The organism is Niabella agricola (genome assembly GCF_021538615.1).
GTDB classification, from domain to species: domain Bacteria; phylum Bacteroidota; class Bacteroidia; order Chitinophagales; family Chitinophagaceae; genus Niabella; species Niabella agricola.
In genome coordinates this window covers 2,536,873-2,652,215 of the sequence record NZ_JAJHIZ010000003.1, presented here as the reverse complement: position 1 = coordinate 2,652,215, position 115,343 = coordinate 2,536,873, and the positions used below count along the sequence as shown (strand labels likewise).

The window sequence follows — 115,343 nt, the reverse complement described above, 5'->3', positions numbered from 1 at the left end:
GAGCAAGATGTCATAACGATCCGTCAGGAATTGAAGCAACAGATTGAGGAGGAATTGGAAAAAGCAACCGGCGGAAGCACATTGATCATTGATGCAGCCCGTGAGCTGGATGCCGTTTATGCCCCGGCGGTTGCTTCCGGTTTACCGGCAGATATCACCGGAATGCCCGCAACCGAAAAACGGTTGGTGGAAGCCATACGCGATGCGCTTTATCAAAGCCTGGAACGGGATGCGCAGCTTGTGATAATGGGGCAGGACATTGCAGCGTATGGAGGAGCTTTTAAAGTAACAGAAGGACTGGCCGGCGTGTTTGGGAAGGAACGGATCCGCAACACACCCATTTGTGAAAGTGCCATTATCGGCGCAGCATTGGGGTTATGCCTGGAGGGGAAAAAGGCCATCGTGGAGATGCAGTTTGCCGATTTCGTATCGGTAGGGTTTAACCAGATCGTAAACAACCTCGCGAAGATCCATTATCGCTGGGGACAGCCGGCAAACGTAGTGATACGCATGCCTACCGGTGCCGGTGTTGGAGCTGGCCCCTTTCACAGCCAGAGCAACGAAGCATGGTTTATGCATACACCGGGACTAAAAGTTGTATACCCTTCCACAGCCGCCGATGCGAAAGGATTGATGATGGCGGCAATTGAAGATCCGAACCCGGTGTTGTTTTTTGAGCATAAGGCCCTGTACCGGAGTATCAGCGGGCCGGTGCCCAATGATGCGTATATCATAGAGATCGGGAAAGCCCGCCAGGTGCAGGAAGGAACAGATGTTGCAATCATTACTTATGGAATGGGTGTGATTTGGGCCGAGGATTATATAGCGGCACATCCGGAGGTTTCTGTAGCATTACTGGACCTGCGCAGCCTGCTGCCCTTGGATTATGAGGCTATACTTGCTACGGTAAAGCAAACCGGGAAGGTATTGGTATTACACGAGGATACGCTTACTGGAGGTGTGGGCGCAGAAATTGCCGCATGGATCGGGGAGCACTGCTTCAGCATGCTGGATGCACCAGTGATGCGCTGTGCTTCGCTGGATACGCCCGTACCGTTCAATACCGAACTGGAAAAAAACTTCCTGGCAAAACAACGGCTGGAACAATCGGTGGAGGAGCTGTTGAATTATTGAGAAGAGGAAACGGAGAAGGCGATCGTTAAAAGTGAAAAGTAAAGAGAAAATAATGAGCAGTCGATGACGAAAGGAGGAAGGCAAATTGTTAATATGAACAGGGCGTGATGAATGCCCGGCTATTCATTCGCAACATTTCGCCAACGACTCTTCACTGGCAACTGCTCACTAAAAATAAACATATGATTACGTCAATACAATTCCTGTTGGAAAATATACGGAAACATGTTACGCTTACCGGAGAAGATGAGCAAAAACTGGCGGAGGCCTGTCAAACAAGAACAGTTAAGCGGAAGCAGTTTTTTCTTCAGGAAGGTGAGGTACAACGTTACCTGGTATTTGTGGTAGACGGGTGCCTGAGAAGCTATTCCGTAGACGAGAATGGTTTTGAACACATCCTGCAGTTTGCGCCGCCCGGATGGTGGATCAGTGATATGCGCAGCATGCTGGAGCAATCCCCCGCTTCTTTAAATATCGACGCGGTGGATGACAGCGAGATCATCTTGATCAGCATTCCCGAATTAGACCGTCTTTATAAAGAAATACCCACATTCGACCGTTTTTTCAGGATCCTCTCCGAGCGATCCATTGCTACGCACCAGCACCGGCTGATTGATTCGTTAAGTCTTACAGCCAAGGAACGATACACCAGCTTTTGCCGACAGTATCCTTCACTGATTACCTGCCTCCCCCAGAAGTACGTAGCATCCTACATCGGTATTACCCCCGAATTTTTAAGTAAGATGCTGAAAGAGCCGATAAAGAAATAACTTGTTTCGACGGCTCTCAACGTATCGCGCCTTTATTTATTTGCTTATTTTAATCGATTAAGCATTAAATCATCGCTCTGTTGAGCTAATAAAATCATTGGTTGCTGTAATAAAAAATGATCTAAAAAAGAACACATCATCATTCCGATACAAAGCGCAAACGATTGCATAAAATTCGGATACAATATTTTTTCAATTGCACAAACGATTGCGCATCATTTTTACTTTGATTATACGATTTGTACGTATATCTTAGCCTTCGTTGTTGAAATTTAATAAAACAATAACGAAATAAAGGGAGTTTGATTTTACTAATGATTAGCTGTTCAGAACATTGAGAGCATTGCACTGCGAGATGAGAGCTATTCAAACGAACAGAGGTACATCAGATTTTTAGTAAGGAACATCGATTGTTTTCAAAATGCAAGCGCATTTTGAGGGGGGGAGGTTTTTTTTAGATCTAAGAAAAAGTATTTAGAAACCAACTAATTTTTTCAATGGCTGTGAACAATTGTTTGAAGTATTTAAGAGACTGGAGTTTCTTGGGAGTATTTGTTTTGATCGGTTTCGGTACAAGCGCTCAGGACTCAGTTGTTACTGAAAAACCGGATACGCTACCATCTATGTCCAGAAATGAGCAGCGGATTACGCTGTTGGTAACAAAGCTCCGGGAGCATGTTGGTAGTTCGCTTCCGGTAAGGTATGCAGAGAACAAATCATATATTTCGGCGCAGCAGATCATAAAAGGGTTGCTCCCCGGAACTTTTGTTCAAGAACCCAGCGGCGAACCGGGAACGGATCAGCATGTTTTTGTAAACGGCATCGGTGCCCCTCTTTTATCCAAAAAGGATCTGTATAATCAGCAGGCGGTGGTGTATATCAATGGCATTCCTATGCAGAAAGATCATCCGTTTGCATATGAATTGCAAAAAAATGAAGATGTGCGTATAGGCACCGGTACCAACCCGTTTGCCATTTTTAATATTGAGAACATTGAGTCGGTAGAAGTAATTAAAGACCCTGTGCGACTGGCGATGCTGGGCCCACTGGCATCCAATGGTGCCATCTGGATCATTACAAAAAATGCGAAGCCCGGTAATAATAAAATCAATGTAAATCTGCATTCTGGCCTGGTAACCGTTCCGGATATTATGCCTGTGAATGCTGCATACGAATATAATTTCAGACAGCCGTTTTATACAACGTTCAATCCTTCGGGCACGTCGCTCATGCCTTCTTTCTTAAGAGACTCTACCAATGTGGATTATTATGGACCGGCTAACTGGTATCAGTCCTATTACAAGCCAACGTTTACTTATGGGGCTGATGCAAGTCTGACCGGGGGATCTGACCGGGCTAATTTCAGATTATTTCTTAGTGGGCTAAAAGATGCTAATAGCGCCGACAATACTTCACTCAGAAAATATAATGCTGGATTTTATATCACTGTGTTACCTCTTAAATGGCTGGTTTTTAATTCCATGATCCATTATACGCGTTTGGAGCGCTACCGCAACCGCAATATCGGTGAACGGGTAATGGAACAGCGGTATATTCCAGATATTACGAACCCGCTGACTCCTAACCGCTCGTTATATGATAAATATCTTGAGGAGTTTGAAAAGGCGGTAGATGATAATATCAACAGCTCCCTGCAAACGGCCTTTAATGCAACGGCCATGCTAAAGCAGTTAACGTTAAAAGCTTCCTTTGCGCTGGACTACGGAGAGGCTGCGCGGGATGCGTTTTGGCCCACCACTCTTTTGGAAGGCAATAACTTTGTGTCGGCATATTTGGGCATTAACCAGCGTGTGCTCTTCAACAGCTCAGCTGCGTATAAGTTTTTGCTTTCGAATGATCAGTCGCTTACACTGGGTCTAAACCAAGGCTTTACAAACGATTTTCAACGCCTGAAATATGCTTACGGATATAACGGGCCTAATGATTTTATTAAAATCAACCTCTTTGGTCCAAATGCTGCTGACGGAAAATTCATTACTTATTATTTCCCAGCAAAGCAGCAAATGGCAATATCGTCCTTCTTTGGGAACGCATCTTATGATTATCGCGATCTTTTAAAAATTTCAGCTGTGATAAGAAGAGACGGCGCTTCAACCATGCAGCCGAACAACCGGTGGTTCACCGGCTACAGCACAGGGTTGGAATACAATCTTGGCCGTCAACTTAACCTGGATAACGCAAAGTTATCTGTTCAGGCCTCTTATGCAAAAGTTGGCATCCCGATACAGGATGACAGATATTCCACCGGCCCGGTGTATACCTCATATATCGGGTGGCCGCAGGAGCCCACCCTGGGCACTTATATTGGAGTACCTGCAATTGCCAGGCCGTATACCACGGGATGGATTGGCTATGATATCCCATGGGCATACTACAATAAATTAAACCTGGGTTTTCGTGTGGAATTGTTTAACGAAAATTTGCAACTGGGGGCAGACTTCTATAATCGCGACAATAAAAATGGCCTCATATTGATGCCCGTTGCCAGTGAGTGGGGGTATACCGGCGAATATAAAAGTGGACTGACTGTTAATAATAAAGGCGTGGATCTGGTAATAACAGCCAATTTGCTTAGTGCTTCATCTCCGGTAAAATGGAAGTTTAATGGCAATATCAGCTTTAATCAAAATAGGCTGAAAGCGCTTCCCGGAGGCGTGAAAAGCGTGGAGATTGAAAATACAAAACTGGAAGTAGGAAAGCCCGTTGATGCCTTTTGGATTTATGAGAACGCGGGTATCTATAACTCCGATTCAGAAGTGCCCGTAAATTCTTCTACTGGGCGCACACTAACCTTCCAGGGCATCGGGTTAAAGGCCGGTGATCCAAGATGGGTAGATCAGAACGGCGATTATAATATCAATGAGGATGATAAGGTTTTAAAGGGGAATTATATGCCGAAACAATTTGGCGGATTTGGCAGTGAGCTGCAATATGGTAAGCTCTCGATGGATTTCCAGTTTTTCTTTGCTCTGGGACGTTCTGTTATGAATCAATATGCTTCCAACCGGCTGGATTTTGTAAATAATGATTATACAAAAAGCTTAAATGCTGTAAAGGAAATCACTTATTGGGAACGAAAAGAGGATCTTAAGGTCTATCCCCGGTATAATCCCTGGAGTGATGTAATTGCTTATCGGAACGATCAGGATCTATTTGTTCAGAAAGCTTCCTTTTTAAAGCTTAGATCGCTCACGCTTGCGTATGATCTGAACAGCAAAAGTTTTCTTAGAAAATTTAGCATGTTCCGGCTGTATCTCACCGGCACGAATCTTTTAACGTTTACTCCCTTCAAAGGCGATGACCCGGAGCTGGCCACCTATAATGGCATTTATTCCGGCCGGGCATTGCCACTTCCAAGGACCATCACCTTTGGCGTTAAACTCGATTTCTAAAATTCTCAATAAAGAATCTGTATGTTAGCTCGTTTAATAAGGTATACTTTCAGACTTTTTGCTGCATTTATGTTGCTATCTGGTTTCAGCGCCTGTAATAAGAAGTTGGATCTGATACCCACCAGTATTGTTTCGCAAGCCAACCAATGGAAATCTCTTGAAGATGCCCGATCCGGAGTAATGGGTATGTACGGCCTTTTAAGAACAGCGCTCGCGGAAGGCAATAATTACTGGCTTTGGGGAGAACTCAGAAAGGGAAATTTCCGGTCGGTAACGAGGCCGGATTTAAAAGCAGTAATCGAAAGCAATCTGAAAGCCTCGTATCCGTTGGTGCAAAACGCTACCGACTGGCGTCGATTTTATGCAGCTATAAACAGTTGTAATGTGCTTATCGAAAACCTGGAAAGCTGTTTAAAAGATCAGCGTTATACGGAGGCGTATTACGATCTGGATATTGCTCAGGCCAGGGCACTGCGGGCATTTACATATTTTCTGATGGTGCGTATCTGGGGCGATGTACCGTTGATTACTACTTCCGGGGAAGGTAAAAACTTTGAACAGATTGCCCGGACCAGTGAGGCACATGTGTTGTCTTTTGCAAAAGCAGAATTAGAAGCGGTAGCTAAGGATCTTCCTTTTATCTACTCTGGTGAAGACCTGGAGTTTAAGTTTCCGACGAACTATTACGACAGAGGCAGCGGCTTCTGGTTGAACGCTCCATTTACCCGGTTGGCTGCATATGCAATACTGGCACATATCAGTGCCTGGCAGGGGAGCTATCTGGACGTAGCCACGTATACAGACTTTGTGATCTCTAACGCAGACAAGGCGAATGTGTACCTAACTACCACCGATAATCTGGTAAGTCCCCAGGGACTGTTTGCGGGGGGCTTTGACAATTACCGGCAATTGGTAGCATTCCCTTTCATCAAAGATCGCGGAGAGACCACCATTGACGGGCACATTGAAAATCTGACGCTGGCAAATACGACTGCTTTTGCCATGTCCAAACAGTTGCCTGATATATATGTACCCAAAGAACGAATTACTTCTATCTTCTTTGAAGCCGATGACGACCGCTTCAGCATCAATCAGGATGTTTCTCCGCCTCAATACCGCACCGCATATTTTGAAAACTTTAATGCGGAGATCCCGGTATTTAAAAAAATACGGGTGATCGATGGAGGTCAGTTCAATAATGGGAAATTCGCGGTATTTAATTCTTCCATCATTTTTACAAGATTAGAAGAAATCAAACTGTTGAAAGCTGAAGCGATGGCGGTATTGGGCAATAACCAACAAGCCTTTTTAGGGTTGAATGAGATCCGCCTGCAACGTGGACTTCCGATAGCGCTTGTCAACGATAAAGAGAATTTGCTGTATGCGATTTTCACCGAAAGAACAAGGGAGCTGATGGGAGAAGGTTGGTTCTGGTATGATCTGATCCGGTTTAATAAATTGCTTCATTTCGATAACCAGCTTACTACCTGGACTGGCAATGGCGGCATTTATTGGCCGGTGTCAAACGATGTACTGAAGAGAAATCCAAAAATTACGCAAACTGAATTCTGGAAATAATCCTTAAAAACTGCCGGTTATGCAGCAATTAAAATATACTTATTTATGGGCGCTGGGGTTGCTTTTTGTCCTTTCCTGTACAAAGGCAGATCATTCGTATGTAACATACGAGAACAACCTTGGGCTCTACAAGGGAAATACGTATCAGTATCTAAAAGACCAGCCCAAAGGTGTTTATGACTCCTTATTGAAAGCGTTGGATCGCTGTCCGGAACTGGTGGAAGCTCTAACGTCAGATTCGGTCACAGTATTTGCGCTTACCAACAAAAGCTTTGTGTTAAGCCTTCGCAATATTAACCTCGCACGACAGGATTCTGTGCCGGCAATGTCAGCACTGGATCTTTCCAGTATAGATCAGCAGGTATTGCAAACCTACCTCGCGCGCTATATTTTGAAGGGCATTTATCCCAGCCGGGAACTATTGAGGGCTTCAGATGGCTACGCGGTACCCTGTGTATTATACGGGTATGCCATGCAAATACAATTTGCCTCTTCCAATGCTTCCGGTTTTTTAGGCGGTGGTCCAAGGTCCATATTGTTTAGTGACAGAAACGGGTCTCAGTTCAGCAGCAACTGGGTAAGCGTAAATACGGTTACTGTTGATATTAAAACACAGAATGCAAGTGTGAACATTTTACCGGAGACACATGATTTTGGTTTTGGCGTTGGATTCATTCAAAAGGTTAACAGCATTAAATAGCTTATCATTTCAAAAGAAGAGTATATGAAATTTCCCCGTTTTACCTGTTGGTTTCTTTTTGCAGCCGGAGCCATAAGCTTGCTTTCCTGTAAGCGGTTGATTCCACAAGAAAGAGAGAACATCGGGCCGGAGTCAGATATCAACCAGGCCGTTTTTAGTCCTACGCTTGGGCGTACCACTACTTACGAAGATATTTTTTCCAAACAGTCTACTACCTATCCTGCTACCTTTAAAATTCTGAACTTTCGGAGAAGAAGCGGTGATGCCGCACGTGAGTTGGAAACGGTAGTACCCGTAACTGTTTGGAAACAGGCCTATACCGGAAAAGAAACTTCTCTTCAGGAAATCGAAAACAAAAGAACAAAGGAAAATCATCAGCTATTCGAAATCGGAGAACATTCCGGCGACCTGACGCTCTGGGCTGAAGCCAGTTCCAGGCTCTTTCGTTCGCAGCCAGACTCGGGGTATTTGTTTGATCTTGAAGTTTCCAACTCCGGTGGGCGCCGCTATTTTCAGGCGCTTCGACTGATGCCGATGAAAGAAATTCCGTTTGAACCTACCAATATCGATCAACTTACAGGAATGCCTACAAGGGCCTATGTATTTCCTTCCACCGTAAATATGAAAGGAGATAGTACCGGCAGAACACTTTCAGCTTCCGATGTACGCGTGTATATAAGAAAGGTAGATGATGGTGGGAAAAATGAGCATAAGTTAACCATTCGGTTCCTTGATAAACAGGACCGGTTTATAAACCCCGACCGGTTTTCAAATACAAACTGGGCAGGGCTGCTGCATGGATTTAACATGGTAAAGAATGCCACCGGCGTTACGTATGATGTGGCCTATCCAATACCACTTGCAAGACTGAGAACGCTTTATACCACATCCAGCGGCGAAATGGCAACCCTGCGTTTTTCCTATTTCAGAACGGTTGTAGGTGGAGAAACCAGGGAGAACTACCTGGGACTGGATTTTCGCATTTTTGAGCCAGGCAACTGGGAGATTGTTTTCAAGTTTGTAAACGATAACCCACGCTTTACTAATGATTAATGATTCAAAACTAATTCAGATGAGGATATATCGATCCGTTAGGATGTTTTTAATGATGTGCGTTCTGGTTGGGGCTGCTCCACAATCCTGGTCACAGAATGCGATCACCATAAAAGGAACCATATTGGATGCTGCCAGCCGGAATGGACTTTCCGGAGCCACGGTTGCGCTGACAAAACCCAACAGGACGCTTACACAAACGGACAGTGCCGGTAATTTTACAATAGATGTTCCATTGGGATCCGTTATTTCGGTAACGATGGTGGGTTATGAAACCAAAACGCATACGATTTCCCGTTCTTCTGGTATTGAAATTGAAATGAAGTCCAAAAGCACCAGCGAGCAGGAGGTCGTAGTGCAGGCTTTTTCACAACGGAAAAAGGAGCTTGCCACGGGTTCCACAGTACGGATTAGTGGCGAAGTCGTGCAGTCGGCACCGGTTTCAAATGTTATGGAGTTGTTGCAGGGAAGAGTGGCTGGGGTCAATATTCAAAACAACACTGGTTCTCCGGGTTCTATTGGTACCATCAATGTGCGCGGGGTATCAACCATCAGTATGAGCAGCAGCGGTTATATTACTCCAACTTCGCCCCTGTTTGTAATAGACGGGATCCCGGTAGATATCAACAGCAATTATTCCTACGGTACCCAATCCGGCCCGGATAACATCAACCCGCTGTCGCTGATTCCGCCGGAAGATATTGAATCGTTTGACTTCCTGAAGGATGCTGCGGCTATATCGCTTTATGGCTCCCGTGGCGCGTATGGAGTAGTGATTATTACGACCAAACGCGGGCGGTCCAAGGTGCCCATCGTTAGCTACCGGGTAGATATGTTTGCCCGCAAACCACCCACTTTGTTAAGAACCCTGGGGGGAATGGATGAACGGTTGATGCGTATCAATACGATGTTGAACTATGATACTACAAACATAGAAATCATAAAGGCCAATATCAACAGCAATCTGATGCTGTCCGATAGCCTCAATCCCTATTATAATAACTCCACCAACTGGCAGGACTATTTTTATCGGGCCACACTCAACCATCAGCACAACCTGCAGATCTCTGGTGGCGATAATACGTTCTCGTATAAAACGAATATCGGATATTACAAGGAAGGCGGGATTATTAAAAATACGGATTTCGAGCGGTACACATTGAGCATGCAGGCGGTATATCAACCGGTGCAACAATTCCGGCTTACGGCCAGCATATTAGGCGGGATGGGTTTCAAAGGAAACGGAAGCGGAGAAGGCGCACTACAGACCGGGGTTGCAAAGGGTGCAAGTACCTCCTCTTTATTACCACCTCCGTCTTTATATTCCGGTAATAGTGTATTATTGGATGATGACCGTAAAAATAATATCAATAAAGCCAACCAGATACAGGGAAACATCAAGCTGGAATATGAGTTTCTAAAAGGACTGCGGTTGAGCAATGCATTAAGCTATAACTATAATACCAACAATAATACCGGGTTTACTCCGGCCTGGCTTTCGGGAAACTCCTCTTACCTGAAAATGCTGGATGATAAAAATACAGAGATCTACAATCTGGCTCAATTGCAATATACCAAAGAACTGGGCGATAACACGTTTAATGTTTCGGCGTTCAACGAATTAAGATCCACCAAATTTCGGGCGGAAGCCTTGCAAGTAGGCGGCTTTGCAAACGATCAGTTACAAGGTCCCCTGGGAGGTTACTGGATGTTGAGCTCGGGTGGAACCTATGATCAGGCTGATATTGCACTAATTAAAGATGAACGATCGGTAGCCTTTGGAGGACTGTTCAGCTACAATTATAAAAGAAAATATGTGCTGGACTTGCAATATCGTACGGATGTTACCTCCGTTAACGGCCCGGCATCGGGATATTCTCACAGTCCCGGCGTTTCCGCCCGCTGGAACTTCGCAAAAGAAAAATGGCTTCAGGGTGTAAAGTGGCTGAATGAAGGTTCAATTCGCGGAAGCTGGGGTAAATCCATCATCCCGGTAGGAAACATCTTTGACGTATACGGAAAATATACGGTAGGAGGCTACTACAACAATAACCCAACCGTACATTTTGATTTTGGAAGCGTACCTAATGTCGATTTTGTGCCACAGGTTACCACTACTACCAATATGGGTATTGACCTGTCGATGTTCAATAACAAAGTAAATATTACGCTGGAAGGATATTATAAAACCACCGACAACCAGGTGGTTGAAAAATCTTTAACATCCTCCACAGCTTTTGGAAAATACAAAGTAAACGGGGCCTCCGTAGTCAATCGTGGTGTGGAGTTTACTTTAAATACCACGGTTTATCAACGTAATGACTGGAGGGCCTTTCTCAACTTTAACTTCTCCTACGATAAAGGTACGCTGGTGGCCCTGCCCGGCGGTTTAAGAGAGCAAACCCAATTTAAGAACGACGCCAATATTAGTGTGCCCGTAGTGCAGCGTGTAGGACGAAATACATTTACCAATCTTATGTTGGTAAACAAAGGTGTTTATGCAAGCGTGGCAGATGTACCGGTGAACCCCCGTACCGGTCTGCGTCTGCAATACGGTAATACCGGCACGTACTTTTTTAACGCCGGGGATCCGATTTGGGTAGATGTGAACGGAGACTATATCATTGATGACAACGACCTGGTACCGGTAGGGAACCCCATTCCCCTATACACTGCCGGCTTTAGTCCCTCGGTTCAGTATAAAAATTTCTTCCTGGATATGACGGTAACCGCCACGTTAAAACGGGATATTATTAACCTGGTATTGGCCAAACGTATTGCGGCATATATGAACCCGACTACTTCATCTGCATACCAGCCGATTGATGACCTCAACTACTGGACGCCGATAAATGGCAACCTGGAGAATGGAATGGCCGGCGCTGTATATCCCAATCCGTTTGACTATATACGGGGCAATGCCATGGGTACCCTGCGTTCCAACCAAACGCTGTTTATGGAGGATGGATCTTATGTAAAGATTAATGTAATCTCCTTAAGGTATCGCTTCAACCGCCAACTCATAGCCCGCTATGGCATGACCCAGCTGGAGCTAAAAGCGAGTGTAAATAACGTATATACATTTTCTAAATACAGTGGTATGAACCCCGAGAGTGTAACCAGCCTGGGACGGGATGTTTCCGGCGGTTATCCTAATGCCAGGGGGTATTCGCTGGGTTTAAGTGTACAATTCTAAATTTTCAGAACGATGAAACTATCTTTTTCAAATATACTGCGCCTGCTGATCCTGGTTACCTTGCTGACCGGTTGTAAAAAGTTTTTAAATATTGATCCGCCCAGTAATTTATCGGGTAACAATTTTTGGAGGACAAAAGCCGATGTAGAAGCCTTTACAAACGGTAACTATGAATTACTGCGGGAAAGCATTACCCGTCCTGATCTGACAGCCGGCGCCGGTGATGGTGAGTTTCCTTATTTTCTTTTTGAAGGCGACCTGCGCGGCGCGCCGGTGATCCGGAACACGAACTGGGACCGTACTTATATCGATTGGTTAAAAAATAACGATTTGAGGGCGTTTTTCTCCAACCCCAATGGATATTGGTATGGGATATGGAATATGACTCGTTTTTCAGTTTGGGACCAGTTTTACAAAGTGATCGGATCTGCTAATATCGCCGTGGACCGTATTCCGGATGTACCGGATGCAACCCTGGGTGGAACCGCTAAAAAACAGTATATAGCCGAAGCCGTATTTCTCCGAAATTTTGTATATTTTTTAATGGTACGCCAGTGGGGCGATGTCATTTATTATACCAAGCCCTATACGACCGAAGCCCTACCCAGAACAAAAATGGTACAGGTATTGAAAAACTGTGTGGCCGATATGAATGCGGTGTACCAGGATCTGCCCTGGACCTATGAAAACCCGGTTTATGTTGCTGTAAGAGCCATGAGAGGGTCTGCACTGGCCTTGCTGATGCATATGAATATGTGGCTGGCCGCTTTTGATGGTGCGAATGCACCCGGCTATTACCAGGAAGTGGTAAAATATGGTAAAGAACTGGTAGAACAGAATGGGGGCAACTATCAGCTGCTGCCGCTTTCACGCACTCCTGAAATTTTTAAGGGCCGGTCTAAAGAAGGATTATTCGAAATTCCACAGAACAAAAACTATAACGAATCATTTGGCTGGGGCACCTATTATGACCATACCAAGAAACCCATTCAAAATTTTACAAGCTCCAGTTACCCGTATATTTTTTACACAAAAAAGTTTATGGAGGATATATACCCTCAAAATATCAACGACAACAGGAAATCGGTTTGGTATGACGCAGGGACCATGTACAATGAGAACTATACCTTCTATATTAAAAAATTCCTGATCAGCGTGGATGAAAATAGTCCCGATAATGCTGCATTTGATGCCAGTCAAACGGTTTTTCGTTATTCTGATGCCATCCTGCTTTATGGTGAAGCCCTTGCTGAACTGGGAGAGGATGCTGAGGCGAAACGTATTACCGGCCTGGTACGGGCCCGCGCCGGAGCGCCGGAACTGGATGGAGAAGGACAGAAGCTAAAAGACCAGATCTACCTGGAGCGGTGCCGTGAACTTATGGGTGAAGGCCACTGGTGGTTCGACCTGGTAAGAACCAAGCGGATACTGAACAATCCCTACGGGTATACGGCTACCTTGTCGCAGTTTTTAAACGGTTGCTGGACCTGGCCCATCAATAAAAACGCAACTACTAATAACCCCTATCTCACATTGAATACTTACTGGCAATAAATGATTTTGATTATGAACAAGAATAGAATTCAACTGGCCATTTTCGTTTCATTGCTGCTGACTATGGCTTGTGGCAAAAAGGATTATTTTGAAGATACCGGTAAGCATGCCGGAACTTTTAACGGTACAGCATTGCAGTACCTTCAATCCAAACCTCAGTATTTTGACTCATTGGTGAAAGTGATCCGGCTGGCGGGGATGGAGCAGCAGTTTAGCGCCAATAATATTACCTTTTTTGCCCCGGCAGACTCCTCCATCCGCTCCGCGCTCAGAAAGGCCAATGAGCAATTGGACCGTATCGGAAAGCCCCGGATTACCCGGTTGGAAGAAATAGCTCCGGCAATCTGGAAAAAGCATCTTTCCAAATATCTGTTCAGTTTTGTAAAGTCCCTGAATGATTTCAGCCAGATCGATTTTGCTAACATTAACACGTATGCCGGGCAGATGTACCAATCTGCAGGCGGCGTGTCAATGAATATTGGCGCAGTTTATCAGGATGTGCTATTGCCCCGTAAGGATAATCCCAATGAGTATAATGTTATTAAATATGCGGGGGCAAGGGTGTTAACGATTTCCTACCTTACCAGCCCGTTTACTCCCAGGGACGTGGGTACCTGGCGAACAGCCAATGTTTCTTCCGTAAATATAAAACCCGTAAACGGATATGTACACCTGGTAGGAATTGTGGGGCATGACTTTGGTTTTTCGGATACGGAATTTGCTAACGATGTAGCTTACTTTAACAACTAACAACCAGAAAACAGATAAAAATGAGATTAAGACAGATAAGTTTCCTGATCTGCTTTGTTGCCATAATCGTGGGAAGCTGCAAGAAGGATGTGAAGCTGGGAGATCCTCCTTATCCACCGGGAGAGGAGCCTGCATATAAATTTGGGACGGACAGGCCGGTTCCGGCACGGGCTAATGCGGGTACATCCGTTACCTACCAGATAGCCGGCCTGAAAGAGAAAACGGGAAAATTCAAGTTTTTTATCAGCAATGTAGAGGCGGAGATAACAGCAGTAACGGATAATACCGTTACCGTTAAGGTACCTGCTACCGCCATATCCGGGAATGCTTCTATATTGATCGATGGGAATTACATATTTGGTCCTTCCATCACTATTCTTGGAGATGTTGAAATAGATCCATCCTTTTCGGTATCGGGGTCGCGGTCAAACGGACCCCTGCTGGGCCTGGAGCAGATCAACAATAACAGTCTCTACCTTTATGGGCTTTTTACAAATTATGCTGGTGTGGGTACCACACAGGTGCCGATCAGGGGTATTGTTCCCATCAATACCAACGGAGCTATTTCCGGAAGTATCGGTAATCACACACTTTCTGGAGCCATCCAGGGAAACGTCAATTTCCTAAAAAAATTAAGTACCGGGGAATACATTCTGGCAGGTGGTTTTTCTGCCTTTGATACCGTTCCTAATGTGAACGGGCTGGCGCTGCTTAGCAGTACCGGAACCCTGCAAACAAAAGTGGTAGATGTCGTAAATCCTGATCCGGTAAATGATCCTTCCGCCGGAAAAGATACGGTTTCTGCTTTGAACGCCGGCGTTAGCGGAGGTGAGGTGTTGCGGGTATTTGAAACCAATGATCAAAAGCTCATCGTGGTGGGCAATTTTGAAGGGTATATGTCTGTATTCTACGATAATTCCACCAAAAGCAGTCCTTATTTTGACAATATACTGGCTCCCGGTGCGTTTAAAATATTTTCGGACGGTACGTATGATTCTACGTTTAACTACGATTATGCAACAAAAAGAGGCAGAACCGGTCCTAACGGAAAGATCCTGGATGCCATTCAACTGCCCAATGGTGATATTATTATGGTGGGCAACTTCACCTCCTATAACGGCACAGCGGCCAATCGTATTGTGCGGTTAAGTCTAAACGACGGCAGTGTAAACACCAATTTCAGCAATCTCGGCGGAGCAGACGGTATTATCAATACCATACGTTATAATGCAAATACAGGGAAGATTTTGCTGGCCGGTACTTTCGGTAAGTATAATGGTGTACCGGCAAACGGAGTGGTAATGATCAATGCCGATGGCAGTATTGACAATAGCTTTAAATTCAAAGCAATTGAAGGCGGAATTGTAAATTTTGCGGCGCAGATCAATCATCACAATTTTATCGTCGTTTCCGGGTCGTTCACGCACTACGGAGGACAGGTGCGTCCGGGCCTGGCCATTTTAAATCCTAACGGAGACCTGGCCGCCGGCTTCAATAACTTTGGTTTGTTCAGAGGAGGGGTTAACAATGTGCTGGAAGTAGCCTCCTCTACTGGTTTGCCTACATTATTCCTGATGGGACTATTTGACCGGTTTGATAACCTTGAGGTTGGAAACTTTTTGAAATTGAATTTTAAAAACTAACAAAAGAATGCATTTACAGAAAACAATATTGAAATTAGGCGCCGGGATCTTTTGTTTTTTTCTGTTATCGGGCTGTAATAAATCCTTTGATAACCAGTTAAAAAGTTCCGATGAAAACGATCCGCCAGCGCAAAAAGTCAATAAGGTGCTTTTTGTGATGGTGGACGGCCTGGTAGGTGAACAACTCAAGGCGGTTAACCCACCGGTGATCAGTTCTGTTATCAGTAACTCGATTTATTCCTTTAATGGTATCAATAGTCAGGCCGATGACAGTGTTTCCAATGCATACGGATGGGCCAACCTGTTAACGGGCGTAAAAAGCGATAAACACCAGGTGCGAACCTCCTTTGATGCACCCAATAACCTTGCGCAATATCCTTCTCTTTTCAGCAGGATAAAATCCCTTGCTAACCGGTTAAAAACTGTTGCGGTGGCAACGGATCCTTCATTAAGCAATGCATTGATGAAGGACGCTTCAGACAATTTTGTTTTTCCGGGCAACGATGATGCAGCGAATACGAAAGCAACAGCTCTAGTAAAAGACGGCACACAGGAGCTGCTGGTGGTACAGTTTGGCGGTGTGGACGCTGCGGGGCTAACCAACGGGTACAGTGCTGCGGAGCCGTTGTATGCTGCGGCCGTTAAAAAAGTAGATGGATATATTGGACAGTTGATGGCGCAGATGAAATCGAGGCCCAATTATACTAATGAGAACTGGCTCGTGGTAATTGCTTCTAATAAGGGCAGCAATAAAAGATATGTTCCGGTTGGCTCAGCCTGGTCAGCTTTTGACGATGCCATGCACAACAATTTTATTGCATTTTATAATCCGCGGTTTCTGGCGCAATCGCTGGTAAAACCTACCGGTATTCTGCCCTATATAGGTACCGGGTATAATTTTAAAATAGGTACCACAAACATTACAAATCGCAGGGCTGTGGTAACGCTTCCTTATTCTGAAACAGCATTTGCGGCAGATAAAGAATTTACAATTCAATGTAAGGTAAAAGTACCTGCAAAAGCGGGATATTATTACCCGGGCTTTTTTGGTTTTCATGATCCCGCCAATCCTGGTAGTATCTTTTTTGCATATAATATCAATAAGGCATGGTTTAATTTGCGGTATGGTACAACATCAGCTAGTATAACCGGTGCAGAGGATGTAACAACTGAGGAGAAGTGGCATACATTCACGGGCGTAACCCGCATTACCAATGGGGTAAGAACTACATCTTTGTACGTAGATGGCCGCTTGAGCGGAACGCCGTTGAATACCACCGGGCGCGACTTTAGCACAAAATCACCCTTCGTGGCGGGGATGCTTAATTTTAATAATAATGGCGACAGCTGGTCGCCGACGCGCATGAACATCACGGATATGCGCATTTACAACACGGCTTTGTCTGAAAGCTATATCAGCAATAATTTTTGCCGCACAGATATTCCAACAACGGATCCTTATTACCAGAATTTACTCGGCTTCTGGAAGGGCGATGCGGTTTATTTCGGGCTCGACGGTAAATCCTACTTGATCAATGAGGCCCCCGGAGCATTTGGCTATCCATTGGTTTTAACAGATCCAAATCCCCGGGGCAATGTGCTAAGCTTTAATGATGTTACCGCTCAGGTATGTCCGCCGGTTACTCCTGCGCTGTATGCATTGGTCCCTGCCAGTGTTGACGTAGCCCCGTTTATCTATGCTTGGCTTGGCATTACCCCGGACGCTGCCTGGGCACTTGATGGGAAGGGCTGGATTCCGAAATATATTGATGTAGAGAATTAATAAATCATATAGAATATGAGACGATCTGTTTGGGCGTTAACGCTCGGCTTAATCATGATACTTGGATATTCCTGTAAAAAATCAACGGTGGATGTTGACAATGGCTTTGACGTGCCTAAGGACTCTGTTCACACACCGGTTACAATCGGGGATGGAACTGTTAACACCAGCAAGTATCCTCAGGCCAGGATCTTTCCGGGGCTGGTTTGCAATGAAGAACCCAGAATCAATACTACGGTTAACATGAACCTGAAGTATTTTGACATTGATCAGAATCTCCGGATTTCGGTGCCACCAGTTCCGCAGTTCAGTACCGGCTTATACGCGGCTCCCGGTGAGTTGGTGGAGGTTACAGTACCGAGCGGCATGTATTCCCTTTCCCTTCAGATTGGCGCGTGGACGGATAATCTAACAGCGTTGGGTGCTCTTGGGCCAATTAACAGAGATCCATTGATTGTATCCAAAGTACAGCTTGCTCCAGGTAAAAATCAGGTGCGGAACCTGTATGGAGGACATATTTACATCATTCCAAATGTTTCGATAGATAATCCAGTCAGCCTTGGTTTTTCAAATGTAGTTAAGTCGCCGGATTATGTGCTGGGCCAAACCAATGCTGCAGACTGGCAGACGGCCATCAGAAAGTCTTGTGTTCCCTGGTTAGAGCTACGTGGAAAATACACCATTTTTACAGTACCCCGTGAATATTGCGTTACCAGCCCGGTGCAGGATCCCGAGGCATTGCTGGCAGAGTGGGATGTGGTAATGAAGGAAGACTTTTACGGATGGCAGGGACTGAAAGAAACACCTGCAGATCCCATGGACCAGTCGCCTGTATTGCCAATGCGGATCGTGATGGACAATAATCCGGTAGTAGGGTATGGGCATAGCGGGTTTCCTATTGTAGCCTTTATGGACATGAACTGGTTTAAATTTTCTGCCGATTTAAATAAATTGAAACAGTCTAAAACATGGGGCACCCATCATGAAATAGGGCACAATAACCAGCAAGGCTGGTGGTCCTGGAGCACGTTGGGAGAAACCACTAATAATCTGTTTATTTACAAAACGGCAAAACGAAACTCGTTGACCAACCCTTCGGCCTGGCCTGCATTACATGATATCAATGCAGCGGCGGATCAGTTTGAAAACCTGTCCACTAAATTTGACCGGGCAATCGCTTTTGCTGCAGAAGGCAATGCCAGTAAGAATTTCGACGGTACAGATACCCGGATCAATGATCCGTTTGCAAGACTAACCCCGTTTTTACAGCTGTTTGAAAAAATACCTGCAAATTATAAGGGGAATGGTCGTCCGGACGGATGGGGCTTTTTTCCATATTTGTATGCACAGGCCAGGAGGGCGGTGCGTATGCCAGCCGGCGACCTTGGTAAGCATGACTTTTTTTATGAAACACTCTGTGAGTATGTAAAGGCTGATTTCCAAATGTTTTTCAACGCCTGGGGAATCCAGATCAGTGACATTGCAAAAAACAAAGTGGCTGCTAAATATGCGCCCTATCAATATGATATCTGGAACTATCAGCCGGTTCAAAAAACCGGGGGAAACAACGATATTGACTATTTGCCAACAGCATGGGCCGTAATCAACTTTAGCTCTGATCATTCAGAAGGGCGGGTAGGCAATCTGATCGACAATAACCTGACCACCTACTGGCATACCAATTATAGTCCCATCGTACCGCCGCCCCATTTTGCAGTGATCGATTTGAAACGGGCATTGTCATTTTCAAAAGTGGCAATGGCACACCGGCCCAATGGATCAGCTACCAGTAGACCAATTAAAAATATCTACATAGATTACAGTAATGATAACGTAACCTGGACACCCGTGCCGCTTGCAAACACATCGGCAGACGGAAATTATATTGTTACGCAGAACATTAACGGGCTTCAAACATTTAATCTTTCCTCACCGGTTTCGGCAAGATATGTAAGAATAAGGGTTCCCAATAAAACCGATATGTTTACTGCAGATGACCTGGCTTGTCTTGCAGAGTTTAGAGTGGTTCAATAAATTTAATTATCGATTATGGCTATTAAATATAAAATATTTCCTATTTCCATATTAACGCTTGTTATCGGGCTGTGTAGTTCCTCTTGCAAAAAGTACCCGGATAATCCCCCCTATTTCCAGGAGATTGATTCCCTGCGTTTGCCGCCGAACAGAAAGGTGCTGATCATCGGTGTGGATGGCTTTGCATCGGCGGCTACCCAGGCCATTGCTCCGGCAAAACTTACAGGAATATTACAAAAAAGTAAATACGCCTGGGACGAAATTTCGGACCGGCCTTCCAATTCTGCTACTGTTTGGAAAACGCTGACGTCCGCTGTGCAATCGTCGACACATGGTATTACTGACAGTAGTTTTGCTCCAGCCCAGAATGATGATGAACACCAGGTTATAAAGCGCTATCCCTCTATTTTCAATCTGCTGCTAAGTTCAACCAAACCCGAACTGACTACAGGGTTTATTGGCAGATGGAATAAGATCCCCGAATTATTGATTCCTGAAGTGGATGCCCCTCTGGTATTAAATACGGATCAATTGGTAAAAGATTCGCTTATCGCCCGGTTAAAGTCGGTGAAAACAGCAGATGTTACGCTTGTTCAATTCTCTGACCCGGTAGAAGCCGGAATCCAGGGTGGTTTTGACGCGAGCGCCGCACCATATAAGGCTGCTATTGAAAAGCTGGCGGGAAACCTGGATGAAATTATCAATACATTAAAAGCACGTCCGGGGTATAATAAATCCGAGGAGTGGCTGGTCATTATTACCGGAACGAACGGAGGTGTAAACAATAGTTACGGCAATGGTACAGTTCCGGAAAGAACGGTTCCCGTAATCTACTATAATGAACGGTTTAAGCCGCTGGAGTTTTCGGCACAGGGAATCAACCTGAATGTGACGCTAACGGGAAGCTCCGGAAATGTAGTGCGGGCACGCATTAATGATCCATCAAATCTAAGTATGGGTACGGGTTCTTCCGGAGCAAGAACCGTTCAATTTAAAATGCTTTCATCAACCAAGTCTCAATACCCGGTTCTTATTTCTAATTCTTCCGAAAATTTAAACTATGCCAATGGCTGGTCGGTTTATACAACCAACTCGGGATATTGGCAGCTGATCATCGGTAACCGGAAATACGAAACGGCAGCGTGGGACGTACTTGATGGTAATTGGCATACCTGTACATTCGTGTTATATGACAGCGTGGACGCAGGTGGAACGAAAAAAAGATGGATCAAAAGATTTACAGATGGTAAACGGATTCCGGATACTCAGAACAGGGATATTTCATCTTTCAATCTTGTCAATACCTTACCACTGACCCTTGGATTTGCTAACTTTACCTCAAGCGGCAATACGGGGGCGCTTCCCGTAAACTTCCAGGACATTGTGTTTTATAATACGGCATTGACAGATGCTGAGGTTACGGCCGCTAACTGTGCGGTAGGTATGAATGCCTTCCCGCAAAAAGACAAAATGATTGGTTTCTGGCCTTGTAACGATGGGTTTCAATCGCAGTTCAGTAATCTTGTGAATCCGGTACAACCCTTTGTTTTGTCCGGGAATTTTGCCTGGGCGAATCTTGGTAAAATTCACTGCTCGATGCCCAATCCTACGGCGAAGCCTGGAACGATTCAAACACAGTTCCAACTGCCAGATGTTGCGCGGCAGGTGTTTTACTGGCTTGGGGTAACAGTTCCTTCGTCCTGGGGTATCGGTGGCACTAAATGGCTGGACGCTTACGAAACGGAGTTTTACAAGCAATAGCTTCTACTTTCAAAGAAGTGGATGATTACAATCGGCGACGCCTTTCTAGAATGAGTTTATAAAAATTTAAAGAAGAACAGCTTTCCGCAGGATCAAACCGACCTGCCGGACTTTATTTGGAAAAGCCCGTTTCTGCACAGGATCATTGCAGGAGCGGGCTTTATTGCTATTTTATGGAGATCACAGTTGTCAGGTCCTGCCTGTTATAACGGCAAACAATAAGCATTTTAATTTTAATAAGTATGTCTCAGCGGTATCCCCGCCCTCGCTCCCGTATGTTTTCCTTCTTTTACGGTGATCTTCCCATTCACCAGCACATATTGAAATCCAGTGGAATAGGCATGGGGTTTTTCAAAAGTGGCGAGGTCCTGCACTTTTTCAGGATCGAAGATCACGATGTCGGCGGCCATACCTTCTTTGAGCAGCCCGCGATCGGAAAGGTTGAATTTTTGTGCGGGCAGGGAGGTCATGCGGCGGATAGCTTCTTCTAAGGAGAGCACGCGTTCATCCCGTACATATTTGCCCAGCACCCGGGCATTGGTGCCGTAGCCGCGGGGATGGGGCATGCCGGCATTCATGATGCGGATGGACGCATCGCTGGCAAACATATTATACGGATACTTCATGATGTATTTGACATCCGCTTCGCTCATGCCGTGAAAAACGGCGCTGGCACCTCCGTTCATCATAATATCGATCACCGTTAACGCTTCCTCCCGGGCCTTGTGTTTCCGGCCTTTCATCCGGTTGATCTGCTCGATGCTTTTTCCGTTATAGCTGGTATCGGGTTTGTAATAGGCCACTACGGCGTAACTAAAATGTTTTAATTTTCGTTGTTTGAGACTTTTCAGCATATCGGCGATCACATAGTTGCGGATCTCCGGCCGCTGCAGGCGCGCACGCACACTATCCTGGCCGTCTGCCAGCACTTCGCCAGGCAACAAGGTACTGATGGACGTGCTGCTGGCGGTGTACGGGTATTGGTCAATGGTTACATCAATCCCTTCCAGCCGTGCGTTTTGCACCATGGCCACGGTTTCCTTGCTGCGCCCCCAGTTTTGCTGACCGCTGAGTTTAAAATGGGAGATCTCTACGGGGATTGCAGCTTCGCGTCCGATCTGCAATGCTTCCCGGATGGCATCGGCTACCTGGTTGCCTTCACTACGCATATGAGTGGCATAAACGCCATTGTATTGGGCGGCCACCTTTGCCAATGCGATGAGCTCATCGGAGTGTGCATAGGTGCCTGGTATGTAGATGAGGCCGGTAGACAATCCCACCGCTCCATCCTTCATCGCCTGCATGGTCAGCATTTCCATTTTTTTAAGCTCTTCCGCGGATGGCCGGCGGTTGGCACGACCCAATACTGCTTTTCGCACATCATTATGCCCGATAAGAGAGGCCACGTTGATGGAGAGTTTGAGGGAATCGAGCCAACGAAAATACCGGCCGATATCCAGGTTGGAGGAACCGCAGTTTCCGGCAACCACGGTGGTAACCCCGTCGTAGATAAAGCTCTGTGCCAGGGGATCCTTGTCTTCATCGCCTTCGATATGGGTATGCACGTCGATGAATCCGGGTGCTACCACAAGTCCTTCTGCCCCGATGGTAGTGGCTGCGTGATAGTTGAGGTTTTTGCCAATGGCCAGGATCTTTCCACCAGCAACCGCAATATCTCCGTAAAACCAGTTGTTGCCGGTACCATTCATGATCTTTCCGTTCCGGATGAGTATGTCGCAGGCGGGTTGAGCCAGCGCTGGTAATGTACCCAGCAGGCCGATCGTCAGCAGTGCTATTTTGTTGAACATAGCAGGTAAGGTACAAAAAAAAGTATGAATGCCCTGGAATATAGCGATGCCGGGATGCTTTTGCTGCTGTAGCCGGCAATGGCTCTAAAACCACACCACTCTTTTAAACTACGCAAAAAATAAAGGAAGCAGTAAATTTTTACCGCTTCCTACATCAGTTATTTTCCCATGCGCTGTAAAATCAGTGCTGCTGCGCCTGCACTATGCGAGCAGCGGATCGCTGAAGGATTCCTTTCCGCTTTCTACACGCCCTGCAAATCTCCTTTCAAAATTCTTATCTCCTTTCATGAAAACAGAAAAATCGTACCAGCCAAAGCTTTTATCCAGCACCAGCGCCAGTTTGTGGGTTGCCATCGGCGGTAGCTTTCGTAAAAGCTCTTGTTGCCCGTAACTGTTATCCCTGATAATAAGTTCCTGCTGTTGCGCTGAGTAATTGCGGATGACCAGTTGTACCTGTCCGTATCGCTTTCCGCCACCGGTACCATACCTGCATTCAATAGAAAGCCGGGCTTCATCGCTGTGGCCCTTGATTACACGGTAAAAGCCGTTAGGACCAAACAGTGCCAGATGATAGTCCTTTCCTTCAAAGCCGCTCAGGGGCACCTGGTACTGCAACTCTTCTCCTGCGGCCACGGCAAAGGACCAGTTGCGATTAACGATCTTTTGCCCGTTAGTATCTGCGTAGGGAAGGTAGGCATACAGGGAGAAGGGGCTGCCCATGGACCGCTCTTTGAAAACACCGGTTGCCGCTTTCATCATTAGTTGCAGATGCCGGCCGTTGGCATCTAAATGGGCGTCTGCATACAGTTCATAGGGAATGGCGCTGGACGGCTTCAATCCCTTTTCCTGTATGAAATACTTCCGGGTTTTACTGAAGTTACTGCGAATGGCCCGGATCTCATCTGTCGATAAGGGAGATACGTCCTGCGGGATAGGGCGGTAGCGGGCTTCATCGATCCGTTGGAGATAGGCATTCCGTTCCAGGAACTCCGGCTGTTTTACTGCTTCGCCGTTATAGGGGCGGAATACGGATGAAAGATCGCCGCATACGGCCCGGCGCCAATCCGAAAGATGGGGGAGCTGCAGTTTTTTACCGGTTTTTCGGGAGGCAAACTGCTCGATGAACTGTACTACGGATGTGTGGTCGAAGACCTGCGAATTGACATAGCCTCCCCTTGACCAGGGACTGGCTACAACAAAGGGCACCCGGTAACCCAAACCGATGGCGCCTTCCCGCGCATTGGCTGGGGTTACGCCTTTGAGCCGGATCTCATCATCGAGCGTTACAAATTCTTTGTCGATACCAGTGATGCCCGCTGATACGGCCCCTGTGGCAGAATTCCGGAAGTCCGGTGCTGTGAAGGGAGGAACATGGTCAAAATAGCCGTCGTTTTCATCATAGGTGAGTATAAACACCGTCTTTTTCCAGATCTCTTCATTATGTGTAAGGATATCGAGCACTTCCGACACATACCAGGCGCCGAACCAGGGCGCAGAAGGATGGTCGGAAAAGTACTGCGGCGCTACCAGCCAGGATACGGCTGGCAGTTTTCCTTCTTTTACATCCTTTCGGAAATTGGCCAGTACATCCGATTTGGGAACCTGCATTTTCCGCGAGGTACCATGATCATCGTATTGAATGGTTTCGGTTTGATGATAGTCGGGATCGAAATCATTGGTGGCAAAAGCATTGTTATGCAGGGCCTGCTGATCACTGCTCAATGGTTCGGCCAGTTCTTTACGGCAACGTTCCAGTTCGGCCTCATAACGCTTTTTGCGTTCGCGCAATCCATTCAGTGCTCGTTTGATCTTTTGATCGTCTGGCTGCTCCATGGCTTTTTGCTCCAGTTCTGGCAGTTCTTTTTCAAAGGCAGCCAGCCGCTGTGCAATATATTGCTCATACTTCCGCGAGCGGCGTACCCGGAACCGGGTAAACCATTCCAGCGGGTTGTCTGTAAAATTGCTCAGCCAGGCCTCTGTCTCACCTTCCAAACCGGAAGGAAGGCTCAGTTCATTTTGATACACTTTCCAGGAGATATCATGCTCCTGCAGCAGCTCCGGCAGGGTCTTCCAGTCGCTTTCTGCGCTATAATCCGATTCTTCATTCCGCACCAGTGCCGGGCTTTTGGCAAGCCCGTCTTTACGGAGTGTACCCGACCAAAAGTATAACCGGTTGGGTGTGGTACCGGTAAGCGAAGAGCAGAAATGCTGGTCGCATACGGTAAATGCATCGGCCAGGGCATAATTAAACGGGATGTCTTCACGGGTATAATAACCCAGGGTCATGGGCTGTCCTTCAAAACCTTTATAGCCCGTTCTTTTGGCGATCAGCCATTGGTCGTACTGTCCGTTATTGCGCGCGTCTACCTGGTCTTTCCAGCTATGTGGTAAACCACCCATCCAGGTGATCTTTGTTTGCTGCATGTCCAGGCGAAAGGGGAGATAAGACTTCTTTTCTTTATCTGTCTGCAGCCAAACAGGATTGCCATCGGCAAGTTTCAGCACGCGTGGATCGTTAAAGCCCCGCACTCCTTTTAAGGCACCAAAGCAATGATCGAAAGAGCGGTTTTCCTGCATCAGCAGCACAATATGTTCGGCATCTTCAAACGTAGAGCCCTTGGCCGGGTTAATAGCCATGGCTTTTTGGATGGAGGCAGGAAGTACGGAGAACACCCCGGCACCGCCGGCCAGCAAACTGGTTTTTTTTAAAAAATCTCTTCTTGAAAAATCAATCGGCATATGCTTAAAGTTTCAGGATTCAGGTTCAAGGGTTGAGGTTACATATGCCTCTTAAATCTTGAACTAAAAAAACAGGTATGAGCCCTTACACAACTCATACCTGCAAAATAGCTTTTTATTTATGAATATGAAATGCGAAGGGCTATTTCAGCAGCCACATCACCTGGTTTACATCGTCCACGCCACCGTATTGAGACTGGATCGCCGCTTTGTAATTATCAGCATTGTTGTCTAATTCAGTTTGCGGATAGGTCCATCTAACCGGGAACTGGCTGCTGGGTGTATTTAAATTCGTATTGGAATTGAGTTTAAATACCGGGTATCCTGTTCTTCTAAATTCATACCATGCATTATAATCTGCCCCCTGCAGGAAGCCGGCCATATACTTTTGAGTAATGATCTGTTTGATCTGGTTTTCGGCACTGCCGCTTAGTGCTACCGTTGTGGGATAGGTAGCAATATAGTTGGCATCCATTACCACTCCGTGATTATAGTTCGAAGGGGTAAAGTTCGATAAGAAATTCATGGAACTTTGGATACCCGCTGCATAATAGCTTTGCGCAGATGTGCCGCTGATCCAGCCTCTGACGGTAGCCTCAGCCAGTATAAACTGTAACTCCCAGTGGCTGAACAGACTTACCGGCTCAGCATTATACAGATCCACGTAACGTTTATTCACGTCTGAAAACGCACCGTTGGAACGGCTTGTGGTTGTTTTGGAATAAGCATCAGAAGGCTCAATACCCAGGTAGGCATTAAAATTGTCGGCGGTGAAACCTTTCTTTTTTAAAGAATCAGAAGGCTCTGCATAATAAAATAGCCTCCGGTCATTCTTAGCCTTCAGTGAATCGATGAGGGTTGAAGATACCATTGGGTAAATGGTAAAACTGTTATTTTGTTTTGAGGTTTTACTCCAGGGGTAACTGTATCCCTTGGTATCGATGTAGGTAACGGCAAAATTATCGGTATAACTCTGCATTAAAGGACGTGCCGAAACTGTTTTGAATCGTTGAATAACATTCAGCTCATTGTCATTTGTTTTCTTATACAAATTCATCAACACGTGCAGCTGGAAGCTGTTGGCCAGTTTCCGCCATTTGGTTACATCGCCATTGTAAATAAAATCTCCCGAAAAATTTTTCCCCTTGGAGAAAGCTTCGTCTGCCTGGTCCAGTTCATTTAAAATGCCGATGAACACCGTTTTTTGCGCATCGTAAGCAGGCTTTATAATTTTTTCCGACTCTCCTTTTAATGCCTGGGAATAAGGGATATCGCCCACCTGCATGGTCAATTGAAAAAACTGCCAGGCGCGCAGAAAATGAGCCAGACCCTGGTAGGAGGCGGATATGGCCGGGTCGCCCAATGTTTGCGCATATTTAAGCATGGGGTCCACATTTCTTAACACAGTAATTCTACCAAACCCTGCCTGGCCTAAAGCATTGTATTGATACGATTCCTGATTCTCTGACCACAGGATATATTTCCCCAGCATAAACGGCTGCATAAAACTTTTGGTGCTGCTGATATCACTTGAAGTAATAGAAGTAATCATTGATGTGGCCAGCCAGTCTGCTCTTGAGTCCAGCGAGGCATTGGGGTTCGTATTGATTGCATCAAACTTTTTTGTACAGCCAAAAAGCATTAAAAAAAAGATGGTTGCAAATAATGTATGATTCATTTTCATTTTGTCGTAATTTTTAAAATCCAAGTTTAATGTTAAAGCCTACCATTCTCTGGGACGGTGCGTTCAGATCTTCCGTATCCCGGTCAGGATCAGAGAATTTAAACTTGGTGATCAATATAAGGTTCTGACCTGTTACAGATACAGAAGCCGACTTTAAGCCGCGGATCGATTTGATTGCATTTTGAGGAATGTTATAACCAATGGATACCTGGCGTAGTTTTACAAAAGATTCGCTCATTATACCATAATTACCTCCTCTGAAATTACGGGCATACGTTTGATAACCGATAGCAACATCATTGGGCGCATAGGTGCGCGTATCGCTGATGAGGTTGCCGTACTTGTCATAGCTGGCTTTTCCCGATACGATTTTTACACCGGGAGCGGTAAATGTATTGTCCTTGTTTACTACCTGGTTGTAGCGGAACTGGTTATCTGTTTCGGGGTTGGAGCCGGTGTCAAACATTTTATCCCAGATGTAATTGTACATCAAACCACCGATCCGTCCATCGATATTGATTCCGAATATAAGGTTCCCCAGGCTGAACTCATTAATAAAGCCGAAGGAGTAATTGGGATCTCCGTAGCCTATTTGCGTAGCATAAGGGTTTTTAATGGGCTTACCGCCTACATTGATGTAATCACCATTAGGGTCCCTGGCCCATTCATTGGTAGTATACACATCCAGACGTGTACCTTTTTTGTGCCAGTTATCATCTGTTGAATAAACAGAATCCAGATCTACCCAATACCGGTGATCAAATGACCAGTTGATGGTAGAATGCCATTTGAAATTCCCGGTTTTGATTACGTCGCCGTCCACAGTAATTTCCATTCCGCGCCGGGCATAGGTTTCTTTTGTATTTACCAGGGTTGAGGTGAATCCCGAAGCCCCGGAAACGGAGGCAGAAACCTGGCGGTTATAATACAGTTTAGCAAAGTATGTTGCATCTACGTGTAGTCTGCTCTTAAACAAATAAGAGGCAAGTCCCATTTCCCAGGTTCTGTTCGTACTGGGCAGCAGGTTGTCCCCTAGCAGGTTGGATGGATAGCTGTTGGATATCAAACCAAAGCTGGTTCCTGATGAAAAGGTTCTGTTCGTACTATAAACGCCCAATACGCTTTTGCTGATTGTCCACGAGCCGCGCAGCTTTAAAAGGTCTACCCAATCTGGTAACGCCAGGTATCTCGATAAGATGAAACTAAGCCCAGCAGATGGGTAAAAATAGGAACGCTGGGAAGCCTGTTGTGTAGAGGCCCAGTCATTTCTACCTGTAATGTCCAGGTAAATACCATTATCGTAGGAAAACGATGCTTTACCATACAGACCGTTGGTTTGTTTCCGGTAGTTGGAATAGCTATTGCTTATTGAGTTTACGCCTGCAGTGGTAGAAGGGGCTGCATTGGCCAGCGAGTACCAGCCGGGAATGCTTAAGCCATTAACGGTAGATGCCCCCTGAGACCGGTCAACATAATAATAAATGCTTCCGCCCGCTAATGCATTTACGCCAAACTTTCCAAAAGTCTTATCGTAGGTGAGTATCAGATCGTTGTTGGTGCTAAATCCCCAATCCAGGTTATTTCTGAATAGCCCGGCAGCTACGAATCCACCTCTGTCTGAATTGATATTTGCCGGATTGCGCTGGGTGATCTCGTTGCTGTAATAGTCATACCCGGTCCGGAACATCAACTTAAGGTTCTGGTTAAAGTTATAATTGGCCGTAAGGCTGGCGTTTAATTTGTTATTTTGACTTCCGAGCAGCTTCTCATAGGCAATTAAATAGGGGTTATCATACCAGGCGTCATATAACCAGTTTTGTTTTAAGTTAGGTGTTACCCAGTAGTCTCTGTATTGTCTGAGGTCGTAATCGGGCCCGGTCCACATCAGCAGTTGATATAAATAACCCTGATCACCGTAGCCGCCACCGATATTTTGCGGTGATTGCTCCCAGGTGTATCCCATCGATGCATTAAGGTCAAATTTTTTGCCCAGCTTCATCTGGCCGCTCATGGTAGAGTTGATGATCTTAAGCGTTGCGTTTGGCCATTCCCCTTTGTTATAAATATAATTTAAGCCGGCTCTGAAGAAGCCATTCTCTCCGCTTTGTGTTACACTGATGTTGTTATTGCTGATAATACCGGTTTCCAGGAAATTTTTCAGGTTGTTCCGGCCACTCGAAACCAGCGGCATCATTTCAGTTTTTTTTGTAATTGGGTTCCACTGCATGGCACTGTCTCCAACGTCCAGTTTTGGTCCCCATACATAGTCTGTGGCAATTTTTCCATCAAGTCCATGTCCGTAAGAGGTTTGAACCTTGGGGATCGATACATAGCCAAGGGCGAACATATTGTTGGAGTTAATGTCAATTGCAAATCGTTTTCCCTTTCCTTGTTTGGTAGTGATCATGATGGCGCCCGCTCCTCCCCGGCTTCCATATAAAGCAGAGGCCGTTGCCCCTTTTAATACATCGATACTTTCAATATCGTCTGTCGGAATATCCCTTAATGACATATTTCCGTAGGGTACGCCATTGATAACAAGGAGGGGAGATTCACCTCTTAACTGAACGGCTGGTGTTTTATTAAATTCAGTAGAGTTTTTGACAACCAAACCGGAAACCATACCCGTCAGCGATGTTCCCAGGTCCACGCCTTTTACGGTTTGAACAGCGGTGCCGCCTACTTTTTGCGTGGCATAACCCAGGGCTTTTTCCTGCCGTTTAATACCCAGCGCGGTTACCACTACTTCTTCCAGGGCACGGTTGGCTTCTTCAAAAACCACGTTGATGGTTTGCTGACTGTTTACTTTTATCACCTGGGATGTATAGCCTACATAACTGAAGGTAAGCTCGTCAAACTCGTCTACCTCAATGCTGTACTCTCCTTTATCGTTGGTAATGGTGGCCTTGCCCTTGTTGGAGGAAACAGTAGCTCCGGAAACCGGTTCCCCTTTGGCGTTGGTTACTGTTCCTTTAACCAGGATGTCTTTTTTGATATCGGCTTTTTCACGGATCACGATCAAATTATCGCTCATTTGCTGATATTCGAGCCCTGTTCCATTAAGAATCCTGGGCAGCAAGGAAAGCACAGGCGTATTTTGTACCTTAATATTTACCATACCGGTTTCGTCAACAAGCTTGTTGCTGAACACGAAACGGTAGTCAGTCTTTTTCTGAATGGTCTTTAAAATGGTCGACAGCCGGGCATTTTCCAGCTGGAGTGAAACCGATTCCTGGCCGTAGCCGGAAGAAGCCGCAACCTGAGATGCCGTCGCCAGCATCAGGGCAAGACATAATTTCATAAACAACAGTTTTTTGAGCAGCCGCCGGGGCCACTCATTCGCGTAAGCACATTTTTTCATACTTTTATTTTAGTTTTTAGTAAACGAGTGGAAGGGCTCTGCTCCTTCCATTTTCCTTGGGGGAAATGGCCGCAATCCGTTTCTCCCTTTTTGCTGGTCTGATTTTAATATTGCATTTGTATTATTTATAAATAGTGATTTGATTTCCGTCCTTTTTAAAGGAGAAGGCATATGAAAGCTGTAAAGCTTTTAGCACTTCTTCAATGGCTTCGTGCCGGAATGTAGCGGTATAACGATAATGTGCTACATCGCTGTTGGTAATGGCAATCGTTACATTATATTCCCGTTCCAGGATGTTCTTAATTTCCAGCAACGGTTGATTTTCAAAAATCAGGAGGTCGTTTACCCAGGCCGTTTCAATATTCTGGTTGGAATCATGATAGGAAAGGGGTATTACTTCGGGTTTTGCCGCCACCTTTACTGACAGGCTGTCCGGGGCATTCATAACGAATTTCTGGTTTACCTGCAGCGTTTTATAAACAACATCGTCATTTCCCTGCGGAAGCAGGATCTGTACCTTGCCTTCCAGTAGAGAAGTTTCGCTGTACCGGTCGTTGGTATAGGCCTTTACATTAAACCGGGTACCAACCGCTTTGATCTTGTATTGCGCTACATGGACAATAAAAGGCAACGCTTTGTTATGCGCCACATCAAACAGGGCTTCCCCCGTCAGGTATACGTTCCGGTCCTGTTTCCCGAAGGTGGGTGACACCTGTAATTGGGTACCTGCATTCAGCAATATTTTGGTACTGTCTGGCAAAAAAATAGTTTTTCGTTCGCCGGGCTGCGACCGGGCGGTTTCACCGGAGCCGGCATTGGTTTTAACGGGCGTAGGTAGCGATGTTCCGGACTTTCCCGGCCGATAAGGCAGGTAGATACCTGCGGTAACCAAAAACAAGAGGCAGGCGGCAACGGCCGCCCACTTTTTCCAGTTGCGGAACCGGGTGCGTACAGGTTGTTCCTTAAAGGCCCCGATGTACTTACCGGAAGCTACATACAGCGCATGTTCGGGGGAATCGTCGGTGGCGGACAGTTCATTTTGTTTTTTTTGCAGCATGTATCTTAATCCCAGTACCAGTTTGCGGGCTTCTTCAATGGTAATCAGCGCTTCGGGGTGTTTTAACAGATAGTCATCCCAGCGCGCAATGTCTGCGGCATTCGTCCGCGTACAATAAGCGATAAAGGAATCATCAATGACAAGCTCTTCTACGGTATATGTCATATTCGTAAGGCCGGTTTTTATTACAGACGACAGCGCTTACAAAATCTAACCGCTTTTTTTAACTTTTTTTTATGGAAGCAGGCAAAGCATAAAATTGACCAGCCGTTCCAGCACGGCATCTTTTTTAAGATGTTGTCTCAGGTGCTGGATTCCTTTTGAAAGGTTGTTGTAAACCGTTTGGTGGGTAAGGCCGGTCAGTGCTACAATTTTTTCGGTGGAATAGCCCTGGTAGTATTTCATATAGATTACCCGGCGGAACCGTGCAGGCAATTTTTTATAGGCCGAAGCGATGTGATGGATCAGGGCGGTATCCGTTTCCAGTTTTTCAATGATTTCCTGTGTGGAGGGCAGGTTAAAAGATTCGATCTCCAGGTAACTGCCCTTGCGCTGCTGGCTCCGGTGCAGATCGATGAGTTTTCGCTTAAAAGCGGTTACCAGGTAAGCTTCCGGATGTTGAATGGTATCCGGCGGTATGTTCTTTTGCAGGAGGTCCAGGAAAAACTGATGTACAATGTCTTCGGCTTCCTGTATGGTATACCCAAAATGACAGGCAATGGCTTGCAGCTTGGCTTTAAACGCAGTATACCAGGAATCGATCAAAAGCATAAATCAAACTTACGCGAATAATTGATAAAAGCACGATTAGGCTTTTAAGTTATTATTAATTGTTTGGAAGCAAGCAACTTATAATGAGAGCCCCCTTATGTTGAAGCATCCGGATTTAGATATTATCTGGAAACAGGTCAATACTCCAGTTCCTCATCCCCGGTTAATCCTTCCTTCCACATAGGTGGCGGCAGCAACCCGAGTTTGAACCGCTCGTAGGATTTTTTGATGTACTCGTGAAAGGTATAATCATTAACCCGGTTGGTAAAAAGGTAGCTGGGTTGGTACAACGCTATAAAATTGTTGATGATGCTGTCCTCTGTCATGCCGGTAATCCGGCGGATGAGGGCCTTGCTGAACCGGTATCGGATATAGGCTTCCTGCTCGTCTGCAATCAGTTTGTCGCGAAACCGCGTCAGCTTCCGGGTGCGTCCAAACCGGAAAGCATTGATGATCCCATCCAGGTCAAAGGCGGCACCAAATCCATCGGTTACCGACATGGTAGAAAGCCCCGGTTTCTGAAAATCAAAGTACTTCCGGTACGTTTCCCGGTTTTCAAGAGAGTCCAGCCGGTAATCCCGGTTCCGCACCTTCACCTCGGGGAGGTCTGGAATGCTGATGCGCAGTGAAATATCAAATGCATAGGGCATGGTAATGCCGGATACAGGAAATTTCCGGGTTGGCTTGTTGAGGTAGCTGAACCAGATAGAATCCTGCGGGCGAACCTGTATGCTGTAGCTACCATCCGCGCCGGTCATGGTACCAGCTCCCGAACTGGTCAGCACAGAAACCAGCGGTACCGGGGTCCGGCCCAGACTGTCGTAAACATTTCCCTTGATCTGTACCTGGGCTTCTGTGGAAAGAAATGCGGGAAGCAGCCCCAATAAAAATATGGCTTTTAATACATTCAATTCTTATAATTAAGACAATTGCGCTTACTTGTTGGTTGGACGGCAAAGCACGGAAAGAATTTGCAAAAACTATGGTAAAGTAGCGAAAATTAGATGATTGGAAGGAATTACAGGTTAAAACGATCCTTTTTTAGAAACACAGCCTGTTTTCCTGTTGTATAATAAAGGAGAATAATAATAAACCATACATGCTAACTGTACAATCGTTTGCATAAAACGTTTTCGTAAAAACATAGCATTTGTGCAATCGTTTGTCTGATCCGAAATATCCAAACGGTATGTTAAAGTCTTTAGCTTCGTTAGCTATTCAACTCTTGTTTTACAGGATGTTTCAGTTGTCATTATGAAAGCTATTTAGACGTTTTTGAAGCGAAACTGCTGCCTTTCATAACCCGGATACATTTAAGAATCAAGGAAAACTAAGTATTGTATGAGCAAAATTCTAATAACTGTATTGTCATTTGTTCTTTTTTCCGTTCCGGTGTTTTCGCAAACCCGGTCCGTAAAAGGAGTGGTTAACGATCAAAACGGAGCACCGGTAGCACATGTGTCCATTTTTGTGAAGGGCACGCAGACGGGAACAACAACGGATTCAACCGGTGCTTTTGCTATGGGACTCCCGGAATGGAACAATGTGCTCACTGTTTCCGCCGTTGGTTTTAATCCCCTGGAAAAGAACGTTGACAGCAGCTATGTTGTCATCACGCTTACCCCAACAGAATCCCAGCTTGGTGAAGTGGTGGTTACAGCATTTGGTCAGCGGCAACGAAAGTCTGACCTTGTAAGTGCCGTGACTACTTTAAGTCCTAAAGAGCTAAGAGCACCGGTAAGCAACCTTACTGCCGCCTTGCAGGGAAAAGTGGCAGGGATCGTTTCCTTTCAGCGAAGCGGTGAGCCGGGGGCAGATAACGCCGACTTTTTTATCAGGGGAATCGGAACATTTGGTACCAACCAACGGCCGCTGATCCTTCTGGACAACATGGAGGTAGATGCTGATGCCCTCGCACGGATTCCGGTGGATGATATTGAAAATTTTTCAATTTTAAAGGATGCCACAGCAGCTGCGGTATATGGATCAAGAGGTGCAAACGGGGTGATTTTGGTTACCACCAAACAGGGAAAGGAAGGCCCGGCCACTATTTCGATCCGGGCTGAGCAGCGCGTTTCCACACCAACACAAACATTGAAATTTGCGGACCCCGTCACATGGATGAAGATGCGGAATGAAGCGGCCCTTACCAGGGATCCGCTGGCCCAGGAGCAATACAGCCAGCTGCAGATTGACAGAACTGCAGCTGGGTCCGATCCGATGCTGTACCCCGCTGTGGATTGGTTAAATGCACTAACCAAGAAAACCACCACGACGCAAAACTACAATTTCGGAGTTTCAGGGGGTGGAAAGCTGGCTACATATAACGTCAGTGTCAATTATACCAATGATGATGGACTGCTGAAAATGAACAAGCTTAATAACTTTAATAACAATGTGAATTTTAAAGTAATGAATATCCGGAGCAATGTGGGCATTAATCTGACCAATTCCACATTTGCGATGATCCGGACCATTGCCAACCTTCAAAATTACTCCGGCCCGCCCACCAGTGGTTCAGAAGCTTACAACCTGGCATTAAGGGCCAACCCTGTCTTGTTTTTACCGGTATATGAAGCAGGGCCAGCGCAGTCGTATATTAAGCACCCGTTATTTGGAAATTTTGGACAGGACGCCCGCTACCTCAATCCTTATGCAGAAATCATGAGGGGATATTCCGAAAGAAGACGGAGCGATGTACAGATCCAGGTGGAGCTGAAGCAAGACCTTTCTGCCTTTATTACAAAGGGACTAAATTACCGGGGAATGGTGAACCTCGCCCGCAACTCTAATTTCAGGCAATACCGGGTATACAACCCCTTTTACTACCAGCCCACCGGTTTTGACCCCGCTACTAATTCCTATACATATCAGGAGTTGAATCCGAAAGATGGAACCGAATACCTGAATTTTGTTCCTGGCGACAGATCACAGGATGCTACTTTTTACATGGAAAACCAGTTGAGCTACCAGCGGCTGTTCAACGATGTGCACAATGTATCGGCAATGGTGATCAATACCATAAGAGACAAAATTAACACCCCCGGTGCTCCCAATCCTGGCGAAACAATTTCCCTGATCAGCACACTTCCTTCCAGGAATGTATCGTTCTCAGGGAGTATAGATTATGGTTATGACAGCCGGTATCTCGTAAAATTTGCATTTGGATATAACGGATCCGAACGATTTTCGGAAAAATTCCGTTGGGGATTCTTCCCTTCTATAGGACTTGCGTGGAATATTTCCAATGAAAGTTTTTTTGCTTCGCTTAAACCAGTTGTCAGCAATCTGAAACTGCGATTTACCCGGGGGCTGCTGGGAAATGACCAGATCCTGGATACCCGTTTCTTCTATTTGTCAGATGTAAACCTTAGTTCCGGCGGCTATGGGTATACATTTGGCCTGCCGGCAGATAATGCCCGCTACAGTGTAAATGGTGTGGTGGTAAACCGTTATGCCAACCCCGACATCCGCTGGGAGGTTTCGCAGCAGACCAACTACGGAATTGATCTGTCTTTATTCAGAGGCTCGCTTACTTTTACAGCAGATTATTATAACCAGACCAGGAATAACATTGTACAGCAACGATCTATGTCCAATATTAATGGATTAACGGCTCCGGTATTTGCCAACGTGGGTAAATACCAAAGCAATGGTTTTGATGGAGAGATCGTGTATAATAAGAATGTTAATGAGCATTTGTGGTTCCAGGGCAGGGGTACATTTACATATGCCTCCGGTAAATATGTATTTTATGAAGAACCCCGGTATGCAAATGCCTACAGTACCCGGATCGGTACCAGTGCCAAACAGCAATTTGGATATATTGCCGAGCGCTTATTTATCGATGATAAAGAGGTATATAACAGCCCTGCCCAGGAGTTTGGTTCAATAGTGCTTGGAGGCGATATTAAATACCTGGATGTGAACCGCGACGGGGTGATCAACGATGACGACCGCATGCCGATCGGGTATCCTACAACTCCTGAACTTAACTATGGTTTCGGGCTCAGCACTGGCTATAAAGGCGTAGACTTTTCCTTCTTTTTCAGCGGCGTAGGCAGAACTTCCTTGTTTATTAATCCTACTACAAATAATACCCAGGTTGAAAAAGGGGTGGCTCCTTTTGGAAATGAATATGCGCCGAATGCGGTATTACAGGCCTGGGCAGATGATTACTGGTCAGAGTCAAACAAAAATATGTATGCCATCTGGCCCCGCCTGAGTGTAACACCCATGGCCAACAATACCGTTCAAAGTACGTACTGGATGCGCGATGGAAGCTTCCTCCGCTTAAAACAGTTGGAACTGGGGTATACCGTAAACAAGCAGTTTATCCAACGCTATAAGTTTAAATCTTTCAGAATCTACCTGAGTGCAACCAACCTGTTTAAGATCAGCGCCTTTAAGCTGTGGGATCCGGAAATGGGAGGCAATGCACTCAACTATCCTTTACAGCGGGTATTTAATATCGGTATTAACGCAAGTTTATAATCTTTATGAAAATGAATTTTACAAAAACGATAGCAGGAATATTGATCTGTATCTCAGTTAGCTCCTGCAATAAATTTCTGGATGTGGTACCGGACAATGCACCGGTTCTGGATCAGGCCTTCGCTATGCGTACCATGGCAGAGCGCTATCTGACCACCTGTTATAGCTCATTGCCTCAGAATTTTTCGCTTAGCGGAAACCCGGGATTTTTATCCGGTGATGAATTTTGGTTAAGTTCTCCTTCCTTCTATTCCGGTTATAATAACTGGAAGATCGCCCTGGGAAACCAAAATGGAGACAGCCCGCTTCTGAACACCTGGGATGGCAATAACCCGACTGTTCCCAGTTTTTGGGTCGGTATTACCAATTGCAACACTTTTCTTGAAAATATTATGAAAGTGCCGGATATGACTGAAGCCGAAAAGCTGATGTGGGCAGCCGAAGTAAATTTCCTGAAGGCGTATTATCATTTCCAGTTGGTAAAGCGCTACGGTCCGGTTCCGATAAAGGATAAAAATATTCCCATTTACGATCCGCCGGGCTCCAGCCAGCTGGCAAGGAGTTCGGTTGACGAGTGCTTTGACTATATCCTAAAGTTGATCGACGGCAATATGGAATACCTGATGGATGATGTTACTGCAGTTAACCAGGAAACAGGCCGCATCACCAAGCTGGTGGCAAAGGCCATGAAGGCAGAGATGCTGATGTATGCTGCCAGCCCGTTGTTCAATGGCAATAATGGCCCGGAAGCCGCTCTCAGGAATAATGACGGAAAGGAATTGTTCAACCATGCGTATGTCGCTGAAAAATGGAAGAAAGCCGCCGATGCCTGTAAGGAAGCGATTGATTATGCAGAGGGACACGGTAAAAAACTTTATTACTGGACGCCTACGGGCTCACCGCAGGTAAGCACAAAGAACCAGATGAATATCCGCGCAGCTGTAAGCGAATCTTCGGATAACCCGGAAATTCTTTGGCTGGATACCCGTTCTATTGCAACAGGTACGGTGCAGGGACAATTTATGCTTCCCCGGTATACAGCCAATGCTACCAGCGGAACACTTTTAGGATTTATGTCGGCTACCCTGAATATTGTTGAGAAATTTTATTCAAAAAACGGTGTACCCATCGAGGAAGATAAAATGTATCCCTATAACAGCCGGTTTGACCTGGTAACGGTTCCGGGCACCGATGCTTATAAATACAACCTGGTGGCTGGTGCTACCACCGTTCGTATGAATATGGACCGGGAGGATCGGTTTTATGGCACCCTGGTATTTGATGCCGGCCGGTTATATATGAACCAGGCGGGATCCGATGCTAATGCATACAATATTGATCTTAAATATGCCGGCGCTTCCGGAAAAGTAGACCCCAACAACTACAACTGGACCGGATACGCTGCAAAAAAATTCTATAACTATCAGAATACAGTTGGGGCCAGCAGTGCTTACACCGCCCGGCCCTTTGGATTTCCGATTATGCGTTTAGCCAACTTGTATCTCTATTATGCCGAGGCGTTGAACGAACTAAACGGTCCAACGGCTGAAGCATATTCATATGTAGATGCAGTGCGCCTGCGTTCCGGACTTAAAGGGGTGATAGAATCATGGGGAAATTATTCGATTAACCCTTCAAAGCCCTCAACAAAAGAAGGATTCAGGGAGATCATTAAAAGAGAACGGACCAATGAATTTGCATTGGAATGTGTGCGTTTCTGGGATTTAAGAAGATGGAAGGATGCTGTAAAAGAACTAAACAGCCCCATTCTTGGATGGGATATCAATCAGTCAACACCGGGATCCTATTACAGGACAACGCTGTTTTATACAAGATCCTTTTTGGATCGGGACTATTTCTGGCCCATCAGCCTGAATGAAAGACGAAGAAACCCCAACCTGATGCAAAGTGCAGGATGGTAAATGATATAAATCCGATTTCAAAAAAACAGGAAGAGCATGAAAAATTTAAATACATTATATAGCAACACAATACGCAGTATTATTTTTATATCGCTTGTTGTCCTGTTTGGTTGCAAACAGGACCTGGGTATCAAGCCCGCGCGCATAGGTGAAAAGCCTGCCGCTTTAACAAATGTCAGTTTTGAATCAACGCCGGGAGGTGCCCTGATTTCCTACGACCTGCCAAAAACGCCCGACCTGCGTTATGTAAGTGCTGTTTATACATTGGATAATGGCAGCCAAATGACGGCTAAAGGAAGTCTTTATGACAATAAATTACTGGTGCAGGGCTTTGCAAAGATTGGTGAATATGATGTAGAACTGAAAGCTGTAAGCGTGGGAGATGTAGCATCTGATCCCGTGCATATAAAGATTACCACGGGGAAACCCACGTATCAGACATTGGCGGAGTCGTTTAAATCCGATGCAAATTTTTTCAGCACTTTTGGCGGCGTAAACCTGCTTTATAAAAATGAAAACGCTGCCAATGTCATTCTGCGACTGTTTAAGTACGAGCAGGACACGGCAACAAATCAGTGGAGCTGGAATACTGTTAACGAAACCTATACAAAGGCCAGGGAAGGAATTATAAGAGTAAGGGGCGAAAAACCGGTAGCAACAAAGTACGGGATTGTGGTTCGGGATCAATGGGGAAATACCTCGGATACCATTACACGCCTGCTAACCCCGCTGGAAGAATTCGAGTTTAAAAACATCATTATTTACCGGGGTATTGAAACCTATTCTGCCGCGAACAGGAATGGGGATTATATCGCCAACTATTCTGCTCAAAGCGGCAGCGCCGAAATGCAGGTTGCATTGTTCGACGGGTTTGATGCCCAGCCTTTTTATAACACGGGGAAACAATGGTGGGGGAAGGCGGCACCAATACCCCTGCAGTTTTCCATGGATCTTGGAAAAAAGGTACAACTGAGCCGGATTAAAATGTGGGGACGGAATGATAACTATTCCTTACTCTTCCAGGCTACACATCCGAAGGAGTTTGAAGTGTACGGCAGCAATAATCCTGCCGTAGACGGATCCTGGGATTCGTGGACCTATATTGGCACTTATGAAGGCGTACGCCCCTCCGGCCTGGCCTTTGGTACAAATGCCACCACTGATGACCAGGAATATGCCCGGAAAGGGGAAGACTTTGAGGTAGACTGGCAAATACCGGATGGTTTCCGTTATATCCGCGTAAAAATCAATTGCACATGGAACGGAATACGGGAACAGGAATTAGGTAATGCGCTTACCGTGGCCATTTCTGAATTAAAATTATTTGGTAAATACATCAACTAGGTTATGAAAAGATTATTGAACTATGTTCTGTTTGTTGGTACAATAACAATATCCCTGCTCGGCTGTACGCGTTCGGATGAGTACTACGGCGACTATCTGAAACAGGGAGAGGTGTATTACCCGGGGCGGATTGATTCCTTGTCAATCATCCCGGGAGACCGGAGGGCCATCCTCAGATTCCGGATGACCACCGATCCCAAGATTTCGTTTTTTAAAGCCTTTGTGAGGAACAGTCTTTCTTCAAACCAAACGGTTCTCCGGTTTCCTGTAGCTGCAACCGATTATGGTAAAATCAAAGAGTATCCGCTCGACAACCTGGATGAGTCGACCTATTCTATCGATATCCGCACTTATGCCAGTGATACCGATAGTTCAAGAGCTGTTACAACAAGCCAGTTCATTTACGGGCAGAGCTACGCCAATACGCTTACAAACCGGTCTTTCCTGAAATTTGCGGCGCCGGATACAATCATAACAGTACCTTCTGCAGTTTTTGCCAGGGAGCCTAACCTGCCAAGGCCGGGCAATTTTTATCCCATGCAGTATACAGAGGTGGTGTATATAAATACCTCCGGGGCTGAAGTATCGGTGAAAATTACCCCTTATGAGGAATTTGCCTTATTAGGAAATATCAAAAATCCCAGTACGATTAAATACCGGACGGTATATAAACCTATGGCTGCTGTGATCGATTTTTTCTATACGCCATTTAAGGAAGCGCAATATCCCAAATAACAGGGGCAATTACAGCAAAAAACTATTTAACGCTTCACACGCAAAACCCGGATTGTTCGCCGGGTTTTGTATTTTTTATGATTATTTATTATATAAAGTGGCAGATTGACTATTCATCACCAGCTGTTCCACCACCGGCGCAAAATGCTGGTGTTCGAGGAAATGGATTTTTTGGGCCAGCGATTCGGGGGTATCGGATGCTGATATCGGGCAGGTGGTTTGGAAAATGGTAGCACCATGGTCATAATGCTCATCAACAAAATGAATGGTGATGCCGCTTTCCTTTTCCCCGGCGGCAATAACGGCTTCATGTACAAAATGTCCATACATACCCTTTCCCCCGTATTTGGGCAAAAGCGCCGGGTGTATATTAATAATATGTTGCGGAAAGGCTTCAATCAGAGATCCGGGAATTTTTAACAGAAAACCGGCCAAAATGATGAAATCTATGCCTTTTTCGAGCAATTTTTGAGGAAATTCAGCCGATTGGAGCGACAACCGGTCGGTAAGAAGCAACTCGATCCCCTCGGCTTCCGCAATATGGGTAACTCCCGCTCCGGGTTTATTGCATACAATCAGGGAAACGCTGGCAAATGCATGATTCCGGAAATAATCTATCAGCTTCTGTGCATTGGAGCCAGCCCCGCTGGCAAAAATGGCGATCTTCTTTTTCATATAATGGGATCAAATATTTTACAATTTACGGAGTTCACCAAAAATTGACCTGCAGAACCACCAAATACCCGAATATTTTTAAAAGGAAGCTCCCGATAGCCTGGATAAAAGAACTGATTTTCATAGGCGATGGCTGAAGGTGAAAGACAATTGAGGGCAAAAAAGGAAGCCGTAAAGATATGGATGTGTGGGCAGCACTTAAACGATTCTAAATCCGTTGGTTAATTACAGTCGTTTGTATGTAAGGTGCAAAAATTGATGCGGATCAATAATGGTGCTAAACAGAGGGGATGTGAACAACTCGCTTAAATGGGAAACCGATGACTTTTTAATGACAAAGATTTTTTCAATTGAAAAAAATATACCCGAAAATCGGCTGAAACACAAGCTGGTAGCGGGTTTAAAAAATTTATAAAATGTTGTTGTTTTGTTAAGCCCGACCCTTATTTTTGCAGTTGATCAGAGACATTTATCCACATTTTTAGATTTAATGCGTTTATGACTATTTCTAAGTATATAATTAATCGATTCTTCTTAATTATACTAACGCTTTTCACTCTTTCCAGGTTTAATTCAATTGCCGCACAGGACGCCGATGGTAAACAATTGTTTATCAGCAAGTGTCAAAGCTGTCACTCCGGTGATATGAAAACCGATATGACCGGTCCGCCCCTGTTTGGTGTGGAAGGTCAGTGGGAAGACAAAAGCAAGCTGCATGAGTGGATCCGGAATAACCAGAAGCTGATCGCCTCCGGCTATCCCAAAGCCGTGGAAGTTTCAAAGCTGAAACCTACGGCGATGCAGACCTTTCCTGATCTTACTGATCCTCAGATAGATGCGATTTTAAAATACATCGATGACAAAGGAAGTGGCAAACTGGATGCCGGAAAAGGCGGAGGCACTGGTACAGCGGAAAAAGCAGCCGGTGAAAGCGATTCCAGCCAGCATCCTTTATTATATGGTATCATTACCCTGATCCTGGCCCTGGCGGCGCTGATCCTGATCTTTGTAAACAAGAACCTGAGAAAGATCTCTGACGATACCGAAGGCAAAAAAACGCCGGAAGCCGTTCCCTTCTTGCAAAATAAGATTTATCTGGCTACGGCTGCTATCCTGCTGTTCATCATTGGCGGTTACTTTACTACAAAGGCGATGATCAACATGAACCGGCAGAAAAATTATGAGCCCAAACAGCCGATCTTCTATTCGCACAAAGTGCATGCAGGCATCAACCAGATCAACTGTTTATACTGTCACGGTAACGCGTGGGAAAGTAAGACGGCTGCCGTGCCTTCTGTAAACGTGTGTATGAACTGTCACAAAACCATCCAGAAATACAATGGTCCTGAGCTGAAAGATAAAAATGGCAATCCGGTAGATGGTACCGCAGAAATTGCAAAACTGTACCAATATGCAGGCTTTGATCCTCAAAATCCCGATGCATGGGATCCGAATAAGGCAAAACCGATCGATTGGGTAAAGATCCACAATCTTCCCGACCATGTTTACTTTAACCATAGCCAGCACGTAAGAGTGGGCAATGTACAGTGCCAGACCTGTCACGGGGAGATCACCCAGATGGATGAAGTGCACCAGTTTGCTGAGCTGAGCATGGGTTGGTGCGTAAACTGTCACCGTCAGACCAAAGTAAACTTTAACGTGGATTCTACGAGCGGCAACCAGTTTTACAGTATTTACGAGAAGTTCCATAACGACATCAAATCAGGTAAAATGGACAGCGTGACCGTGAAAGATATTGGAGGACTGGAGTGCCAGAAGTGTCACTATTAACAGAGTGCGGGAGCGCGTTTCAAACCACTCCCGGTGAATGCGTAAATTTTCAAAATATTCAAACAGAGATAAATGAGCAATAAATACTGGCAGGGTTTCGGCGAATTAAATGATTCCGAAAAGTTTCAAAAGCGGGTTCAGGATGAGTTTCGTGATGAACTCCCTTTTGAAGATTTTGACAGTAAAGGTTTAATGGATGCAAAGGCACCCAGAAGAGATTTCTTAAAATACCTGGGTTTCAGTACTGCTGCGGCAACACTGGCAGCAAGCTGTAAAACCAAAGTACGGGAAGCCATTCCTTACGGAAACAAACCCGATAACCTGGTGCCGGGTGAAGCGAAGTATTATGCGACCACCTTTACACAGGGTGGGGATGCGGTTCCGGTGATTGCAAAAGTGCGCGATGGCCGCCCGATCAAAATAGAAGGAAACGACTATCTTTCTGCAACCAATGGCGGTACTTCGGCCCGGGTGCAGGCTTCAGTGCTGGATCTTTATGATATGCACCGGCTGCGTTTCCCGCAACGTAAAGTGGGCAATAAGTTTGAGGAAAGCATGTACGATGTGCTGGATAAGGCCATTGCTGCGGACCTGGCTGCTGCCAGTTCGGTGGTGCTGTTAACGAGCTCCATCAATTCCCCGTCCACACTGGACATTATTGCAAAAAATCCCAAGATCCGCCTGGTTCAATACGACGCAGTAAGTTATAATGGTATCCTCCTGGCCAATGAAGCATCGGGCTTTGGACGAAAAATACCCTCTTATAAATTTGATCAGGCGGCTGTAATTGTAAGCCTGGGTGCCGATTTCCTGGGTACCTGGCTGAACAGTGAAGAAAACGCTGCGGGCTATGCCAAGGGCAGAAGAATCGACGAAAAGAACCCGGTAATGAACAAACACTATCAGTTTGAATCATTCCTGAGCTTAACCGGCTCCAATGCCGACGAGCGCTTTACCCATCGTCCTTCTCAAACCGGTGCCGTGGCCCTGGCCTTACTGGCGGCTGTTGGCGGTGGTGTTACCGCTCCTGCAATTGCAGATGCCAAGCTGAATGCCGGCATTGCCAAAGTAGCGGGTGAGCTGAAGGCGGCTGCGGGTAAAGGCCTGGTGGTTTGTGGCAGCAACGACGTAAACATCCAGATTGTGGTAAATGCCATCAACAACGCCATCGGCGCTTATGGTACTACCATCGACTGGTCAAGAGCCGACCAGTCCCGCAAAGGAACCGATAAAGAATTTGCAGACCTGCTGGCGCAGATGGAAGCCGGACAGGTAGATGCCCTGCTGATCCATGAAGCCAATCCTGTTTACGATTATTTCGATGGCAAGCGCTTTGCCAATACCTTATCAAAAATCAAGACCACGGTTTCTTTTGGATATCGTATGGACGAAACCACAGAACTGTGTAAATACATCCTGCCTTCACCCCATTATTTGGAAAGCTGGGGTGATGCGGAACCCAAGACCGGCGTTTACAGCTTTATTCAGCCTACAATTTTCCCGTTATTCAAAACCCGTCCTTTCCAGACTTCTTTATTGAAATGGAGCGGCAGCGCAGAAGATTATGATACGTATGTTAAAAACTACTGGCACCAGAAAGCCGGCAGTGAAACGGCCTATCATAAAGCCCTGGAAAACGGCGTACTGGAAGAGGCCGCCAGCGGTTCGGGTACATTTAACGGAGGGGCAGTGGCTGCAGCGGCTACTGCTATTGCGGCACACCCTGCTGGTGGAAAAGATGAACTGGTGCTGTATGAAAAAGTATCTATCGGACCGGGCTACGGTGCCGTAAACCCCTGGTTACAGGAATTGCCGGATGCGGTTTCAAAGGCCAACTGGGGCAGCTATGCACTGATCTCCATACCCAAGGCCAAAGAGCTGGGGATTGTAACCGATGTGGATTATGAATATTACCCGGACAAGCCGGTGATTAAAATAAGTGATGGCAAGCACACGATCGAAGTGCCGATCCTTGTTACGCCGGGCATGAATGCCAATACCATTGCAGTAGCAATCGGTTATGGCCGCGGCGAAAAGCTGGGCAGAACCGCTGCCGGCGTAGGTGTGAATGTATTTCCTTTTGCATCGATGGCAAAAGACGGAAGCGGCATTAATTACTTTGCTGCCAACGTAACGGTTTCCAATACCGGCAGAAAAGAGAAGGTGGCGCAAACGCAGATCCATAATTCCTATGAAGGACGTGTGGAAGTGGTGCGTGAAACCAGCCTGGCTACTTATCGCCAGAAACCCAATGAGGTATTGGATTTCCGTAAAAAACTGGTTGAGAATTACGCAAAAAATACCGGTGATTTCAGAAAAGAAGCTACCCTTTATGGTGATCACGAGAAACCCGGCATCAAGTGGGGGATGAATATCGACATGAATGCCTGCACCGGCTGTAGCGCCTGTGTGGTTGCCTGTCATGCTGAAAATAACGTACCCGTAGTAGGAAAGAGCGAAGTATTGCGCTACCATGATATGCACTGGCTGCGCATCGACCGGTACTTTGTGAGTGATGAAAAAGATCCCGATAACCTGAAAGGGGTGGTATTCCAGCCAATGCTTTGTCAGCATTGCGACAATGCTCCCTGTGAGAACGTTTGTCCGGTGGCAGCCACCAACCACAGCTCGGAAGGGATCAACCAGATGGCATACAACCGTTGTATCGGTACCCGTTACTGCGCGAATAACTGTCCGTTTAAAGTACGGCGCTTTAACTGGGCCGACTATACCGGTGCGGATTCTTTCCCGAACAACCAGGATCAGAAACTGGTAGGCGTGCTGGATCCGGTGGTACACCAGATGAACGATGCCGTAAGCCGCATGGTGCTGAACCCGGATGTTACGGTACGTTCCAGAGGGGTAATGGAGAAATGTTCGTTCTGTATCCAGCGCCTGCAGCATGCAAAACTGGATGCGAAGAAAGAAAACCGTCCGCTGAAAGACGGCGAAGCAAAAACCGCCTGTCAGCAGGCTTGTGCTACCAATGCGATCGTATTTGGTGATGCAAGAGATATGCACAGCGCCATCAGCCAGGTACGCTTAAACAACCCGCAGCGTTTGTTTTACTCGCTGGAGCAACTGCACGTACTGCCGAATGTAAGCTACTTCTCCAAAATCCGGAATACGGATGAGATCATCGGAGGTAATGCGCATGGAGCAGAAGGACATGGAGCGGAGAGCGGTCATGGCGAAAATCATGGAGCAACAGTGCCGGCGGCAGAAAAGCACGAAGAAGCGGCACATCATTAATAGTAGAAAAGTATTACAGTTAAAGGGCGGAAAAGTTTAGAGCGAGCAATTTCAGGCTTTAAACTTTAAACCTCAAACAAAATAAAAGTATGTCACTAAACAGATACGAATCGCAAGTACGGGGACCATTGGTGGAAGGAAGCAAGGACTATCACCAGATTACAGAAGATATATGTCGTCCTGTGGAGGCCACTCCAAGTAAGCTTTGGTGGGTGGGATTTATCATCTCCGTCGGATTATTAATATTTGGTATTGTTTCCGTTACCATGGAGGTGATGTATGGTACCGGCCAGTGGAACCTGAATAAAACCATTGGTTGGGGCTGGGATATCACCAACTTCGTATGGTGGGTGGGTATTGGTCACGCAGGAACCCTGATCTCGGCGATCCTCTTACTGTTCCGCCAGGGATGGCGAACCGGGGTAAACCGTGCTGCGGAAGCCATGACGATCTTTGCGGTGATGTGCGCAGGACAGTTTCCGATCTGGCACATGGGCCGTGTATGGAACGCCTTCTTCGTAATGCCTTACCCCAATACCCGGGGTCCGCTGTGGGTGAACTTTAACTCCCCACTGCTTTGGGACGTATTTGCGATCTCTACGTACTTTACCGTTTCGCTCCTGTTCTGGTATTGCGGTCTGTTACCTGACCTGGCTACATTAAGAGATCGGGCCAAATTAAAATGGCGTAAATTATTTTATGGTATGGCTTCTTTCGGATGGACGGGAAGCACCAAGCACTGGCAGCGTCATGAGGCACTGTCACTCGTATTAGCCGGTTTAAGTACCCCCCTGGTACTTTCGGTACACACCATCGTATCGTTCGACTTTGCTACATCGGTAATTCCCGGATGGCACACCACGATCTTTCCGCCCTATTTCGTTGCGGGTGCGGTATTCTCCGGTTTTGCAATGGTACAAACCCTGCTGCTCATTACCCGTAAGGTACTGGGGCTGGAAGAATACATCACCATGGAGCACATCGATGTAATGAACAAGGTAATTGTATTGACGGGATCGATTGTGGGGATCGCCTATTTAACAGAGTTGTTTATTGCATGGTACAGCCATGTGGAGTATGAGTGGTTCGCATTCCGTGAAAATCGGGTAAACCTCAGCAGTCCTTACGGATGGAGTTATTATCTGATGATGGGATGTAACGTATTGTCTCCGCAGATCTTCTGGTTTAAGAAAATGCGCCGCAACCTGCTGGTGACCTTCTTTATGAGTATCCTGGTAAATATCGGTATGTGGTTCGAGCGTTTTGTGATCATCGTTACCTCTATCTACCGCGATTACCTGCCCAGCTCCTGGAGTACATACTATACACCTACCATCTGGGAAATCGGGTTCTATATGGGTACATTCGGACTGTTCTTTACCTGTTACTTCCTCTTCTCTAAATTCTTCCCGGTTATTGCCATTGCGGAGATCAAGCATATCCTGAAACGCAGTGGTGACAATTTCAAAGAGCAGATGGAGAAAGACGAGAACGAATCGCTGGAAGCATTCGAACATGCGAATGCACACCATTAGGAATAGTTTCAGGTTGCACGTTCAATGTTTCACGTTGATATCTGTAACCTGAAGTAGTAAAATTGAAAAAAAATAATAAGGTAAGAGGGATAAACATGAAGCGTTAAACCTGGAACCTGAAACAAATAGAAAATATGGCCATCAAGAAGTTTATTACAGGCAATTTTTACGAGGAAGCGGTACTTTTTCCTGCAGTGAAGAAAGTGCGTCGCGCCGGTTATAAGATACATGATGTGTATACGCCCTTCCCCATCCATGGTTTAGACAAGGAACTGGGAATGAAAGATACGGACCTGCACATTGCCGGTTTTATATATGGTATTACCGGTACCACTACCGCGATCAGCTTTATTACCTGGGCGCTGGCGCGCGACTGGCAGATCAATTTTGGAGGCAAACCCTTCTTTTCGCTGCCGGCCTGGATTCCGATCATGTTTGAGCTGACGGTGTTGTTCTCCGCAGTTGGAATGGTGTTGACTTTTTGCTGGCTTTGCCAGTTGGCGCCTTTTGTAAAAAAGGATCATTTTAACCCGCGCAGTACGGATGACACGTTTGTAATGGCTGTTGAATGTACCGATAAAACCAACGAAGCGGAAGCGATCGCATTTCTGAAAGAGGCTGGTGCACAGGATGTACAGGTGCAAAGCCGCGAAACCGGATGGTGGTTTGGCCGTTACGACCGGGAAACAGTTCGTTTTGGTAAAAAAGTAGCTGCAGTATAAGCATTTATAGTTTGATGTTTTTGGTTTGATGTTGTCCCGATCTCAAACCTCAAACCTCAAATCTCAAACAAATTTTGATAAAAGGAAACATGAATAAATATATATTTATAGCAACGGTGGCTTTTAGCGCAATAGCGGCAGGTTGCGGAGCGGATAGTAACCCAGGTCGTTCATACATGCCGGACATGACCTATAGCAGGGCCTATGAAACCTATGCTTCCACCGCCGATCTGGAAAAGGAAGGTGTTTTCTACAATCGCAAGCCGGTGCCCGGTACGGTGGCAAGAGGCGAGGATGCGGAGTTTGCGTTTAACCTGCCGCATGATTCGATAGGATATGCGCAGTCGGCGCAACTGAAAAATCCCCTGGATTCTGCTGGTACTAAAATCGATATGAAGGAAGCGGAACGCTTGTACCTGGTAAACTGCGGCATCTGCCATGGGGCAAAACTGGATGGCAACGGACCCCTCTTCAATGGTGGTGAAGGACCTTATACCGCAGCGCCAAAGGATTTTATGGCTGCAGATATGAAGGCGCTTCCTGCCGGTACGATGTTTTATTCCGTTACTTATGGTAAAGGACAGATGGGAAGTTACGCTTCTCAGCTGAGCCCTAAACAAAGATGGGAGATTATCACATTTATCAAGTCTAAGCAGGGGGGAGGTGCCGCTGCTTCAGGAGCCGCAGCTGACAGCACAAAAACAGCCGGAGCAGCAGTGGCGGCAGATGCAACAGCAAAAAAATAATAACTAATTCACAGAACTATTAATATAAGATTCGAATGTCAACGTCAACTACGGAAAAATTCATACCTGCAAAAAGATATAACACGATAGCGTTCGCGTTAATGGTGGTGGGTGTCATCGCAGCGATTTCCCTGTTTGTGACAACTGGAGGCGAGGGGGATCACGATAATCGTGCACGCTTTTGGGCCAGTTTGCTCCAGAACAGCGTATACTTCCTGCTGGTAGTAAATGCGGCTATGTTCTTTATGTGTGCTACCACCCTGGCTTGGGGCGGATGGCAGATCGCTTTTACCCGTGTTACCGAAGCCATTGCTTCCTGTGTACCGGTAATCGGCGTAATTGCCATGGTGATTTTACTGGCGTTGTGTTTTGGAGATCATCATACCATTTATCACTGGACGGATGCGGAGCATGTTGCTCACGACCCCGTTTTACAGCATAAAAGCGGTTTCCTGAGTAAGGGCTTTTTTGCAACGGTTACTGTTCTTACTGTTGTATTATGGTCATTCTTGGGTTGGAAAATGCGCCAGATGTCTTTAAAAACTGATGAAGGAGAAATAGTAAGTACGCTGGAGAAAAGAAAGAAATTTGTTTGGAACAACACCGTAATGGCAGCCCTGTACATCGTGGTATTTGCATTAACCGTTATGTCTTCTGTTCCCTGGCTGTGGATTATGAGTATTGATGCACACTGGTACAGCACCATGTTTAGCTGGTATAACTTTGCCAGCACTTTTGTAGCCGGTATGTCGCTCATCGCCCTGTATGTGGTATTCCTAAAGAACAATGGCTACCTGCCCCTGGTAAATAAAGAGCACCTGCACGATCTGGGTAAGTTCATTTTTGCCTTTTCCATTTTCTGGACCTATTTGTGGTTTGCCCAGTTCATGCTGATCTGGTATGCAAACATTCCTGAGGAAACCGTATACTTTAAACCCAGAGCAGAAGGTATTTACAGCGCTATTTTCTGGATGATGCTGATTATCAACTTTGTAGCCCCGATTCTCATCTTCATGAGCCGGGACTCTAAAAGAAATTATACCATTGTCACAATTGTGGCTGTACTTGTGATCTTCGGGCACTGGCTCGACTTTTTCCAGATGGTATTCCCTGCAGTGTCGCCCAATAAAGTACCAATGATCCTGTTTGATATGGGAATCGGGCTGGGTTTTGTGGGTATCATTATGTTTGTGACCGGCAAAACCTTAAGCAAACATTCTTTAACCGCACGGAACCATCCGTTTGTAAAAGAAGCAGTGATTCACCATACTTAATCGGGAAACAGAAATTTAAAAATAGTAGTCGAAATAAATATTAGAACAACATCGTATGCAAAACTTTTTAATATTCGCCATTTTAATATTAGGTTTTATTATAACCTTTCAGATTGCAAGGGCAAGCGAATTTGTTTCTGTGATCCGGGGGGAAGAAAAAACCAGGAAACAAACCAATAAGATCAATGCCGCTCTGTTGCTGGTATTTCTGATCGTTGGATTGTTTGGGGTGTATTGGGCACACCATACACTTGGCGATAAAATTTTGAAATTAGGAACTTCGGCTTCGGATCACGGAATCCTGGTAGACCGGATGCTGAAATATACCATCATTGCTACCGGTTTGGTATTCTTTGGAACACAGATCCTGTTGTTCTGGTACTCCTTTAAATACCAGGAGTCTGACAAACGTACGGTGTACTATTTCCCGCATAATAATAAGCTGGAGCTGCTGTGGACTGTGGTGCCGGCGATCGTGTTAACCATTCTTATTGGTTTTGGGATTGTTTACTGGTACCGTATTACCGGAGCAGCGCCAGAGAATGCCATGCAGATCGAAATTACCGGAAGCCAGTTCAAATGGGAATTCCGTTACCCGGGCAAAGACGGGGTTTTTGGAAAAAAATATTATAAAAACATCGACGAGGCGCACGATAACCCCCTGGGACAGATCTGGGATGATGCAGCCAACCATGATGATGTTTATGTAACCTCTGCTCCCATGCACCTGGTAGTTGGAAAGCCGGTAAAACTGATTATTGGTGCCAAGGATGTGATACACAGTGTGGGATTGCCGCATTTCCGACTGAAAATGGATGCGGTTCCGGGTACACCCACTACCCTGTGGTTTACACCAATAAAAACCACCAAGGACATGATTAAAGAAACCGGAAATAGTAAATTTGTATACGAAATCGCCTGTGATCAGATGTGTGGTGCAGGTCATACCGGTATGCGTGGGGAAATCATTGTGGAAACCCAGGAGGAGTTTGATCAATGGATGGCTTCTCAGAAACCCCAATATGCAAAAGTGAAAGAAGCGGCAGCTCCGGCTGCAGCGCCAACTACTGCTTCTAAAGATTCCACTGCTGCTGCGCCGGCTGTAAAAGACTCCGTTAAGGTAGCAACCGATACAGCAGCAGTAAAAAAAGATTCAGCGGGCAAGAAGTAATTTTTTTGATAAAGAAAGATAGGTCAGTTTTTTAAACGTTAATTATGAGCGATACTTTACATATTCAGCATGAGGTTGCGAGTCATGGTCATTCCGGAGAGCCGCATGTTCATCATCACAAAGAAACATTCATATCGAAGTATATCTTCAGTATGGATCACAAGATGATTGCCAAGCAATTTCTTGTAACGGGTATTATCTGGGCGATTATCGGTGGTTTATTCTCGGTGCTGTTTCGTTTACAACTGGGTTTTCCTGATCAGTCTTTCCCCATTCTGGAAACCTTTTTTGGCCGATGGGCTGAGGGGGGAAAGATCAAACCTGAATTTTATTATGCATTAACGACCATGCACGGAACCGTGCTGATCTTCTTTGTATTAACGGCCGGATTGAGCGGTACCTTCGCCAACCTGTTGATTCCTTTGCAGGTAGGTGCGCGGGATATGGCTTCTCCGTTTATGAACATGCTGTCTTACTGGATGTTCTTTGCTGCCAGCATTGTAATGTTATCTTCTTTATTCACCCAAACAGGACCTGCAGCCGGCGGTTGGACGGTTTATCCTCCGTTGAGTGCTCTGGGATTGGCTTCTCAGGGTTCGAAAAGCGGTATGGATCTTTGGATCATTGCCATGACCCTGTTTGTTGCGTCACAGTTGCTGGGTGGTCTGAACTATATTTCCACTATTCTGAATATGCGCACCAAGGGCATGTCGATGACCCGTATGCCACTGACTGTCTGGGCGCTGTTATTTACTGCCATCCTGGGGGTATTATCCTTCCCGGTACTGTTGTCTGGTTTGGTACTGCTGATGTTCGACCGTCACCTGGGAACCAGCTTCTATCTCAGCGATATTTTTGTAGCAGGCCAGGCTCTGCCCAATGAAGGCGGTAGTGCCATCTTGTACCAGCACCTGTTCTGGTTCCTGGGGCACCCGGAGGTATACATTATTATTATGCCAACAATGGGACTGGCCTCTGAGATCCTGGCCATCAATTCCCGTAAGCCGATCTTTGGTTATATGGCCATGATCGCTTCACTGATGGCAATCTGCGTACTGGCCTTCCTGGTTTGGGCGCACCACATGTTTGTAACGGGTTTGAACCCCTTCCTGGGTTCGGTGTTCGTACTGTTAACCCTGCTGATTGCGATTCCTTCGGCCATCAAGGTATTTAACTGGATTACCACCATATGGAGAGGAAATATCCGGTTTACTCCGGCGATGCTCTTTGCTATTGGATTTGTGAGCATCTTTATCTCCGGTGGTCTTACCGGAATCTTCCTGGGAAACTCTACCATCGATATTCACCTGCATGATACCATGTTTGTGATTGCCCATTTCCACATTGTGATGGGGGTATCGGCCTTCTTTGGAATGTTTGCAGGGATCTATCACTGGTTCCCTAAAATGTTCGGACGGTATATGAACAATACGCTGGGTTATATCCACTTCTGGGTAACCATCGTTTGTGCCTACCTGATCTTCTGGCCCATGCACTATCAGGGATTTGCAGGAATGCCGCGGCGTTATCTGGACAAGAGCAGCTGGGTAAGCTTTAGTCAGTTCCACAGCCTGGATGCTATGATTACTGTTGCTACGATCATTGTGTTTGCAGTGCAGCTGATGTTTGTGTTCAACTATTTCTATTCAATGTATAAAGGAAGAAGGGTGCGTACGCAAAACCCCTGGGGTGCAACAACCCTGGAGTGGACTACACCCATTCATCCCGGGCATGGTAACTGGGACGGAGAAATTCCTGAGGTGCACCGTTGGGCATATGATTATGGTAAAGACGGAAGAGATTTCATTCCGCAAACCGAGCCAGTGGGTGAAAATGAAAGCACACATTAGAAGGGAATGGTGAGGATTCAATAGGAAATACCATTGACCATTGCCTATTGACTAAATATAAAAAATTGAAAAAAGCAGAAGAGGGTGGAGTGAGGGATTTTCTCCAGTTGATGAAGCCCTCATTAAGTATAATGGTGGTTTTCAGCAGCGTGATCAGTTACCTGCTGGTGCCAGATGTGATGTATGATTGGTGGAGGATCGTTTTGCTCTTTGTAGGTGGATTGCTGGTAACAGGTAGTGCCAACACCATCAACCAGGTTGTAGAAAGGGATACAGATGCCCAAATGAAAAGGACAGCAAAACGTCCGGTTGCTGCCGGACGGCTAACGCCTGAACAGGGCTGGGGATTTGCCATTTTCAGTGGCGCGGTAGGTATCTTTATTTTGGGGTATTATTTTAACTGGACGGCAGGTGCATTGGCGGCGTTTAGCCTCTTCCTCTATGCCTTTGTATATACCCCTTTAAAAAAGGTAAACTCTGTAGCTGTTTTGGTGGGCGCTTTCCCCGGGGCTTTTCCCTGTTTGATCGGCTGGGTGGCCGGCTTTGTTCCGGGTCAGCAGATCAACTGGTTGGGGGGGATCGTGTTGTTCGGAATCCAGTTCCTCTGGCAGTTTCCCCATTTCTGGGCCATTGCCTGGGTAGCGCACAAGGATTACAGCAGTGTTGGTTTTAAGCTACTGCCCAGTGATAAAGGACCAACCCGGTTTACGGCCTTGCAAACAGTAGTATATTCGCTGCTGATGCTGCCCATTACCATTGCGCCTTTTTTTGTGGGAATCTGTGAATATAGTACGGTGAAAGGAATGATTGGAGGGGTGTTGATCATTGTGGCCAATCTTTTTCTGATCGGAAGGGCCATTGCGCTTTATAATAAAATGGATGTGCCTTCTGCAAGAAAGGTGATGTTTGGAAGTTATATTCATCTGCCGGTAGTACTGCTGGCACTTTTACTGGCGAAAGCCTGATTTTTGACAGACGGTTATTGATAAGAAATTATATATGAACACAAGTATCGTGAGTGAACAGCAACATAGAAAACTGCATCCGCATAAGTTTGCGCTATGGGTGGCTATTGCCAGTATACTGATGATGTTTGCCGGGCTTACCAGCGCTTTTATCGTAAAAAGCAATCAGGCCGGCTGGAGAACCTTTGTATTGCCCAATATTTTCTGGGTGTCTACAGTGCTGATATTAGCCAGCAGCCTTACCATGCTCATGGCCATAAAGGCCTTTAAAAGCCGGGGAATGGGGCAATATCGTGGACTGCTGGGTATCACCTTCCTGTTGGGTGCAGCTTTTGTGATCTGCCAGGTGATCGGTTTTAACCAGCTTTGGAACAATAATGTGCAGTTTAAGGGTGCTTCGGGAGCGGGGCAGTTCTTTTATGCCATCGCCGGCCTGCACGCGGTGCACGTGATCGGCGGTGTAATTGCACTCCTGGTGATCTTTCTGAAATCAATTGCCGGAAAAACAAAGTCTTATGATGCGGTGCCCGTTGAGGTAATGGGCATGTACTGGCATTTCGTAGACCTGCTTTGGCTGTATTTAATGATATTTTTCATAATTCTGGGATAAACAACTTTTACAAAATTGATCGAATCAAATATGGAACAGACAGTAACACATAATACCAAGTGGTGGAGCGGGGGAAAAAGTCCGTTTAACATAGAGTATGGAAAGATAATGATGTGGTATTTCCTGCTGAGCGACTCCTTTACATTTGGAGCCTTCCTCATCTCATTGGGTACCGTACGTTTTGGGCTGAACTACTGGCCGGAGCCAAGTGTTGTGTTCAACGCTTTCCCGTTTGCTGGACACGCCAATCTTCCGCTGGCCTTTGTGAGTGTAATGACCTTCGTGCTCATCATCAGTTCTGTTACCATGGTACTGGCCGTACACGCAGGGCATAACCGCGACCGGAAAGGCGTAGAAAAGTACCTTATTTTTACCATCATCGGAGGTTTGATCTTCCTGGGGTGCCAGGCCTGGGAATGGCACCACCTGTTAACCGGTCAGCATCCTACACTGGTTGGTGATCATATTGAACTGCTGGCACAGCGGAATGGCTCCAATCCCTGGGGTGAGATCGTATTGCCGCAGGAGGTAGCTCCGGCGCTGGCAAAATCTTCTACCGAAACCCTGGCCACCCTGGTACACGAGCAGCATCTTTCTCATGCAAGCCATGCCGAATTATTGCAAACACCTAAAGACCAGCTGATCCAGATGCTTTCAAACAGCGAAATGGTGGTGCGCAAAGGCGGACCTGCCGCGTTCGGCGGATTTTTCTATGGCATTACCGGCTTCCATGGATTTCACGTATCTGTTGGGGTAATCCTGCTGATTATTATGCTGATCCAGACAAAAATGGGCGTATACGAGCGCAGAGGACATTACCTGATGATCGAAAAAATCGGGTTATACTGGCACTTTGTAGACCTGGTTTGGGTATTTGTATTCCTTTGTTTTTATCTTATTTAAAACCGCAACCCGCTCCTGGGCGAGGGGAAATAAAACAGACTTGTATTTGGAATTTGATATTTGAAATTTAAAGAATTATGTCACAACATTACGATCCAACAAAAGATATTTCACCATCTGCAGCCTATCCGGAAGTAAGCTTCGCGCATCATACCGATGACGCTACGTTTAAGCGCAGGGTGCGAAAAACCACCATTATTCTTACACTGTTGACCATTGCAGAGCTAATCCTCGGTTTTTCGATCTATGCCCTGCATAAAGGAGAACCCAGTCACGCCCTGCTGCTTTTCATAAAAGGAGTCGTTTGTATCTTAACGCTGGCAAAAGCCTATTACATTGTTTCTGTGTTTATGCACCTCGGTGATGAGATCCGCAACTTTATTATGACCATCGTGGTTCCCTTGCTGTTGTTCATCTGGTTTATCATAGCCTTCCTGGCAGACGGCCATTCTTACAAGAATATGCGGAACCAGTATGATCCTTATTTCAAGGAAAGTACCACACCTTCCGGTCATCCGGTAATTCCTTCCGACGCGCATAAATTCAGCAGTCAGAAAGGGCAAAGACAATAACAAAAACTCATTACATAAAAAGAGGGTGTTCCGGATTCCGGAATACCCTCTTTTCATTTGGCAAAATGCAGGATGGAGGAATAGGGTAACTTTATAATTTGAGAATGTGCGAATGGTGTATCAAGCCAGATCTCGCACAGCGGGAATATAACATGACCAATGAGAAATATTAAATGTAAAAGTGAAGCTGCCCTTATGCGCAATGATCTTCCTTTGGTCAATATTACACAGGAAACAGGGAATGCCCATTAACGAATTGGGAGAAGTGCATCAGGCGTAAAGCCGAACCTAAACTGAAACGTTAAACCTGGAACGCTTCCGAATTGTCAGGATATTAAATTTGAAACGAATAGAACCTTCAAAAAAAGATCTCAACCCCTTGTTTTTCTATTGCGCACCCGTTTATAAATGCGGATGGCCAGCATCAGGATAAAGATCAGCAGGAGCATACCCACCAAGCCCCAGATAACACTGATCTCTTTTTTTACCACAACCAGCATAACAATCGCAACCAGGAAGATGGTGGCCACCTCGTTCCACATCCGCAACTGGTCGGAGTTGTATTTATAAATTCCAGCCATTTGCTGTTTAAAAATCCGGTGCAGCGAGTAATGGTAGGCGTATAAAAACAACACCAGGATCAGCTTCAGCAGGAGCCAGAAACCTTCGGGTTTTAAAAGCGTTTGTGCCCAGGAGCCCTTAAACAATACGGAAAGCCCCATAATCAGTGTAATGATCGCCGAAGGCCAGGTAATACCATACCAGAGCGGCTTCATCATTTTGGTGAACTGGCGGTGCAGCAATTCCTGCGCCGGCTGTGGCTGTTCATTGGCTTCCACGTTGTAAATGAACAACCGCGGCATGTAAAAAAGTCCTGCAAACCAGGTAACCACAAAAATAATATGAACTGCTTTTAAATATAAATAAGTCAAGGGGATGTATATTTAAGACAAACCGATTCAGATGACTAAGATACCAGCTTTCTGTATACCGGGGAACAGTTTCTGTAAAAATGACGGTTTTTTTGCGGTGCCTTTAGCGATACCTCAGCACTTGAAAACACAACGTGTTCGATATCAGTCAGATATATTCGTTTTTATGTCAAGAATCAGGGCGCAGCGCTGGTTGTAGCCAAAACCAAAACCCAACGGCGCTCACCACAAAGTCCGAAATACCGGCCTTCTTTTTGCATTAGAATGAGAATATATATAATTTTGGACTCCCGAAATCATGAACCGTATCCTTGGGAAGTAAGGCATTGCTGGTAAATGCTGTATTTGGGGAGGTTAGTAAACCAGTGCCCGGCACTTAAATATAATATTATATGTAAATCATGCAAAAAAGAAACTATAACTATTTTTTGCTTATTTTCTTTGCTTTTTTACTCGTTGCTAGCATCATCTTTACGCAAACACTTACCGATAAAGCTACACAGGCGTTGCAAAAGGGAAATATTGAAGCGGTTGAAACCTTTAAGACCAACAATGAAATGCAACACCTCGTAAACATGTCGTTTACATTGCAATCCCGATTTAGTCAGATAAGCACTATTACCCGGGCGGACTCTTCCGACGTATTGGGCGATTCCCTAACATTGTTTGGATACAATGCAAACATTCTGAACGAAGCTATTGGCAGAAAAGGGCATATCCCTAACCTGAAAAGCCTCATGGATGCGGTAAATGCCCAGTTGAATCTTTCCTATGCCGTTTTAGACGCCCGGCAACAGAATGATGCCCATTTGCTGAATAACCTGACGGACTCTCTCCGGAAATCAAAGCCCGGTGAAAATGTATACCGCTACGGAGTACTGGTTGAAAAATTCCTGGAAAATCAATTACAGCAAACGCTGGTTACCAATTCAGCACATGCCAGTCAGCTTTCGGCGTATAACCGAGTATTATCCATTGCGGCAATTATTGCCGTGCTGATCTTTACAACGATTATCGTAATCCGCCAGTGGCAGCAGCAGGTGCTGATAAAAGAACTGCGCCTGGCGAGAGAGGCCGCCGTCAAAAGCAAAAATGCCAAGGATGAATTCCTGGCAAATATGAGTCATGAGCTGCGCACTCCCTTAAATTCGCTCATCGGGTTTGGAAATCTGCTATCTGATACACCGCTCAATCCGACTCAAAAAGAATATACAACTACCATTATTTCCAATGGGTATAACCTCCTGCATATTGTAAATGATATACTCGACTTTTCCTCTATAGAAGCGGGCAAGCTTCGCATCAAACGCATTCCCTTTAATCTGCCGGAATTATTTGAAGACCTGAAACGCATGTTTTCGGCCCTTGTAAATGAAAAGAAGCTGACTTATCACTGGGATATCGATCCGCAAACACCTACATTTATAAAAGGGGATCCGGAGCGGCTGAAGCAAGTGCTGGTGAACCTGATCAACAACGCCATTAAGTTTACATCTTATGGGGGTGTGCATATTCACGTGGGCATATTACCGTTTGAAAAGGAAGATGCTTATAAGCTGGTATTTAGTGTAAAAGATACCGGCGAAGGCATTCCGAAGGAAAAAGTGGATCTTATTTTTGACCGGTTTGAGCAACTGGAACAAATGACCACCCGCCAGCATGGCGGCACTGGCCTGGGTTTGAGCATTGTAAAAAGCCTGGTAGAGCATATGGGAGGATCGGTTTCTGTAAACAGCGAAATAGGGCTGGGATCCAAGTTTACGTTTACGGCTATTTTTGAAAAGGTAACAGATGCCCCTGTAATAACCCACAAAAAAGCGGGTAAACCAACCGCCGATTTTTCGGGACATACAGCATTGGTAGTAGAAGACAATGCGGCCAACCGGGTGTTGCTGAAGCACCTTTTAAAAAAGTACCATCTCAATATAGAAGTAGCCGAGAATGGCCTGGAGGCCCTGGAACGGATACAGGAGCAGCATTATGATCTGATTCTGATGGATATCCAGATGCCCCATATGAATGGTTATAAAGCTATATCCATCATCCGGGATGAATTGCATATTCATACACCCGCCATTGCGATGACTGCTTATGTTATGGAAAATGAAATCAAGCGGTGCTTTGCGGCAGGTTTTAATGACTATATTTCAAAACCCATTGAGGAACCCGATATTATCGGCAAGATACTAAAATGGATGCCGCTGCGGTCTGGTGCAGAATCACATGCTTCTGTAACGGATACAACCGGTGGTATGGAATTTTTTATGGAGCTGGTAGGCGGCGATGAAGCGGTGATGAAGGAACTGTTATCGGAAATCGGGAAGCAATGGGAACTGGATAAAGAAGCCCTGCGCGCATCTGCCACGGCGGGTAACGCCCAGGAGCTGGCGCGCATCCTGCATCGTGTTAAATCTACCTTTTCCGCGTTTGGCCCCAACCATCCGATACTGGAATTGTTAAAAAAACATACCATAACGGCAGATAGCAGTGCCGAAACAATGATCCGGGAATGTGAAGCGTTCATTCAACAGGTAGATAAAACAGGAGCCGTATTTACATCATAAAAAATAATCCAAAAGCAATGGCATCCCAACAGCGTATAAAAGATACCTTAAGGCAGGAGGGTTTGAATAAGACCATATGGATGATGCTTGCAGGATTATGGGTGGTTTCAATTGCCCTGGTCCTTGGGCTGGTGCTCAACTGGCAGCTCCAGGAAGATTCAGAGCGCAGCGCTGATGCTCATCGGCATCCATCCCTTGATGAAATGCTGTTGTCGTTTAATGAATTAAAACTCGGTAACAATACTACTTTGATCAATTTACAATTAAAGGAAATATCTCAGATCTCCCAGAAAAAAAGCAACACCGATACAGCGAACAAAGAAATAATAGCTGACTACCGGAAGAAAATTTATGACCGGATACTGGAAGAAAAAATTAAAACCCGTAAGCCCGACAAACAAGGGGGCTTTACCATTAAGCCGGTACCTCAATAATTGACTATGAAATTTTATCCTTTTGTTTTCACCCTTCTGATGTTATTTTCCTGCGGCTCGCAAAAACAGCTGACAACCGCCCGGGCCACCAGTGAAAAAACCAAAAAAATAGTAAATGCAGAGTCCGTTAAGCTGGATTCCATAAAAAAGATCCTGGATGTTAAAGCAGGCAACCATAGCATCGACAGTGTTTTAAACAATGATGTTCAGCGGATCCTTGACAAACTTAACGGCCGGCTGAACAGCGTCCAGGAGCTTGCGCTGATTATGGACGCGGCTACCAAAAGCAGGACTTCGTTCAAAAAGGGGATCAACTCCTCTGATATTCTGGCAAAACTCATCATCCTGGATTCCTTTAATACGGCGCAAAAAAAGCGCGAGGAAGTGTATCGCATGCTGAAAGAATCGGTAAGTACCGCCAAATACCAGATGTTTCATTACGCGGCGTTTTTTGACCCAGGTGTATACCGGATTCCGCAATCGGCCATGCCTTCTATCCGTGCCCATTTTACGCCCATTATCGATTCATTGTCTTACCTCTCCAATAAATACGCTGGCATCGCGCGCGAAGCCCGTATTGTATTTGTGGGGTATTCAGATTCTACGCCGGTAGCCCGGAACGGCCAACTCTATAAAGAGATGACGAAGATTCTGGATAGTGATAATCCATCACAAAAACTAATGAACCAGTTACTATCCGATCTGCGGGCAAAAGAAATGGTGCGTAATATGAAAATCGTACTGGGAAACAATACGGGCAAGTTCAAAAATTTTAATACACTTAAAGTCGGGTATGTGGCTTATGGAAAAGGAGAAGAATATCCTTCTCCACGGATCACCGATTATAAACCCACCGATGAGCGCAGGCGTATCGTGCTGAGCTATTGGACGGTATTGCCGGACCTGAACGGTTTATAAAAAAGGGGAATTTGAAAATGTGGAGATGTGGTTGTATTTCTGACCTCTGACGTCTGACATCTGAATTCAAACCTCAACCCTCCATTTCCCTATGCCTGCCGGGTTTCTTCAATCAACTGCAGCACGGCATCCACCCAAAGCGCGCTGGTATTCATGCAGGGAATATAGGTATAACGCTCACCGCCGTTTTCGATAAATTCTTCCTTGCCCCGCATTTCAATTTCTTCCAGCGTTTCCAGGCAATCACTAACAAATGAGGGGCACACTACTACCAGCTTTTTAACCTGCTCTTTCGGCAGCTCCGGCAGGCGGACCTGTGTATTGGGCAATAGCCAGGGATCGCGCCCCAGGCGGCTCTGGTAGCTTTGCTGCCATTGATCTTTACGCAATCCCAGTTTTTTAGCCACCAGCTCACTGGTAATGGTTACCTGGTGCCGGTAGCAGGTAGGGTGTGATGGGCTCGATTTAAAGCAGCAATTCTCTACCTGCATACAGTGTTGCTTGGTAGGATCGCTCTTCAGCACATGCCGTTCGGGAATACCGTGATAGCTGAATAACAACTGGTCAAAATCGTCCTGCAGGTAAGGCCGCATGCTTTCAGCCAATGCATGGATATAGGAAGGATGTTTATAGAAAGGAGGGACCACCTTTAGTTTGAACGGATAATTCTTTTTTTTGTAAGCATCTTTCATATGCTCCACCGCCGTTTCAAAACTGCTCATGGCGTAATGCGGATACAAAGGCATCAGGATTACTTCTTCTATGTCCGGCATACGTTTCAGCAGGGCGGCATAGGCTGCTTCCGGTGTTGGGTTTCCATAGCGCATGGAGAGTTCAACCGGAAGATCCGTCTTTTTCTGAACGGCTTCCTGCAGTTGTTTTGATAACACGATTAGTGGTGAGCCTTCCTTCCACCAGATGGCCTTGTAGGCCTCTGCCGATTTCGGGGCCCTGAACGGAACAATAATGCCTTTGATGAGAAGGAACCGTAACAACCAGGGCTTGTCAATTACCCGTTTGTCCATTAAAAACTCGTCCAGGTATCGTTTCACATCCTTTACCTCGGTTGAATCCGGAGATCCCAGATTCATTAATATTACTCCTGTTTTACGCATTGCTTTCTTATATAAAAAATGAGCGCTTCCGTCTGCAATGGTGCTTACAGGAAGTGCTGCCTGTTTTTATGTTATTCTTTTTACCGTTGCAAAAAAATCTGGTTGAAATTTTTACGGTTCCGGTCATTCCTTCACCTAACCTTTGCTTTTTTTTAGCGCAGCGTTAAAAAATGGTACGCGCCTTTAAAAGGGCCGTTTTGAACCCATGAGATAAAAGGATAACAACCGGCAAAGATACAGGTTACAGTCAGACAATCATACTGTCTGTAATAATGAAAAATCATGATAAAAATCATGCTTTTTTTAGGCCCCGGTGACAAAAGTATGACGATACTACCACTTATCCTTTATACATTTGCGCCTGAATTATGTCGTTAGAAGAATTTCATATTTCAAAGCAGGTTTTAGATCGTTTTTGCATTGCGGGCATTAACTATCATAAGGCCGACGCAGCAACCAGAGGACTGTTTTCCATTACAAATGAGGCATTTGTCACGTTAGGAAAAAGTGCAAAGGCGGCAGGCCTAAAAAGTGTATTTGTGGTATCTACCTGCAACCGGACGGAGATCTACGGATTTGCAGAATCGGTAATGCAGTTGGTGGAGTTGCTGGTGCCTCACACGCATGGCGATAAAGCAGCTTTTTACGAGTGCGGTTATTTTAAGAATGGTGAGGAAGCACTGCAGCACCTGTTCAATGTAGCAGCAGGTCTTGATTCGCAGATACTGGGCGACTATGAAATCCTGGGGCAGCTGAAAAGAGCGGTGGACACGGCTCGTGGTCAGCAACTGATTGGCCCGGTAATGGACCGGATGCTGAGTTTTGCATTCCAGGCTTCAAAAAAAATAAAAACAGAAACCAATCTCAGCGACGGAACTGTTTCTGTTTCATTTGCTGCGATTGAATTATTACAGAATATAAAAGACATCGCGCAGAAAAAAGTGCTGATCATCGGTGCCGGAAAATTTGGAGTAAACGTTTGCAAAAACCTGAACACCTATTTGCCGCATACTTCTGTTACGATTATGAACCGTACGGATGCCGTTGCAGAACAGATCGCTGCAGATCATGGGATCCGGTTTGCTTCCTATGCGGATAAAGCTGCTGCAATTCGTGCTTCCGATATTGTAATTGTATGTACGAATGCCAGCGAGCCCATGGTGGTACCAGCGCATGTGGCACCCGGCGCAAAGCAATTATTCCTGGATCTTTCTGTGCCGGTGAATGTACATCCGGCTATCCGGAACATGGATCAGGTTACGGTAATTGACGTGGATGAGATTTCGAATACCATACTGGATAAAACCCTGGCGAAGCGCAAAGCAGAAGTGCCCCGGGCACTCAATATTATTGAGTATTTCAAAAAGGAGTTTCTGGGCTGGCTGAGAGATTATCATTATGCCCTTCACCTGAAAACCTGGAAAAACAAACTACGTGAAATTGATTTAATGCAAACAGGTGTTTGCGAATTTTATAAGGATAAAGAACTGATCAGCGAAACAGAGCGGGTAATGCGCGCCCAAAAGGCGGTAAAGCAGCTGGCGGTAAACCTCAAAGTGCGGCACGATAAAGGCTGCCAGTTTATCAGCAGTATCAACGATTACCTGCAGCTTCTCTGACCCCGGATATTTTATTATGATCCGTATTGGCACCCGAGACAGTCAGCTGGCCGTTTGGCAGGCCACCCAGGTAAAAAACCTCCTGGAAAATTTAGGCACCCCCGCAGCGTTGGAATTGGTTAAAAGCGAAGGAGACCTTGACCAGGTAACCCCTCTTTATTCCATGGGGGTTCAGGGTGTTTTTACCAGAGTACTGGACACCGCTTTACTGAATAACCGGATTGATGTGGCGGTGCACAGCATGAAAGATGTGCCTGTTCAATTGCCCGAAGGAATTGTAGAAACTGCTGTTCTGGAACGCGCCTCCTATAACGATATCCTGGTCTTAAATCCCAACTGGCAGGCGCCGGATGACAAATCTCAGATTTCAGATTTGAGATCTCAGATCTCAGGTCTTGAAACTTTAAACGTTGAAACTGAAACATTTCCCCTAACTATCGCCACCAGCAGTGTACGTCGTAAAGCGCAATGGCTGCACCGGTTCCCGGGTCATACCATCGAAAATATCCGTGGAAACGTAAATACACGGCTGCGCAAGCTTGCCGAAAGCAATTGGTTCGGAGCCATTTTTGCCGAAGCAGGTCTGGATCGTATTGGATTGAAACCGGCCAACAGCATCAGCCTTAACTGGATGCTGCCCGCCCCCGCCCAGGGTGCCATCATGATCACCGCCCGGAAAGGAGATACAGCAGTACTGCGTGCATGCAGCCGCATCAATCATGCAGAAACGGCGTATTGTGTAAAAGCCGAAAGAGATTTTTTAAGCGCGCTCATGGGGGGCTGTGCCACACCGATCAGCGCGCTGGCAACCATTCATCAAAACAACCTGCATTTCAAAGGAAGTATTGTTACACCCGATGGTTGGCAAAAAATAGAAATGGATGAAACCTATGCAATCGATGCAGCCAACGCAGCCGGGAAAGCCGCCGCTGCGAAGATTTTGGAAAAAGGAGCAGGGCCGTTAATTGCGAAAATGAACCATGCGCAATAAACTGCTTCATATTTTAAGTACAAAGCTATTGGATGATGCGCTCATCCGGAAGGCCGGGGACCAGGTACAGCTCGATTGCCGCTCTTTTCTGCAAACGCAACCGGTAGCACCGGAACAGGTAACAGCACTGCTGGCCGACGTGCCGCTTTTGGATCAAGCGGTTATTTTCACCAGTGCCAATGCCGTAACGGCAGTAGCCGCAGCGCTTACAAACCAGCCCCGGTGGAGGGTGTTCTGTATTGAAGCGGCCACCCGTAAAAAAGTGCAGGAATTATTGCCCGGCACCACAATCAGCGCTTCGGCACCCAACGGAGCACAACTGGTAAAACAGATTATCGGGCATGCACCAGACCCGGTGGTTTTTTTTTGTGGAAACCTGCGCCTGGATACGATTCCCGACGGTTTGAAACAGAACGCCATTTCCTGCCGGGAAAAAGTGGTTTATAAAACTATAAAAACACCGGTACACATTGACCAGCACTATGACGGGATCCTGTTCTATAGCCCGAGTGGCGTGGAGAGTTTTTTTTCACTAAATAAGATCAGCCCGGAAACGAGCGCATTTTCTATTGGCCCGTCTACAACCAGGGCCTTGAAAAAATATACCTCAAATATTGTAGAAGCAGCACAGCCCGATGTGGAGCAGATGATCGGAATGATTGCCGACAGTACCCGACGGTCGGCCCGGGGATCCAAAGATTTTTAAATATGCAACAGGAAATAAAAAACGACTTGATTTTAAGAACGCTTCGCGGAGAAGCCACGGAACGTACCCCGGTATGGATGATGCGTCAGGCAGGAAGATACTTGCCGGAATACATCCAACTCAGAGAAAAGTATTCCTTTTTTGAACGGTGCCAGAACCCCGAGCTGGCCTGCGAAATTACCTTGCAACCGGTAGACATTGTGGGTGTGGATGCGGCCATCCTGTTTTCAGACATCCTGGTGGTACCACAGGCGATGGGAATGGAAGTACAGCTGGTTGAAAAACTGGGCCCGCTGCTGCCAGAACCTGTAAAGAGCGTTGGCGATCTGCAGCGGCTCCGGGTACCCGATGTGAATGAAACATTGAACTACGTATTCGATGCGATAAAACTGATCAAAAAGGAACTGAACGGACGTGTGCCGCTGATTGGGTTTGCCGGAGCGCCCTGGACGTTGTTATGCTATATGGTTCAGGGAAAAGGCAGCAAAACCTTTGATGAAGCAAAGGCCTTTTGTTACCAGCAGCCGGAAACGGCCCATGTCTTGCTCCAAATGATCACCGATACCACTATTGCATACCTGAAAGGACAGGTGGCTGCCGGTGCCGATGTATTGCAGGTGTTTGACAGTTGGGGCGGATTGCTGAGCAAACACGATTTTGAAACATTTTCACTCCGCTACATCCGCCAGATCGTGGCGGCGTTGAAAGAAAGTGTTCCGGTGATCGTTTTTGCAAAAGGCGCCTGGGGATCACTGGCAGAAATGGCGGCAACAGGAGCTTCCGGACTGGGCATCGACTGGTGTATAGAGCCGCAGGTAGCCCGCAGCATGGCCGGTAATAATATAACCCTGCAAGGAAACTTTGATCCTGCAAAATTGCTGGCTCCCATTCCGCAGATCGAAAAAGAAACAAAAGCGATGCTGCAGGCATTTGGAAAGGACCGCCATATTGCCAATCTGGGACATGGCATCCTGCCCAATGTGCCCGTAGACCATGCAAAAGCTTTTGTAAATACGGTAAAGGAATACCGGTTTAGCATTTAAAAAAATAACCGTGAGTAAAATACCTTTTTTTATTGCGGCATTTGTACTTCAATATGCGGCTGTTGCGGCGCAGGGACTTTACATGCCCCGGAATATTCAGAATGCCGTTAAAAAAGGAACCCGCACTACCAATGGTTTGCCGGGAACCAATTACTGGCAGAACCGGGGTGTGTATGTGATCAACACTACGGTGAATACGGCGGAAAAATCTGTTTCGGGCAGGGAAAAGATCTCCTATGCAAATAACAGTCCGGATACTTTGAGATCGGTAGTAATCCGGTTTGTAAATAATATTCACAAACCGGAAGCCCCGAGAGCGGGGCAGGTGCCAAAAGACTTCCTGACCTCCGGATTAAAGATCCTTGGATTTGTGGTGAATGGGGAACATTATTCGATCGACAGTGATAACTGGGGCACGGCAAATAAAGTAGACCTGAATACGCCGTTGCCGCCGCGGTCGAAAGCCGAATTTGAGATCGAATGGACCTACCCCTTGTCGAAGCTCAGCGGCCGTGAAGGGCAGATTGATCCCAATACCTTTTTCTGCGCTTATTCCTATCCACGGATCTCCGTGTATGACGATTACAACGGATGGGACCTGCTGCCGCACACCGATGGCGGTGAGTTTTATAATGATTTTAATGACTACTTCGTTTCTATTAAGGTGCCGACCAACTATGTGGTTTGGGCGACGGGCACCCTGGACAATGCAAAGGAGGTGCTGCAGCCGGCGGCGTTCCGGCGCTTCCGGGAATCGCTCTCCGGTAATAAAATTATTCATGTGGCCACAGCCAAAGACATGGAACAGGGAGCGGTAACCAATTTCAGCGAATGGAATGAGTGGAAATTTACAGCAAAGAATGTAACCGACTTCACCTTTGCTACCAGCAATCATTTTGTATGGGATGCGGGCAATGTGGCCCTCGCTGATGGTAACGGACTAAAAAGAGTCAGCATTCAGGCCGCCTACAAGGATACTGCTGCCGATTTCAAAAACTATGTAGAATGGACCCGGTATGCCATCCGCTGGTATTCGGATCACCTCCCCGGCGTTAACTACCCGTATCCCACCATGACGGCCATCCAGGGATATGCGGATATGGAATATCCCATGATGGTGAACGATGCCTCATTAAGGGATCTGATGGACTCCCGGCTGACGGTGGATCATGAAGTAGCACATACCTACTTCCCCTTTTATATGGGTATCAATGAAACCCGCTATGCATTTATGGACGAAGGATGGGCTACTACCTTTGAATACCTCATCGGTATTTCCGAAAATGGAAAGCATATGGCAGATAGTGCCTATAAAAGTTTCCGGATAAAGAACTGGATCAATAATCCTGCAACAGAAATGGACCAGCCCCTTATCACTATGTCGTCTCAATTGTCGGGAGCTGGATATGGAAGAAATTCTTATGGCAAGGCTTCCCTTTCCTATCTGGCTTTAAAAGACCTGTTGGGAGATATGCCTTTCAAAAAGGCCCTGCTTCATTATATAAATACCTGGAGCGGAAAACATCCGACACCCTGGGATTATTTTTATTCCATCAATGCGGGCGCCAGGCAGGATCTTACCTGGTTTTGGGAGAACTGGTTCTTTAGCAATCATTATATCGATCTTAAAATAAAAGAAGCCCGGCAGGGTACCAACAATACCACGATAACGCTGGAGAATACCGGCGGGTTTGCGGTGCCCTTTGATGTGGTCCTGAAACCGGCAGACGGAAAAGAAAAAAGATACCACTATACCCCGGAGATCTGGAAGAAAAAGGAAAGGACCGTCACCTTTACCGTCCCCAGCAATGGGAAAATAGAGCAGGTTGAAATTGACGGGGGCATTTTTATGGATGCCACTCCTGATGACAATATTTATCGGTTATGAAACGTTCGATATAAAATTTTCTCCCGGTAAGTATCGGGACTAAGCATAGAGATGAATGAAAATTTTACGACGTAATGTTACATCCGACCAACAAAATCGTTCCGCAAAGCGGGGCAAACAAAACGCATACGGATGAAAAAAGAAGCAACAAACGCATTCCGCCAGCAATGGATCGAATACGTTTACGGATTGCAGGATCGCATTTGCAAAGCCCTCGAGAAAGAAGACGGCCGGGCCGTTTTTAAGGAAGACAACTGGCAGCGCGGTGAAAATGGCAAGGGCGGCGGCGGCCATTCGCGCATTATGGAGAATGGGGGCGTTTTTGAAAAAGCAGGCGTAAACGTTTCCGTTGTGTACGGGCATATTACTGAAAAAATGAAACAGGTGCTGCCCGTAAATGAAGGAACCTGGTTCGCCTGTGGCATCAGCCTGGTGCTGCATCCCGAAAATCCCTTTGTGCCTACCACACATGCAAACTGGCGCTATTTTGAGGCACATGATAACGAAGGCACGGTTACCCATCGCTGGTTTGGTGGCGGCGCAGATCTAACCCCTTATTATTTATTTGAAGAGGATGTGATACACTTTCATACCATGTTAAAACAGGCCATCGATCCGTTTGGACAGGAATTGTATCCGAAATATAAAAAGCAGTGTGACGAATATTTTTCCAACAAGCACCGCGAAAATGAGATGCGCGGGGTAGGAGGGGTATTTTATGATCATCTTTATCTGAGCAGCGAAGAAGAGGCTGCCCGTTTGCTGGCCTTTCAAAAGGCCAACGGGGATGCATTCCTGGAGGCGTATCTTCCCCTGGTACAAAAAAGAAAGAACACGTCCTGGAACTCCGAAAATAAAAGATGGCAGGAGATCCGGCGCGGCCGGTACGTAGAGTTTAACCTGCTCCATGACCGGGGAACTATTTTCGGGTTAAAAACAAATGGTCGAACCGAAAGCATTTTAATGAGTCTGCCCCCTACGGTCCGGTTTGTTTATAATTATGAGCCGGAGCCCGGGAGCCTGGAAGATAAATTACTGCAGGCCTGTAAACATCCGCGGGAGTGGGTGTAATAAATGCTAAATCCTAAATCTCAAGTCTCAAATCTCAAAACCCAAATCTCCGGTGAAACTTCTTTTTCTGATATACTGTTTTTTGATGCCGGCGGCAGTTAGTGCGCAAACAACACCGTATTACAACTGGAGCGGTTATCCATTGGCCATTTATGAGCAACCTTCTGTAAAGGCAAGGGTCCTGGAAAAAGTACCAGCCGGCCAAACGGTTAAGATCATTTCCAGTCTGAGTGATCCGGGATATACCATTTACCTCAGCTATTACGGAGATACAACGCGGATGACAGGAGTAGGGGAAGCGGAAACCAGCGCTGGTAATTTTTACCCGTTAAAGACCTCCTGGGTTAAGGTAACCGGCAGGCAGGCTACGGGGTATACTCCCCTGGGTTTCCTGTCGCGCATCCCTTACAAAAAATTATCTAAGGGTAATGAAGCAGATGACTACACGGAGGTTCCCCTGGCAGAAGCACTGAGCACTTTTTTTGGGAAGCCGGTGTTCTACCGCAAGCAGGAGTTGAAAAAAGAGACGAAGGAAGAGATTCATTTTGTAGAACAATACCGGTTTACAGGAGGTATTACCTACAGCGCCCTGCAACAGTATGTAGAAAAGGATGGCCCTGGTGGAGAAGAGCACCGGATCTTTTTGCCGGATGCTTCTATTCCGGAAGCTGTTTTGTTCTTGCTGGAAATCACCCGGGCACAAACTTTCCGGCCGGAGGATAGAAAAAGTGTAAATTCTGTTAAAAGCCGGTATGATTTTTTTTTCCTGGTGGTATCAGCCCAACCAGTATGATGAAAAAGGCAACCGCATAAAAGATAAAAACCGGATCGATTTTGAATACTACGCCGAGGGCGGATCGAGCGGTGCTTCGTTCATCAAAAAGAACGGAGGCGTTGAAATTATATACGCCTATGGCGGATGCTGATACCGGAACTGAAATTTTTGAATTAAAATACATTGATGATGATCTTACAACATAGGAACAGAATTTTAAGAAGAACTGCGGCCATCCGCGATATGGTTGCGGAAACACAATTACGCCCCAGCGATTTTATCTTGCCCGTTTTCGTTACGGAGGGAACAGATGTGGTGGAGGCTATTAGTTCCATGCCGGGCTATTTTCGCCGCTCGCTGGATAAGACCGTAGAAGAGGTCAAAGAATTATGGAACCTGGGCATCCGGTGCGTATTATTATTTGTAAAATGTGATGATGCACTCAAGGACAATACGGGCAAAGAAAGCTGGAACCCGGACGGTTTGATGCAACAGACTGTAAAAGCCATCAAAGATGCTGTTCCGGAAATAGTGGTCATGACCGATGTGGCACTCGATCCTTATTCGGAATACGGGCATGATGGGATTGTGGATGTAAAAAGCGGTTATATTCTGAATGATGAAACGGTGGAAGCGCTTACAAAAATGAGCCTTTCGCATGCCGCCGCCGGGGCTGATTTTATTGCACCCAGTGATATGATGGACGGCCGTATCGGAGTTTTCCGGAAAGCATTGGAGGAAACAGGTTTTTCGAATGTTGGAATTATGAGCTATTCGGCAAAATATGCCAGTTGTTTTTACGGCCCCTTCCGGGATGCACTGGATAGTGCTCCGGGTTTTGGGGATAAAAAAACCTACCAGATGAATTATGCTAACCGAATAGAGGCCATCAATGAAACGCTGAAAGATGTGTCGGAAGGCGCAGACATTGTAATGGTAAAGCCGGCAATGGCCTATCTGGATATCATCCGGGAAATAAAAAATACGGTTACCGTTCCGGTAAGTGCCTATCATGTAAGCGGAGAATATGCCCTGATCAAGGCTGCAGCAGAACGGGGCTGGCTGGATGAAGAAAAGGCCATCCTGGAAAGCCTGACTTCAATTAAAAGAGCGGGGGCTGATCTCATTGCCACTTATTTTGCCAGGGATGCCGTTCGTTTGTTACAATCCTGATGCATGCAGCAAAGTCTTGTACAGAAATACAATATACAGGGCCCCCGGTACACCAGTTATCCTACGGTGCCGTACTGGGAGCCGGAACATTTCACTGCCGGAGGGTGGAAGGAGGCGCTGATACGCAGCTTCCGGGAAACCAATGCAACACAGGGAATCAGCGTTTATATTCATTTGCCGTTTTGTGAAAGTCTCTGTACTTTTTGTGCCTGTCATAAGCGCATTACCCGCCGGCATGATGTGGAACAGCCCTATATAGAAGCGGTCCTGAAAGAGTGGGAACTGAACTGTGCATTACTTCCGGAGCCACCGGTCATCAAGGAGTTGCACCTGGGGGGCGGTACACCTACGTTTTTTAGTCCGCACCATCTGGAGCTGTTATTAAAAGGGCTGTTCTCAAGGGCCGTTATCGCGCCTTCACCCGAATTCAGTTTTGAGGGACACCCGAATAATACCACGGCGGCTCATCTGCAAACCTTATCGAACCTGGGGTTCCGGCGGGTAAGTTTTGGTGTACAGGATTATGATCCGGTAGTACAGAAAGCCATACATCGGATCCAGCCGTTTGAGCGGGTGGCAGCTGCAACGGATGGTGCCCGCAGCGCCGGATATGAAAGCATCAGCCATGACCTGGTTTTCGGGCTGCCCTTTCAAACCTGGGCATCCATGCAGGCTACGATTGAACGTACCATCGAATTAAGGCCGGACCGGATCGCTTTTTATTCCTATGCCCATGTGCCCTGGGTAAAAGGTGTAGGACAGCGGGGATTCCGGGAGGCAGATCTTCCCGCTCCCGAACTGAAGCGAAAGTTATATGAAGAGGGCAAGGCATTACTGGAACGGTCGGGATATATTGAGGTTGGAATGGACCATTTCGCATTGCCCGGAGACCGTTTGCACCAGTCCTTACTCGATGGTCGTCTGCATCGCAATTTTATGGGGTACTCTTCATCGGCCACCCAGGTAATGATCGGACTGGGTATGTCGGCAATCTCCGATGCCTGGTATGCGTTTGCGCAAAACGAAAAATCGGTGGAAGCATACACGGAACAGGTGCATGCAGGCCGCTTGCCCGTGGTTAAAGGGCATCTGCTGAATGAAGAAGATCTGAAGATCCGGAAACATATTTTAAACCTGATGTGCCGGTTTCATACTTCTTGGTCGGAGCCTGCGATGCAGGTGCAGGAACTACCCGAAATTATAGCTCGTCTCCGGGAAATGGAGCGCGACGGATTACTGGAAATTTCCAGTACGGGATTGACGGTTACAGCAGCAGGCCGTGCATTTGTACGTAATATTGCGATGGCATTTGATCTGCGGCTGATCCGCAAACAACCGGATACCCGTATCTTCTCCATGACTGTATAAGCAGCGCCTGTATATGTTTAAAGAATAAGATAATAATGACGCAAACGATAACCATCCCGATAAATAAAAAAAAGACGGTACGCTACCTGATCGGAGCAATACTGTTTGTATTACTTGGGGTGCTTTTTGTGATAAAACCCTTCTTATTTATAAGAAGCGATGACCCCACCATGATCCGGATCATCGGGTACATCTGCACCGGGTTCTTCGGAATCGGGATCATCGTTTTTATTCAGAAACTAGCGAATAAAAAAGAAGGGCTGTTCATAGATGCAGAAGGCATTACCGATAATTCCAGTGGTATATCGGCCGGAAGGATCTTATGGCGGGACGTAAAAAACATCCGGGTGGAACAGGTATCGGATCAACCAATCATTATGCTGGACGTAAAAGATCCCTTGGCCTATTTACAACGGCAGCAAAACCCGGTAAAGAAACGAGCAATGGAATTGACATATCAGCTGTACAAAACACCGGTGGCCATTTCAGCGCAGTTTTTAAATATCGGGTCTGAACAATTGTTGCCCTTGCTGGAAGCGGCTTTTAAGGATTTCAAAGGTAAATAAGGAGCCAGATCAGCGTTGAAACCAGGCATCCAGATTTCAGATTTGAGAAGCGAGCTCCAAGGTCGTTTACTTAAGTTTTTTTATAATTGCCGCAGATACGCTGATTGCACCTGCGGCGCTTTCGTTATGTTTTTTTTACTACTATTAAAAGCCGTACCAGATCTGCACATTTGTGGCCTTAATGAAACAACATGGAGACAAGATTTCAGCGTCAGGCACCCGGACCGCACATTGGGTATTAAACCGGATCCGGCGCTGAAATGAGGCTCAACGTATTCCATGTACCCTTCAGCAGTAACCGGTTTCCCGGTCGCCCTTTGTCAGGAACACCACCGGTTACCGGCAGTTAACGTAGCTCTGAAACGAATATACAGGCCCGCGCTTCTGATTTCTCGCTTCTCACCTCTCAAATCCGGATTCTCAAATCTGTGTTCTCAAATCTCAAAGCTCGCTCCAAATCCCTTATTTTTATACAAACAAATTCCATGCAAACGGCTTCTAAGAAAGTGATCAACGGGTGGGCCATGTACGATTGGGCCAATTCGGTGTACAACCTGGTTATTACCACAACCTTCTTCCCAATCTATTTTTTGGCGGTTACCGGAAGTAGTACCAGCGATCATAATGTGCGTTTCCTGGGAAGGCAGTTTATAAACTCAAGCCTGTACGATTATGTGCTGGCGGCGGCCTACCTGTTTGTAGCCATCCTGTATCCCATCCTTACATCGATCGCAGATACCCGGGGAAACAAGAAGAACTTTATGCGTTTTTTCTGTTATATGGGCGCATTGGGTTCTGCTATTCTGTTTTTCTTTACAAGCGATACGCTGGGCCTGGGTGTTGTTGCCTTTATGCTGGCTGCCATGGGATATGTAGGCAGCCTGGTGTTTTACAATGCCTATCTGCCGGAAATAGCGGCCCCCGAAGACCGGGACCGGATCAGTGCACGTGGTTTTTCTTATGGGTATGTAGGCAGCGTAATCATGCAGCTGGTAGGGTTTTTACTGATCATGTTAATGGAGGATAAAGGATTGGCAACGCGGCTTACCTTTTTATTGGTGGGCATCTGGTGGTTTTGTTTTGCACAGATCACTTTCGCAAGATTGCCTCAATCGGTACAAACGGGTAAGATCGGCGGACGGGTCCTGCAGGATGGGTTCATTGAGATAAAAAAAGTATACCAGCAGGTAAAACAAATGCCCGTGCTCAAACGATACCTGCGCGGCTTCTTTTTTTACAGCATGGGCGTGCAAACCGTAATGCTGGCGGCTACCCTCTTTGGCAGCAAGCTGCTGCGACTTCCGGATGACCGGCTGATCATATCGGTGGTAATGATACAGCTGGTGGCGGTTGCCGGCGCCTGGTATATGTCAAGGCTTTCGGCCCGGTACGGAAATCTTACAGTATTAATGGGGGTGGTCGTTTTTTGGATATTGATCTGCATCGCAGCCTATTTGACGGCCGCGGTAGCGGAAGGCGGAGGCAATGGAGAGTTCCTGTTTTACGGGCTGGCAGTTGCCGTAGGCCTGGTGATGGGTGGCATCCAGTCGCTCAGCCGGTCTACCTACGCCAAGTTAATGCCTCAAACAAAGGATACGGCTTCTTTCTTCAGTTATTATGATTTTACAGAAAAGTTGGCCATTGTAATTGGTATCTTTGCGTTTGGATTTATTGAAGAACAAACAGGCAGCATGAAAAATTCCATCTTGTCACTGATCGTTTTCTTTGCTATCGGGTTCTTCTGGCTGTATTCCGCACTGGTAAAGCAACGGAAGGCATAACCGGCTGCAGCAATCAGTTATCAGCAGCGGATTTAACCTGAGCACTGAACGCTGGTTACTCAAATCTCAAATCTGAAATCTGTGAACCTTTACACAATCAATTGCGGTCATTTTAAATTAGACGGGGGTGCTATGTATGGTGTGGTACCCAAGAGCATCTGGAATGGTTTAAACCCTGCAGACGAGAATAATATGTGCAGTTGGGCCACCCGCAGTCTGCTGATCGAAACGGAAGGACGTCTGATTTTAGTAGATTGCGGAATGGGTGACAAACAAAGCGAAAAATTCTTTGGGTATTATTACCTGCATGGGGATGACAACCTGGATAAATCGCTGGCGCAATACGGGTTTCACCGGGATGATATTACCGATGTGTTCTTAACACACCTGCATTTTGATCATTGTGGGGGCGCCATAAAAAAGGAGGGTGACAAACTGCTGCCTGCTTTTAAGAAGGCCGTTTACTGGAGCAATGAGGCGCATTGGAAATGGGCGACGCATCCCAACCCGAGGGAAAAGGCTTCATTCCTTTCAGAGAACATCCTGCCCATAAAGGAAAGCGGCCAATTAAAATTTGTAGATCATTGGTCTTCAAAAAATGACGGCCAGTCCGACTGGCACGTTGTAATAGATCGTAAGCTTCCCGAGGTGTTGTTTGGGGAAGATTTTTTGGTGCGATACGCACATGGTCATACAGATGCTATGATGTTGCCCCAGGTTCGGTATAATGGAAAGACGGTTGTGTTTATGGCAGACCTCCTGCCTTCTCCGGGCCATATTCCGCTGCCTTATGTGATGGCTTACGATACCCGGCCTTTGATAACGATGAGCGAAAAAGAGGCCTTTTTACGGGAGGCGCTGGAAAAGGAATACATCCTTTTTTTTGAACATGACCCGAAACTGGAATGTTGTACGCTGAAGAACACAGAACGGGGCATTCGTCCGGACCAGTTTTTTAAGCTGAGTGACCTTTAGCGCTTTTTGAGGGTAAATAAAAGATGGGGAATGGTGAATAGTTAATGGTGAATGGCCAAATAAACTTCTGAATAAAAGGAGCCAACCAGGAACGTTGAACCTGAAACTTCCGAGGCCAGGGCTCCGTGCGGCAATTAATGCTTCTTTATTAACGCCGTCATCGGGTTCTTCAATCCTTCAAAGCTCGTCATTTCAATTTTCACCTTTCCTACAATAATGGGGCTTTCCACGCGGATAGGTACCCGGTTGGCATCATCCGTAACCCAAACCGTCATCTTTTCACCGCCTTCAAAGATGGTTCCTTTAATAGTCAGCGGCTTAATCTTTATCGCTTTGAACTTACCGTATTTAGTGGTAATGGTTTCCTTGCCCATAAACCGGATGTACATGCCGAAGATCTCGTTGTCCAGGAACACACTAAAGGGCACTTTGTCACCGGGTTTCAGACTGTTATAATCAACGTTACGGGCATAGAATACAGAACTTACTACGTCATGCACACAGGCGGGCACCTTGAATACTCCTTCATTGCTGATGGCCGTATTGGCCGCTTTGTTAAAGCTGACCTTTTGGTATTTTTTATAGCCGCCTTCATTGATATTACGGATAAACTGCAGGGGCTGAAAACTTTCCACATCAATATAGGTTTCATAAGTGTCATTTGCCTTATACGCCCACTCGTAAGACGAAAGCGTACGACCGGTTCCTGTAATATGATATACAGAACGGCCGTTCAGTTTTTCCATTGCAGTAAAAAACGATCCTGTTCCAGCCGGAACAAAAGCACCTGCAACACTATAGCCAACGGTAAACCCCACTTTTTCGCCAGCCTGAAAAGCCGTATTGGGAATGGAACAAGCCGCCGCTGCAAATGCTTCTGTTGCAACAGGTGCAACGGCCTTCTTGTTGCCATCCGCAAATAACATAAAGAACGGAACCAGAAATAAACTAAGCGTTTTCATTTTTGCTTTTAAATATACGTTTAATACCCAGCACCAGCACGCTTCCGATCAGTGCCGGTATCACCAGGTTAATTAACCAAATGCTTGCCGAAGTTAAGCTAATACCCAATTGATTGGCGTTAAATAATCCTAATATTGTCAGGCTCAGGCTTCCCCGCACACTCAGGTCTGTAAAGAGCGCAATAGTGGGAATAATGGCCAGAATCAAAAACAATACGCTCACCCCGGTCAAGGCCTGCCAAAAGGAAATCGTTACTTCAAACAACTGAAATAGTAAAAAATATTGCAATATAAAGATAAAAAACCGTGTTACAGATAAAGACAATAATCGGAGCAGGACCGTTGCATTAAAATGCTCCAGGGCCTCTATCGACCAGGAGAATCTTTTTCCCGGGGGAATACGGCTGATCCATTTGGCCATCCAGGAAATACGGAAATAAAAAAGCAATAAAAACAGGGCACAGAATGCCACAATGTAAAACAGGGCATCAAACCATAAAACAGAAATGATACCCGCTGCAACAATCGGCCCTTTTAGGAAATAAAAGGAAAAAAGACCCACCCATACCGTAACCAGCAACTGGCTGATATTGCTGACCACCGTAAGTGTGGCAGCTTTAATGCGCTTGCCCTCATCTACATACAGCATCCGCCCTACATAATCACCAATGCTGTTGGGAGTAGATACAGAAAAGGATACGCCCGATAAAGTAGCCTTGAGCGCACGGATAAAAGACAGTTGCTGTACGCTTTTGACCGCCAGGCGCCATTTGCAGGCCTCCACCATCCAGTTAACCGCCATTAAAACGATCACCGCTGCCAGGTATATGATCTTTGAGCTGTTAAGCGAGGCTTTGATCTGTGTCCAGGAGTCTGTTAAGCCTTCCTGCTGACGTACCTGGTTGTAAATAGACCAGCACAGCCAGATAAACAGCAGTGGACCTAAGAAATAATTGAAGAATATTTTGATATTTTTGTTGATCTTCATGAATCCTTGGTAAAAATAGCATCCCCTTTGCAAACAGCCGCTAAAATAATCCTTGGTATTGACCCTGGTACTGTGATCATGGGATATAGCATTATTGCATGTACCCGGCAGAAGATACAAATGCGCGAAATGCATGCCATAAAATTTTCCGCCCGGCTGGACGGCTATGAACGCCTGAGCCGGATCCATGAAAAAGTAACGGAACTGATCCAGGTGTACCAGCCGCATGAATTTGCCATCGAAGCGCCGTTTTTTGGAAAGAATGTGCAGAGTATGCTTAAACTGGGGCGGGCGCAGGGCGTGGCTATTGCCGCAGCCATGCATTTTAATATTCCGGTTACGGAATATTCGCCCCGTAAAATTAAACAGGCGGTAACCGGTAACGGCAACGCAGCAAAAGAACAGGTATGGAAAATGTTGCAGCAGATCCTTTCGTTGAAAGAAGCGCCGGAATATTTTGATGCTACGGATGCGCTGGCCGTAGCGCTCTGCCATCATTACCAGATCAGCAGTCCTATAAAAGCTGCTGCGGGGTTTAAGGGCTGGGAAGATTTCATAAAGAAGAATCCGGATAAGATAAAGAAATAATTCTTGCCCCGATTGAACGTTTACTAATTGATCTTCGACGAATACTAACAGATCATTGACTTTGCCCTTTTTACTAGGCAATATTTGTGTTATAAATCAATGAAATGAAAGCAATCTACACAATACTGCTCCTGTCTTTTTTGACACTTTCGCTTTTTGCACAGCGGAAAATTTCCAGGGGTGAAGACCTAATTAATAAATATAAATATGGATATGAACATTACATCGATTTTGAAATAAACAGCCGGCTTGGCAGTACAAGTATCAGCACCCCTTATTTAACCCGCTTTGTGTTTAGAAGAGATATCACTTCAATGAAAGATACACAGACACAATATGGAGGGGTCCTTTTGGGTATTGTATATAAAAAAAGAAGCAAGATAACAGTTGGGCCGGGTCATATTCAGTCTTTGTCAAAAAGATACAGGATAGCATCCGTTTCGGATAGTTCGGATATACAGGTAATCGCTTATGGAATCACTCCAGAGGACAAAGAGTTTTTCAGGTATCACATTATTTTGAATGATGAAACAGCACTTACTCAATGGGCAACGCCGACGGTCTTTGAACAAAAATTTGATGCAGAACATCCTTATGCCGTATTATGGAATGGTAAATCGCTGGGTAATCAAATCTATATCGAAGCCCACGATACAAGAAATTACGACACCAGGGAAGGTGTTATGCTGAACTGGAACTTAAAAACAAAGGAGCTTCCCAAAATAGAAGGTATCGATGGCTCGGCGGGGACATTTGAAAAGGGTAACCGGGTATTAAGGCAATATTATTTTAGTAAAGATTCGGTAGGCAGCCCTTATTTTTCCGGGTTCAATACTATCTATAACTTTCCTGAAAACCTGCACTACCGCTACGGAGAGTTTGCGAATATCGTTTTCCGGTTTAATATAGATCCAGGTACATATTACAATGCAGAAGTTACAAAAATTACCAATGATAGCACCCGTGAATACCGCCACTTCGATCAACAACGCTTCCAGTCCTGGTTTGAGGTAAATGAATATATGTTATCTACCCCTGGCAAATATGAGATTAAGATATACAACACAAAGGGCGATGAAGATGATGAAGGAAATAAAAAAGAATACATCACTATACCAATAGAAGTTTTTTCGCCTCCCGAAAAGGGGAAGGCGTTTACCATCCGTCAAATTGTTCCCTATGCCGCAGCAGCTATTCTCTTAGCTGCTTTTGTATTTTACCTGTATTACAGGAGAAGTAGGCGAAAAATTGCGGGGATAGAGATGGAAAAGCAAATGAGTAAACTGCGCCTGCAATCGGTGCGAAACCAGCTCGATCCTCATTTTGTATATAATGCGCTGGCAGGTATCCAGAATCTTTTAAACAAAAAGGATAACAAAAGCGCCAATGATTATCTCACCCGTTTTTCCAGGTTATCCCGAAAAGTACTGGAGGATGCGGAAAAGGACCTGATTACTATTGAAGATGAGGTTGGATTGCTGAACGATTATTTACAGATGGAGCAAATGCGTTTTGGATTTGCATACTCTATATATGTAGATGAAACCATTGATCAGACAAACACCGAGATCCCTGCTATGCTTTTGCAACCTTTTGTGGAAAATGCGGTAAAGCACGCCATGCCGGAAGTTGACGGTGGATGCATCGGGATAAGGTTTGAAAGAACGGATAAAAGCGTACTGGTCAGGATCAGGGATAATGGAAAGGGATTTAATGTAGCTGCCGCTTCCGGAACAGGCTCCTGGTTATCAAAAAACAGGATATCTTTATTAAATAAGGTATATGTGGATACGCCCGTTTTATTGGATCTGCGTTCGGGTGAAAGCGGTACCACCGTATTGCTTACTTTAAAAGAATGGCTGGCATGAGGGCTGTAATTGTTGATGATGAACAACATAATATTGAAAACCTGAGAGGAATCCTTTGCAGGAATTTCCCCGGAGTAACCATTTTGGGCACCGCTTCCACCATTGATGCGGCAGCGGCGCTGGTGCGGCTTCAAAATCCGGACCTGGTATTCCTGGATATCCAAATGGGAAAGGAAACGGGGTTTGACCTGCTAAAGCGGCTTCCTAAAAGAGGGTTTGACGTGATTTTCGTAACGGCCTATGACCAGTACGGTATACAGGCAATTAAGTTTGCTGCTCTGGATTATATCCTGAAACCCATTGATGAAAATGACCTGCAGGCGGCTATTGAAAGAGCCATGGAAAAATGGCGCAGGAAGCAAGGGTATAGCCAGCTCGATTTTTTAATCAATTATCTTAAAGGCATGGGAAAGGTGCCGGAAAAGATCGCCCTCCCATTATTCCAGGAAACGCGCTATGTGTCGGTAAGCAGCATCGTCCGTTGCGAAGCGCAGAATACCTATGTTTATTTTCACCTGGATGATGGAGAAAAGGTTCTGGTTTCCCGCCCGCTTAAAGAATATGATGAATTACTGGCTCCCTGTGGTTTTATCCGGTGTCATCAAACGCACCTGGTAAACCCCCTGTTTGTAAAAAGCCTGCTAAAAGAAGACGGTGGTAGTTTACTGCTAGCCAATGGCGAAAAAGTTCCGGTATCCAAGGCCAAAAGAGATGCCGTGAAGCGGGCATTGGCGGGATAAAAAGCTGCCAGGTCGTTCCATTATCCAAGACTGGTCACAGAACTCCTGACATACAGCTGTCACCGGCCCTGTTTTACTTTGTATCAGCGGCGGGAAAGCCCTTTATACGATGATGAAAACGTCTATAGAAATTTTTAAAACCAATGTGCTGAACCGGCCCGTGGCGGCAAAGCTGGTACAATGCCTGGAAGCACTTTTGCTGGAGGCAAAAGTGAATTTTGACCTGGAAGATTGTGATCATATATTGCGCGTAGAGACTCCGGAAACGATTGACGCAACGTTGGTCCGAAACTGTATCGCGCACCATGGCTATAAGGCGGAGCCGCTGCAATAGCCGGTAATACCCTGAAAATTATTTTTTACTCAATAAACATAGAATCATGACAAGATTGGAAATTTTAAAAAAGGATTTTGAAAATGAAGTGGTAACCACCCGGAAATTCCTGAATATTATCCCCGAAGATAAATGGGACTGGAAACCACATCCCAAAAGTATGAGCCTGATGCAGCTGACCACCCATATTGCCGAACTGCCCGGATGGCCGGCAATGGTGTTTGAAACATCCGAACTGGACTTTGCGGCATTCCCTTACCAGCCTACGGTAGTAAAAGACCGGAAGGAATTGCTGGACATTTTTGAAAGAGAAGTGGAAAAAACAGGTAAGTACCTCAACGATCCCGAAAATGAAAAAAAACTGGATGATACCTGGACACTCCGGGAGGGCGATAAGATCTATGGTGTAAATCCCAAACTGGAAGTGATCCGGATGAGCATTAATCAAACCATCCATCACCGCGCGCAGCTGGGCGTGTTCTTGCGCCTCCTGGATATTCCTATTCCGGGCAGTTATGGCCCCAGTGCGGATGAGCAGTTTTAATCCGGCAGACCTATGAGGTTTTAAAAATCTCATAGGTCTTGTTTTTTTCTTAATATTGTGTATGCTTCCGCTTTGGCAAAAAGTAATAAAAAGTCCTACTTAGCGCTCCGCATTCCTGCGGGAAGCATTGCCTGTTTTTGGGGTGCTTCCATATATAGCATTCTTTATTTTTTATTGATCATTCTCAAAAACAGTGTATGGCAACTACCATTATTGAACCCTTCCGTATTAAGTCGGTGGAACCGCTGCGGTTCACCACAAAGGCACAACGTGCCGGCATTTTAGCCCAAGCTTTTTATAATCCTTTTTTGATTCATGCAGATGATGTACTGATCGATCTGCTTACCGACAGCGGTACTTCTGCCATGAGCAGCCGGCAATGGGCGGCTATGATGGAGGGCGATGAATCCTATGCCGGCAGCCGCAGTTTTTACCGTTTTGAAGCGGCAGTAAAAAAGATCACCGGGATGCAGCACATCATTCCCACGCACCAGGGCAGGGCTTCTGAAAAAATACTGTTTACCATTACAGGCGGAAAGGGAAAGTCTTTTTTAAGTAACACCTTGTTTGATACCACCCGGGCCAATATTGAATTTTCCGGTGCCGAGGGTATTGATCTGTTAACGGAAACGGGGAAACTGCCCTCAGTGCGGGCACCCTTTAAAGGAAACATCGACCTGGACTTACTTGAAAAAACCATAATAGAAAAAGGCCCGACACAGATTGCCATGTGCATCATCACGGTTACCAATAACTCCGGTGGCGGACAGCCCGTAAGTACGGAAAATATCCGGAAGGCAAGCAGCATCTGTAAAAAGTATGGCGTCGCTTTTTTTATTGATGCCTGCCGGTTTGCGGAGAACTGCTATTTTATAAAACAACGCGAGGAAGGGTATGCTGCTAAAACAATGATCGAAATTGTTAACGAGCTTTTTTCCTATGCAGATGGCTGTACCATGAGCGCTAAAAAGGATGCGTTTGCCAATATCGGCGGCTTCCTGGCACTGAATGATGATGTCTTAACCCGGGAATGCCGGAACCTGCTGGTAATCACGGAAGGTTTTCCCACTTACGGTGGTCTTGCCGGGCGCGACCTGGAGGCTATTGCCGTAGGCTTGGAAGAAATTATGGATGAGCATTACCTGAAATACCGCATCCGCAGTATGGAGTATATAGGTGAAAAGCTGGAAGCGGCGGGTGTGCCTTTTGTAAAACCGGTAGGGGGCCATGCGGTTTACCTGGATGCAAAAGCTTTTCTGCCGCATATACCCTTACATCAGTACCCCGGCCTGGCATTGAGCAATGCGCTGTATATAGAAGGCGGTATCCGCAGTGTAGAGATTGGCTCCCTGATGTTTGGGAAGTATGCTGTAGATGGTACCCTGGTTCCTGCGCAGATGGAACTGGTGCGGCTGGCTGTGCCCCGCAGGGTGTACACCCAGAGTCATATCGACTATGTAGCAGAGATCATCATCGATGTATTTAAGAAGCGGCAGGAACTCAAAGGGTATGAAATTGTTTATGAAGCGCCCCTGTTACGGCATTTTACGGCAAAATTAAAACCAGTTGGTTAAACCAGTTTCGTTTCGGGTATCCGAAGGGGTCTGGAACAATCAAATACGACCGCCTGTTACAAATTAGATACGATCTGTTTCTGGACATCCTTCATCTCTTCGGGAGATAATTTCAGTTTGGGTTGCAGAAAATTCACATCATTGGCATCGTTAAGTGGAATAAGGTGCACATGTGCATGTGGTACCTCGATACCCACCACACTTACACCGCAGCGGTTACAGTCGAAACTTTTTTCAATGGCCCGGGCAATGGGCTTTGCAAACACCAGCAACCCGGAAAGATACGCATCCGGCACATCAAATAATTTATCCACCTCAATTTTGGGTACTACCAGGGTATGGCCTCTACGCAATGGCATGATATCTAAAAATGCGATGAACTGATCGTTTTCTGCAATTTTATAGGAAGGAATTTCGCCCGCGATTATTTTTGAAAAGATGGTCATGCCAAGATGGTTTATAGTGAATTGTTTAAAGTTCCTGTGGTTTGAGATCCAAAAAATCCAGCATCAGGAATGGAAGACCCGGCACCCGCTCAAACCGCTGCCCAAAGCTACAAAAAAACCGCTCTGGTTCAACCAGCGCGGCTTAAAAAGCTAATAGCAGTACTGCTGTATAAATGTGCGACGCAAGTACAGACGGGGCTTGTACTGCAGCCGACCAAAAAATCAGATTGAAATTTCTTCAATCTTAAACTGGATTACCCCTGCCGGAGCCTGTACATCGGCCACATCGCCGGGTTCTTTGCCCAGGATGCCTTTTCCGATGGGAGAGGTGATGGATATTTTCCCGGCTTTTAAGTCGGCTTCCTGTTCGCTGACCAGCTGGTAAATGACTTGTTTTTTTGTTTTAAGATTGGTGAGTTTCACTTTGGTCAGTATCGACACTTTACTCGTGTCAATGGTAGACTCATCTACCACGCGGGCATTGGCAAGAGCGCCTTCCAGTGCGGCGATCTTAGCTTCAAGGATGCCCTGGGCTTCCTTTGCAGCATCATACTCGGCATTTTCTTTCAGGTCTCCTTTTTCACGAGCTTCTGCTATAGCCCTGCTGGCAGCCGGCCGTTCCACACCTTTCATGTGCTGTAGCTCTTCCTTCATTTGCTCCAATGTTTCCTTTGTTACATATTGTATCGTCATATGTGTTTCTTTAGAATAAACAGAAAAAAATAACAACGCCTCAGACGTTACTGAAGCGTTGCATTATCTATATAAACAAATATAATTAAAAAGGATTAGAATTCCTTTATCCCCAGCTTTTTTAACAGAACTGTAGCCATTTTTAGAAAAGCTTCATGGCTGTAGCCGGCGATATGGGGCGTAATGATCACATTTGGTTGATTCAGAAGCCATTGTAATGTTTCTTTTTCCTCTGGGGAGTAAGTGTCCAGCTTTTCGTTTTCCAGTACATCCAGGCAGGCACCGGAGATATAGCCCTGTTTGAGTCCTTCGGATAGCGTAGGCAGATGAATGACCTTGCCGCGGCTGGCATTGAGGATAACCGGCTTTTGCTGCATGGTCTGCATGAGCTCCAGTGTAAGCATGCCTTTTGTATCGGCGGTTAGCGGTACATTGAAACTGATCACATCGGAGTAACGGCAAACCTGCTCCAGCGAGGCTTCTTTTACATGATCATGTGCAAAATCGTGCTTGAATTTATCGTAGGCCAGTACGGTTACATTAAAGGGTTGTAACAGGCGGGCAAAGGCCCATCCGGTATTACCGTAGCCAATGATACCCACCGTTTTTTCGGTAAGTTCGGTACCCCGGTTCTCTTCGCGCTTCCAGATAAACTGTTGCACCTCCGGAACGGCGATGTTCATTTTATTGAGCAGCATCAGCAGCATGCCCAGGCTTTGTTCTGCAACGGCATTCCGGTTGCCTTCGGGGCTGCTTACACAAAGAATACCCTTGCTTTGAGCGTAGGGTACGTCGATCAGTTCCATGCCGCTGCCCAGGCGTCCGATCCATTTAAGCAAAGGTGCGGCATCGATCAGCGCTTTGTCTACCGTAATGCGGGTGGTTAATACCAGGCCTGTGATATCCTGAGCCTGGGTCATCAGTTCCTCATAGGTAATGTTGGGCAGGTAGAATACTTCAAATCCTTTTTGTTGCAGGGTTTCCTGCAACACGGGATGTGCATTTCCTGTAATGATCACTTTTTCTTTCATCAATATTTTTTGATAAATGTAAATAAAACCGGGGGAGATTATTTCATTTTAAAGCTGAGGCCGGCAAAATCGCTGACCGACAATTGCTCGGCACGTTTATTAAAGAGCTCGTCTTTCAATGCAGTTTCGTCAAACAAAGCCTTTACTGCATTGCGCAATGTTTTTCTTCTTTGATTGAACGCAGTTTTCACCAGTACGGTAAAGGCACGCTGCGATTTCATTGGTACTACGTCCTGCTTTCTCCGTAGCCGGATTACGCCACTTTTCACCTTGGGCGGAGGGTTGAACGACTGCTCGCTGACATCAAACAGGTATTCTACTTCATAAAACGCCTGCATCAATACGCTGATCACTCCATAAATTTTGGAACCAGGTGTGGCGGCCACCCGCTGTGCCACTTCTTTTTGAAACATGCCGGTAATGACCGGAACCTGCTCTTTCCAGTTGAGGATCTTAAAAAGGATCTGCGTGGAAATATTATAAGGAAAATTGCCCACGATATGAAAAGCCCCCTCAAAGGGAGCGGCAGTGTCCAGTATGCTTTCGTGGATGATTTTGTCCTTTAGCTCCGGAAAGGTGGCTGCGAGGTATTGTACTTTTTCGGCATCCAGTTCCACAGCCTTGAAGGATACACCCGGCAGCTGCACCAGGTAACGGGTAATGGCACCACCACCGGGCCCTACTTCCAGCAGTTGCTCCGGCTTTTCAGCGGCAACAGCGGCCACAATTTTCCTGCAGATGTTGTCATCTTTCAGAAAATGCTGCCCCAATGATTTTTTTAGGGTATACATATTGCAAAATTAGGCGCCCCGCAGCTTAATCCGTTTTTTTTGGGGGCAGGGCAAAGGCAACCGCCTCATGCTCAAAATGTCCTTTATGGCTGCCATCGCAAAACGGTTTATTCACCGATTTTCCGCAACGGCAAAGGGATATCACGGTCCTTCCACCCAGGTCGTAAGGGGTACCTTCCTTATCTACAATTTCAAAATCGCCTTCGATCCGCAATGAACCATTATTGTTTACTGTAATTTTTGTTGTAGCCATAATTTTTTATTAGGCGGCAAAGATAGGGACCGCAGGGGCGAAAAATGTTTCACTCTTACAAAAACCTATCTTTGAATCATGATTAAAAATGTAATTTTTGATTTTGGGGGCGTATTGCTGAATCTCGATTTTAAAAGATCTTTTGCCGCATTTGAGGCCCTGGGGTTTGATGATTTTGAGGATAAGTTTTCACAGTATACGGCCGCACCGATCTTCCAGGAGCTGGAGAAGGGACGGATTGCGGCGCCCGTATTTTATGAAGGACTCCGGGCGCTGTTGGGAAAACCCATTCCGGATGTACAGCTGGAACAGGCCTGGAATGCCATGCTGCTGGACTACCGCAAATCCAGCCTTGATTTTTTGGTACCGCTTGGCAGCGAATACAACCTGTTTTTGCTGAGCAACACCAACCAGATCCATTATGATCATTTTTCAAAAACACTGAAGGAAGAAACGGCATATCCCTCGCTGGAGTCTTTTTTCAAAAAGGCCTATTATTCTCATGATATCAAACGCCGGAAACCGGATGCAGATACCTATGCTTTTGTATTGAAAGATGCCGGCATCGAGGCTTCTGAAACGCTGTTCATCGACGATAGTTTTACCAACCTGCCTACGGCACAGGAGCTGGGTATCCAAACGCATTTATTGCTGCCGGAGGAGCGGATAGAGCATTTGGAGCAGTTGCGGTAGCAGTTCCCTTAAGGTCTTTGAGCAAATACCAGAATATTTCCGAGGCTGTCTTTCAGCCACACCCCTGACGTGTTTACGGAATAACGCCTGAACTTTTGCATAGCTTCCCAAAGCGCTTTGTCATTGTCTACATTTCCCAGGCATCCGAGAGCTGTCATTTGAGTATGGATCGGTTGTAGCTTACCTGCTGCAAGTGTAAAGCGCACCAGCATGTAATTACACCCGGCCCGCGCAGCCATATCGCTTCCGGAATTAAAGACGGTTAAATGGTTTGGATTTATAAATACGTTTTTCTCCGGCGATATAAGCAATCCGCCATTCTCCATCTAATAAAGCCGTATTTGCTGTAGTTCCAGACTCTGGTAAAAGCAGGCTTTCTTTTAGCTGATAACCTGTTTCTTTTTCGGGTTCGAGGTTTGGGATTGCTTCTTTTTTTAGATTTGGTACATTGGTGTTATATTGGATGATAGCCTGCCCGAAAAGGCCCCGGGCGGTAATGGGTCCATTACTTTTGCATTCTATATTTTACATTGGGTATTTTAAGTTTTAAAAAGAAAAGCCCCGTTCTTTTGGAAAAGGGCTTTGTATTTTTAAAAAGGAGGGCTTTTACCGTACCTTATAGATAAAATCGTTATTCTTAAACTGCTTGGCGATCGCTTTAAGGTCGTAGCTGATGCTCGCGTCTACCATTTTATCGCCCATCTCCAGCACAAATCCGCCAATAATATCAGGGTTCACCGTAGCTTCCAGTTCGATGTTCTGCTGACCGGATGCTTTTTTTACCTGCTCGATGATATTGGTTTTCACCGCATCGCTAACAGGGACCGCTGTAGTCAGTTTTACTGTGTGAATATTGTTCAGCACCTTGTATTGCTCAATAAAAGCTGGCAGGATCTCCGGAAGGATGGCTTCCCGGTTCTTTGAAACCAGCAGGTTGGCAAATCCTTTGGTAAGGGCCCCGATATGATCGCCGGTAATAGCGTTTACAATGCTCTTTTTCTTATCGGCCTTGATAATGGGACTGCGCAGCAGGTTAACAAAATCCCTGCTTTCTTTGCATACAGCCTGCAGCCACTGTACATCAGCAAATACAGCTGCTACCTGGTTTTTTTCTTTCGCCAGGTCTAACAGGGCTTTTGCATATCGGGAGGCTAAACGAGGATTGGGCATAACTTAAATGTAGAATAACGAATATGAAATGTGAAATGTAGAACGACTCCGGAACCGTTTAGTTCAGTTTAATCGAATGAACCAGGCTGTTGATATACTCTTCCTGTTTGTCCTGACCGGCCAGTTGTTGCTTCAGTACTTTTTCGCTTACCTCGATCACCATTTTACCTACTTCGTTCTTCACATCGGTAAGGGCAGCCATTTTTTGTGCGTTGATGGCCTGCTGGGCATCTGCAATGATTTTGCTGGCTTCCGCTTTCGCCTGCTCTTTGGCTTCGTTAACGATCTTATCTTTTGTTTCACGGGCTTCTTTCAGCAGTTGAGCCCGTTCTTCACGTGCTTTCGCCAGCAACGCTTCGTTTTCGTTTTGTAACTGGGCCATTTCTGCCTTTACCTTTTCCGCAGAAGCAATAGCGCCGGCTATATTTTGTTCCCGCTCATTCAGGGATTTGATGATGGGCTTCCAGGCAAACTTTTTCAGGATGAGGAATACTACAATAAAGGCAACCAGTGCCCATACAAAATAACCGAGGTTGGGAGTTAATAATTCCATTTTGATCTATTTATTGTTTTTGGTTTCTTGCCTGGGGCTTACACCTCAAACTAAAAACTTCAAACCAGAAACGAATAATTTTTAAAATTTACTGTACCCTTTGCCCTTTGCGCCAGGTACAGTAATGTTTTGTTTGTGAACGCTGATCTTACTTCAGTACGGCCAATAAACCGGCGATTACCGCAAACAGGGCAACACCCTCGATAAACGCAGCTGTTAAGATCATAGCGCCACGGATGTCGTTAGCAGCTTCGGGCTGACGGGCGATACCTTCAGTAGCGCCTTTACCAATTTGACCGATACCGATACCAGCACCGATTGCAGCAAGGCCAGCGCCTACGGCACCACCAAAGTGAGACCAGCTTCCGCTTACTTCCAACAAAGTGTTCATTAAACTCATGACTCTGATTTTATAATTGATTTAAAATAAAAACGTATTAATGATGGGCAACCACGTCTTCCTCATAATGATGATCACCAATAGCCCCGCCGATAAATACGGCTGTAAGGTTGGTAAAGATATATGCCTGGATGAACGCTACCAGAATTTCAATTAAATAAATGAATACCGCAAAGGCGATCGATACCGGGGTAAACAGTACACCGGCGGTTTTCGACATTTCGGTAAAAATGAATATCAAGCTTACAAAACTCAGGATAATGATGTGTCCTGCGGTCATGTTGGCAAACAAACGGATAATGAGTGCGAAGGGCTTGGTAAATACGCCCAGCAGCTCCACGGGCATCATCAGCAGTTTCACCGGCAGTGGTACGCCCGGGAACCAGAAAATGTGCTGCCAGTAATGCCCGTTTGTGTTGAACAGGATTACAAAGAAGGAAATGATCCCCAGCATTGCTGTAAAGGCAATGTTCCCGGTTACGTTGGCAGCTCCGGGCAGCAATCCGAAAATATTGTTGATCAGGATAAAGAAGAATACCGTTAATAAATAAGGCAGGAACTTCTGGTACTTGGGTCCCAGATTGGGTTTCGCCACATCGTCCCGTACAAAGGTGATCACGGGTTCAATAGCGTTCTGCATGCCTTTAGGAGCAGAGGTAACACCCTGGCCGGTTTTGTATTTTTTTGCCATTGCAGTCAGCAACCATACCAGCACAATCAGCGCAATCAGCATCTGTACTACGTTCTTGGTCATGGAGAAGTCGTACACTTTTACGGTTTCATCCGGGTTTCCGGCTTCGTCTACTGCTACAACCTTGCCATGCTCCAGCTTGTACCCGTTATGCGCTTCTGTTCCATGATGAAAGGCGGACGACATAAACGCACTAAAGCCGCGCTGAGGCGAGTAAAGGATCACCGGCAGGGGAATAGTACCGTGAAATTCAGTTCCATCTGCGTTTTTCAGAGAGAAAAAATGCCATTCATGCGCATCGGCAATGTGATGCAGGATGGCTTCGCCCGGGTTAAATTTTTCTTCAGTAGCAACACCTTCTGTATGCTCCTCATGTTGCGCAAAAACGGATTGTGCCAAAAACACCAAAAAAAGGCTTAAAGCCGCTACCATAAAGGATTTGAACCATTTAAAACCCATACTGCTCTGAAATTTGCGGCAAAGATAAGGCTGAAACAGATAAAAAAGGGAATTTACGAGCGGGTATTTAAAGTTTTTAGCGGTAACCAGATCCCTCTCCTGGTTTTTTTTGATCTGTTCCAATTCGATGACATCGATCTGATATTTGGGGCGGTTTGCGGCTTTTTTGCTGGCGATGAAGTGGTTGATATGGAGAAAAGGCCCTTTAACGCTGTCCGGATTGGGAGCCAGGACCAAAATGAATAAAGCCGCCCTCAATTTTTTTAGAAGACGGCTTTTATATAAACCTATCGAACCTCAGCGTGATGAATTATGGAGCGGGTGCTGCTGCACGGCTTCTTACCACTACCGGCCACCTGGGGTAGCTTACTGAAACTCCTTTATTGAGCCCCATGGTCATATTATCGCCAATGTAGTAATAAAGAGGCCATCCCTTATAAGTCAGTTGTTTGCTTCCGGAAGGGTGGGTAATTACCGTAAAATCGGCCTTATTAAGATAGGAGGGCACCACAATTTTGTCCATTACATAAACCGGCCAGGTACCTAAACAACCAGCTGAAGTACAATTGCTGGTATTTGATTTGTCAATGGTAAAGGCATACAGCGTAATACCCCGCGCATCAGTAAGGTAGCGGGTCTTGCTATTGTTGACGATCAGGGCCAGGGTTGAATCATATTTGTTACCATCGGCACCTACTAACTGCGCGCTGGTAACCGTGATGGTATAATCGGGTTTTGCTACAAACCAGTTATTTCCTACGCCCTCTCCCAAAACCTGGCCGGCGGCTTCCGGGGTATTGGTTCCGTTGGTAACGGGTGCATAATAATATAAAGGCCGCCCTTTATAGGCTAATTGCATGGAAGCTCCGGTGCCAATGGTGTCAAAATCGTTGATATCCAATTCTTTACCTATATTTTGAGCGGTAATGCCTGCAAAGAAGGTAGGCCACAGCGCCTTGCAGCCTGCAGAAACACAGGTATTTATAGTAGCGGAGTCATTGGCAAAAAAGTAAAGGGTCCGGCCGTCTTTGTCTACCAGGTAATCACCAAGTGTAGCATTGTTGGCCAGTTTTACCTGCATTACCGGTGCGGGTGGGGTATAACTATCGTCGCTGGAGCAGCTTCCCATCACCAGCAGGGTGATGAACGCAGCCAGGCAGGGAGTCAGGACATTTTTTTGTGCGTGTGTGTTATAGTATCTCATAATTATTTGTTTTAAGGGTTTAAAAAAACGGATTAAGAACCGGGGTTATTTTTCTTTTTTCCAATGGTAAATACCCGCGACAGGTTGAACCCAAAGCGTATTTCCCCGCTGCCCCAGCTATCGGTGGTATTGGTGATAAAGGCTTTTTCATTCATGCCGGTGGCGTTGGAGAAATGGAGCTGGAACACGTGCCCGCCGGTTTCAATATCAAAACCAAGGGACAGGGGATTTTTATAAATGTCCTTATTTAAGCCGGAAATCACATAATGGTAATCGGCCACGAAGGCGACTCTTTTTGACAGTTTCAGGCGGCCGCCAAATCCTACAGCATAGGTATCATTATCATCGGTACGTTCTGCCACCAGGTTTCGGTGCACATAGGTGGGCGACACCTGGAAGCTGAAGGCTTCCGTAAATTTCCGGCCGATAATGACCTCGCTGTAATAGGCCATCCGGTGTTTCGTGTCGGTGAATGGCGCATCGGCAGCAAATTTCTGCGTGGTAAGCGCGGCACCGGCGGCCAGTACCACGGAAACCGGCGATGCACCTTTACCTCCTGTGGCCTGCTGTATGGGCCGGTATTTAATAAAGCCATCCAGCTCTTTCTCTGCTGTACTACGGCCCACACCAATGGTAAGGTCTTTCCCCAGCCCATAATCAAATCCCATACGCATGGCGGCCTGATCAAGCCCGAAAAATTCCCCAATACCATCGTTAACCCTTCCAAACCGGTGCAGGATGCGCACATCCAGTACATGTTTTCCAATAAATTCGATGGAATGACCATTGATCACCCGGCTCGATTTAAACGCGCCGGTAACATATGTTTTCTGCCCGTTTCCTGTAGAATCGATCAGGTTGAGGAGGTCCTTTTCCTGTGCCTGGATAACAAAGACTGTAAATAGAAAAATCGTTGTTGTTAAATACTTCATAGTAGTTGGGTTTGTGATGGAAGTGTTATTTTAAAACAGCGTAATTACAGGTTACCGATATCATTGCGGTTTTGGCAATTTTGTCGCTGACGATTCCGGGAATTGAAATTTTATAATCTGCAATGGTTACCGGAAATTTTGCCAGGGCTAGAACAGATGTGCCGGAAATCCTTAGAGAACCGGTAGTGGTAATCTCTTTCTTTACGCCGTGGATCTCCAGGGTGCCCCTTACCGTCACCGGGTAATTCCCTGGCTTTTGAAACGAAATTTCCCCCAGGTTAACAATTTTGCCTTTAAATACCGATTTGGGGTATTTGCTGCTTTCCATATAATTTTCATTAAAATGTTCCTGCATCAGCGCGCGGCGGAATTCAAAACCCCTGACCAATACGGCAAATTCGATCCGTCCGGTTGCGGCGTCCAGCACACTGGCTGCGGTTTTATTGGTGGCAATGATATCTTCCAGGGCGGTTCCGGCTTCAAATGAAACGGTGCCGTTTTTTGTAAAATATTTCTGTGCAAATCCTGCTTTTGCCAATACCAGGAGCATACAAAGCGCAAGGGCTGTTTTTTTCATGATAAGAGTTTTATTGAACGATACTGCATTTGTTAAGGATCACATCCATCAGTTTGCCGGTGCATACCCCTTTAATGGTAACCTGTTGACCGGTTTTCAGTTTTTTTACTGCTGCCGCTTCGGTGTCATAAAAACTGCAGGTAACTGAAGTCATGGGATCTCCGCTGTCCAAAAAAACAGTTGCAGCAGTCCCCTGCTCGATTTTTATCTCCTTAACAGCACCGGTAACGGAAACGATTTTATCTGCATATTGCTTTGTGGCATTTGCTTCATCTGCATTGAAGGCCGCCGTTAAACCGGAAGCGGTTATTTCGAATTGCGAGCGGGCCTGCTTTATATCCGGTGGTTTCTTGTTATACAAATACCATCCATAAAGTATCGCAGCTACAACAAGGACGACAACCGCCAATGTAATTTTTTTCCAGGTAGGCATTTTTAAGTATTTAGTTGTTAGGAGTTCCGGAGGAGATCCAACATCTTAAGGTCGCCTTCTGATCGGCGGTAAGGGCGCCTCCTGTTTTCGGCATCCTGCTGTTGACCACCGCAGCATCATTGATAGCGGAAGCCTTGGAAGATATTTGAGCATACGTGATCAGTTCTCCGGGCCCGTTGGTGCTGCCGCTTCCGTGGCAACCGGAATTGGTGGCACAGCGCCCCTGGATAATCGGCAGTACATTCGCTGTAAATTTGGCCTGTACGTTGGAGCAATCATTTCCCTGCGGTGGAGGATTATTAACGGAGTCTTTTTTATCGCCGCCGCAATGGACAGATATCAGGGCCACAAAAGCCAATAGGATCCCTGTAGAAAAAAGGTTCTTTTTTTTCATGATTACAGTTTTTAAGTTGAATAAAAGGATGATATGTTTGTACGCTACTGCATTTACAGATCTTTTTTAATAGAAATCTGGGTACCCACTCCGCCTAAACTCAGGTTGCCATACCCGATCTCACCCATCGGGATTTTTACATAAGGAGCAATCTGTACAGATACATGTTCCCATTTTTGTTCGTAGCCTATGGAAAGATTGGCTACTGCATAAACACTTTTTCCCTTGCCGGAAACATCCCGGTTTATAGACACCGGTCCGTCGCCCCGGTCAAAATCGTAGATATAGCTCTGTTTTACGATCACCGTTGGCGATACGCCGGTACTTACAAAGGCCTTGTTCTTTTTGGAGGCCACCACATCGTACCGGACATTTACCGGCACATCAATCATGGTACAGGAGCCTTCAATATTGGAGACCCTGGAAGATACCGGATTTCCATTGGGGTTGAAATCAGCATTGTTCACGTCATAGGTCATGGATTCATACACCACACCCGATTCTACAGAAAAGCGCGACCCGCCCAGTTTCCGCTGCACCAGCAACCCTGCATTCAGTCCCGGCTTTTTGGATACATCGCCCCGCACCATCCCCAGGTTGGAGCCGGCAATCAGTCCTACCTGCCAGCGGCTGTTGGCGGCTCTGGCAGCGGAAGATCCTTCTGTAAAATATGGGTTATAATTTCCCGGAACAGCCGGATAACCGTTTTCTGCTTTATCGCGCAGCGAAAAATAAGGTTTCCGCTGTATGGTATCAGCCGGGCGATGTTCCCGTTCTGTTTCTGCATTTTTAGCCGCATCAAAAAATACCGGTCCGTTGTTGGCTGCCAGAGAGTCCTTCTTTTCTAAAAGAATCGTTCCGGCCCCCGGTATGGTGGTATTCAAAGAACGAAAATCTTTTCCTTCCTGTTCCGGCACAGGGCCGGTTCGGACCGGCGGAGCGGCTTCTTTTTTAATGATCTCCGGAGCGATGCCGGCAACAGATGCGCTTCCGGTAAGCCCCGGCAGCGGATGCCGCTGAAGGACCCACACCAGCCCGGCCAATGCCAATAGCAGGCAGGCGGCGGCCGGTAGCCAGAAGCGCCGCAATATCAGGAACCGGCGCGGGTTAGTGTTTTTTTCGTTGGGAAGCATTTTCGTTTCATAAAACGCATCCCAAGCACCTTCCGGGGCATCCGGAGGCTGAAAGCGGCTGGCTGCGTCGCGAAAGAGTTTATCTAACGCTTCATCGTCCATATTTGAAAATTTTTTACTCATTTAACTGCTCCAGCATTTCCCTGAGATTTTTACGGGCCTTCATCAGGTTGGATTTTGATGTACCTACCGATATGCCTAATGTTTGTGCGATTTCTTCATGACTGAACCCTTCAATGGCAAATAAGCTGAAGGTGGCCCGGTAAGCCGGGCTTAATTGCTGGATCAGCTTTACCAGATCGAGGTAGGCCAAGTCATCAACCACGTTCCCTGAGGTGTCGATCTCCGGCTGTTCGGAGCCGCCTGCAACCCGTTCTGCCTTTCTTTTTGCAGATTGGTAGTGGTTGATGCTTGTATGGATCATTATTTTTTTTAACCAGCTCATGAAAATTTTTGATAAATGTTCCTGGTTATCGGGCTCCTGAAAATGTACAATACCCCTGAATACCCTAACAAATCCGTCGTTCATTATTTCAAGCGCCTCCTCCCGTGATGCGGTATAGCGCAGGCATACCGAGAGCGCGAATCCAAAGTATTGCTCATACAGCCGCCGCTGCCAGGAGGGTATACCCAACTTACAGCCACCTACCATACTTGACAGGCTATACTCGGTCTTCGGCGGTACTGACAAACACTATGAATAAGGTTACGAAATGGTTTATATATATGAGTACATACAGTAATTTCCGGCGGCGGGTTGCCTCGGTTAGAAATTTTTTTTAAGCGGGGAAATACAGGCAGGTTCAATCAGATGGTAAGATCACCGGAACGCCGTGCATCAGGCAGAAACCTGCCCGGCCTGCTGTTCAAACTGCATTTTGTGTAAACGGGCATAAAACCCGTTCTTTTGCATCAGCTCCTCATGCGTACCCATCTCTGCCAGCACTCCTTTGTCCAGCACAATGATTTTATCTGCCTTGCGGATGGTACTCAGCCGGTGTGCAATAACGATTGAGGTGCGGTCCTTTACAAGCGTTTCTGTAGCTTTCTGGATGAGCAGTTCACTTTCGGTATCAATGGAGGATGTGGCTTCATCCAGGATCAGGATGGAAGGATCATACAACAGCGCCCGGATAAAAGAAAGCAGTTGCCGCTGCCCCAGCGATAATGTGGCCCCCCGCTCCTTAACATTGTAATCGTACCCCCCCGGCAGCCGCATGATAAAATCATGCATATCGATCATTTTAGCCGCCGCGATCACCTGTTCTTTTGAGATATCCGGGTTCCGGAGCGTGATATTGTCCATGACAGATCCGGAGAACAGGAATACATCCTGAAGCACCACCCCAATATTTTTACGAAGATATTCGGGCGATAAGGACTGAATATCCCGGCCGTCTATCCTGATGGTTCCTTGCTGGATGGTATAAAAGCGGTTCAGCAGGTTGGTAATAGTGGTTTTGCCACTGCCGGTATGCCCTACGATGGCGACGGTTTCCCCTTGCCGGATGTGAAAACTCAGGTTTTTGAGTACCCATTTGTCGTCGATATAAGCAAAGGATACTGCTTCAAAATCAACCGTACCGGCCACCCGCTGAGCGGGATCCTGGTATCCTCCGGGTGGTGGCTGGTCCGTATCGGGATTGTCCATTACCGTAAACACCCGGTCGCTGGCAATAATGCCCATCTGCACCGTATTGAATTTATCTGCCAGCATCCGCAACGGGCGAAACAGCAGGTTCAGACAAAGAATGAAAGATACAATCACCCCTTGCTGACCCTGTTTTAAATCCAGCGCTTCACGGGCGGTGTACCATATAATGAGCCCGATAGACAGGGCGAGTACGATCTCAATTACCGGGAAAAAGACGGAATAGGCAAAAATCGAGCGGATGTTGGCATCGCGGTGTTGTTTGTTGATGGTATTGAATTTTTCAAACTCTTTTTTCTCCGCATGAAAGGCCTGTACCACGCTCATGCCAGACAAATGCTCCTGAACAAAGGCATTGAGTGCTGCAACGGCATTGCGTACCTTAAAAAACGAGCGGTTAATGCTTTCCTTAAAATAATAGGTAGCAATGATCATGATCGGAAAAGGGATCAATGCGATCAGGGTCAGCCGCCAGTCGATCCAGAACATATACAGCAACACGCAAAGGATCGAGAGCAGATCGGCGATAATCGGGATCAGGCCATCGGAGAAAATCTCGTTGATCGATTCAATATCATTGATGGTGCGGGTAGTAAGGGTGCCGATGGGCGTACGGTCAAATTGCCGCAGGTTCAGCCGGAGGATCTTTTTGTAGATGGCATCCCGCATATCTTTTACCACTGCTTGTCCCAGCCAGGCTGTAGTAAAGGAAAAAGAAAAGCGCATGGCGGTCTCAATCAGGATAATCACCAGTTGGATCACTGTTACATACACCACCATCCGGGGAACGGAATGGGTTATATAATCATCTACCGTAAGCTGGATCAGCATCGGTCGCACAGGCGTAATAAGGGCCAGGAGGATGGCCAACACAACAGACAGGTAGAATTTTTTCTTATACGGTGCTGCGTATTGAAATACCCGCCTGACTTTCGAAACGTCAAAAAATGCCTTTTTTGAATCTGCCATGAACCTGCAAGATAATTATTCTGGAGACAATTTTTTTTTAAGACCCGCAAACTTATCTATCTTTCATGCTTCTAAAAAGAAAACGATATGGCATCCATCACATTGGCTATTGATATTGGCGGTTCCAAGGTAAAAGGGTGTACCCTCAATGCGCAGGGCGAAATGGTGCAGGATTATATTAAACAACCCACCCCTGTGCCGGCAACACCGGAAAACCTGGTGCATACCATTAAAGAGCTGGTGAAAGATTTCCGCTACGACCAGGTATCCGCCGGCTTTCCCGGTTATGTACGGAATAATATCGTGTATACGGCGCCCAACCTGGGCTCCCAGTACTGGAATAAAGTAGACCTGGCAGCCCTTCTCTCAAAGGCCTTGGGTAAACCGGCAAGGGTGGTGAATGATGCAGATATGCTGGGGCTGGGCTGTATTGCCGGCAAGGGGTTTGAGATGATGATTACCCTGGGCACCGGCTTTGGAACGGCGTTCTTTCTGGATGGAAAGCTGTTGCCGCACCTGGAAATCGGGCAACATCCCTGTATTAATAACAAAACCTATGATCAGTATATTGGTCAGCGGGCCTACGACGACCTGGGTAAGAAGGAATGGAACAAGCGGCTGCAGACGGTATTAAAAATATTGCAGACCACTTTTAATTATGATCATTTGTTCATCGGAGGGGGACTGGCCAAAAAAATAACGCTTGATTTGAAGGAAAATATGACCATCGTTTCCAATATCGATGGCATTGATGGTGGCGTGCAGTTGTGGAAACAATAGTTTGTTTCAGGGTAGCATTCAAAGTTTCAGACATGCCCGCCGTGACGGGTTAGATCCGTTTATGCCTGGAGTAAGCTGCTCAATTCACGGATCGTACCATCTTTTACAGAAATGAGATAGGTCGTTGAGCAGGAACGGCATCTCCATTTTTACATTTAATATTTTGCATTGGTTATTTTACATTCCCAAAGGGAGCAGTTCCAAAGCGGTACGAACTCCTAAATATCCTCTTCGCCGGTTTCTTTTTTATAGGCTTTGATGAATAAAGCGCCCAGGTTTTTATATGGAGGAATGTAGTCTTCCATTCCGGTAATATGCGCTGCTGCCCTAAACTCTTTCCAGAAGGGAATCCAGTCGATATCTTTTTTATTCCTCAATGTTTCCAGGAAAATCCGGATAAAGGGCAGGTTGATATCCCTGTAACCTGTTTGTTTTGATGAAATGATATGTGCGTCGGACGACCTTCTTAAAATAGAATCGATCAGGTTAAAACCACCGCAGGAGCCCATAAATACCACCCGGTTGGTGGGGCTTACATAGCCTACGCTGGTCATGGCATGGTAGCTATGCCCCCGGTGAAAGGTAACAGTAGGTGACTGGTTATTTTTCTCAAGGTATTCCTCCATTGCTGTTTGCGCCACATAATCCTGGTCGTCTTCATTGGGCAGGGGCCGGTTGGCATATACATAAACCGGAACGCCGCTGGTAGTTTTTGCCACCACGAACTTGCTGTTGCTCTGGTCTACCTTCCATTTGGGATCATTGGCAAATGTGCGCACGAAAATGTCAAAGTCCATTCTGCCGTCCTCATCTCCGTAAAAGAACATTTGGGTGATCACTTCTCCTTTTTCATTGGTAAGATTCGAAAAAGGCACCATATAAACCGGAGGAATACCCAGTTCTTTTGTAAGGTCGATATTATTTGCCGGGTTGGCCGACATAAACAGTTTTGAAAGAATGGTATAAATAGCAATACCACGTTGATTGCCGCTGCGCCGGTTTATTTCCAGGTTTCTTTTGATATTAGCCAGCATCTGCCGGGCCAGGTCGGGCAGGGTTTCATAAAGACTGGCATAGGAATCTGCCACATCCACGCCGTCTTCCAGGCCTTTTGATTTTTCCAGTCCGCTGGCAAAAGCCGTCATCAGGTCACGGGCGTGTGCTTCACTTTTAAAAGTGGTGAAAAAATTCTTAAGGGTATTATAGGAGGCTGCCTGGCTGATGAATTTCCGGTAATGATCAAAAGTGACGCTTACCAGCAGCGAATCGCCCCGGTTGTTGATTTTGCTCATCATCAGGGGATATACACCGCTTACATAACTGCTGGTATAGATCAGCCCATCCGTTAATACGGCCAGGTAGTACAGTTCCTGCGCATTCAGCGGTTGCAAACATTTAAAGCGAACGGCATTCGGCGACTCATGCAAACCATTAATTTCAGAAACAAAATCTTCCGCAGCCTTTCGCTCCAGGCGTTTGGTAAGCTCGGCGTATCCAATGGCCGTGTCTCCGGCAAGCGCCCGTTTTGTGTAATCGATTTGCGTATTTACCAACAGGCGGTAATATTTATAGCGGTCATCCTTGGCGGCATCCAGCTGGGCGGTTGTGATCTTCCCTTTTACCAGATTGTCCAGGAAAGGAAAATAGATCTGCCCGCTTTTTTGCTGGGACAAGGCAACCACCGTTTTTACAAATTCATCGTTTTGTATAGACCGGATCTTATAGCCCAGTTTGTTATTGGCCTGGGCATAAGAGTATAGCTGCTCGGGGAACTGTTTCCCAACGGCTTTGATCAGGCTGTCTGCTGCAGGCGCATCCGGGTAGTCTGTAAGCGCTGCAAAAGTTTTATGAGGATATTGGGTACAATATTTTACCAGCAGGATATCCTTTATTTGTTTATAACTGGGGTTTTCGTCAAAAATACGGGGCAGGGTGGCGGTGTACACAATATCGTAGGGGAAATACGATACATAAGGCACCAGCGATTCTTTTTTCTGATTGGCGTCGATCAGTTTTTTATAAAGTGCAATGATCTGGTCAAAATGAGTCGGTCGTACCTCTTTTTTCAACCATCCGGTACGCATATGGCTTAAAATAGCCACTAATCCGGAAAGATAGCCGGTTTTCATCCGATTATCAATGCTGGGATCGGTTTCAATTTGATACTGGAGCCAATCTACCTTTGTGGTAATCGCCTTCGTGGCAATCTGGCTGGCACTTTCATTATTGTCGATGGTAAAGCTGTCGTTGGCCTTGCCATCACTGCCCAGCAACAGTTTCTGCTGCTTGTTCACATTGTCGTGAGCAAGCTGCCGGGTAATGGGAACGGTGTATTCGGGTATATTCCCATTTTCGGTCTGTGAAAATGCCTGGGTTACGGATGCCACTACCAATCCTAAAACAAAAGCCGATCTTTTCATAAAAAAACGTACTAAAAATTCATGCGATGCGCAAAACTACCCCCTTTTTGTACAGGAAGGGAGCTTACGCTGATCTTTTAACAAAACCAAGACGCAAAAAATCAGATATCGGTTTCCCCGGTTTCTTTTTTATAGGCTTTTATGAAAATGGCTCCCAGGTTTTTATAAGGAGGGATATAATCTTCAAACCCCGGAACATTAGCCCGGCCTTTAAATTCCTTCCAGAAGGGGATCCATTCGATATCCTTTCCTGTACGGAGCTTCTCTGTTAACAATAAAAAGAAGGGTTTGTTGATGGCCGTTTTTCCGATCTGTTTGGAAGCGATGATATGGGCATCTTCCGATTTCCTTAAAATGGAGTCGATGAGGTTAAAACCACCGCAGGAGCCCATAAAAACCAGTTTTGAAGTAGGCGACATATAGTCGATGGTTGTGGGTGCGTAGTAACTATGCCCCCGGTGAATGGTTACCGTAGGAAAAAGCTCATGCTCTTCCAGATAGGCATTCAATGCCCGCTGGGCTTTATCATCCTCGCCCTTTGTTTCATCCAGCGGCCGGTTGGCATAAATGGAAACCGGGTTGCCTTTGGTGGATTTGATCACTACCCATTGCTTGTTGCTGCGATCGATCTTCCAGTTGGAGGGGTTAAACATATTCAGAAAGCCGTTGAAAATATTGCGCCCATCCTGGTCGCCATAAAAGAATACCTGGCTGATCACTTCGCCTTTTTCGTTTGCCAGCGAGCCAAAGCTGATATCATACACTGGTGGAATGTGTAATTCCTTGGTCAGATCAATATGATTGGAGGAGTCCGCGGAAAGAAAAAGATTGTTGAGGATACTGTAAATGGCTACCCCTTTCTGGTTGCCCGCCTGTTTGTTACGGTCCAGGTTTGCCTTTACATCGTTCAGCATTTGGCTGGCCAGGTCCGGAAGGGTTTCGTAAACGCTCGCGTACGAGTCCGCCACATCCACTCCGTCTTCCAGTCCTTCTGTTTTTTCCAGGTTGCTCACAAAGGAGGTCATCAGTTTTTTCGTGTCTTCTTTATCGGCGAATGTGCTGAGGAAATTTTTGAGGGTATTATAGGAGGCTGCCTGGCTGATAAATTTGCGATAATGATCAAAGTTGAGGTTTTTCAGCAATTCGTCGCCTCTGTTGCGGGCTTTCCGCATCATCAGCGGATATACACCATTGGTATAGCTGCTGGTATAGATCAATCCGTTGGTAAGTACTGCCACGTAGTACAGTTCTTCTGCGCTCAGCGGTTGCAGGACGCGGAAACGGATGGCATCCGGCCGTTCATGCAACCCGTTGATAGGGGCTACAAATTCGTCTTTGGCCTTTTGTTCCAGTTTACTTAAAAGGCTGCGGTAGCCGATGGCCGTATCGCCTGCCGATGCCCGCCTGGAGTATTCGATCTGGGTTTTTACCAACAGACGGAAATATTTTACGGGATCATCTTTTACAGCATCGATATCCCTGATGGTCAGTTTTTCAGAAGAGATGAGGTCCAGGAACGGAAAATAGAATTGCCCGCTTTTGTTATCGCTTCGCGCCATACCCACAATGCTTTTGATCAGCGCATCGTCTTCAATATTCTGGATCTTATAGCTAAGTTTATTATTGGCCTGGGCGTAATCGTACAATTGCTGGGGGTATTTATGCGCCATTACCCGTATCAGACTGTCGGCATAGGGCGATTCGGGGTTGGTTCTCAGCGAGGCAAAGGTTTTGTGCGGATACCGCTCGCTTAATTTCAGCAGGAGCACATCCCGGGTGTCCTTATAGCCAACATTGTCCTTAAAAACCCGCGGCAGAATGGCCGTGTAAGCAACATCATAGGGAAGATGGTCGATTACGGGGGCTATGGACCGTTTGTTGCGGTCGGCTTCAATACATTTTTTATAGGTGGCAATGATCTGCGGCAGGTAGGCGGCATCTACTTCACCCCGTCTCCAGCCGGTTTTTATATACCGGAGGATCTCCGAAAGGCCGGAAAGATAATTTGCTTTAAGTCGTTGATCCATAGTTGGATCTGTCTCTATTTCATACTGCAGCCAGTCTACCCGTTTCATCGCCGCATCGCTCACCGCGGCGTTTACCTGTCCATCTGCAGAAACGTTCAGTTGGGCGTCCGCCTTACCATCACTGGCCATTAATGCTTTTTGGTCGGCATCTACCGTTTCATGAAGCTTTAACCGGATCATGGCAGGCGTATAGGCCGGAACGGTATCCACCACCTCAACAGGGGTCAGCTCCCGCTTTTTTTTTCTTTTGGATCTTCTTTGTGCATCTGCCTGCACCGATAACAACAGCAGTAAAAGGAACGGTAAAAGCTTCTTCATATACATTAAGTCACAAGTTACATAGCCTGGGTAAGAATATTTGGTTAAAAATCATGCAAAATTTATACCATGATATCCGGCAGGCAAAACCAGGCGGATTTCAACGTAATTTTATGATGATGATTAGATTAATTTATTATTAACTCTCTGTAACCGGCTCGCGGAAAAGCCATATATCAAAAAAATACGGTTAGGTTTGCTTTAAATTTCTGTTAAATGGATAATAAAGGGTATAAAATTCTCGTTGCGGATGACGAACCCGACATCCTCGACATTTTATCTTATAACCTGATAAAAGAGGGCTACGATGTAACCACTGCCAAGGATGGCGAGGAGGCCATTGACCTGGCAAACAAGGTGAAACCACATCTGATCATCCTGGATATGATGATGCCGAAGAAAACCGGTGTGCAGGTATGCCAGGTGTTGCGGGCCCAATCGGCTTTCAAAGACACTCTGATCATGTTTCTTACAGCACTGAATGATGAATCTACGCAGATCCGCGGACTGGAAACCGGTGCGGATGATTATGTAAATAAACCGGTGAGCCCGAAAGTGCTGTTAAGCCGGGTGAGTGCGCTCTTGCGCCGCATTCATAAAGAAGATAATAAAGTGATCAAGGTAGGACCGGTAACCATCGATCCCGAGAAATTTGTGGTGCTGAATGGAGACAAGGAGATCATCCTGGCAAAAAAAGAGTTTGAATTGCTGTACCTGCTGGCCTTAAAGCCCGGCCGCGTGTTTTTGAGGAACGAGATCCTGAACGCGATCTGGGGCAATGATGTAATCGTGGGCGACCGAACCATTGATGTGCACATCCGGAAAATACGGCAAAAGCTGGAGCTGGATTGCATTACAACGGTAAAAGGGGTGGGCTACAAATTTGAAGTGTAGCCGATATCGATTTCCGGAATGATTTTAATGGATTGAGCATGTTTGACCCGAAGAACCTTTCACCAAGAAAATTATCTTTTTACACGGCATTGGGTCTGGCAGCTCCCATCAGCCTGATCGATTATGTATTTGAACAAAAATGGCAGCCTGCCGTAGCGTCATTTTTCGTGGTGCTTATCGGCGGGTTCCTGCTGGTGAGTTTTGTGCTGGAACGGTTCATCTACCGGAAGATCAAGGTTATTTACAAGTTCATTTACCAAACCAAGGCCACCCGGCGGCAGGAAACCTATTACAAATACATTCTTCCCAAAAAAAGCCTGGATGAAGTAGCGGTGGATGTGGAGACCTGGGCACAAGAAAATCAACAGAAAGTGGCCACGCTTCAGGCCAATGAAGAGTTCAGACGTGAATTCCTGCAAAATCTTTCCCATGAATTCAAAACCCCCGTGTTTGCTATCCAAAGCTATGTGGAAACACTTCTGGCCGGCGATATGGTAGACCCGGTGATCAGCCGGAAATTCCTGGAAAAAACAGCTACGAATGTGGAGCGGCTCACCAACCTGTTGCAGGACCTGGATGAGATCTCCAGCCTGGAGCGCGGGGAAATTACTATTGTAAAACGGAATTTTATTATACAGGACCTGTTGAAGGATTCCTTTGAAGGAATTTCGATAAAAGCAGAACAGAAGAACATCCATTTCAGTATTAAAAAAGGCTGTGAGGCGCCGATTATGGTGAATGCCGACAAGGAAAAGATCCGGCAGGTGGTGATTAACCTCCTGGAGAATGCGATTAAGTACGGAAAAATAAATGGCAGCATCAAGGCTGGAATCTATAAAACCGATGATAAGCGGATCTTGGTGGAGATCAGCGACGATGGGGTTGGGATTGCTGAAAAAAGCCTGCCCCGGATCTTTGAACGGTTTTTCCGTACCGAAACCGGTCGCAGTATGGATGTTACAGGCAGCGGGTTAGGCCTGGCGATCTGCAAGCACATTATTGAAGCCCATCAGCAAACCATCCACATCCGCAGCACGGAGGGGGTAGGTACTACCATAGGGTTTACCCTGGCGGCGAAGAAGGATTGACGGATAATTTGAAATTTGAGAATGTGAAAATGATTCAGCTGATCTTTTTCGTTACCTGCTTTACATAGGTAGCAGAAACCCGGGCCAGAGCTGCAATTTTAGGTATGTCAAAATCGGTATGGGTAAGAAGGCTCACCACGAATTCGAAATTTCGTTCTTCCCGGCCCTTTTCTTCGCCAATGCTGATGCCTTCTTCCCGTGCATAACTCAGCACATTGGCCTGGTCCCATTTATGTTTTAAGCGCTTATCGTGAAGCATCTTTTCCTCTTTTGTAAGGTTACTGTATTCAGCAATATGAAAAAAGCTTCTGAAAGATTGTTTTTCGCAGGAATACCGGGATTTTTTTTCATTTTGCCCAATACAAGGGAATCGCTCTATCCGGGTTTACCGATATTGCCCGAAGATCAGGGAACTGCAATTACCTCCAAATCCAAATGAATTGGACATTACATAATGGAGGGAGCGTTTTTCGTAAGCCTGCACCGGGATAAGCCCGGTTTTTTCAATGGGGGTTTCAAAGTTCAGGGATGGGTATATTTCCTGGTGGTGCAGATTGAGAATGCTATAAATGGCTTCTACCGCACCGGCGGCTCCCAGCGTGTGGCCGGTATAAGATTTGGTGCTGGCAAAGGCTGGCACCTTGTCAAACAAACGCAGCATGGCTACGCTTTCCGTTTCATCATTGTTTTCAGTAGCCGTTCCATGCGCATTGATAAAATCAATGTCGTCCGGCTGCAGGCCTGCGGTTTGCAAAGCTTCCTGCATGCAAAGAAAGGGGCCGTCGGCATTTTCTGAGGTGGAAGAAGGGTGATAGGCATCATTGCTGTTGCCATATCCCTTTAGTTCGGCGTAGACCTTTTGGGAGGGTGCAATGTTTTCCTCTTTTTCCAAAATGATAAACGCTCCGGCCTCGCCCAGGTTCAGGCCTTTCCGGGCCACATCAAAAGGCCGGCAGGGGGCATCGGAGAGGATCATCAGCGCATTGAACCCGTTAATGGTAAATTTCGCAAGACTATCGGTACCCCCTACAATCGCGCGTTCAGCCAGTCCGTTCTGCAGCAGGCGCGCCCCGTACATAATAGCATTGGCCGAAGAAGAGCAAGCCGTATTGAAGGTATTGACGATACCGCCGATATTAAAAAAAGATTGAAGAAACAGGGTGCTGGCGCTGTTTGAATAAGACGAGAGGTAAGGGCTGCCGGTAGGCACAGGCGCGTTGGCATCGGCATACATATGATCCGTCAGACACATGCCCCCCACAGTACTGGCGCTGATCAGCGCTGTGGAATGTTTACGCAGTTCCTGTTCGGAAAGCTGTGCATCGTCAATTGCCTCCTTTAACGCATGTAAAGCTATCAGATCAGTACGGGTAACCTGTGGTTGGGTTATGGGCATCAAACCGGCCAGCACTTCCGTACTTTGTTTTATTTCACCGAAAGGAAGCAGGGAGGTATATCTCGATTGCAAAAACGAAGCCTTTTCAATACCAGAGTGCGCTTCTGTAAGCGATTTCCGGTTTGCTGCCACCGTATTGCCGATTGAGGAAATAAGCCCGACGCCTGTAACTAAAATCCTGCCCAAAACGGAATTTTATTTTGTACGATGCTGTTCGATATAATCCACCATTGTATTAACGGTAGTTAAGATTTTCCTTCCTTCTTTGGGGTCCTGGATATTAATACCATATTCACGGGAAAGCATCACGATCAGTTCAATGGAATCAATGGAGTCCAGTCCGAGGCCTTCTCCAAACAAGGGCTCTTCATCCTTGATATCTTCAGGTTTTACATTATTCAGGTTTAAAAACTTAATAATCTGTTCTTTTACCTGCTGTTTCAGTTGTTCTTTTTCCATTGTTATGAGTTCTATATAATAGTTATCAAAAATAAGTATCACGGATGGTTGTACCCACCGGTTTTCTTAAAAGATGCGGGGCAATGCCTATTACGTTGCGGCCGTAAACTGTTTTAGAAAACGCACATCGTTTTCACTGAACAGGCGGATATCGTTGATGCCGTATTTTAACATTGCAGGCCGTTCTACACCCATACCAAAGGCGAAGCCCGTGTATTTTTCGGGATCGATATTACAGTTCCGCAATACGTTGGGATGCACCATACCACAACCTAGGATTTCCACCCATCCCGTTTTTTTACAAATATTACATCCTTTGCCCCCGCAAATAAAGCAGCTGACATCCATTTCGGCGCTGGGCTCGGTAAAGGGAAAATAAGAGGGGCGGAACCGCACCCGTACATCTTTACCATACATTTCGCGTACGAAGAAATAAAGGGTTTGCTTCAGATCAGCAAAAGATACATTCTCGTCAATATACAATCCTTCTACCTGGTGAAAAAAGCAATGGCTGCGCGCGCTGATGGTTTCATTCCGGTATACCCTTCCCGGGCAGATTACGCGGATCGGAAGTTTTCCTTTTTCCATCTCCCGGATCTGGGTATTGCTGGTATGGGTACGCAGCAGCCAGTCAACCGCGGTATTTTCACCGGCATCTACATAAAAAGTATCCTGCATGTCGCGCGCAGGGTGGTGTGCCGGCATATTCAGGGCGGTAAAGTTGTGCCAGTCATCTTCGATCTCGGGGCCTTCAGCTACGGCAAATCCGAGTCGCTGAAAAATGGAAATGATCTTATGACGCATCAGGGAAATAGGATGACGGCTGCCCAGGGGAACGGCATCGCCCGGCAGGGAAAGATCCGGCCGGGACTGATCTGCTGCGCCGGCACCGGCTGTTTCTTTCAGTTCGGCATACTTCTGCTCAGCAAATAGTTTAAATTCATTCAGCAGCTGCCCCGCTTCCTTCTTTTGTTCTACGGGTACATGTTTCATTTCAGCCATTGCTTCTTTTACCCGGCCTTTGGAACCGAGCCATTGAATGCGGAATGCTTCCGCAGCCTGTTCGCCGGAGCCGGAGAAAGCGGCAATTTCCTGTTTATAAGCGTCTAATTTTTGAATCAAATCCTGCATAGCGGGCAAAGATAACTAAAATGAAGGAGGCAGGATACCGGTAATTTTGGGGAGATGAAACCATTTTTTGTGGCCGGGGATCATCTGGCTGATACCGCGGGCAACGGGCCTGGTTCCTGCATGTGTTTCGGTTTTTCGGTATAATAAAATGGCGTAAGTTGATGTTGAAAACAGGTGAATCACTAAAAGATGAAAACATCATGCAATTAACTGTTATTCAGCAAAGCATATATGAAATAAGAGGTTTGCGCGGCAGATGGATTACAATCCTGCCGATCTATATCAGTTGAAACCAAATGATTGAAAGGAGCTGTAAAAAGTAAATATAGTATCTGCAAATTGATTGCTGCTTGGGGTACTATATAAACGGTAAGCATACAATTACCGCCAATAAAAAAGTCTTACAATATTGCTTGTAAGACTTTTTAAAAGCTGTAGGGGGAGGGCTCGAACCTCCACGAGGCAGTTAGCCGCAACACAAATTCCGTGGTGGTCAACCCCGGTCGGTCCCAACCGAAATCGGAACCGGCTCTATGCTGTGTTTATCCTGGACTCCTCACCCCCGAGACAAGAGGGCATGTCTGCCAAAAATTTCATCACCCCACAGTGTAAAAGAACCCGCTGTTTCAGCGTTTGATAGAACAAAAATAGAGAATCTTCCCTGTTCATTCCAAATAATTCAATAAAAATTTTGAAAATATAGAAAATGTTTAAATATTTGCAATGATTGTTAAATTATTTGAAATCAACATTGCCTAAATGAACAATAAATTGAATCTGGACAAACTCGATTTGCAGATCATCCAGCACATGATGGAGGATGCAGAGATCTCTTATGCCGACCTCGGTAAAAAGCTTTTTGTATCAGGCGGTACCATACATGTGCGCATAAAAAAACTGCAGAAAGACGGCATAGTGAAAGGTACGAAATTAAATACAGACCTGAAACTATTAGGGTATGATGTAATCGCTTTTATCGGCATTTATCTGAAAGAAAGTTCTCTTTATGATTCTGTAGCCAAGGAATTGTATAAGTTAAAGGAAGTGGTACGGCTCAATTATACGACCGGAAACTATAGCATGTTTGCAGAGATCATTTGTAAGGACATCAGCGAGTTGCGGAACGTACTGCACGAGAAACTGCAAAAGATCAAAGGCATCGAAAGAACTGAAACGCTGATCTCTCTTGAGGAAAGCTTTGCCAGAAATGTAAAAGTGCTGGACTAGGGTCGTTTAGGCCTTTTAGTTGATGCGATGGTTGTGTCCAATTTCAATGGGGATGCAATAGCAACGCGTTGTGTAATGGCGCGCATGCTGACGACCTTACAGTTTTCCTCTTACGTTGAGTGCATCTCGTAAACCGTTTCCAAAAAGATTAAACGCCAGCACAAGGATCATGATAGCAAATCCCGGGGCCAGCGCCAGCATGGGGTTTTGAGTAATAATGAAATTATAGTTTTCCTTGATCATTAGTCCCCAGCTGGGTTGAGGCGGTTGTACACCAACACCCAGGAAGCTGAGCCCGGCTTCAATAACAATGGCCGACGCAAAGTTGGCCGCTGCAATCACCAATACGGGTCCCATAATATTGGGCCATATATGCCCCGCAATGATCCGCGCATTTTTAAATCCAAGCGCCTTAGTGGCTTCAATATATTCCAGTTCTCTTACCGCCAGCACCTGCCCCCTCACAAGCCGCGCCACGTTCACCCACATCGTTAATCCCACAGCAATAAATACCTGCCAGAAGCCTTTGCCCAACGCCAATGTAATGGCAAAAACCAATAGTAATGTAGGGATGCTCCAGATCACATTGATGAACCACATAATGGCTTCGTCGATCCTGCCCCTGTAAAACCCGGCAAGCGAACCAAGGATCAATCCGATGCTGATAGAGATCAGCACAGTAATCATCCCTACACTAAGACTCACCCTCGTGCCCACAATAAGCCTGCTGAGGATATCCCGCCCGTAACTGTCGGTTCCCAGCCAGAACGTTTTTGTCACAATGGGTGTTTGGGCCAGTTGTGCTTTTGCAAAATGCACCTGCTCTGTAACGCCTTCATCAATATATTTATCAACGAAAACGCTGTCGGATGTATACCGGTAACTGGTAATGGGAATATAATCCGCCTGGTCCGGCCGGCCATTCAGCAGCTGCTGTACCAGGCCGGAAAAATCTGGCTGCTGTTCTTTTATTACTTTTAAAAAAGTTTGCTTCCTCCCGGGCTTGGCACCCCCGATCTCAAGAATAATGCGGTTGGCATTGGGAGACGCATCTTCTGCCAGGAAATAACAGAAGATTGCTACGAAGATGGAAAAAAGAATCACGCATAAACCCGCCAGGGCTCCTTTATTTTTTTTGAGTCGTTTCCAGGCAGGCTGGCGGAATATGGAGAATAATTGCATGCGTTTCAAATGTAAGAAAAAACCGATCTGTAACCGGATTATTTTACCTGGCGTCCCTTCCACTCATACCGGCCAAAACTTCCCAGGAACCCTGCAAGTATCGTGTACCCGATATGTAGCGGCTGGAACAGAAAAAAATATTTTAATCGCGATCCCTTGCCAAAGAACTGTGCTACGCTTTTAATAAAAGGATATTCGATAACGGTTTTTAAGATCCAAAAGGTAAGCAGTAGATACAGGCTGGTGCTGTTTACAAAACCCGCAAAGAACAAGACCAAAAACGAAAGGTTAAAAAGATATACCAGCAACAACACGGCAAAGATGCGCTTGTCGTCATAACTGGTGGCCTTGCTGGCCCAACGGATGCGTTGATTGATGAATGCCTTCCAGCTGGACGCGGCCGCAGTTTTAACAATCGCTTGCCGGGACTTAAGATAGGCAATGCGATGTGGATACCGTTTCCATATTTTGTGCATCAGCAGCATATCATCTCCGGAGGCAATAGTGTCAATGCCCCTGAATCCGTCCACCTCCGCAAATACATCCTTCCGGTAAGCCAGGTTGGCGCCATTGCACATGGTATGTATATTTTTATAAACAGAAGCACCCGTAATTCCCTGCAATGTCAGGAAATCCAGGTCCTGGAATACATTCACCACCGTTTTTTCTTCTAGAAATGCAACGGGCGCCGCAATAAATACCGGGTCCGTTTTATGAATTGTCTGTGCAAACGCCTGCAGCCAGCCGGCCGGAACCATACAGTCGGCATCGGTACAAACGATCCATTTGTTCTGCGCTGCGGCTATCCCGGTTTCAATGGCTTTTTTCTTATAGGAGTTCAGTGCTCCGCCGGTGAGCCGGATAAGGTTGATCAAAAACGTTGCATTGTTGGCGGCGCGGAACTGTGCTACGAGGGCCGCTGTATCGTCTTCCGAATGATCATCTACAACGATTACTTCAAAAAGATGAAAGGGATATGCCTGTTGTTTTATCGATTCCAGCAGGTGTAGGATATTGGGGGCTTCATTCCTGGCGGGAATGATAACTGAAAAGGTAACCGGATGACCGGGAGTTGCATCATCGGGCTCCAGGGTTTGCAAGGGGATCTGTTTCCAGCTTTTTGTATAAAACAGGATCAGAAATGTGTAAATAACAAACAAGAAACATAAAATGCCGGTGAACCACATGAAACAGCAAAGCTAACGGTTCCGGGTTGAAAATGTGCAGCGGTGATGGCCAGCAGCATGAAGACATCTTATGCCGGGTATTGTTCCGCCTCACAATAAAAGGATTAACCCGATTGTAATGGCTGTATAGAGCCCTATGACCTTATAAGTAGCCAATTTATCCTGCCGGTATTCTTTAAAAAAAGCTTTTTTCATTGTTGATGTGCCGGGTGTTTGCCGGAGTAGTCTTACCAGCTTTTTGTCGTATGCTACTGCAGCAAACATAAGCTCCTTTTTTGCATAGAAGTCCTGCAGGATATTAAAAAAATAGTGAGGTTGTACCAGGGCTACCTGATAAACAACTTCACTAAAATACCTGCTTGAAGAGGGGTATTCAGCAGGCAAGGTTTTTAAACTATCGATAAGTATTGTATAAGGAATTGTTTCGGCATTGCGAAGGATAAAGTTTGTTGTATTTGAAAACCGGGTTTGTTCCCGGGCGGTGCTGTCTTCGATATTTTTGACGGCTTTATCCGTTCTGCTTATAAACGCATAATGGTCCTGGTTTTTTCCGGGAACGCTGTTCCAGGCAACGTACCCGTTTCTAAATGTATAATGGTATAAGGGAAAGCAGCTATTCAGGCTGTGTGAAAGCGCAAAATAACTTTTCAGAAAATAGGCATGATTTAAAATAGAATCGGCTTCGCCGGTGGTCGCTACTTTTTTTATGGGTAATTTTTCATTTTTACCGGTTTGCAGGAAATAGCCGCCAACACTGGTATCCAGTAAATATTGCCGGCTTTTGAATACATGGTCTGAGGTTGGATAAAGCGTATCAATGAAGATAACTGCAGGTCCTGTTCCCGCCTTATCAACATATACACCCATTTTGTAAACCTTTATCATGTTGTTGATACATTCTATATAATGCTGTTTATTTTTTTTTACTGTTTTATAAAAGCAGCGGGAAGGTGTTTGGGAAAATACCCGTAAACAGATCAGTGAAGAGGACAGGAGTATTGCGGTGCTTATAAGTGCAGATAGTCGGGCCATATGCCTGGTTTGTTTTGAAGTGGAAAACTAAATGATTCGTATTTTTAAATAAAGCAGGATAAGATGATTTAACAATTTTCTAATAGCGACATTTAGGATTAAAATTAAAGTAAATCAAGAACCCGGTGCACTGTTTTGTCCTGCAACAGCCGGTGGCCCGTTTCCAGTACATAGGTTTGGGCAAACGGTTCGATGTTTTTTATAAACTGAAAACCGCGCCTCGCAGGGATCACACTATCGTATTTTCCAAAATAAAGCTGCACGGATGTTTGTCTGCGGGCAATTATTTTTTTTATCTGTGCAATATCGGGTTTAAAAAAGCGAAAGGCTGTCCAGGTGGTATACAGCATTTGACGTACCTGCGGCCGGTGGAGATAATGAATGGTAAACTTTTTGACCCCGGCATTGATCACTCCGGCTTTATTCAGGATGCCCGCAAATTTTATCAGCCACCACGGGTGTTTCATCGTAAATGCAAAAAGACGATTACCTATCATCGTATGTGCAGAGCACCAGTACCAGAAACTCATTTCCAGACCATCCGGGGCCAGTAACAGCAACTGTTGAACGTTTTGGGGATATTGCTGGTAGTAGGATAAACAGATGCGCCCGCCCAGGCTAAATCCCACCAGGATGAGCGGCGTTGTGGCAGCAAAAGACTCCGCGGTCAACACCAGTTGCAGGATTTCATGAAGCTGGTCCGGCGTAAAACGGCACCCTTCCCTCCAGCGGGTATTTCCATGAAACGGCGCATCAATGGCCAGGATGGTAAACCGGTTGGTGTTGTTTTTAAGAACTGAAAATGCCTGCGCCGATTCATTGAAGCCGTGGAAACAGACCACCGGTTGAGCGCCGGTGCCGC

Annotated in this window: 96 protein-coding genes (2 of these 96 only partly in view); 56 read left to right on the top strand and 40 right to left on the bottom strand. The window is 46.1% G+C overall.

What is annotated here, in order from left to right:
• The 13 genes from LL912_RS16530 to LL912_RS16470 all read left to right on the top strand — a co-directional run.
• Nucleotides 1-1,134, top strand: partial view of an alpha-ketoacid dehydrogenase subunit alpha/beta gene (locus LL912_RS16530; RefSeq protein WP_235554688.1) — the 3' portion only. 852 nt of this gene lie to the left of the window's left edge; only the last 1,134 of its 1,986 coding nucleotides appear in the window; its start codon lies off the left edge, out of view; it ends in the stop codon at nucleotides 1,132-1,134.
• Nucleotides 1,135-1,316: 182 nt separating this feature from the next.
• Nucleotides 1,317-1,904, top strand: a complete 588-nt coding sequence (locus LL912_RS16525; RefSeq protein ID WP_235554687.1) for a Crp/Fnr family transcriptional regulator — start codon at nucleotides 1,317-1,319, stop codon at nucleotides 1,902-1,904.
• A 623-nt stretch (nucleotides 1,905-2,527) separates the two neighbouring features.
• Entirely contained in the window at nucleotides 2,528-5,317 is a 2,790-nt protein-coding gene (locus LL912_RS16520; protein WP_235554686.1) for a TonB-dependent receptor plug domain-containing protein, read from the top strand.
• 21 nt (nucleotides 5,318-5,338) lie between these two features.
• A complete protein-coding gene (locus tag LL912_RS16515) occupies nucleotides 5,339-6,895 on the top strand; it encodes a RagB/SusD family nutrient uptake outer membrane protein (RefSeq protein WP_235554685.1) in 1,557 nt (518 codons plus the stop codon).
• A gap of 19 nt (nucleotides 6,896-6,914) precedes the next feature.
• A complete protein-coding gene (locus LL912_RS16510) occupies nucleotides 6,915-7,595 on the top strand; it encodes a hypothetical protein (RefSeq protein ID WP_235554684.1) in 681 nt (226 codons plus the stop codon).
• 24 nt (nucleotides 7,596-7,619) lie between these two features.
• Nucleotides 7,620-8,648, top strand: coding sequence for a DUF5007 domain-containing protein (locus tag LL912_RS16505; protein WP_235554683.1), 1,029 nt, complete (start codon nucleotides 7,620-7,622; stop codon nucleotides 8,646-8,648).
• A 19-nt stretch (nucleotides 8,649-8,667) separates the two neighbouring features.
• Nucleotides 8,668-11,844: a SusC/RagA family TonB-linked outer membrane protein gene (locus tag LL912_RS16500; RefSeq protein ID WP_235554682.1), complete on the top strand. Its 3,177-nt coding sequence runs from the start codon at nucleotides 8,668-8,670 to the stop codon at nucleotides 11,842-11,844.
• 12 nt (nucleotides 11,845-11,856) lie between these two features.
• Complete coding sequence (locus LL912_RS16495) at nucleotides 11,857-13,398, top strand: RagB/SusD family nutrient uptake outer membrane protein (RefSeq protein WP_235554681.1); 1,542 nt, start codon at nucleotides 11,857-11,859, stop codon at nucleotides 13,396-13,398.
• A 12-nt stretch (nucleotides 13,399-13,410) separates the two neighbouring features.
• Nucleotides 13,411-14,148, top strand: a complete 738-nt coding sequence (locus tag LL912_RS16490) for a hypothetical protein (protein WP_235554680.1) — start codon at nucleotides 13,411-13,413, stop codon at nucleotides 14,146-14,148.
• A 20-nt stretch (nucleotides 14,149-14,168) separates the two neighbouring features.
• Nucleotides 14,169-15,791 carry a DUF5008 domain-containing protein gene (locus LL912_RS16485; RefSeq protein ID WP_235554679.1) on the top strand — a complete coding sequence of 541 codons (1,623 nt, stop codon included), beginning with the start codon at nucleotides 14,169-14,171 and terminating at the stop codon, nucleotides 15,789-15,791.
• Between the two features lie 7 nt (nucleotides 15,792-15,798).
• Nucleotides 15,799-17,574 carry a LamG-like jellyroll fold domain-containing protein gene (locus tag LL912_RS16480; protein WP_235554678.1) on the top strand — a complete coding sequence of 592 codons (1,776 nt, stop codon included), beginning with the start codon at nucleotides 15,799-15,801 and terminating at the stop codon, nucleotides 17,572-17,574.
• Between the two features lie 15 nt (nucleotides 17,575-17,589).
• A complete protein-coding gene (locus LL912_RS16475) occupies nucleotides 17,590-19,608 on the top strand; it encodes a M60 family metallopeptidase (protein WP_235554677.1) in 2,019 nt (672 codons plus the stop codon).
• Between the two features lie 15 nt (nucleotides 19,609-19,623).
• Nucleotides 19,624-21,369 (top strand): DUF4983 domain-containing protein, encoded by a 1,746-nt coding sequence (locus tag LL912_RS16470; RefSeq protein ID WP_235554676.1) that lies wholly within the window; start codon nucleotides 19,624-19,626, stop codon nucleotides 21,367-21,369.
• Nucleotides 21,370-21,602: 233 nt separating this feature from the next.
• Here LL912_RS16470 and LL912_RS16465 read toward each other — a convergent pair whose 3' ends face one another.
• The 7 genes from LL912_RS16465 to LL912_RS16435 all read right to left on the bottom strand — a co-directional run bounded on the left by LL912_RS16465 (nucleotide 21,603) and on the right by LL912_RS16435 (nucleotide 33,700).
• Complete coding sequence (locus tag LL912_RS16465; protein ID WP_235554675.1) at nucleotides 21,603-23,177, bottom strand: N-acyl-D-amino-acid deacylase family protein; 1,575 nt, start codon at nucleotides 23,175-23,177, stop codon at nucleotides 21,603-21,605.
• Nucleotides 23,178-23,378: 201 nt separating this feature from the next.
• Entirely contained in the window at nucleotides 23,379-25,916 is a 2,538-nt protein-coding gene (locus tag LL912_RS16460; RefSeq protein WP_235554674.1) for a phosphocholine-specific phospholipase C, read from the bottom strand.
• A gap of 142 nt (nucleotides 25,917-26,058) precedes the next feature.
• Nucleotides 26,059-27,600: a SusD/RagB family nutrient-binding outer membrane lipoprotein gene (locus tag LL912_RS16455; protein WP_235554673.1), complete on the bottom strand. Its 1,542-nt coding sequence runs from the start codon at nucleotides 27,598-27,600 to the stop codon at nucleotides 26,059-26,061.
• Between the two features lie 13 nt (nucleotides 27,601-27,613).
• A complete protein-coding gene (locus tag LL912_RS16450; RefSeq protein WP_235554672.1) occupies nucleotides 27,614-30,901 on the bottom strand; it encodes a SusC/RagA family TonB-linked outer membrane protein in 3,288 nt (1,095 codons plus the stop codon).
• Nucleotides 30,902-31,082: 181 nt separating this feature from the next.
• Nucleotides 31,083-32,183 (bottom strand): FecR family protein, encoded by a 1,101-nt coding sequence (locus LL912_RS16445; RefSeq protein ID WP_235554671.1) that lies wholly within the window; start codon nucleotides 32,181-32,183, stop codon nucleotides 31,083-31,085.
• Between the two features lie 69 nt (nucleotides 32,184-32,252).
• Complete coding sequence (locus LL912_RS16440) at nucleotides 32,253-32,789, bottom strand: RNA polymerase sigma factor (RefSeq protein WP_235554670.1); 537 nt, start codon at nucleotides 32,787-32,789, stop codon at nucleotides 32,253-32,255.
• A gap of 137 nt (nucleotides 32,790-32,926) precedes the next feature.
• Nucleotides 32,927-33,700 carry a carboxypeptidase-like regulatory domain-containing protein gene (locus LL912_RS16435; RefSeq protein ID WP_235554669.1) on the bottom strand — a complete coding sequence of 258 codons (774 nt, stop codon included), beginning with the start codon at nucleotides 33,698-33,700 and terminating at the stop codon, nucleotides 32,927-32,929.
• A 430-nt stretch (nucleotides 33,701-34,130) separates the two neighbouring features.
• Between LL912_RS16435 and LL912_RS16430 the strand changes: the two genes are divergently transcribed.
• From LL912_RS16430 to LL912_RS16415, 4 genes are read left to right on the top strand one after another with little or no spacing between them, the layout of a single operon-like run.
• Nucleotides 34,131-37,283, top strand: a complete 3,153-nt coding sequence (locus LL912_RS16430) for a SusC/RagA family TonB-linked outer membrane protein (RefSeq protein ID WP_235554668.1) — start codon at nucleotides 34,131-34,133, stop codon at nucleotides 37,281-37,283.
• A gap of 11 nt (nucleotides 37,284-37,294) precedes the next feature.
• Nucleotides 37,295-39,205, top strand: coding sequence for a RagB/SusD family nutrient uptake outer membrane protein (locus LL912_RS16425; protein WP_235554667.1), 1,911 nt, complete (start codon nucleotides 37,295-37,297; stop codon nucleotides 39,203-39,205).
• 36 nt (nucleotides 39,206-39,241) lie between these two features.
• A complete protein-coding gene (locus tag LL912_RS16420) occupies nucleotides 39,242-40,549 on the top strand; it encodes a DUF5000 domain-containing lipoprotein (protein WP_235554666.1) in 1,308 nt (435 codons plus the stop codon).
• Nucleotides 40,550-40,552: 3 nt separating this feature from the next.
• Entirely contained in the window at nucleotides 40,553-41,284 is a 732-nt protein-coding gene (locus tag LL912_RS16415) for a DUF4998 domain-containing protein (protein WP_235554665.1), read from the top strand.
• An 81-nt stretch (nucleotides 41,285-41,365) separates the two neighbouring features.
• Here the strand turns inward: LL912_RS16415 and purN are convergent, their stop codons facing one another.
• Entirely contained in the window at nucleotides 41,366-41,959 is a 594-nt protein-coding gene (gene purN, locus LL912_RS16410; protein ID WP_235554664.1) for a phosphoribosylglycinamide formyltransferase, read from the bottom strand.
• 498 nt (nucleotides 41,960-42,457) lie between these two features.
• On the opposite strand from purN, the gene LL912_RS16405 reads away from it, so the two are divergent.
• From LL912_RS16405 to LL912_RS16350, 12 genes are all read left to right on the top strand, one after another.
• Nucleotides 42,458-43,750, top strand: a complete 1,293-nt coding sequence (locus LL912_RS16405) for a c-type cytochrome (RefSeq protein WP_255785732.1) — start codon at nucleotides 42,458-42,460, stop codon at nucleotides 43,748-43,750.
• A 72-nt stretch (nucleotides 43,751-43,822) separates the two neighbouring features.
• Nucleotides 43,823-47,002 (top strand): TAT-variant-translocated molybdopterin oxidoreductase, encoded by a 3,180-nt coding sequence (locus LL912_RS16400; RefSeq protein WP_235554662.1) that lies wholly within the window; start codon nucleotides 43,823-43,825, stop codon nucleotides 47,000-47,002.
• An 89-nt stretch (nucleotides 47,003-47,091) separates the two neighbouring features.
• Entirely contained in the window at nucleotides 47,092-48,537 is a 1,446-nt protein-coding gene (gene nrfD, locus LL912_RS16395; protein ID WP_235554661.1) for an NrfD/PsrC family molybdoenzyme membrane anchor subunit, read from the top strand.
• A gap of 134 nt (nucleotides 48,538-48,671) precedes the next feature.
• Complete coding sequence (locus LL912_RS16390; protein ID WP_235554660.1) at nucleotides 48,672-49,259, top strand: DUF3341 domain-containing protein; 588 nt, start codon at nucleotides 48,672-48,674, stop codon at nucleotides 49,257-49,259.
• Between the two features lie 89 nt (nucleotides 49,260-49,348).
• On the top strand, nucleotides 49,349-50,005 hold the full coding sequence (locus tag LL912_RS16385) for a c-type cytochrome (RefSeq protein ID WP_235554659.1): 657 nt from the start codon (nucleotides 49,349-49,351) through the stop codon (nucleotides 50,003-50,005).
• A 35-nt stretch (nucleotides 50,006-50,040) separates the two neighbouring features.
• The gene (locus LL912_RS16380; protein ID WP_235554658.1) at nucleotides 50,041-51,279 is read left to right on the top strand and encodes a cation-translocating P-type ATPase; all 1,239 of its coding nucleotides are present in this window, start codon (nucleotides 50,041-50,043) and stop codon (nucleotides 51,277-51,279) included.
• A 55-nt stretch (nucleotides 51,280-51,334) separates the two neighbouring features.
• Nucleotides 51,335-52,450: a cytochrome c oxidase subunit II gene (locus tag LL912_RS16375; RefSeq protein WP_235554657.1), complete on the top strand. Its 1,116-nt coding sequence runs from the start codon at nucleotides 51,335-51,337 to the stop codon at nucleotides 52,448-52,450.
• A gap of 44 nt (nucleotides 52,451-52,494) precedes the next feature.
• Nucleotides 52,495-54,300 (top strand): cytochrome c oxidase subunit I, encoded by a 1,806-nt coding sequence (locus LL912_RS16370; RefSeq protein ID WP_235554656.1) that lies wholly within the window; start codon nucleotides 52,495-52,497, stop codon nucleotides 54,298-54,300.
• A gap of 65 nt (nucleotides 54,301-54,365) precedes the next feature.
• Nucleotides 54,366-55,265 (top strand): heme o synthase, encoded by a 900-nt coding sequence (gene cyoE / locus LL912_RS16365; RefSeq protein ID WP_235554655.1) that lies wholly within the window; start codon nucleotides 54,366-54,368, stop codon nucleotides 55,263-55,265.
• Between the two features lie 34 nt (nucleotides 55,266-55,299).
• Nucleotides 55,300-55,875 carry a cytochrome c oxidase subunit 3 gene (locus tag LL912_RS16360; protein WP_235554654.1) on the top strand — a complete coding sequence of 192 codons (576 nt, stop codon included), beginning with the start codon at nucleotides 55,300-55,302 and terminating at the stop codon, nucleotides 55,873-55,875.
• Nucleotides 55,876-55,905: 30 nt separating this feature from the next.
• Nucleotides 55,906-56,778: a cytochrome c oxidase subunit 3 gene (locus tag LL912_RS16355; protein WP_235554653.1), complete on the top strand. Its 873-nt coding sequence runs from the start codon at nucleotides 55,906-55,908 to the stop codon at nucleotides 56,776-56,778.
• A 77-nt stretch (nucleotides 56,779-56,855) separates the two neighbouring features.
• Complete coding sequence (locus LL912_RS16350; protein ID WP_235554652.1) at nucleotides 56,856-57,350, top strand: cytochrome C oxidase subunit IV family protein; 495 nt, start codon at nucleotides 56,856-56,858, stop codon at nucleotides 57,348-57,350.
• Nucleotides 57,351-57,721: 371 nt separating this feature from the next.
• Here LL912_RS16350 and LL912_RS16345 read toward each other — a convergent pair whose 3' ends face one another.
• Nucleotides 57,722-58,282 (bottom strand): CopD family protein, encoded by a 561-nt coding sequence (locus tag LL912_RS16345; protein WP_235554651.1) that lies wholly within the window; start codon nucleotides 58,280-58,282, stop codon nucleotides 57,722-57,724.
• 401 nt (nucleotides 58,283-58,683) lie between these two features.
• On the opposite strand from LL912_RS16345, the gene LL912_RS16340 reads away from it, so the two are divergent.
• Genes LL912_RS16340 through LL912_RS16330 form a run of 3 tightly spaced genes read left to right on the top strand, consistent with a single transcriptional unit; the run spans nucleotide 58,684 to nucleotide 62,198 of the window.
• Nucleotides 58,684-60,846 (top strand): ATP-binding protein, encoded by a 2,163-nt coding sequence (locus LL912_RS16340; protein WP_235554650.1) that lies wholly within the window; start codon nucleotides 58,684-58,686, stop codon nucleotides 60,844-60,846.
• Nucleotides 60,847-60,863: 17 nt separating this feature from the next.
• On the top strand, nucleotides 60,864-61,280 hold the full coding sequence (locus LL912_RS16335; RefSeq protein WP_235554649.1) for a hypothetical protein: 417 nt from the start codon (nucleotides 60,864-60,866) through the stop codon (nucleotides 61,278-61,280).
• Between the two features lie 6 nt (nucleotides 61,281-61,286).
• Nucleotides 61,287-62,198 (top strand): hypothetical protein, encoded by a 912-nt coding sequence (locus tag LL912_RS16330; protein ID WP_235554648.1) that lies wholly within the window; start codon nucleotides 61,287-61,289, stop codon nucleotides 62,196-62,198.
• 89 nt (nucleotides 62,199-62,287) lie between these two features.
• Here LL912_RS16330 and hemH read toward each other — a convergent pair whose 3' ends face one another.
• The gene (gene hemH / locus LL912_RS16325) at nucleotides 62,288-63,313 is read right to left on the bottom strand and encodes a ferrochelatase (RefSeq protein ID WP_235554647.1); all 1,026 of its coding nucleotides are present in this window, start codon (nucleotides 63,311-63,313) and stop codon (nucleotides 62,288-62,290) included.
• 368 nt (nucleotides 63,314-63,681) lie between these two features.
• On the opposite strand from hemH, the gene hemA reads away from it, so the two are divergent.
• From hemA to LL912_RS16260, 13 genes are all read left to right on the top strand, one after another.
• On the top strand, nucleotides 63,682-64,932 hold the full coding sequence (gene hemA / locus LL912_RS16320) for a glutamyl-tRNA reductase (RefSeq protein ID WP_235554646.1): 1,251 nt from the start codon (nucleotides 63,682-63,684) through the stop codon (nucleotides 64,930-64,932).
• A gap of 16 nt (nucleotides 64,933-64,948) precedes the next feature.
• Entirely contained in the window at nucleotides 64,949-65,923 is a 975-nt protein-coding gene (gene hemC, locus LL912_RS16315; protein WP_235554645.1) for a hydroxymethylbilane synthase, read from the top strand.
• The gene (locus LL912_RS16310) at nucleotides 65,913-66,629 is read left to right on the top strand and encodes a uroporphyrinogen-III synthase (RefSeq protein ID WP_235554644.1); all 717 of its coding nucleotides are present in this window, start codon (nucleotides 65,913-65,915) and stop codon (nucleotides 66,627-66,629) included. Before hemC ends, LL912_RS16310 begins: the two co-directional genes overlap by 11 nt.
• A gap of 2 nt (nucleotides 66,630-66,631) precedes the next feature.
• Complete coding sequence (gene hemE, locus LL912_RS16305) at nucleotides 66,632-67,672, top strand: uroporphyrinogen decarboxylase (protein WP_235554643.1); 1,041 nt, start codon at nucleotides 66,632-66,634, stop codon at nucleotides 67,670-67,672.
• 10 nt (nucleotides 67,673-67,682) lie between these two features.
• The gene (locus LL912_RS16300) at nucleotides 67,683-69,560 is read left to right on the top strand and encodes a M1 family metallopeptidase (protein ID WP_235554642.1); all 1,878 of its coding nucleotides are present in this window, start codon (nucleotides 67,683-67,685) and stop codon (nucleotides 69,558-69,560) included.
• Between the two features lie 132 nt (nucleotides 69,561-69,692).
• On the top strand, nucleotides 69,693-70,631 hold the full coding sequence (hemF, locus tag LL912_RS16295; RefSeq protein WP_235554641.1) for an oxygen-dependent coproporphyrinogen oxidase: 939 nt from the start codon (nucleotides 69,693-69,695) through the stop codon (nucleotides 70,629-70,631).
• 85 nt (nucleotides 70,632-70,716) lie between these two features.
• On the top strand, nucleotides 70,717-71,424 hold the full coding sequence (locus LL912_RS16290) for a hypothetical protein (protein WP_235554640.1): 708 nt from the start codon (nucleotides 70,717-70,719) through the stop codon (nucleotides 71,422-71,424).
• On the top strand, nucleotides 71,384-71,557 hold the full coding sequence (locus LL912_RS16285; protein WP_235554639.1) for a hypothetical protein: 174 nt from the start codon (nucleotides 71,384-71,386) through the stop codon (nucleotides 71,555-71,557). Before LL912_RS16290 ends, LL912_RS16285 begins: the two co-directional genes overlap by 41 nt.
• A 35-nt stretch (nucleotides 71,558-71,592) precedes the next feature.
• The gene (gene hemB, locus LL912_RS16280) at nucleotides 71,593-72,579 is read left to right on the top strand and encodes a porphobilinogen synthase (protein ID WP_235554638.1); all 987 of its coding nucleotides are present in this window, start codon (nucleotides 71,593-71,595) and stop codon (nucleotides 72,577-72,579) included.
• Nucleotides 72,580-72,582: 3 nt separating this feature from the next.
• Entirely contained in the window at nucleotides 72,583-73,947 is a 1,365-nt protein-coding gene (gene hemN / locus LL912_RS16275; RefSeq protein ID WP_235554637.1) for an oxygen-independent coproporphyrinogen III oxidase, read from the top strand.
• Between the two features lie 35 nt (nucleotides 73,948-73,982).
• Entirely contained in the window at nucleotides 73,983-74,513 is a 531-nt protein-coding gene (locus tag LL912_RS16270; RefSeq protein WP_235554636.1) for an STM3941 family protein, read from the top strand.
• Between the two features lie 485 nt (nucleotides 74,514-74,998).
• Nucleotides 74,999-76,294 carry an MFS transporter gene (locus tag LL912_RS16265; RefSeq protein ID WP_235554635.1) on the top strand — a complete coding sequence of 432 codons (1,296 nt, stop codon included), beginning with the start codon at nucleotides 74,999-75,001 and terminating at the stop codon, nucleotides 76,292-76,294.
• Nucleotides 76,295-76,375: 81 nt separating this feature from the next.
• Nucleotides 76,376-77,269 carry an MBL fold metallo-hydrolase gene (locus tag LL912_RS16260; protein ID WP_235554634.1) on the top strand — a complete coding sequence of 298 codons (894 nt, stop codon included), beginning with the start codon at nucleotides 76,376-76,378 and terminating at the stop codon, nucleotides 77,267-77,269.
• A gap of 134 nt (nucleotides 77,270-77,403) precedes the next feature.
• On the opposite strand, the gene LL912_RS16255 is transcribed toward LL912_RS16260, so the two are convergent.
• Both LL912_RS16255 and LL912_RS16250 read right to left on the bottom strand, forming a co-directional pair.
• Entirely contained in the window at nucleotides 77,404-78,231 is an 828-nt protein-coding gene (locus LL912_RS16255; protein ID WP_235554633.1) for a DUF3108 domain-containing protein, read from the bottom strand.
• Nucleotides 78,218-79,219 (bottom strand): lysylphosphatidylglycerol synthase domain-containing protein, encoded by a 1,002-nt coding sequence (locus tag LL912_RS16250; protein WP_235554632.1) that lies wholly within the window; start codon nucleotides 79,217-79,219, stop codon nucleotides 78,218-78,220. The genes LL912_RS16255 and LL912_RS16250 overlap by 14 nt, the downstream gene beginning before the upstream one ends.
• Nucleotides 79,220-79,246: 27 nt before the next feature.
• On the opposite strand from LL912_RS16250, the gene ruvC reads away from it, so the two are divergent.
• The 6 genes from ruvC (at nucleotide 79,247) to LL912_RS16220 (ending at nucleotide 84,867) form a co-directional block, all read left to right on the top strand.
• Entirely contained in the window at nucleotides 79,247-79,807 is a 561-nt protein-coding gene (gene ruvC / locus LL912_RS16245) for a crossover junction endodeoxyribonuclease RuvC (RefSeq protein ID WP_235554631.1), read from the top strand.
• Nucleotides 79,808-79,911: 104 nt separating this feature from the next.
• Nucleotides 79,912-81,675, top strand: a complete 1,764-nt coding sequence (locus LL912_RS16240) for a sensor histidine kinase (RefSeq protein WP_235554630.1) — start codon at nucleotides 79,912-79,914, stop codon at nucleotides 81,673-81,675.
• The gene (locus LL912_RS16235) at nucleotides 81,672-82,415 is read left to right on the top strand and encodes a LytR/AlgR family response regulator transcription factor (RefSeq protein ID WP_235554629.1); all 744 of its coding nucleotides are present in this window, start codon (nucleotides 81,672-81,674) and stop codon (nucleotides 82,413-82,415) included. Before LL912_RS16240 ends, LL912_RS16235 begins: the two co-directional genes overlap by 4 nt.
• Nucleotides 82,416-82,524: 109 nt before the next feature.
• On the top strand, nucleotides 82,525-82,749 hold the full coding sequence (locus tag LL912_RS16230) for a hypothetical protein (RefSeq protein ID WP_235554628.1): 225 nt from the start codon (nucleotides 82,525-82,527) through the stop codon (nucleotides 82,747-82,749).
• A 46-nt stretch (nucleotides 82,750-82,795) separates the two neighbouring features.
• Nucleotides 82,796-83,293, top strand: coding sequence for a DinB family protein (locus LL912_RS16225; RefSeq protein WP_235554627.1), 498 nt, complete (start codon nucleotides 82,796-82,798; stop codon nucleotides 83,291-83,293).
• 197 nt (nucleotides 83,294-83,490) lie between these two features.
• Entirely contained in the window at nucleotides 83,491-84,867 is a 1,377-nt protein-coding gene (locus LL912_RS16220; protein WP_235554626.1) for a tryptophanase, read from the top strand.
• Nucleotides 84,868-84,923: 56 nt separating this feature from the next.
• On the opposite strand, the gene LL912_RS16215 is transcribed toward LL912_RS16220, so the two are convergent.
• The 5 genes from LL912_RS16215 to LL912_RS16195 all read right to left on the bottom strand — a co-directional run bounded on the left by LL912_RS16215 (nucleotide 84,924) and on the right by LL912_RS16195 (nucleotide 88,081).
• Nucleotides 84,924-85,313 carry an HIT family protein gene (locus tag LL912_RS16215; RefSeq protein ID WP_235554625.1) on the bottom strand — a complete coding sequence of 130 codons (390 nt, stop codon included), beginning with the start codon at nucleotides 85,311-85,313 and terminating at the stop codon, nucleotides 84,924-84,926.
• A gap of 222 nt (nucleotides 85,314-85,535) precedes the next feature.
• Nucleotides 85,536-86,006 carry a transcription elongation factor GreA gene (gene greA / locus LL912_RS16210; protein ID WP_235554624.1) on the bottom strand — a complete coding sequence of 157 codons (471 nt, stop codon included), beginning with the start codon at nucleotides 86,004-86,006 and terminating at the stop codon, nucleotides 85,536-85,538.
• A 95-nt stretch (nucleotides 86,007-86,101) separates the two neighbouring features.
• On the bottom strand, nucleotides 86,102-87,037 hold the full coding sequence (locus LL912_RS16205) for an NAD(P)-dependent oxidoreductase (RefSeq protein ID WP_235554623.1): 936 nt from the start codon (nucleotides 87,035-87,037) through the stop codon (nucleotides 86,102-86,104).
• A gap of 38 nt (nucleotides 87,038-87,075) precedes the next feature.
• On the bottom strand, nucleotides 87,076-87,828 hold the full coding sequence (gene rsmA / locus LL912_RS16200; RefSeq protein WP_235554622.1) for a 16S rRNA (adenine(1518)-N(6)/adenine(1519)-N(6))-dimethyltransferase RsmA: 753 nt from the start codon (nucleotides 87,826-87,828) through the stop codon (nucleotides 87,076-87,078).
• 25 nt (nucleotides 87,829-87,853) lie between these two features.
• Nucleotides 87,854-88,081, bottom strand: a complete 228-nt coding sequence (locus LL912_RS16195) for a CDGSH iron-sulfur domain-containing protein (protein WP_235554621.1) — start codon at nucleotides 88,079-88,081, stop codon at nucleotides 87,854-87,856.
• A gap of 78 nt (nucleotides 88,082-88,159) precedes the next feature.
• On the opposite strand from LL912_RS16195, the gene LL912_RS16190 reads away from it, so the two are divergent.
• On the top strand, nucleotides 88,160-88,774 hold the full coding sequence (locus tag LL912_RS16190) for an HAD family hydrolase (RefSeq protein ID WP_235554620.1): 615 nt from the start codon (nucleotides 88,160-88,162) through the stop codon (nucleotides 88,772-88,774).
• Between the two features lie 8 nt (nucleotides 88,775-88,782).
• Here the strand turns inward: LL912_RS16190 and LL912_RS26265 are convergent, their stop codons facing one another.
• From LL912_RS26265 to LL912_RS16130, 13 genes are all read right to left on the bottom strand, one after another.
• Nucleotides 88,783-89,100 (bottom strand): META domain-containing protein, encoded by a 318-nt coding sequence (locus tag LL912_RS26265; RefSeq protein WP_406603613.1) that lies wholly within the window; start codon nucleotides 89,098-89,100, stop codon nucleotides 88,783-88,785.
• 280 nt (nucleotides 89,101-89,380) lie between these two features.
• Nucleotides 89,381-89,944, bottom strand: a complete 564-nt coding sequence (atpH, locus tag LL912_RS16185) for an ATP synthase F1 subunit delta (RefSeq protein WP_235554619.1) — start codon at nucleotides 89,942-89,944, stop codon at nucleotides 89,381-89,383.
• 58 nt (nucleotides 89,945-90,002) lie between these two features.
• The gene (atpF, locus tag LL912_RS16180) at nucleotides 90,003-90,497 is read right to left on the bottom strand and encodes a F0F1 ATP synthase subunit B (RefSeq protein ID WP_231006933.1); all 495 of its coding nucleotides are present in this window, start codon (nucleotides 90,495-90,497) and stop codon (nucleotides 90,003-90,005) included.
• 148 nt (nucleotides 90,498-90,645) lie between these two features.
• Nucleotides 90,646-90,897: an ATP synthase F0 subunit C gene (atpE, locus tag LL912_RS16175; protein ID WP_067761131.1), complete on the bottom strand. Its 252-nt coding sequence runs from the start codon at nucleotides 90,895-90,897 to the stop codon at nucleotides 90,646-90,648.
• A 37-nt stretch (nucleotides 90,898-90,934) separates the two neighbouring features.
• Nucleotides 90,935-92,305: a F0F1 ATP synthase subunit A gene (gene atpB / locus LL912_RS16170; protein ID WP_235554618.1), complete on the bottom strand. Its 1,371-nt coding sequence runs from the start codon at nucleotides 92,303-92,305 to the stop codon at nucleotides 90,935-90,937.
• Nucleotides 92,306-92,357: 52 nt separating this feature from the next.
• Entirely contained in the window at nucleotides 92,358-93,251 is an 894-nt protein-coding gene (locus tag LL912_RS16165; RefSeq protein WP_235554617.1) for a COG4315 family predicted lipoprotein, read from the bottom strand.
• Between the two features lie 32 nt (nucleotides 93,252-93,283).
• On the bottom strand, nucleotides 93,284-94,183 hold the full coding sequence (locus LL912_RS16160) for a DUF5777 family beta-barrel protein (protein WP_235554616.1): 900 nt from the start codon (nucleotides 94,181-94,183) through the stop codon (nucleotides 93,284-93,286).
• A gap of 25 nt (nucleotides 94,184-94,208) precedes the next feature.
• Entirely contained in the window at nucleotides 94,209-94,760 is a 552-nt protein-coding gene (locus LL912_RS16155) for a YceI family protein (protein WP_235554615.1), read from the bottom strand.
• A 10-nt stretch (nucleotides 94,761-94,770) separates the two neighbouring features.
• Nucleotides 94,771-95,193: an OB-fold putative lipoprotein gene (locus tag LL912_RS16150; protein ID WP_235554614.1), complete on the bottom strand. Its 423-nt coding sequence runs from the start codon at nucleotides 95,191-95,193 to the stop codon at nucleotides 94,771-94,773.
• A gap of 10 nt (nucleotides 95,194-95,203) precedes the next feature.
• Nucleotides 95,204-95,587, bottom strand: coding sequence for a hypothetical protein (locus tag LL912_RS16145; protein ID WP_235554613.1), 384 nt, complete (start codon nucleotides 95,585-95,587; stop codon nucleotides 95,204-95,206).
• A 53-nt stretch (nucleotides 95,588-95,640) separates the two neighbouring features.
• Nucleotides 95,641-96,843, bottom strand: coding sequence for an outer membrane beta-barrel protein (locus tag LL912_RS16140; protein ID WP_235554612.1), 1,203 nt, complete (start codon nucleotides 96,841-96,843; stop codon nucleotides 95,641-95,643).
• Nucleotides 96,836-97,411, bottom strand: a complete 576-nt coding sequence (locus tag LL912_RS16135) for an RNA polymerase sigma factor (RefSeq protein WP_235554611.1) — start codon at nucleotides 97,409-97,411, stop codon at nucleotides 96,836-96,838. The genes LL912_RS16140 and LL912_RS16135 overlap by 8 nt, the downstream gene beginning before the upstream one ends.
• A 147-nt stretch (nucleotides 97,412-97,558) precedes the next feature.
• Complete coding sequence (locus LL912_RS16130; protein WP_235554610.1) at nucleotides 97,559-99,340, bottom strand: ABC transporter ATP-binding protein; 1,782 nt, start codon at nucleotides 99,338-99,340, stop codon at nucleotides 97,559-97,561.
• 87 nt (nucleotides 99,341-99,427) lie between these two features.
• Between LL912_RS16130 and LL912_RS16125 the strand changes: the two genes are divergently transcribed.
• Nucleotides 99,428-100,120: an ROK family protein gene (locus LL912_RS16125; RefSeq protein WP_235554609.1), complete on the top strand. Its 693-nt coding sequence runs from the start codon at nucleotides 99,428-99,430 to the stop codon at nucleotides 100,118-100,120.
• A gap of 218 nt (nucleotides 100,121-100,338) precedes the next feature.
• Here the strand turns inward: LL912_RS16125 and LL912_RS16120 are convergent, their stop codons facing one another.
• Nucleotides 100,339-102,540: a hypothetical protein gene (locus LL912_RS16120; RefSeq protein WP_235554608.1), complete on the bottom strand. Its 2,202-nt coding sequence runs from the start codon at nucleotides 102,538-102,540 to the stop codon at nucleotides 100,339-100,341.
• A 101-nt stretch (nucleotides 102,541-102,641) separates the two neighbouring features.
• The gene (locus tag LL912_RS16115; RefSeq protein ID WP_235554607.1) at nucleotides 102,642-104,885 is read right to left on the bottom strand and encodes a hypothetical protein; all 2,244 of its coding nucleotides are present in this window, start codon (nucleotides 104,883-104,885) and stop codon (nucleotides 102,642-102,644) included.
• A gap of 216 nt (nucleotides 104,886-105,101) precedes the next feature.
• Between LL912_RS16115 and LL912_RS16110 the strand changes: the two genes are divergently transcribed.
• Together LL912_RS16110 and LL912_RS16105 are read left to right on the top strand one after the other, a co-directional pair.
• Nucleotides 105,102-105,779 carry a response regulator gene (locus LL912_RS16110; protein ID WP_235554606.1) on the top strand — a complete coding sequence of 226 codons (678 nt, stop codon included), beginning with the start codon at nucleotides 105,102-105,104 and terminating at the stop codon, nucleotides 105,777-105,779.
• A gap of 38 nt (nucleotides 105,780-105,817) precedes the next feature.
• On the top strand, nucleotides 105,818-106,867 hold the full coding sequence (locus LL912_RS16105; RefSeq protein WP_235554605.1) for a sensor histidine kinase: 1,050 nt from the start codon (nucleotides 105,818-105,820) through the stop codon (nucleotides 106,865-106,867).
• Between the two features lie 34 nt (nucleotides 106,868-106,901).
• On the opposite strand, the gene LL912_RS16100 is transcribed toward LL912_RS16105, so the two are convergent.
• From LL912_RS16100 to pheS, 4 genes are all read right to left on the bottom strand, one after another.
• Nucleotides 106,902-107,126 carry a hypothetical protein gene (locus LL912_RS16100; protein WP_235554604.1) on the bottom strand — a complete coding sequence of 75 codons (225 nt, stop codon included), beginning with the start codon at nucleotides 107,124-107,126 and terminating at the stop codon, nucleotides 106,902-106,904.
• Nucleotides 107,127-107,252: 126 nt separating this feature from the next.
• Nucleotides 107,253-108,449 (bottom strand): beta-ketoacyl-[acyl-carrier-protein] synthase family protein, encoded by a 1,197-nt coding sequence (locus tag LL912_RS16095; RefSeq protein WP_235554603.1) that lies wholly within the window; start codon nucleotides 108,447-108,449, stop codon nucleotides 107,253-107,255.
• Between the two features lie 9 nt (nucleotides 108,450-108,458).
• Nucleotides 108,459-108,722 carry a phosphopantetheine-binding protein gene (locus LL912_RS16090; protein WP_090392273.1) on the bottom strand — a complete coding sequence of 88 codons (264 nt, stop codon included), beginning with the start codon at nucleotides 108,720-108,722 and terminating at the stop codon, nucleotides 108,459-108,461.
• A 90-nt stretch (nucleotides 108,723-108,812) separates the two neighbouring features.
• Entirely contained in the window at nucleotides 108,813-109,853 is a 1,041-nt protein-coding gene (pheS, locus tag LL912_RS16085; protein WP_235554602.1) for a phenylalanine--tRNA ligase subunit alpha, read from the bottom strand.
• A 759-nt stretch (nucleotides 109,854-110,612) separates the two neighbouring features.
• Between pheS and LL912_RS16080 the strand changes: the two genes are divergently transcribed.
• Complete coding sequence (locus tag LL912_RS16080; protein WP_231006952.1) at nucleotides 110,613-111,080, top strand: Lrp/AsnC ligand binding domain-containing protein; 468 nt, start codon at nucleotides 110,613-110,615, stop codon at nucleotides 111,078-111,080.
• A 96-nt stretch (nucleotides 111,081-111,176) separates the two neighbouring features.
• Here LL912_RS16080 and LL912_RS16075 read toward each other — a convergent pair whose 3' ends face one another.
• The 4 genes from LL912_RS16075 to LL912_RS16060 form a co-directional block, all read right to left on the bottom strand.
• Nucleotides 111,177-112,262: an ABC transporter permease gene (locus tag LL912_RS16075; protein WP_235554601.1), complete on the bottom strand. Its 1,086-nt coding sequence runs from the start codon at nucleotides 112,260-112,262 to the stop codon at nucleotides 111,177-111,179.
• A gap of 38 nt (nucleotides 112,263-112,300) precedes the next feature.
• Nucleotides 112,301-113,422 (bottom strand): glycosyltransferase, encoded by a 1,122-nt coding sequence (locus LL912_RS16070; RefSeq protein ID WP_235554600.1) that lies wholly within the window; start codon nucleotides 113,420-113,422, stop codon nucleotides 112,301-112,303.
• 117 nt (nucleotides 113,423-113,539) lie between these two features.
• Nucleotides 113,540-114,316: a hypothetical protein gene (locus tag LL912_RS16065; protein WP_235554599.1), complete on the bottom strand. Its 777-nt coding sequence runs from the start codon at nucleotides 114,314-114,316 to the stop codon at nucleotides 113,540-113,542.
• Between the two features lie 269 nt (nucleotides 114,317-114,585).
• Nucleotides 114,586-115,343: the 3' portion of an alpha/beta hydrolase gene (locus tag LL912_RS16060; protein ID WP_235554598.1), read on the bottom strand. The gene runs 103 nt beyond the window's last position; only the last 758 of its 861 coding nucleotides appear in the window; its start codon lies off the right edge, out of view; it ends in the stop codon at nucleotides 114,586-114,588.

Coding starts and splice junctions, on each gene's coding strand:
- hemB (WP_235554638.1), top strand. CDS start 71,593: ATGATGATCTTACAACATAGGAACAGAATTTTAAGAAGAACTGCGGCC.
- LL912_RS26265 (WP_406603613.1), bottom strand. CDS start 89,100: ATGGAGAATGGCGGATTGCTTATATCGCCGGAGAAAAACGTATTTATA.
- LL912_RS16470 (WP_235554676.1), top strand. CDS start 19,624: ATGGCTATTAAATATAAAATATTTCCTATTTCCATATTAACGCTTGTT.
- LL912_RS16495 (WP_235554681.1), top strand. CDS start 11,857: ATGAAACTATCTTTTTCAAATATACTGCGCCTGCTGATCCTGGTTACC.
- LL912_RS16195 (WP_235554621.1), bottom strand. CDS start 88,081: ATGGCTACAACAAAAATTACAGTAAACAATAATGGTTCATTGCGGATC.
- LL912_RS16075 (WP_235554601.1), bottom strand. CDS start 112,262: ATGCAATTATTCTCCATATTCCGCCAGCCTGCCTGGAAACGACTCAAA.
- LL912_RS16270 (WP_235554636.1), top strand. CDS start 73,983: ATGACGCAAACGATAACCATCCCGATAAATAAAAAAAAGACGGTACGC.
- LL912_RS16080 (WP_231006952.1), top strand. CDS start 110,613: ATGAACAATAAATTGAATCTGGACAAACTCGATTTGCAGATCATCCAG.
- LL912_RS16490 (WP_235554680.1), top strand. CDS start 13,411: ATGAACAAGAATAGAATTCAACTGGCCATTTTCGTTTCATTGCTGCTG.
- LL912_RS16455 (WP_235554673.1), bottom strand. CDS start 27,600: ATGAAAATGAATCATACATTATTTGCAACCATCTTTTTTTTAATGCTT.
- LL912_RS16130 (WP_235554610.1), bottom strand. CDS start 99,340: ATGGCAGATTCAAAAAAGGCATTTTTTGACGTTTCGAAAGTCAGGCGG.
- pheS (WP_235554602.1), bottom strand. CDS start 109,853: ATGCAGGATTTGATTCAAAAATTAGACGCTTATAAACAGGAAATTGCC.
- LL912_RS16065 (WP_235554599.1), bottom strand. CDS start 114,316: ATGGGTGTATATGTTGATAAGGCGGGAACAGGACCTGCAGTTATCTTC.
- nrfD (WP_235554661.1), top strand. CDS start 47,092: ATGTCACTAAACAGATACGAATCGCAAGTACGGGGACCATTGGTGGAA.
- LL912_RS16385 (WP_235554659.1), top strand. CDS start 49,349: ATGAATAAATATATATTTATAGCAACGGTGGCTTTTAGCGCAATAGCG.
- LL912_RS16215 (WP_235554625.1), bottom strand. CDS start 85,313: ATGACCATCTTTTCAAAAATAATCGCGGGCGAAATTCCTTCCTATAAA.
- LL912_RS16340 (WP_235554650.1), top strand. CDS start 58,684: ATGCAAAAAAGAAACTATAACTATTTTTTGCTTATTTTCTTTGCTTTT.
- LL912_RS16510 (WP_235554684.1), top strand. CDS start 6,915: ATGCAGCAATTAAAATATACTTATTTATGGGCGCTGGGGTTGCTTTTT.
- LL912_RS16205 (WP_235554623.1), bottom strand. CDS start 87,037: ATGAAAGAAAAAGTGATCATTACAGGAAATGCACATCCCGTGTTGCAG.
- hemF (WP_235554641.1), top strand. CDS start 69,693: ATGAAAAAAGAAGCAACAAACGCATTCCGCCAGCAATGGATCGAATAC.
- LL912_RS16425 (WP_235554667.1), top strand. CDS start 37,295: ATGAATTTTACAAAAACGATAGCAGGAATATTGATCTGTATCTCAGTT.
- LL912_RS16230 (WP_235554628.1), top strand. CDS start 82,525: ATGATGAAAACGTCTATAGAAATTTTTAAAACCAATGTGCTGAACCGG.
- hemN (WP_235554637.1), top strand. CDS start 72,583: ATGCAGCAAAGTCTTGTACAGAAATACAATATACAGGGCCCCCGGTAC.
- LL912_RS16430 (WP_235554668.1), top strand. CDS start 34,131: ATGAGCAAAATTCTAATAACTGTATTGTCATTTGTTCTTTTTTCCGTT.
- LL912_RS16100 (WP_235554604.1), bottom strand. CDS start 107,126: ATGCTTCACGATAAGCGCTTAAAACATAAATGGGACCAGGCCAATGTG.
- atpE (WP_067761131.1), bottom strand. CDS start 90,897: ATGAGTTTAATGAACACTTTGTTGGAAGTAAGCGGAAGCTGGTCTCAC.
- LL912_RS16290 (WP_235554640.1), top strand. CDS start 70,717: ATGCCGGCGGCAGTTAGTGCGCAAACAACACCGTATTACAACTGGAGC.
- LL912_RS16420 (WP_235554666.1), top strand. CDS start 39,242: ATGAAAAATTTAAATACATTATATAGCAACACAATACGCAGTATTATT.
- LL912_RS16255 (WP_235554633.1), bottom strand. CDS start 78,231: ATGAAAACGCTTAGTTTATTTCTGGTTCCGTTCTTTATGTTATTTGCG.
- atpF (WP_231006933.1), bottom strand. CDS start 90,497: ATGGAATTATTAACTCCCAACCTCGGTTATTTTGTATGGGCACTGGTT.
- LL912_RS16310 (WP_235554644.1), top strand. CDS start 65,913: ATGCGCAATAAACTGCTTCATATTTTAAGTACAAAGCTATTGGATGAT.
- LL912_RS16500 (WP_235554682.1), top strand. CDS start 8,668: ATGAGGATATATCGATCCGTTAGGATGTTTTTAATGATGTGCGTTCTG.
- LL912_RS16405 (WP_255785732.1), top strand. CDS start 42,458: ATGACTATTTCTAAGTATATAATTAATCGATTCTTCTTAATTATACTA.
- LL912_RS16475 (WP_235554677.1), top strand. CDS start 17,590: ATGAGACGATCTGTTTGGGCGTTAACGCTCGGCTTAATCATGATACTT.
- LL912_RS16265 (WP_235554635.1), top strand. CDS start 74,999: ATGCAAACGGCTTCTAAGAAAGTGATCAACGGGTGGGCCATGTACGAT.
- LL912_RS16450 (WP_235554672.1), bottom strand. CDS start 30,901: ATGAAATTATGTCTTGCCCTGATGCTGGCGACGGCATCTCAGGTTGCG.
- LL912_RS16520 (WP_235554686.1), top strand. CDS start 2,528: ATGTCCAGAAATGAGCAGCGGATTACGCTGTTGGTAACAAAGCTCCGG.
- LL912_RS16125 (WP_235554609.1), top strand. CDS start 99,428: ATGGCATCCATCACATTGGCTATTGATATTGGCGGTTCCAAGGTAAAA.
- greA (WP_235554624.1), bottom strand. CDS start 86,006: ATGACGATACAATATGTAACAAAGGAAACATTGGAGCAAATGAAGGAA.
- rsmA (WP_235554622.1), bottom strand. CDS start 87,828: ATGTATACCCTAAAAAAATCATTGGGGCAGCATTTTCTGAAAGATGAC.
- LL912_RS16140 (WP_235554612.1), bottom strand. CDS start 96,843: ATGAGTAAAAAATTTTCAAATATGGACGATGAAGCGTTAGATAAACTC.
- LL912_RS16355 (WP_235554653.1), top strand. CDS start 55,906: ATGGAACAGACAGTAACACATAATACCAAGTGGTGGAGCGGGGGAAAA.
- LL912_RS16115 (WP_235554607.1), bottom strand. CDS start 104,885: ATGAAGAAGCTTTTACCGTTCCTTTTACTGCTGTTGTTATCGGTGCAG.
- LL912_RS16330 (WP_235554648.1), top strand. CDS start 61,287: ATGAAATTTTATCCTTTTGTTTTCACCCTTCTGATGTTATTTTCCTGC.
- LL912_RS16375 (WP_235554657.1), top strand. CDS start 51,335: ATGCAAAACTTTTTAATATTCGCCATTTTAATATTAGGTTTTATTATA.
- hemH (WP_235554647.1), bottom strand. CDS start 63,313: ATGCGTAAAACAGGAGTAATATTAATGAATCTGGGATCTCCGGATTCA.
- LL912_RS16335 (WP_235554649.1), top strand. CDS start 60,864: ATGGCATCCCAACAGCGTATAAAAGATACCTTAAGGCAGGAGGGTTTG.
- LL912_RS16440 (WP_235554670.1), bottom strand. CDS start 32,789: ATGCTTTTGATCGATTCCTGGTATACTGCGTTTAAAGCCAAGCTGCAA.
- LL912_RS16460 (WP_235554674.1), bottom strand. CDS start 25,916: ATGCCGATTGATTTTTCAAGAAGAGATTTTTTAAAAAAAACCAGTTTG.
- LL912_RS16250 (WP_235554632.1), bottom strand. CDS start 79,219: ATGAAGATCAACAAAAATATCAAAATATTCTTCAATTATTTCTTAGGT.
- LL912_RS16350 (WP_235554652.1), top strand. CDS start 56,856: ATGTCACAACATTACGATCCAACAAAAGATATTTCACCATCTGCAGCC.
- LL912_RS16400 (WP_235554662.1), top strand. CDS start 43,823: ATGAGCAATAAATACTGGCAGGGTTTCGGCGAATTAAATGATTCCGAA.
- LL912_RS16110 (WP_235554606.1), top strand. CDS start 105,102: ATGGATAATAAAGGGTATAAAATTCTCGTTGCGGATGACGAACCCGAC.
- LL912_RS16225 (WP_235554627.1), top strand. CDS start 82,796: ATGACAAGATTGGAAATTTTAAAAAAGGATTTTGAAAATGAAGTGGTA.
- LL912_RS16120 (WP_235554608.1), bottom strand. CDS start 102,540: ATGAAAAGATCGGCTTTTGTTTTAGGATTGGTAGTGGCATCCGTAACC.
- LL912_RS16380 (WP_235554658.1), top strand. CDS start 50,041: ATGTCAACGTCAACTACGGAAAAATTCATACCTGCAAAAAGATATAAC.
- LL912_RS16165 (WP_235554617.1), bottom strand. CDS start 93,251: ATGAGATACTATAACACACACGCACAAAAAAATGTCCTGACTCCCTGC.
- LL912_RS16480 (WP_235554678.1), top strand. CDS start 15,799: ATGCATTTACAGAAAACAATATTGAAATTAGGCGCCGGGATCTTTTGT.
- LL912_RS16090 (WP_090392273.1), bottom strand. CDS start 108,722: ATGGAAAAAGAACAACTGAAACAGCAGGTAAAAGAACAGATTATTAAG.
- LL912_RS16505 (WP_235554683.1), top strand. CDS start 7,620: ATGAAATTTCCCCGTTTTACCTGTTGGTTTCTTTTTGCAGCCGGAGCC.
- LL912_RS16105 (WP_235554605.1), top strand. CDS start 105,818: ATGTTTGACCCGAAGAACCTTTCACCAAGAAAATTATCTTTTTACACG.
- LL912_RS16390 (WP_235554660.1), top strand. CDS start 48,672: ATGGCCATCAAGAAGTTTATTACAGGCAATTTTTACGAGGAAGCGGTA.
- LL912_RS16465 (WP_235554675.1), bottom strand. CDS start 23,177: ATGTTCAACAAAATAGCACTGCTGACGATCGGCCTGCTGGGTACATTA.
- LL912_RS16160 (WP_235554616.1), bottom strand. CDS start 94,183: ATGAAGTATTTAACAACAACGATTTTTCTATTTACAGTCTTTGTTATC.
- LL912_RS16415 (WP_235554665.1), top strand. CDS start 40,553: ATGAAAAGATTATTGAACTATGTTCTGTTTGTTGGTACAATAACAATA.
- LL912_RS16485 (WP_235554679.1), top strand. CDS start 14,169: ATGAGATTAAGACAGATAAGTTTCCTGATCTGCTTTGTTGCCATAATC.
- LL912_RS16220 (WP_235554626.1), top strand. CDS start 83,491: ATGGCAACTACCATTATTGAACCCTTCCGTATTAAGTCGGTGGAACCG.
- LL912_RS16285 (WP_235554639.1), top strand. CDS start 71,384: ATGATTTTTTTTTCCTGGTGGTATCAGCCCAACCAGTATGATGAAAAA.
- hemC (WP_235554645.1), top strand. CDS start 64,949: ATGATCCGTATTGGCACCCGAGACAGTCAGCTGGCCGTTTGGCAGGCC.
- LL912_RS16515 (WP_235554685.1), top strand. CDS start 5,339: ATGTTAGCTCGTTTAATAAGGTATACTTTCAGACTTTTTGCTGCATTT.
- LL912_RS16370 (WP_235554656.1), top strand. CDS start 52,495: ATGAGCGATACTTTACATATTCAGCATGAGGTTGCGAGTCATGGTCAT.
- LL912_RS16240 (WP_235554630.1), top strand. CDS start 79,912: ATGAAAGCAATCTACACAATACTGCTCCTGTCTTTTTTGACACTTTCG.
- hemA (WP_235554646.1), top strand. CDS start 63,682: ATGTCGTTAGAAGAATTTCATATTTCAAAGCAGGTTTTAGATCGTTTT.
- LL912_RS16525 (WP_235554687.1), top strand. CDS start 1,317: ATGATTACGTCAATACAATTCCTGTTGGAAAATATACGGAAACATGTT.
- LL912_RS16145 (WP_235554613.1), bottom strand. CDS start 95,587: ATGAAAAAAAAGAACCTTTTTTCTACAGGGATCCTATTGGCTTTTGTG.
- LL912_RS16190 (WP_235554620.1), top strand. CDS start 88,160: ATGATTAAAAATGTAATTTTTGATTTTGGGGGCGTATTGCTGAATCTC.
- LL912_RS16445 (WP_235554671.1), bottom strand. CDS start 32,183: ATGACATATACCGTAGAAGAGCTTGTCATTGATGATTCCTTTATCGCT.
- LL912_RS16150 (WP_235554614.1), bottom strand. CDS start 95,193: ATGCCTACCTGGAAAAAAATTACATTGGCGGTTGTCGTCCTTGTTGTA.
- LL912_RS16360 (WP_235554654.1), top strand. CDS start 55,300: ATGAACACAAGTATCGTGAGTGAACAGCAACATAGAAAACTGCATCCG.
- atpH (WP_235554619.1), bottom strand. CDS start 89,944: ATGCCCAATCCTCGTTTAGCCTCCCGATATGCAAAAGCCCTGTTAGAC.
- purN (WP_235554664.1), bottom strand. CDS start 41,959: ATGAAAAAGAAGATCGCCATTTTTGCCAGCGGGGCTGGCTCCAATGCA.
- LL912_RS16235 (WP_235554629.1), top strand. CDS start 81,672: ATGAGGGCTGTAATTGTTGATGATGAACAACATAATATTGAAAACCTG.
- hemE (WP_235554643.1), top strand. CDS start 66,632: ATGCAACAGGAAATAAAAAACGACTTGATTTTAAGAACGCTTCGCGGA.
- LL912_RS16155 (WP_235554615.1), bottom strand. CDS start 94,760: ATGAAAAAAACAGCCCTTGCGCTTTGTATGCTCCTGGTATTGGCAAAA.